The organism is Phyllobacterium sp. RCAM01083 (genome assembly GCF_055685835.1).
On record NZ_JBVFZN010000005.1, the window covers coordinates 3,220,634 to 3,331,069 of the forward strand.

General features: G+C 60.6%; 117 protein-coding genes, 1 tRNA gene, 1 other RNA gene and 1 riboswitch. Of the genes, 76 read left to right on the forward strand and 43 right to left on the reverse strand.

The window, feature by feature from the left end:
* Positions 1-124 precede the first annotated feature (124 nt).
* Positions 125-379 carry a helix-turn-helix domain-containing protein gene (locus ACZ25R_RS22640; protein ID WP_472462296.1) on the forward strand — a complete coding sequence of 85 codons (255 nt, stop codon included), beginning with the start codon at positions 125-127 and terminating at the stop codon, positions 377-379.
* A gap of 28 nt (positions 380-407) precedes the next feature.
* On the opposite strand, the gene ACZ25R_RS22645 is transcribed toward ACZ25R_RS22640, so the two are convergent.
* Positions 408-497: transfer RNA gene (locus ACZ25R_RS22645), tRNA-Ser, on the reverse strand.
* 352 nt (positions 498-849) lie between these two features.
* Between ACZ25R_RS22645 and rplU the strand changes: the two genes are divergently transcribed.
* The 9 genes from rplU (at position 850) to rlmH (ending at position 7,797) form a co-directional block, all read left to right on the forward strand.
* Positions 850-1,329: a 50S ribosomal protein L21 gene (gene rplU / locus ACZ25R_RS22650; protein ID WP_223613754.1), complete on the forward strand. Its 480-nt coding sequence runs from the start codon at positions 850-852 to the stop codon at positions 1,327-1,329.
* A gap of 24 nt (positions 1,330-1,353) precedes the next feature.
* A complete protein-coding gene (rpmA, locus tag ACZ25R_RS22655; RefSeq protein WP_223613753.1) occupies positions 1,354-1,626 on the forward strand; it encodes a 50S ribosomal protein L27 in 273 nt (90 codons plus the stop codon).
* 119 nt (positions 1,627-1,745) lie between these two features.
* Positions 1,746-2,369 carry a GNAT family N-acetyltransferase gene (locus ACZ25R_RS22660; RefSeq protein WP_223613752.1) on the forward strand — a complete coding sequence of 208 codons (624 nt, stop codon included), beginning with the start codon at positions 1,746-1,748 and terminating at the stop codon, positions 2,367-2,369.
* Between the two features lie 95 nt (positions 2,370-2,464).
* Positions 2,465-3,499: a GTPase ObgE gene (gene obgE / locus ACZ25R_RS22665; protein WP_472462297.1), complete on the forward strand. Its 1,035-nt coding sequence runs from the start codon at positions 2,465-2,467 to the stop codon at positions 3,497-3,499.
* A gap of 7 nt (positions 3,500-3,506) precedes the next feature.
* Complete coding sequence (proB, locus tag ACZ25R_RS22670) at positions 3,507-4,673, forward strand: glutamate 5-kinase (RefSeq protein ID WP_472462298.1); 1,167 nt, start codon at positions 3,507-3,509, stop codon at positions 4,671-4,673.
* A 3-nt stretch (positions 4,674-4,676) separates the two neighbouring features.
* Positions 4,677-5,960: a glutamate-5-semialdehyde dehydrogenase gene (locus ACZ25R_RS22675; RefSeq protein ID WP_472462299.1), complete on the forward strand. Its 1,284-nt coding sequence runs from the start codon at positions 4,677-4,679 to the stop codon at positions 5,958-5,960.
* 56 nt (positions 5,961-6,016) lie between these two features.
* On the forward strand, positions 6,017-6,613 hold the full coding sequence (locus ACZ25R_RS22680) for a nicotinate-nucleotide adenylyltransferase (RefSeq protein ID WP_223614128.1): 597 nt from the start codon (positions 6,017-6,019) through the stop codon (positions 6,611-6,613).
* Between the two features lie 149 nt (positions 6,614-6,762).
* Positions 6,763-7,146: a ribosome silencing factor gene (gene rsfS, locus ACZ25R_RS22685; protein WP_223613748.1), complete on the forward strand. Its 384-nt coding sequence runs from the start codon at positions 6,763-6,765 to the stop codon at positions 7,144-7,146.
* A 168-nt stretch (positions 7,147-7,314) separates the two neighbouring features.
* The gene (gene rlmH, locus ACZ25R_RS22690) at positions 7,315-7,797 is read left to right on the forward strand and encodes a 23S rRNA (pseudouridine(1915)-N(3))-methyltransferase RlmH (RefSeq protein ID WP_223613747.1); all 483 of its coding nucleotides are present in this window, start codon (positions 7,315-7,317) and stop codon (positions 7,795-7,797) included.
* A gap of 55 nt (positions 7,798-7,852) precedes the next feature.
* Here the strand turns inward: rlmH and ACZ25R_RS22695 are convergent, their stop codons facing one another.
* Together ACZ25R_RS22695 and ACZ25R_RS22700 are read right to left on the reverse strand one after the other, a co-directional pair.
* Positions 7,853-8,275: a DUF3011 domain-containing protein gene (locus ACZ25R_RS22695; RefSeq protein ID WP_472462542.1), complete on the reverse strand. Its 423-nt coding sequence runs from the start codon at positions 8,273-8,275 to the stop codon at positions 7,853-7,855.
* Between the two features lie 73 nt (positions 8,276-8,348).
* On the reverse strand, positions 8,349-9,230 hold the full coding sequence (locus ACZ25R_RS22700; RefSeq protein WP_288192953.1) for a LysR family transcriptional regulator: 882 nt from the start codon (positions 9,228-9,230) through the stop codon (positions 8,349-8,351).
* Positions 9,231-9,362: 132 nt separating this feature from the next.
* Between ACZ25R_RS22700 and ACZ25R_RS22705 the strand changes: the two genes are divergently transcribed.
* A complete protein-coding gene (locus tag ACZ25R_RS22705; RefSeq protein WP_472462300.1) occupies positions 9,363-10,859 on the forward strand; it encodes a CoA-acylating methylmalonate-semialdehyde dehydrogenase in 1,497 nt (498 codons plus the stop codon).
* A gap of 70 nt (positions 10,860-10,929) precedes the next feature.
* Here ACZ25R_RS22705 and ACZ25R_RS22710 read toward each other — a convergent pair whose 3' ends face one another.
* The gene (locus tag ACZ25R_RS22710; RefSeq protein WP_346307700.1) at positions 10,930-11,583 is read right to left on the reverse strand and encodes a GntR family transcriptional regulator; all 654 of its coding nucleotides are present in this window, start codon (positions 11,581-11,583) and stop codon (positions 10,930-10,932) included.
* Positions 11,584-11,664: 81 nt separating this feature from the next.
* Here ACZ25R_RS22710 and ACZ25R_RS22715 point away from each other — a divergent pair, with 81 nt between their 5' ends.
* The 12 genes from ACZ25R_RS22715 to ACZ25R_RS22770 all read left to right on the forward strand — a co-directional run bounded on the left by ACZ25R_RS22715 (position 11,665) and on the right by ACZ25R_RS22770 (position 27,124).
* Positions 11,665-12,558 (forward strand): dihydrodipicolinate synthase family protein, encoded by an 894-nt coding sequence (locus ACZ25R_RS22715; protein ID WP_464661674.1) that lies wholly within the window; start codon positions 11,665-11,667, stop codon positions 12,556-12,558.
* Positions 12,559-12,567: 9 nt separating this feature from the next.
* Positions 12,568-13,821: an NAD(P)/FAD-dependent oxidoreductase gene (locus tag ACZ25R_RS22720; RefSeq protein ID WP_472462301.1), complete on the forward strand. Its 1,254-nt coding sequence runs from the start codon at positions 12,568-12,570 to the stop codon at positions 13,819-13,821.
* 14 nt (positions 13,822-13,835) lie between these two features.
* Positions 13,836-14,837, forward strand: coding sequence for a 4-hydroxyproline epimerase (locus ACZ25R_RS22725; protein WP_223613740.1), 1,002 nt, complete (start codon positions 13,836-13,838; stop codon positions 14,835-14,837).
* Positions 14,838-15,106: 269 nt separating this feature from the next.
* The gene (locus ACZ25R_RS22730; RefSeq protein WP_105734358.1) at positions 15,107-16,015 is read left to right on the forward strand and encodes a branched-chain amino acid ABC transporter permease; all 909 of its coding nucleotides are present in this window, start codon (positions 15,107-15,109) and stop codon (positions 16,013-16,015) included.
* 4 nt (positions 16,016-16,019) lie between these two features.
* Complete coding sequence (gene livM, locus ACZ25R_RS22735; RefSeq protein WP_464661672.1) at positions 16,020-17,444, forward strand: high-affinity branched-chain amino acid ABC transporter permease LivM; 1,425 nt, start codon at positions 16,020-16,022, stop codon at positions 17,442-17,444.
* Positions 17,444-18,718 carry an ATP-binding cassette domain-containing protein gene (locus ACZ25R_RS22740; protein ID WP_472462302.1) on the forward strand — a complete coding sequence of 425 codons (1,275 nt, stop codon included), beginning with the start codon at positions 17,444-17,446 and terminating at the stop codon, positions 18,716-18,718. Before livM ends, ACZ25R_RS22740 begins: the two co-directional genes overlap by 1 nt.
* Positions 18,718-19,467, forward strand: a complete 750-nt coding sequence (locus ACZ25R_RS22745; RefSeq protein ID WP_223613737.1) for an ABC transporter ATP-binding protein — start codon at positions 18,718-18,720, stop codon at positions 19,465-19,467. The genes ACZ25R_RS22740 and ACZ25R_RS22745 overlap by 1 nt, the downstream gene beginning before the upstream one ends.
* 62 nt (positions 19,468-19,529) lie before the next feature.
* The gene (locus tag ACZ25R_RS22750; protein WP_472462303.1) at positions 19,530-19,883 is read left to right on the forward strand and encodes a DUF6867 family protein; all 354 of its coding nucleotides are present in this window, start codon (positions 19,530-19,532) and stop codon (positions 19,881-19,883) included.
* 127 nt (positions 19,884-20,010) lie between these two features.
* On the forward strand, positions 20,011-21,126 hold the full coding sequence (locus ACZ25R_RS22755) for a branched-chain amino acid ABC transporter substrate-binding protein (protein WP_223613735.1): 1,116 nt from the start codon (positions 20,011-20,013) through the stop codon (positions 21,124-21,126).
* A 170-nt stretch (positions 21,127-21,296) separates the two neighbouring features.
* Positions 21,297-24,752, forward strand: a complete 3,456-nt coding sequence (gene pyc, locus ACZ25R_RS22760; RefSeq protein WP_464661667.1) for a pyruvate carboxylase — start codon at positions 21,297-21,299, stop codon at positions 24,750-24,752.
* 372 nt (positions 24,753-25,124) lie between these two features.
* On the forward strand, positions 25,125-25,907 hold the full coding sequence (locus ACZ25R_RS22765; protein ID WP_472462304.1) for a DeoR/GlpR family DNA-binding transcription regulator: 783 nt from the start codon (positions 25,125-25,127) through the stop codon (positions 25,905-25,907).
* Between the two features lie 38 nt (positions 25,908-25,945).
* Entirely contained in the window at positions 25,946-27,124 is a 1,179-nt protein-coding gene (locus ACZ25R_RS22770) for an MFS transporter (RefSeq protein WP_472462305.1), read from the forward strand.
* Between the two features lies 1 nt (position 27,125).
* Here the strand turns inward: ACZ25R_RS22770 and ACZ25R_RS22775 are convergent, their stop codons facing one another.
* Positions 27,126-28,247: a patatin-like phospholipase family protein gene (locus ACZ25R_RS22775; RefSeq protein WP_223613731.1), complete on the reverse strand. Its 1,122-nt coding sequence runs from the start codon at positions 28,245-28,247 to the stop codon at positions 27,126-27,128.
* Positions 28,247-29,026 carry a 3-hydroxybutyrate dehydrogenase gene (locus tag ACZ25R_RS22780; RefSeq protein ID WP_223613730.1) on the reverse strand — a complete coding sequence of 260 codons (780 nt, stop codon included), beginning with the start codon at positions 29,024-29,026 and terminating at the stop codon, positions 28,247-28,249. Before ACZ25R_RS22780 ends, ACZ25R_RS22775 begins: the two co-directional genes overlap by 1 nt.
* 216 nt (positions 29,027-29,242) lie before the next feature.
* On the opposite strand from ACZ25R_RS22780, the gene ispG reads away from it, so the two are divergent.
* On the forward strand, positions 29,243-30,499 hold the full coding sequence (ispG, locus tag ACZ25R_RS22785; RefSeq protein ID WP_464661661.1) for a flavodoxin-dependent (E)-4-hydroxy-3-methylbut-2-enyl-diphosphate synthase: 1,257 nt from the start codon (positions 29,243-29,245) through the stop codon (positions 30,497-30,499).
* Positions 30,500-30,502: 3 nt separating this feature from the next.
* On the opposite strand, the gene ACZ25R_RS22790 is transcribed toward ispG, so the two are convergent.
* Positions 30,503-31,420 (reverse strand): polyprenyl synthetase family protein, encoded by a 918-nt coding sequence (locus tag ACZ25R_RS22790; protein ID WP_472462306.1) that lies wholly within the window; start codon positions 31,418-31,420, stop codon positions 30,503-30,505.
* A gap of 170 nt (positions 31,421-31,590) precedes the next feature.
* Here ACZ25R_RS22790 and mtgA point away from each other — a divergent pair, with 170 nt between their 5' ends.
* From mtgA to ACZ25R_RS22805, 3 genes are all read left to right on the forward strand, one after another.
* A complete protein-coding gene (mtgA, locus tag ACZ25R_RS22795) occupies positions 31,591-32,328 on the forward strand; it encodes a monofunctional biosynthetic peptidoglycan transglycosylase (RefSeq protein WP_288193000.1) in 738 nt (245 codons plus the stop codon).
* Positions 32,329-32,506: 178 nt separating this feature from the next.
* Positions 32,507-32,689: a 50S ribosomal protein L32 gene (gene rpmF, locus ACZ25R_RS22800; RefSeq protein ID WP_008121851.1), complete on the forward strand. Its 183-nt coding sequence runs from the start codon at positions 32,507-32,509 to the stop codon at positions 32,687-32,689.
* Between the two features lie 84 nt (positions 32,690-32,773).
* On the forward strand, positions 32,774-33,178 hold the full coding sequence (locus ACZ25R_RS22805; RefSeq protein WP_105734368.1) for a hypothetical protein: 405 nt from the start codon (positions 32,774-32,776) through the stop codon (positions 33,176-33,178).
* Between the two features lie 64 nt (positions 33,179-33,242).
* Here the strand turns inward: ACZ25R_RS22805 and ACZ25R_RS22810 are convergent, their stop codons facing one another.
* Both ACZ25R_RS22810 and phaR read right to left on the reverse strand, forming a co-directional pair.
* Complete coding sequence (locus tag ACZ25R_RS22810) at positions 33,243-33,680, reverse strand: GlcG/HbpS family heme-binding protein (RefSeq protein WP_223613726.1); 438 nt, start codon at positions 33,678-33,680, stop codon at positions 33,243-33,245.
* 92 nt (positions 33,681-33,772) lie between these two features.
* Positions 33,773-34,384 (reverse strand): polyhydroxyalkanoate synthesis repressor PhaR, encoded by a 612-nt coding sequence (gene phaR, locus ACZ25R_RS22815; protein WP_105734372.1) that lies wholly within the window; start codon positions 34,382-34,384, stop codon positions 33,773-33,775.
* Between the two features lie 273 nt (positions 34,385-34,657).
* On the opposite strand from phaR, the gene ACZ25R_RS22820 reads away from it, so the two are divergent.
* The 6 genes from ACZ25R_RS22820 to ACZ25R_RS22845 all read left to right on the forward strand — a co-directional run bounded on the left by ACZ25R_RS22820 (position 34,658) and on the right by ACZ25R_RS22845 (position 42,484).
* Complete coding sequence (locus tag ACZ25R_RS22820) at positions 34,658-35,842, forward strand: acetyl-CoA C-acetyltransferase (RefSeq protein WP_464661656.1); 1,185 nt, start codon at positions 34,658-34,660, stop codon at positions 35,840-35,842.
* A gap of 130 nt (positions 35,843-35,972) precedes the next feature.
* Positions 35,973-36,698: an acetoacetyl-CoA reductase gene (phbB, locus tag ACZ25R_RS22825; RefSeq protein WP_105734374.1), complete on the forward strand. Its 726-nt coding sequence runs from the start codon at positions 35,973-35,975 to the stop codon at positions 36,696-36,698.
* Positions 36,699-37,381: 683 nt separating this feature from the next.
* Positions 37,382-40,438 carry a helicase-related protein gene (locus ACZ25R_RS22830; RefSeq protein WP_472462307.1) on the forward strand — a complete coding sequence of 1,019 codons (3,057 nt, stop codon included), beginning with the start codon at positions 37,382-37,384 and terminating at the stop codon, positions 40,436-40,438.
* A gap of 14 nt (positions 40,439-40,452) precedes the next feature.
* Entirely contained in the window at positions 40,453-40,857 is a 405-nt protein-coding gene (locus ACZ25R_RS22835) for an RNA-binding S4 domain-containing protein (RefSeq protein ID WP_472462308.1), read from the forward strand.
* Between the two features lie 327 nt (positions 40,858-41,184).
* Complete coding sequence (fdxA, locus tag ACZ25R_RS22840) at positions 41,185-41,523, forward strand: ferredoxin FdxA (RefSeq protein WP_105734377.1); 339 nt, start codon at positions 41,185-41,187, stop codon at positions 41,521-41,523.
* A 352-nt stretch (positions 41,524-41,875) separates the two neighbouring features.
* Positions 41,876-42,484, forward strand: coding sequence for a CarD family transcriptional regulator (locus tag ACZ25R_RS22845; protein ID WP_223613722.1), 609 nt, complete (start codon positions 41,876-41,878; stop codon positions 42,482-42,484).
* 50 nt (positions 42,485-42,534) lie between these two features.
* Here the strand turns inward: ACZ25R_RS22845 and ACZ25R_RS22850 are convergent, their stop codons facing one another.
* The 4 genes from ACZ25R_RS22850 to thiB all read right to left on the reverse strand — a co-directional run bounded on the left by ACZ25R_RS22850 (position 42,535) and on the right by thiB (position 47,572).
* Positions 42,535-43,962 (reverse strand): M48 family metalloprotease, encoded by a 1,428-nt coding sequence (locus ACZ25R_RS22850; RefSeq protein ID WP_464663130.1) that lies wholly within the window; start codon positions 43,960-43,962, stop codon positions 42,535-42,537.
* Between the two features lie 242 nt (positions 43,963-44,204).
* Entirely contained in the window at positions 44,205-44,957 is a 753-nt protein-coding gene (thiQ, locus tag ACZ25R_RS22855; RefSeq protein ID WP_472462309.1) for a thiamine ABC transporter ATP-binding protein, read from the reverse strand.
* The gene (gene thiP / locus ACZ25R_RS22860; RefSeq protein ID WP_472462310.1) at positions 44,950-46,584 is read right to left on the reverse strand and encodes a thiamine/thiamine pyrophosphate ABC transporter permease; all 1,635 of its coding nucleotides are present in this window, start codon (positions 46,582-46,584) and stop codon (positions 44,950-44,952) included. The genes thiQ and thiP overlap by 8 nt, the downstream gene beginning before the upstream one ends.
* A 4-nt stretch (positions 46,585-46,588) precedes the next feature.
* Positions 46,589-47,572, reverse strand: coding sequence for a thiamine ABC transporter substrate binding subunit (thiB, locus tag ACZ25R_RS22865; protein WP_472462543.1), 984 nt, complete (start codon positions 47,570-47,572; stop codon positions 46,589-46,591).
* Between the two features lie 80 nt (positions 47,573-47,652).
* A riboswitch (TPP riboswitch) is annotated at positions 47,653-47,769 on the reverse strand.
* A gap of 157 nt (positions 47,770-47,926) precedes the next feature.
* Between thiB and ACZ25R_RS22870 the strand changes: the two genes are divergently transcribed.
* From ACZ25R_RS22870 to ACZ25R_RS22890, 5 genes are all read left to right on the forward strand, one after another.
* Complete coding sequence (locus ACZ25R_RS22870; RefSeq protein WP_223613719.1) at positions 47,927-48,124, forward strand: hypothetical protein; 198 nt, start codon at positions 47,927-47,929, stop codon at positions 48,122-48,124.
* A gap of 54 nt (positions 48,125-48,178) precedes the next feature.
* Positions 48,179-48,805 (forward strand): thiamine diphosphokinase, encoded by a 627-nt coding sequence (locus ACZ25R_RS22875; protein WP_403180457.1) that lies wholly within the window; start codon positions 48,179-48,181, stop codon positions 48,803-48,805.
* 103 nt (positions 48,806-48,908) lie between these two features.
* Positions 48,909-49,199, forward strand: coding sequence for a hypothetical protein (locus ACZ25R_RS22880; protein ID WP_223613717.1), 291 nt, complete (start codon positions 48,909-48,911; stop codon positions 49,197-49,199).
* Positions 49,200-49,343: 144 nt separating this feature from the next.
* The gene (locus tag ACZ25R_RS22885) at positions 49,344-49,718 is read left to right on the forward strand and encodes a YMGG-like glycine zipper-containing protein (protein WP_472462311.1); all 375 of its coding nucleotides are present in this window, start codon (positions 49,344-49,346) and stop codon (positions 49,716-49,718) included.
* A 155-nt stretch (positions 49,719-49,873) separates the two neighbouring features.
* Positions 49,874-51,691: an ABC-F family ATP-binding cassette domain-containing protein gene (locus ACZ25R_RS22890; protein WP_472462312.1), complete on the forward strand. Its 1,818-nt coding sequence runs from the start codon at positions 49,874-49,876 to the stop codon at positions 51,689-51,691.
* A 30-nt stretch (positions 51,692-51,721) separates the two neighbouring features.
* Here ACZ25R_RS22890 and ACZ25R_RS22895 read toward each other — a convergent pair whose 3' ends face one another.
* Both ACZ25R_RS22895 and ACZ25R_RS22900 read right to left on the reverse strand, forming a co-directional pair.
* Positions 51,722-52,087: a cell division protein ZapA gene (locus ACZ25R_RS22895; protein WP_223613714.1), complete on the reverse strand. Its 366-nt coding sequence runs from the start codon at positions 52,085-52,087 to the stop codon at positions 51,722-51,724.
* 27 nt (positions 52,088-52,114) lie between these two features.
* Positions 52,115-52,387: a DUF4164 domain-containing protein gene (locus ACZ25R_RS22900; protein ID WP_223613713.1), complete on the reverse strand. Its 273-nt coding sequence runs from the start codon at positions 52,385-52,387 to the stop codon at positions 52,115-52,117.
* A 296-nt stretch (positions 52,388-52,683) separates the two neighbouring features.
* Here ACZ25R_RS22900 and tkt point away from each other — a divergent pair, with 296 nt between their 5' ends.
* From tkt to ACZ25R_RS22925, 5 genes are all read left to right on the forward strand, one after another.
* Positions 52,684-54,669, forward strand: a complete 1,986-nt coding sequence (tkt, locus tag ACZ25R_RS22905; protein ID WP_472462313.1) for a transketolase — start codon at positions 52,684-52,686, stop codon at positions 54,667-54,669.
* A 67-nt stretch (positions 54,670-54,736) separates the two neighbouring features.
* On the forward strand, positions 54,737-55,744 hold the full coding sequence (gene gap / locus ACZ25R_RS22910; protein ID WP_105734389.1) for a type I glyceraldehyde-3-phosphate dehydrogenase: 1,008 nt from the start codon (positions 54,737-54,739) through the stop codon (positions 55,742-55,744).
* Positions 55,745-55,970: 226 nt separating this feature from the next.
* Positions 55,971-57,164, forward strand: a complete 1,194-nt coding sequence (locus tag ACZ25R_RS22915; protein WP_472462314.1) for a phosphoglycerate kinase — start codon at positions 55,971-55,973, stop codon at positions 57,162-57,164.
* A 179-nt stretch (positions 57,165-57,343) separates the two neighbouring features.
* On the forward strand, positions 57,344-58,369 hold the full coding sequence (locus ACZ25R_RS22920) for a class I fructose-bisphosphate aldolase (protein WP_223613710.1): 1,026 nt from the start codon (positions 57,344-57,346) through the stop codon (positions 58,367-58,369).
* Between the two features lie 79 nt (positions 58,370-58,448).
* Positions 58,449-59,195, forward strand: coding sequence for an SGNH/GDSL hydrolase family protein (locus ACZ25R_RS22925; RefSeq protein ID WP_472462315.1), 747 nt, complete (start codon positions 58,449-58,451; stop codon positions 59,193-59,195).
* On the opposite strand, the gene ACZ25R_RS22930 is transcribed toward ACZ25R_RS22925, so the two are convergent.
* A complete protein-coding gene (locus ACZ25R_RS22930; protein WP_472462316.1) occupies positions 59,161-59,481 on the reverse strand; it encodes a hypothetical protein in 321 nt (106 codons plus the stop codon). The two genes, ACZ25R_RS22925 and ACZ25R_RS22930, sit on opposite strands and share 35 nt — an antisense overlap.
* Positions 59,482-59,569: 88 nt before the next feature.
* Here ACZ25R_RS22930 and ACZ25R_RS22935 point away from each other — a divergent pair, with 88 nt between their 5' ends.
* Positions 59,570-59,788, forward strand: a complete 219-nt coding sequence (locus ACZ25R_RS22935) for a helix-turn-helix domain-containing protein (protein WP_403180480.1) — start codon at positions 59,570-59,572, stop codon at positions 59,786-59,788.
* Between the two features lie 254 nt (positions 59,789-60,042).
* Here ACZ25R_RS22935 and ACZ25R_RS22940 read toward each other — a convergent pair whose 3' ends face one another.
* On the reverse strand, positions 60,043-60,207 hold the full coding sequence (locus ACZ25R_RS22940) for a hypothetical protein (RefSeq protein WP_223613708.1): 165 nt from the start codon (positions 60,205-60,207) through the stop codon (positions 60,043-60,045).
* A gap of 137 nt (positions 60,208-60,344) precedes the next feature.
* Here ACZ25R_RS22940 and ACZ25R_RS22945 point away from each other — a divergent pair, with 137 nt between their 5' ends.
* The 4 genes from ACZ25R_RS22945 to ACZ25R_RS22960 all read left to right on the forward strand — a co-directional run bounded on the left by ACZ25R_RS22945 (position 60,345) and on the right by ACZ25R_RS22960 (position 64,025).
* Positions 60,345-62,261 (forward strand): propionyl-CoA synthetase, encoded by a 1,917-nt coding sequence (locus ACZ25R_RS22945; protein ID WP_472462317.1) that lies wholly within the window; start codon positions 60,345-60,347, stop codon positions 62,259-62,261.
* Between the two features lie 130 nt (positions 62,262-62,391).
* A complete protein-coding gene (locus ACZ25R_RS22950) occupies positions 62,392-62,688 on the forward strand; it encodes a DUF1127 domain-containing protein (RefSeq protein ID WP_472462318.1) in 297 nt (98 codons plus the stop codon).
* A gap of 27 nt (positions 62,689-62,715) precedes the next feature.
* Positions 62,716-63,312 carry a DJ-1/PfpI family protein gene (locus ACZ25R_RS22955; RefSeq protein WP_472462319.1) on the forward strand — a complete coding sequence of 199 codons (597 nt, stop codon included), beginning with the start codon at positions 62,716-62,718 and terminating at the stop codon, positions 63,310-63,312.
* Between the two features lie 5 nt (positions 63,313-63,317).
* On the forward strand, positions 63,318-64,025 hold the full coding sequence (locus tag ACZ25R_RS22960) for a helix-turn-helix transcriptional regulator (RefSeq protein ID WP_223613704.1): 708 nt from the start codon (positions 63,318-63,320) through the stop codon (positions 64,023-64,025).
* Here ACZ25R_RS22960 and ACZ25R_RS22965 read toward each other — a convergent pair.
* The gene (locus tag ACZ25R_RS22965; RefSeq protein ID WP_472462320.1) at positions 64,022-64,558 is read right to left on the reverse strand and encodes a GNAT family N-acetyltransferase; all 537 of its coding nucleotides are present in this window, start codon (positions 64,556-64,558) and stop codon (positions 64,022-64,024) included. The two genes, ACZ25R_RS22960 and ACZ25R_RS22965, sit on opposite strands and share 4 nt — an antisense overlap.
* A gap of 86 nt (positions 64,559-64,644) precedes the next feature.
* Positions 64,645-65,340: a DUF1013 domain-containing protein gene (locus tag ACZ25R_RS22970; RefSeq protein ID WP_223613702.1), complete on the reverse strand. Its 696-nt coding sequence runs from the start codon at positions 65,338-65,340 to the stop codon at positions 64,645-64,647.
* A 226-nt stretch (positions 65,341-65,566) separates the two neighbouring features.
* Between ACZ25R_RS22970 and ACZ25R_RS22975 the strand changes: the two genes are divergently transcribed.
* Positions 65,567-67,768, forward strand: a complete 2,202-nt coding sequence (locus ACZ25R_RS22975) for an esterase-like activity of phytase family protein (RefSeq protein ID WP_472462321.1) — start codon at positions 65,567-65,569, stop codon at positions 67,766-67,768.
* Between the two features lie 59 nt (positions 67,769-67,827).
* Here ACZ25R_RS22975 and ACZ25R_RS22980 read toward each other — a convergent pair whose 3' ends face one another.
* Positions 67,828-68,832, reverse strand: a complete 1,005-nt coding sequence (locus ACZ25R_RS22980) for an NAD(P)H-quinone oxidoreductase (RefSeq protein WP_472462322.1) — start codon at positions 68,830-68,832, stop codon at positions 67,828-67,830.
* A gap of 93 nt (positions 68,833-68,925) precedes the next feature.
* Here ACZ25R_RS22980 and ACZ25R_RS22985 point away from each other — a divergent pair, with 93 nt between their 5' ends.
* From ACZ25R_RS22985 to ACZ25R_RS22995, 3 genes are all read left to right on the forward strand, one after another.
* Complete coding sequence (locus ACZ25R_RS22985; RefSeq protein WP_105734400.1) at positions 68,926-69,111, forward strand: DUF1192 domain-containing protein; 186 nt, start codon at positions 68,926-68,928, stop codon at positions 69,109-69,111.
* 105 nt (positions 69,112-69,216) lie between these two features.
* On the forward strand, positions 69,217-70,458 hold the full coding sequence (locus tag ACZ25R_RS22990) for an MFS transporter (RefSeq protein WP_223613698.1): 1,242 nt from the start codon (positions 69,217-69,219) through the stop codon (positions 70,456-70,458).
* 64 nt (positions 70,459-70,522) lie between these two features.
* Positions 70,523-70,786 carry an ArsR/SmtB family transcription factor gene (locus ACZ25R_RS22995; protein ID WP_223613697.1) on the forward strand — a complete coding sequence of 88 codons (264 nt, stop codon included), beginning with the start codon at positions 70,523-70,525 and terminating at the stop codon, positions 70,784-70,786.
* 119 nt (positions 70,787-70,905) lie between these two features.
* Here the strand turns inward: ACZ25R_RS22995 and ACZ25R_RS23000 are convergent, their stop codons facing one another.
* Positions 70,906-71,085 carry a YdcH family protein gene (locus ACZ25R_RS23000; RefSeq protein ID WP_105734402.1) on the reverse strand — a complete coding sequence of 60 codons (180 nt, stop codon included), beginning with the start codon at positions 71,083-71,085 and terminating at the stop codon, positions 70,906-70,908.
* 226 nt (positions 71,086-71,311) lie between these two features.
* On the opposite strand from ACZ25R_RS23000, the gene ACZ25R_RS23005 reads away from it, so the two are divergent.
* The 5 genes from ACZ25R_RS23005 (at position 71,312) to ACZ25R_RS23025 (ending at position 74,158) form a co-directional block, all read left to right on the forward strand.
* Entirely contained in the window at positions 71,312-71,515 is a 204-nt protein-coding gene (locus ACZ25R_RS23005) for a YdcH family protein (RefSeq protein WP_008128260.1), read from the forward strand.
* Between the two features lie 95 nt (positions 71,516-71,610).
* Positions 71,611-72,108, forward strand: a complete 498-nt coding sequence (purE, locus tag ACZ25R_RS23010; RefSeq protein ID WP_223613696.1) for a 5-(carboxyamino)imidazole ribonucleotide mutase — start codon at positions 71,611-71,613, stop codon at positions 72,106-72,108.
* 1 nt (position 72,109) lies between these two features.
* The gene (locus ACZ25R_RS23015) at positions 72,110-73,183 is read left to right on the forward strand and encodes a 5-(carboxyamino)imidazole ribonucleotide synthase (protein WP_288194954.1); all 1,074 of its coding nucleotides are present in this window, start codon (positions 72,110-72,112) and stop codon (positions 73,181-73,183) included.
* Positions 73,184-73,351: 168 nt separating this feature from the next.
* Entirely contained in the window at positions 73,352-73,477 is a 126-nt protein-coding gene (gene ykgO / locus ACZ25R_RS23020; protein WP_091880250.1) for a type B 50S ribosomal protein L36, read from the forward strand.
* Positions 73,478-73,576: 99 nt separating this feature from the next.
* The gene (locus ACZ25R_RS23025) at positions 73,577-74,158 is read left to right on the forward strand and encodes a hypothetical protein (protein ID WP_472462323.1); all 582 of its coding nucleotides are present in this window, start codon (positions 73,577-73,579) and stop codon (positions 74,156-74,158) included.
* A 55-nt stretch (positions 74,159-74,213) separates the two neighbouring features.
* Here the strand turns inward: ACZ25R_RS23025 and pyk are convergent, their stop codons facing one another.
* Complete coding sequence (pyk, locus tag ACZ25R_RS23030; protein ID WP_223613694.1) at positions 74,214-75,650, reverse strand: pyruvate kinase; 1,437 nt, start codon at positions 75,648-75,650, stop codon at positions 74,214-74,216.
* Positions 75,647-76,150 (reverse strand): DUF1036 domain-containing protein, encoded by a 504-nt coding sequence (locus tag ACZ25R_RS23035; RefSeq protein WP_226904671.1) that lies wholly within the window; start codon positions 76,148-76,150, stop codon positions 75,647-75,649. The genes pyk and ACZ25R_RS23035 overlap by 4 nt, the downstream gene beginning before the upstream one ends.
* Before the next feature lie 176 nt (positions 76,151-76,326).
* Between ACZ25R_RS23035 and ACZ25R_RS23040 the strand changes: the two genes are divergently transcribed.
* The 3 genes from ACZ25R_RS23040 (at position 76,327) to ACZ25R_RS23050 (ending at position 77,834) form a co-directional block, all read left to right on the forward strand.
* A complete protein-coding gene (locus tag ACZ25R_RS23040; RefSeq protein WP_472462324.1) occupies positions 76,327-77,121 on the forward strand; it encodes an N-formylglutamate amidohydrolase in 795 nt (264 codons plus the stop codon).
* A 2-nt stretch (positions 77,122-77,123) separates the two neighbouring features.
* Positions 77,124-77,429 (forward strand): DUF1244 domain-containing protein, encoded by a 306-nt coding sequence (locus tag ACZ25R_RS23045; protein WP_288194956.1) that lies wholly within the window; start codon positions 77,124-77,126, stop codon positions 77,427-77,429.
* Positions 77,430-77,564: 135 nt separating this feature from the next.
* Positions 77,565-77,834 (forward strand): DUF2312 domain-containing protein, encoded by a 270-nt coding sequence (locus ACZ25R_RS23050; protein ID WP_175540565.1) that lies wholly within the window; start codon positions 77,565-77,567, stop codon positions 77,832-77,834.
* A gap of 92 nt (positions 77,835-77,926) precedes the next feature.
* Here the strand turns inward: ACZ25R_RS23050 and ACZ25R_RS23055 are convergent, their stop codons facing one another.
* Positions 77,927-78,517, reverse strand: coding sequence for a TetR/AcrR family transcriptional regulator (locus ACZ25R_RS23055; protein WP_472462325.1), 591 nt, complete (start codon positions 78,515-78,517; stop codon positions 77,927-77,929).
* Positions 78,518-78,673: 156 nt separating this feature from the next.
* Between ACZ25R_RS23055 and ACZ25R_RS23060 the strand changes: the two genes are divergently transcribed.
* Both ACZ25R_RS23060 and ACZ25R_RS23065 read left to right on the forward strand, forming a co-directional pair.
* Positions 78,674-79,105 carry a DUF3995 domain-containing protein gene (locus tag ACZ25R_RS23060; protein WP_472462326.1) on the forward strand — a complete coding sequence of 144 codons (432 nt, stop codon included), beginning with the start codon at positions 78,674-78,676 and terminating at the stop codon, positions 79,103-79,105.
* Between the two features lie 223 nt (positions 79,106-79,328).
* Positions 79,329-80,678: an MFS transporter gene (locus ACZ25R_RS23065; protein WP_472462327.1), complete on the forward strand. Its 1,350-nt coding sequence runs from the start codon at positions 79,329-79,331 to the stop codon at positions 80,676-80,678.
* 74 nt (positions 80,679-80,752) lie between these two features.
* Here the strand turns inward: ACZ25R_RS23065 and ACZ25R_RS23070 are convergent, their stop codons facing one another.
* From ACZ25R_RS23070 to ACZ25R_RS23115, 10 genes are all read right to left on the reverse strand, one after another.
* Positions 80,753-81,136, reverse strand: coding sequence for a hypothetical protein (locus ACZ25R_RS23070; protein ID WP_403180534.1), 384 nt, complete (start codon positions 81,134-81,136; stop codon positions 80,753-80,755).
* An 85-nt stretch (positions 81,137-81,221) separates the two neighbouring features.
* Positions 81,222-82,523, reverse strand: a complete 1,302-nt coding sequence (locus tag ACZ25R_RS23075) for a CynX/NimT family MFS transporter (protein ID WP_472462328.1) — start codon at positions 82,521-82,523, stop codon at positions 81,222-81,224.
* Positions 82,520-83,197 carry a FadR/GntR family transcriptional regulator gene (locus ACZ25R_RS23080; RefSeq protein WP_472462329.1) on the reverse strand — a complete coding sequence of 226 codons (678 nt, stop codon included), beginning with the start codon at positions 83,195-83,197 and terminating at the stop codon, positions 82,520-82,522. The genes ACZ25R_RS23075 and ACZ25R_RS23080 overlap by 4 nt, the downstream gene beginning before the upstream one ends.
* 102 nt (positions 83,198-83,299) lie before the next feature.
* Positions 83,300-83,629: a hypothetical protein gene (locus ACZ25R_RS23085; RefSeq protein WP_472462330.1), complete on the reverse strand. Its 330-nt coding sequence runs from the start codon at positions 83,627-83,629 to the stop codon at positions 83,300-83,302.
* A 30-nt stretch (positions 83,630-83,659) separates the two neighbouring features.
* Entirely contained in the window at positions 83,660-84,808 is a 1,149-nt protein-coding gene (locus ACZ25R_RS23090) for a DUF1501 domain-containing protein (RefSeq protein ID WP_472462331.1), read from the reverse strand.
* Positions 84,809-84,810: 2 nt separating this feature from the next.
* Positions 84,811-86,202, reverse strand: coding sequence for a DUF1800 domain-containing protein (locus ACZ25R_RS23095; protein ID WP_472462332.1), 1,392 nt, complete (start codon positions 86,200-86,202; stop codon positions 84,811-84,813).
* 75 nt (positions 86,203-86,277) lie between these two features.
* Entirely contained in the window at positions 86,278-86,748 is a 471-nt protein-coding gene (locus ACZ25R_RS23100; RefSeq protein ID WP_472462333.1) for a periplasmic heavy metal sensor, read from the reverse strand.
* Positions 86,749-87,159: a hypothetical protein gene (locus ACZ25R_RS23105; RefSeq protein ID WP_472462334.1), complete on the reverse strand. Its 411-nt coding sequence runs from the start codon at positions 87,157-87,159 to the stop codon at positions 86,749-86,751.
* A complete protein-coding gene (locus ACZ25R_RS23110) occupies positions 87,156-87,716 on the reverse strand; it encodes an RNA polymerase sigma factor (protein WP_464661601.1) in 561 nt (186 codons plus the stop codon). The genes ACZ25R_RS23105 and ACZ25R_RS23110 overlap by 4 nt, the downstream gene beginning before the upstream one ends.
* Positions 87,717-87,734: 18 nt before the next feature.
* Entirely contained in the window at positions 87,735-88,142 is a 408-nt protein-coding gene (locus ACZ25R_RS23115) for an EF-hand domain-containing protein (protein ID WP_472462335.1), read from the reverse strand.
* A gap of 395 nt (positions 88,143-88,537) precedes the next feature.
* On the opposite strand from ACZ25R_RS23115, the gene ACZ25R_RS23120 reads away from it, so the two are divergent.
* The 6 genes from ACZ25R_RS23120 (at position 88,538) to phoB (ending at position 94,741) form a co-directional block, all read left to right on the forward strand.
* Positions 88,538-89,584, forward strand: coding sequence for a substrate-binding domain-containing protein (locus ACZ25R_RS23120; RefSeq protein WP_223613681.1), 1,047 nt, complete (start codon positions 88,538-88,540; stop codon positions 89,582-89,584).
* Positions 89,585-89,673: 89 nt separating this feature from the next.
* Positions 89,674-91,140: a phosphate ABC transporter permease subunit PstC gene (gene pstC / locus ACZ25R_RS23125; protein ID WP_464661599.1), complete on the forward strand. Its 1,467-nt coding sequence runs from the start codon at positions 89,674-89,676 to the stop codon at positions 91,138-91,140.
* Positions 91,137-92,456 carry a phosphate ABC transporter permease PstA gene (gene pstA / locus ACZ25R_RS23130; RefSeq protein ID WP_223613679.1) on the forward strand — a complete coding sequence of 440 codons (1,320 nt, stop codon included), beginning with the start codon at positions 91,137-91,139 and terminating at the stop codon, positions 92,454-92,456. The genes pstC and pstA overlap by 4 nt, the downstream gene beginning before the upstream one ends.
* Before the next feature lie 61 nt (positions 92,457-92,517).
* On the forward strand, positions 92,518-93,291 hold the full coding sequence (pstB, locus tag ACZ25R_RS23135; RefSeq protein WP_223614121.1) for a phosphate ABC transporter ATP-binding protein PstB: 774 nt from the start codon (positions 92,518-92,520) through the stop codon (positions 93,289-93,291).
* Positions 93,292-93,314: 23 nt separating this feature from the next.
* Entirely contained in the window at positions 93,315-94,040 is a 726-nt protein-coding gene (gene phoU / locus ACZ25R_RS23140) for a phosphate signaling complex protein PhoU (RefSeq protein ID WP_105734424.1), read from the forward strand.
* A gap of 14 nt (positions 94,041-94,054) precedes the next feature.
* Positions 94,055-94,741, forward strand: coding sequence for a phosphate regulon transcriptional regulator PhoB (phoB, locus tag ACZ25R_RS23145; RefSeq protein WP_162700294.1), 687 nt, complete (start codon positions 94,055-94,057; stop codon positions 94,739-94,741).
* Here phoB and ACZ25R_RS23150 read toward each other — a convergent pair whose 3' ends face one another.
* Together ACZ25R_RS23150 and ACZ25R_RS23155 are read right to left on the reverse strand one after the other, a co-directional pair.
* Positions 94,742-95,932, reverse strand: a complete 1,191-nt coding sequence (locus tag ACZ25R_RS23150; protein WP_472462336.1) for a vWA domain-containing protein — start codon at positions 95,930-95,932, stop codon at positions 94,742-94,744.
* A gap of 65 nt (positions 95,933-95,997) precedes the next feature.
* Complete coding sequence (locus ACZ25R_RS23155) at positions 95,998-96,837, reverse strand: AAA family ATPase (protein WP_464661597.1); 840 nt, start codon at positions 96,835-96,837, stop codon at positions 95,998-96,000.
* A gap of 546 nt (positions 96,838-97,383) precedes the next feature.
* Between ACZ25R_RS23155 and ssrS the strand changes: the two genes are divergently transcribed.
* From ssrS to ACZ25R_RS23180, 5 genes are all read left to right on the forward strand, one after another.
* Positions 97,384-97,540: non-coding RNA, 6S RNA (gene ssrS / locus ACZ25R_RS23160), on the forward strand.
* A 27-nt stretch (positions 97,541-97,567) separates the two neighbouring features.
* Positions 97,568-98,182 (forward strand): 5-formyltetrahydrofolate cyclo-ligase, encoded by a 615-nt coding sequence (locus ACZ25R_RS23165; RefSeq protein WP_346305060.1) that lies wholly within the window; start codon positions 97,568-97,570, stop codon positions 98,180-98,182.
* A 60-nt stretch (positions 98,183-98,242) separates the two neighbouring features.
* Positions 98,243-99,067 carry a TIGR00282 family metallophosphoesterase gene (locus tag ACZ25R_RS23170; protein WP_223613676.1) on the forward strand — a complete coding sequence of 275 codons (825 nt, stop codon included), beginning with the start codon at positions 98,243-98,245 and terminating at the stop codon, positions 99,065-99,067.
* A 66-nt stretch (positions 99,068-99,133) separates the two neighbouring features.
* The gene (locus tag ACZ25R_RS23175; protein WP_288194853.1) at positions 99,134-99,715 is read left to right on the forward strand and encodes a biotin transporter BioY; all 582 of its coding nucleotides are present in this window, start codon (positions 99,134-99,136) and stop codon (positions 99,713-99,715) included.
* Positions 99,716-100,012: 297 nt separating this feature from the next.
* A complete protein-coding gene (locus tag ACZ25R_RS23180; protein ID WP_223613674.1) occupies positions 100,013-100,762 on the forward strand; it encodes a YebC/PmpR family DNA-binding transcriptional regulator in 750 nt (249 codons plus the stop codon).
* 89 nt (positions 100,763-100,851) lie between these two features.
* Here ACZ25R_RS23180 and ACZ25R_RS23185 read toward each other — a convergent pair whose 3' ends face one another.
* Positions 100,852-101,322, reverse strand: a complete 471-nt coding sequence (locus ACZ25R_RS23185; RefSeq protein WP_472462337.1) for a GNAT family N-acetyltransferase — start codon at positions 101,320-101,322, stop codon at positions 100,852-100,854.
* Positions 101,323-101,396: 74 nt separating this feature from the next.
* On the opposite strand from ACZ25R_RS23185, the gene ACZ25R_RS23190 reads away from it, so the two are divergent.
* On the forward strand, positions 101,397-102,164 hold the full coding sequence (locus ACZ25R_RS23190) for a class I SAM-dependent methyltransferase (RefSeq protein ID WP_472462338.1): 768 nt from the start codon (positions 101,397-101,399) through the stop codon (positions 102,162-102,164).
* Between the two features lie 65 nt (positions 102,165-102,229).
* On the opposite strand, the gene rpmE is transcribed toward ACZ25R_RS23190, so the two are convergent.
* Positions 102,230-102,451 carry a 50S ribosomal protein L31 gene (gene rpmE / locus ACZ25R_RS23195; RefSeq protein WP_130271002.1) on the reverse strand — a complete coding sequence of 74 codons (222 nt, stop codon included), beginning with the start codon at positions 102,449-102,451 and terminating at the stop codon, positions 102,230-102,232.
* Positions 102,452-102,657: 206 nt separating this feature from the next.
* Between rpmE and ACZ25R_RS23200 the strand changes: the two genes are divergently transcribed.
* Positions 102,658-104,463, forward strand: a complete 1,806-nt coding sequence (locus tag ACZ25R_RS23200) for an ABC transporter transmembrane domain-containing protein (RefSeq protein WP_472462339.1) — start codon at positions 102,658-102,660, stop codon at positions 104,461-104,463.
* 3 nt (positions 104,464-104,466) lie between these two features.
* On the opposite strand, the gene ACZ25R_RS23205 is transcribed toward ACZ25R_RS23200, so the two are convergent.
* On the reverse strand, positions 104,467-106,119 hold the full coding sequence (locus ACZ25R_RS23205) for an FAD-binding dehydrogenase (RefSeq protein ID WP_472462544.1): 1,653 nt from the start codon (positions 106,117-106,119) through the stop codon (positions 104,467-104,469).
* Positions 106,120-106,387: 268 nt separating this feature from the next.
* Here ACZ25R_RS23205 and ACZ25R_RS23210 point away from each other — a divergent pair, with 268 nt between their 5' ends.
* Positions 106,388-106,738 (forward strand): DUF1304 domain-containing protein, encoded by a 351-nt coding sequence (locus ACZ25R_RS23210; protein WP_464661593.1) that lies wholly within the window; start codon positions 106,388-106,390, stop codon positions 106,736-106,738.
* A 3-nt stretch (positions 106,739-106,741) separates the two neighbouring features.
* On the opposite strand, the gene ACZ25R_RS23215 is transcribed toward ACZ25R_RS23210, so the two are convergent.
* From ACZ25R_RS23215 to efp, 4 genes are all read right to left on the reverse strand, one after another.
* Positions 106,742-107,773 carry a peptidoglycan -binding protein gene (locus ACZ25R_RS23215; RefSeq protein ID WP_464661592.1) on the reverse strand — a complete coding sequence of 344 codons (1,032 nt, stop codon included), beginning with the start codon at positions 107,771-107,773 and terminating at the stop codon, positions 106,742-106,744.
* 2 nt (positions 107,774-107,775) lie between these two features.
* On the reverse strand, positions 107,776-108,798 hold the full coding sequence (locus ACZ25R_RS23220; protein ID WP_346305051.1) for a MotA/TolQ/ExbB proton channel family protein: 1,023 nt from the start codon (positions 108,796-108,798) through the stop codon (positions 107,776-107,778).
* Between the two features lie 151 nt (positions 108,799-108,949).
* Positions 108,950-109,741: an inositol monophosphatase family protein gene (locus ACZ25R_RS23225; protein WP_223613665.1), complete on the reverse strand. Its 792-nt coding sequence runs from the start codon at positions 109,739-109,741 to the stop codon at positions 108,950-108,952.
* A 69-nt stretch (positions 109,742-109,810) separates the two neighbouring features.
* Positions 109,811-110,374, reverse strand: a complete 564-nt coding sequence (gene efp, locus ACZ25R_RS23230; RefSeq protein WP_223613664.1) for an elongation factor P — start codon at positions 110,372-110,374, stop codon at positions 109,811-109,813.
* Positions 110,375-110,436 lie beyond the last annotated feature (62 nt).

Consider the following 110,436-nt stretch of genomic DNA (forward strand, 5'->3'; position numbering starts at 1 on the left):
ATATGGCTAGCCATTTGAGTGAAAATACAAAAAACAAAGCTGCCCCCAGATGAGACGAATTATCTGAATTTAAGATAACTGATTTTCAGATTTACTGGAAGTCCCGTTAAAGACGGGAACACTGATGGGAAAAACGCTTGGAACAGAAAAACACAAGGCGCTGATCGCTTTGCTGATCGCCAAGCGGGAAGCGGCTGGCTTCACGCAGACGCAGCTTGCCGATGCGCTGGGCGAATATCAGTCCTTTGTCGCCCGGCTCGAAAGCGGTCAGCGCCGCGTGGATGTGGTCGAACTGATCGAGCTTGCGGGCATTCTCGGATTTGATGCGGCGCAGATGGTGAAGGCGGTTGAACTGTCCGGCGAAGCGGACCGGGCTTAAGTCTGGAGACGCATCTTCAGGAAAGTAATGGCGGAGAGGGAGGGATTTGAACCCCCGATGGAGTTGCCCCCATGCCGCATTTCGAGTGCGGTGCTTTCAACCACTCAGCCACCTCTCCGCGTAAAAGCGCCTGTCGTGGACAGACGCCTGATAAAGCCGGGATGTTCTCCCTGCCGGTGCCGCGATGTCCCGAAGGACTTGGCTTGAGCGTGCGACGCGCTAGATAGCGGGCAAAGCGCAAGGATACAAGAGCAATTTTGCGTTAAATTTCTTGACTCTCGCATAATCCTCACCTTATAAGCGCCCGACGACTGGCGTGGGGGATTCTCCGCGCCGTTTGTTTTTGAGTCCGGATGCCCGGATCCCTAGGGATTGCAGGCATCTTTCGATTAATATGTCACGACTGACAAAAAGACGGTTAGCGCCCTTCAAATGGCAAAAAACCGAACCGAACGCCGAAAGGGCATAAAATGTTCGCAGTCATCAAGACCGGTGGTAAGCAGTATCGCGTTGCCGCCAATGACCTTCTGAAGGTCGAGAAAGTTGCCGGCAATGCCGGTGATATCGTTGAATTTGCCGAAGTTCTGATGGTTGGCGTCGGTGCAGACGCTACGATCGGTGCTCCGACCGTTGGCGGCGCGCTGGTCACAGCCGAAGTCGTCGAGCAGGGCCGGGCACGCAAGGTCATCGCTTTCAAGAAGCGTCGCCGCCAGAACTCCAAGCGTACACGCGGTCATCGTCAGGAACTGACGACGATCCGGATCGCCGAGATCCTGACGGGTGGTGCCAAGCCTTCGAAGACTGCCGCTGACAAGCCGGTCAACAAGAAGCCTGCTCCGAAGGTGGAAGCTGCCGCTGCGGAAGCAACCGAGACGAAAGCCGCCCCGAAAGCCAAAGCTGCGCCGAAGAAGGCTGCTGCCAAGGCCGAAAAGCCCGCTTCGGGCGAGTAAGAACAGGTTTAAAGGAGCAATCCCATGGCACACAAAAAAGCTGGTGGTTCGTCGCGCAACGGTCGTGATTCCGAATCAAAGCGTCTTGGCGTGAAGAAGTTTGGCGGCGAGCGCGTGCTTGCCGGCAACATCCTCGTTCGTCAACGCGGCACCAAATGGCATGCGGGCGTCAATGTTGGCATTGGCAAGGATCATACACTCTTCGCACTTGAAGCCGGTGTTGTATCTTTCCGTACCAAAGCCAACGGCCGTAGTTTCGTGTCGATCGTGAACCCGATCGCCGAAGCAGCAGAATAGCTGGTCCTGCTTGAAGCACCGGCGTCCCCATCGGACCCGGTGACTGGCATCCAAGCCAAGAGATCAAAGGGGAGATGGGGTTTCACCCATCTCCCTTTTCGCATCTGGAGGATAGCAAAATGGTTGCCGAATTACTGGAAGACGATGAAGACAGGCTGGATCTGATAGATTGTCCGGTCCTCGTGACCGAACGCCTGGTCCTGCGCGCGCCGCACACCGAGGACGTTGACGCAATTGCCCGTCTCGCCGACAATCCCCGTGTGGCGGAAATGCTTTCCCGCATGCCCCATCCCTACACGCAGGATCATGCGGTGGACTTCGTGCGCCGCGCCAATGCGGGCGAGATCGGCAAATGCGTCTACGCGATTACCCTTGCGCAATCCGGCACCTTCATCGGCTGCTGCGGCATCAATTACCGCCGCAGCAAGGACTTGCGGATGAGCGAGCCTCGCCGGGATGAGCTGGAGATCGGCTATTGGCTGGGCGAACCCTACTGGGGCAAAGGCTATGCCACGGAAACCGCGCATGCGCTGGTGGATCTCGTGTTCCGCGCCACGCAGGTGGAAAAGCTGCATGCGTCGTGCCGGGTCTCCAACATCGGTTCGCGCCGCGTGCTCTACAAGAGCGGGTTCCAGTATGCCAATACCGGCATGATGGACTCACTCGCTGCAGGCAATGTGCCCGTCGAACGCTATATGCTGGATCGCCGGACATGGATCGGGCTTCGCAGCTGGAACGCATAAATTACAATTGGCCGCCGCGATCTCTTGCGACGGCCAGTTTTCTTCCCGCGCATTTTCCTGTAATGGCTCGGGACATCAAAAAGGACTGAACTTCCATGAAATTTCTCGATCAGGCGAAAGTCTATATCCGCTCCGGCGATGGTGGTGCCGGCTCGGTATCGTTCCGCCGTGAAAAATTTCTGGAATTCGGCGGTCCCGATGGCGGCGACGGCGGGCGCGGCGGTGACGTCTGGGCCGAGGCCGTGGACGGTCTCAACACGCTGATCGACTATCGCTACCAGCAGCATTTCAAGGCCAAGACCGGCATGCACGGCATGGGCCGCAACATGACGGGCGGCAAGGGTGCCGATGTGGTGCTCAAGGTTCCCGTGGGAACGCAGATCTTTGAAGACGACAATGAAACCCTGATCTACGATTTTACCGCCGTGGGCCAGCGCTACCGTCTTGCCAAGGGCGGCAATGGCGGCTTCGGCAATCTGCACTTCAAGACATCGACCAACCAGGCGCCGCGCCGCGCGAATCCCGGACTCGAAGGCGAAGAGCGCAATCTGTGGCTGCGGCTGAAACTGATCGCCGATGCCGGTCTTCTCGGCAAGCCGAATGCCGGCAAGTCGACATTTCTCGCCAGCGTGACGGCGGCCAAGCCGAAAATCGCCGACTATCCCTTCACTACCCTGCATCCGAATCTGGGCGTTGCCCGCGTCGATGCGCGCGAATTCGTCATTGCCGATATTCCGGGATTGATCGAAGGCGCGCATGAGGGCGTCGGTATCGGCGACCGGTTCCTTGGCCATGTCGAGCGCACACGGGTTCTCCTGCATCTGGTTTCAGCACAGGAAGAGAATGTGGCCGAGGCCTACAAGACCGTGCGCACCGAGCTTGAAGCCTATGGTCATGGGCTCGCCGACAAGCTGGAGATCGTGGCGCTGAGCCAGATCGACACGCTGGATGCCGCGGCGCGCAAGAAGAAAGTGACTGCGCTGAAAAAGGCTGCGGGCCGCGAGCCGATGCTGCTGTCTTCGGTCAGCCGCGAGGGTGTCGAGCAGGTGCTGCGGGCCCTGTCTGCGATCATTCTCGAATCGCGCCAGTCAGAGGCCCCGGCACAGGTCGATACCCGCTTCAAATATTGAGTGCATCATGTCCGTGCAGAACGAGCTCGCTTCTCCCGCCACCCTCAAGCTTTCCGCCTATCGGCGGATCGTGGTCAAGATCGGTTCGGCATTGCTGGTGGACCGCTCCAAAGGACTGAAGCGCGACTGGCTGGAAAGCCTCGGTGCCGATGTGGCAAAGCTGGTGCAGGCAGGCGTCGAGGTGATGATCGTCTCCTCGGGTGCCATCGCCCTCGGCCGGACGGTGCTTGGACTGCCGAAGGGCGCGCTGCGGCTGGAGGAAAGCCAGGCTGCGGCTGCGGCGGGTCAGATCGAACTTGCCAAAGCCTATTCCGAGGTGCTGGGCGGGCATCAGCTGCGCGCCGGCCAGATCCTGCTTACCCTTTCCGACACGGAAGAGCGCCGCCGTTATCTCAATGCCCGCGCCACGGTCGGCACCCTGCTGCGGCTCAAGGCCGTACCCGTCATCAATGAGAATGACACCGTGGCGACCACGGAAATCCGTTATGGCGACAATGACCGCCTTGCCGCGCGTGTGGCGACGATGATGGGGGCAGACCTTCTGATTCTCCTTTCCGACATTGACGGGCTCTATACCGCGCCGCCGCATCAGAATCCCGATGCGCAGTTCCTGCCGGTTGTCGACGCCATCACCCCTGACATCGAGGCCATGGCTGGCGCGGCCGCGTCGGAATATTCGCGCGGCGGCATGAAGACCAAGCTCGATGCTGGCAAGATTGCCAATGCGGCGGGCACGGCGATGATCATTGCCTCCGGCACGCGCATGCATCCGCTGGGTGCCATCGATGCGGGCGAGCGGTCGACGCTGTTCAAGCCGAGCCTCAATCCGGTGAATGCATGGAAGACGTGGATATCGGGCAATCTCGAGCCGGCCGGGCGGCTGGTGATCGACGAGGGTGCGCTTACGGCGCTTAAATCCGGCAAATCGCTTCTGGCTGCCGGTGTCCGTGACGTTGCCGGTCAGTTCACCCGCGGCGATACGGTTGCGGTTGTTGGTCCGGACGGACGCGAAGCCGCGCGCGGCCTTATTGCCTATGATGCCGCAGATGCCGTAAGGATTGCAGGGCGCAAGACCAATGAGATTGCCGCGATCCTCGGTTACGATGCCCGGTCGGCGATGATTCACCGGGATGATCTGGTTGTACGCGCAGCAAAACGTGCTGCGAAGGAGTGAGAAATGCTGGGACGGGTCGAACCGATTGACGACGTTGCTGAATTGATGGCCGGAATCGGCCGCAAGGCCCGTGCCGCTGCCCAGCCGCTGTCCATCGCTTCGCCGGAACAGAAGATGATTGCCCTGATCGCCATGGCGGATGCGGTGGATCGCCGTGCCCCGGAGATTCTGGACGCCAACCGGCAGGATATGGCCGATGGCGAAAAGACAGGAATGGCCGCCTCGCTGCTCGACCGGCTGAAACTGGATGCCGGCCGTATCGCCGCGATCTCGGAAAGCATCCGCACCATTGCCGCCCTCAAGGATCCGGTTGGGGACATCATTGCCGAATGGGACCGTCCCAACGGCCTGCATATCGAGCGCGTGCGCACGCCGCTCGGTGTCATTGGTGTGATTTACGAAAGCCGCCCGAATGTAACAGCCGATGCGGGTGCCCTTTGCCTGAAGTCGGGCAATGCCGTCATCCTGCGCGGTGGATCGGATTCCGCCCATTCCTCCCGCGCCATCCATGCGGCGCTGGTCGAAGGGCTCGAAGCGGCGGGTTTGCCCAGGGATGCCATCCAGCTCATCCCGGTGACGGACCGCGCCGCGGTCGGCGAAATGCTGAAGGGGCTGGACGGCAATCTCGACGTCATTATTCCGCGTGGCGGCAAGAGTCTCGTGGCCCGGGTGCAGGCGGAAGCGCGCGTACCGGTCTTTGCCCATCTCGAAGGCCTCTGCCACGTCTATGTCGACGCCTCTGCCGATCTCGACATGGCGCGCCGGATTATCGTCAATGCCAAGATGCGCCGGACCGGCGTCTGCGGTTCGGCCGAGACGCTGCTGCTCGACCGGCTGATCGCCCCCGTCCGTCTTTTGCCGCTGCTTGAGGATCTGCAGGCAGCAGGGTGCGAAATTCGCGGTGATGCCGCAGTGGTCCAGCTGTTTGCCGCGGCAAAACCGGCGACGGAGGAAGACTGGTCGACGGAATATCTCGATGCCATCATATCCGTGAAGCTGGTTGACGGTATTGGCGACGCGATCGCGCATATCAATCACTATTCGTCCCACCATACGGAAGCGGTGATTGCCGAGGACATGCATGTGGTCGAGCGGTTCTTCAACGAAATCGACTCTGCCATCCTGCTGCACAACGCCTCGACACAGTTCGCCGACGGTGGTGAATTCGGCATGGGCGCGGAAATCGGCATCGCGACGGGCAAGATGCACGCGCGGGGCCCCGTGGGCGTGGAGCAATTGACATCCTTCAAATACCGCGTGCGCGGCAATGGCCAGACCCGCCCGTGACATCCATCGATGCGTTACGTCACGATTTTCCCGGCGTGAGCGATGCGCATCTGCGCATGCCTTTCGTTGAAAAGGGCATGACCGTCGGGCTGTTTGGCGGATCGTTCAATCCGCCCCATGCGGGCCATGCGCTGGTGGCGGAAATCTCGCTGCGCCGGCTGCAGCTCGACCAGCTCTGGTGGATTGTCACGCCGGGCAATCCGCTGAAGGACACGCGCCATCTGGCCCCTCTGGCGGAACGGCTGAAATTGTGCGAGCAGCAGGTGCATGATCCGCGCATCAAGGTGACGGCGTTCGAAGCAGCCTATAATGTGCGCTACACGGCCGACACGCTGGCTTTGATCAAGGCGCGCAATCCGGGCGTGAATTTTGTCTGGATCATGGGTGCGGACAATCTTGCCGATTTTCACCGCTGGCAGCGCTGGCAGAAGATTGCCATGACGTTTCCCATCGCCGTGATCGACCGTCCGGGTTCGACCTTGGCATTTCTCTCGTCGCGCATGGCCAAGACGTTTGACTATGCCCGTTTCGATGAGGATGACGCCCCGCTGCTGGCACGGGCACCCGCGCCGGCATGGACTTTCATCCACGGGCCGCGTTCATCGCTGTCGTCGACGGCGATACGCAACGGAGCCGTAAAACGGCAGGAATGAAAACGTGAACAAAGGCCGTGTCGCGACGTCTTGAAAGTGTCATGCGACTCTGCCTATCTTAATAACGTGCAGCAAGATTAAAGGCTGCGGCGCGTTGTTCTTATTGGAAAGGAAATACACTGAGAACAGCAATTCAGAAGAAGGATGCCTTGGCACCTTCAACGGCGGAGATGAACGGTGCAACTTCCGTTTCTCTTGCCCTCCAGACGGTCCTTGCCAGTCTCGATGACTCCAAGGCTGAAAAAATTGTCCCCATCGATCTTCGCGGAAAATCTGTCATCGGCGACCATATGGTCATCGCATCGGGCCGTTCGCATCGTCACGTAACGGCGGTGGCTGATCAGCTCCTGCGTGCGCTGAAGGAAAGCGGTCACGGAAACAATGCGAAGGTTGAAGGTCTTTCCAGCGGTGACTGGGTGCTGATCGACACGGGCGATATCATCATCCATATTTTCCGGCCTGAAGTGCGCGAGTTCTACAACATCGAAAAGATGTGGCAGGCTCCCGAACTTGACGGGGAAACCGTACATTAGAGCAAGGTGTGCCGTTACGGCACACGGAGCCTTGTGTGAGAAAGTTCTGACGGATCGGGGCATCCCGGCATAACGCCAGCGGGATGCTTCGGGCGGCTTACTGGATATGGACCGGTCATGCGCCGGAGAGTTATTCTTCGCGCCAAGTGACAAAGGACTGGACGTGCCATGCGTATCACCGTTTTTGCCGTGGGCCGGATGAAATCTGGCCCCGAACGGGAACTGGCAGACCGCTATTTCGACCGGTTGAAGAAAACCGGTTCGCCGCTTGGCCTCGAATTCAACTCCGTCACCGAAATCACCGAAAGCCGCGCCCAGCAGCCGGACCTGCGCAAACAGGAAGAGTCCGCCAAGGTGCTGGAAGCGCTGGATCAGGGTGGCGTGCTCGTTCTTCTCGACGAGCGCGGCAAGACCATGCCATCGGAAGACTTCGCCAATGCAATCGCCCGGTTTCGCGATGACGGTAAACGCCAGCTGCTCCTGGCGATAGGCGGGCCCGACGGCCACGATGCGGATTTAAGGAAGCGTGCCGATCTTGTTCTGGCGCTCGGTGCCATGACCTGGCCGCATCAGATTGTCCGGATTCTCGTAGCGGAACAGCTCTACCGCGCGACCACGATCCTTTCCGGGCACCCGTATCACCGGGTGTAAGGTGTTTTCGCCACCTCCGGCCGGAGATGGCGAAAAACGAGGCCCGTAATGCCGATCAATAATCGTCCGGCTGGTAGTAACGGTCATCGCGGTATTCGCGCCGGTAGTCGCGGCGGGGATAGCGATCATCCCGCCAACGCGGACGATCATTCTGATCCCGCCAGCGCGGACGCTCGGCACTGTCGGCAAAGACCGCCGAGCAGCCCTTGTCCACCCAGATGGTGCCGCGGCTGAAGCCCCAGCTCTGGCCGGGAATGCAGGCCGAACCCGAAAGCTGCCGGATGATCCGCGGCCGACGCATGTCGGTCTCGCACTCATTGTAGCGGAAGCTGCGTGATTCGCATCTGATGGGCCGTTCCTGCGCCTGTGCGGCTGGAACCGTTACGAACTGCATACCCCCCAGGGTTACAGCCAAAGCTAGTATATATCGGTACATTTTCCCTCTCCGATATGATGTCAACACACGCTGAAAGCGCATGTGTTCAAGGCGCAATTGTGGTGTTTGTTCCGTGCTCGTCAATCACATTTCCACCGCTGCCTGTTATGCTTTGTCAGGTGAATCGTCCAGTCTCGCTGTTCACGAGATCGGAGATGAAGCTGGAGACCGCCGTGATGCGGCGCAGGGTGCGTACGGATTCGTGGTAGGCAAGCCAATAGGACCGGTGAATCGTCCGTTCCGGCAGGACCGGCACAAGGTCGGGATATTCCCGTGCGATGAATGTATGCAGAATGCCGATGCCCGCCCCGGCCTTGACCGCTTCCACTTGCCCGATGGCACTGGAAATCTCGAAAGCGGGGCGCCATTCGCGGGTGATTTCAGGCGCATAGTTCAGCGAAGGGCTGATGACCAGATCATCGACATAACCGACCAGCCGGTGCGCCGCGAGATCTTCGATGCTGCGGGGTGCCGGGTGCGCAGCCAGATAGGACCGGCTGGCATAGAGGCAGAGCGTGTAGTCGACGAGCTTTTTCGCCACGAGGCGGCCCTGATCGGGCCGGTCGACCGTGATGGCTATGTCAGCCTCGCGCCGCGACAGCGAGAAGGAACGGGGAACCGGAACAAGCTGGATCTTGAGATCGGGATAGCGGGCGGTGAGGGTGGCAAGGCGCGGCGCGAGGAAGGAGACACCGAAGCCATCCGGCGCGCCAATGCGCACCGACCCGGAAATGGACACATCGGCGTCGCCAAGCGAGGAGCGGATCGATAGCATTTCCGCTTCCATGCGCTCAGCTGACAGGAGGAATTCTTCGCCGGCATGGGTCAGCTCGCAGCCATTGGTGCGGCGGGTCAGCAGCTTGGTGTTGATGTCATTCTCCAGCGCGGTGAGACGGCGCGCCACCGTCGCATGGTTGACGCCAAGCCGTTTGGCCGCGCCGAGTATTTGACCCGAACGCGCGACAGCCAGAAAAATCCGCACATCGTCCCAGCTCATCGTTTGACCTCCTGCCCTATTCGTACTTTAATTTTTGCACAACGGATACGCTTTCGCTCGGCTTGCAATAAAAAATTTGAAGCGCGATGATAGGGCAACGAAGTTCAGTCAATCCCAGGGAGGTTGCTCGCAATGCGTGAAGTCGGACATTTTATCGGTGGCAAGCATGTCGCCGGAACAAGCGGTCGTACGACCGAAATTTTCCAGCCCATGGACGGCACCGTTCAGGGCCGCGTGGCACTGGCAACCCCCAATGAAGTGCGCGCTGCCATTGCCAATGCCAAGGCGGCTCAGCCGGCATGGGCCGCAACCAACCCGCAGCGCCGTGCGCGCGTGTTGCGCAGGTTCCTTGATCTCGTCGAAGCCGAATACGACTCGCTTGCCGAACTTCTGGCGCGCGAGCATGGCAAGACCATTCCCGATGCCAAGGGCGATATCCAGCGCGGTCTGGAAGTGGTCGAGGTTTGCCTCGGCTCAGCCCACATGCTCAAGGGTGAGTTCACCGACAATGCCGGCACGGGCATCGATGTTTATTCCATGCGCCAGCCGCTCGGCGTCGTTGCCGGTATCACCCCATTCAATTTCCCGGCAATGATCCCGCTGTGGAAGGCCGGTCCGGCGATTGCATCGGGCAATGCCTTCATTCTGAAGCCTTCCGAACGTGATCCGGGCGTGCCGATGCGTCTGGCCGAACTCTTCATCGAGGCCGGTTTGCCGGCGGGTATCTTCAACGTCGTCAATGGCGACAAGGAAGCTGTCGACACCATTCTGGATGATCCCGATATCAAGGCTGTCGGCTTCGTCGGCTCGACGCCGATTGCCCAGTACATCTATTCGCGCGCCACGGCCAACGGCAAGCGTGCCCAGTGCTTCGGCGGTGCCAAGAACCACATGATCATCATGCCCGATGCAGACATGGACCAGACGGTTGATGCCCTCATCGGTGCCGGTTACGGTTCAGCGGGCGAGCGCTGCATGGCGATCTCCGTTGCCGTTCCCGTCGGCAAGGATACCGCAGATCGTCTCGTCGAGCGCCTGATCCCCCGGGTTGAAAGCCTGAAGGTCGGACCCTCCACCGATGCGTCGGCGGATTACGGCCCGGTTGTGACCCGGCAGGCGCTGGATCGCATCAAAGGCTATGTCGATCTGGGCATCCAGGAAGGTGCGAAGCTCGTCGTCGATGGCCGCGGCTTCAAGATGCAGGGCTATGAGAACGGCTTCTACATAGGTGGTTGCCTGTTCGATCATGTCACACCTGACATGCGCATCTACAAGGAAGAAATTTTTGGTCCGGTTCTGGGCATTGTCCGCGCCGATACCTATGAGGATGCGATCCGTCTGCCGAATGAACACGAATACGGCAATGGCGTTGCGATCTTCACCCGTGACGGCGATGCTGCCCGGGATTTTGCCTCGCGCGTTCAGGTCGGCATGGTCGGTATCAATGTGCCAATTCCGGTTCCGATCGCCTATTACACCTTCGGCGGCTGGAAGGGTTCCGGTTTCGGCGATCTGAACCAGCATGGCCCGGATGCATTCCGCTTCTACACCAAGACCAAGACCGTCACGTCGCGCTGGCCGTCGGGCGTCAAGGACGGGGCTGAGTTCGTCATTCCGACGATGAAGTAAATCGCTTTGAACTTTGAAATCGCCGTCCGGTTCCGCACCGGGCGGCGATTTTCTTTTGGGCCGAACGGGTTTACGGGGCCATTGTCCGGAGATAGCCGATCAGCCGGGTCGCCTCGTCGGCGGCCTTGTCCGGTTCGCGGGCGATGATCGCCTTGATCAGCGCCGTGTGCGCCCCGGCGGATTGTTCGAGGCTGCCGGGCCGCTGCAGGCGGAACCAGAACCGGCGGCTATGGGTTTGCAGCGGGGACGCCAGACGGGCCGCATAGGGGTTTTCCGCCGCCTGTCCGAGCACCGTATCGAAAATCTTGTCGGCGTTGAGAAAGCTGATCACATCGTTGCCGGAGCGTGCAGCCATCATTGCATCGGATGCCGCCTTCAGCCTTTCGTGATGCAGCGATGCGCCATAGAGCGCCGCATCGCGTGCAAGAACCCGCTCGACACCCTCGCGCGCATCGAGAACCTTGGTAAAGTCCTGCGGATTGAGCGCGGCAATGGCAATGCCCGAGCGCGGGCGAATTTCCATCAAGCCTTCCCAGGCCAGCTTCTGCACCGCTTCGCGCACCGGCGTGCGGCCCATATTGGTAACGTCCGTGAGGGTGCGCTCGTTGACGACCGCGCCAGGCTCAAGCTTCAGCGTGACGATCATCTCTTCGATCTGGCGATAGGCCAGTTCAGCAAGACTTTCGCCCGTCTGGGCCATGGTGTGGACTGCGGTTTGATCCATCAGATAAACTTTCTGTTCAAGGCAATTGACAGCCACAGGTCCTATAGATATATTTCTGATATATCAAGAAGGAGAAGAGACATGTGGTCAGGCGTTTTCCCTGCGGTTACAACCAAATTCACTGAAGATGATAAACTCGATCACAAGGAAATGGAACGTTGCTTCTCGCTCCTGATGGATGCGGGTTGCGATGGTTTGATTGTTGCAGGTTCGCTCGGCGAAGGCCCGATGCTCAGCCACGAGGAAAAACTCGCAGTGCTGAAAACGGCGCAGGGCGTTGCGAAGGGCAAGCCGGTGCTTCTCACCATCAATGAAGCGGCAACCCGCGATGGCGCGGCGCTTGCCAAGCAGGCAGCCAAGGCCGGTGCCGACGGCCTCATGCTGGTTCCAAGCCCGATCTATCATACGGACCCGGAAGAAACGGTCACCACCCTGAAAGCCGTTGCAGCTGCCGGCGATCTGCCCGTGATGATCTATTCGAACCGCATTGCCTATCGCGTCGATGTGACCAGCGAAATCCTGGCGGAACTTGCGTCCGATAAGCACTTCGTGGCGATCAAGGAATCCTCCGACGACGTGCGCCGTACCACCGATATCATCAATACGTTCGGCAAGCGTTACGACCTCTTCACCGGTGTCGACAACCTCGCTTTCGAGGCGCTGACTGCAGGCGCTATCGGCTGGGTCGCCGGGCTGGTCACGGCCTTCCCGAAAGAGACCGTTGCGATCTACAAGCTCATCGGTGCCGGCCGCTATGCCGAGGCGCTGGATATCTATCGCTGGTTCCGCCCCTTGCTTGACCTCGATGTCTCCACCTATCTTGTGCAGAACATCAAACTGGCGGAAGTCCATGAAATCGGAACCAATGATCGCGTTCGTCTGCCGCGCCAGCCTTTGCGCGGTGCGCGCCGGGCGGCTGTCGACAAGATCGTCAGGGATGCCATGGCATCGCGGCCGAAGCTGCCTGTTCTCTGAGGCTGCGCGATGAGCGCCGCTCCGGAAAAGCATGATGTTGTCATTGTCGGCGCCGGTATCATCGGCGTCGCCATCGCGGCTTTTCTGGGCGAAGCCGGGCGCAGGGTTCTGGTGATCGATCATCAGGGCATCTGCGAAGGGACGAGCTCCGGCAATGCCGGGGCCCTGGCTTTTTCCGACATACTGCCGATGGCCTCGAAAGGGGTCATGGCCAAGGTTCCGGGCTGGCTGATGGACCCGCTCGGGCCGTTCACCATCCGGCCGTCCTACCTTCCCAGGCTGGCGCCATGGCTCTACCGGTTCTGGCGCGCCAGTCGGCCGGACGTGCTGGAACACACCACGGTGGCGCAGGGCGCGATGATGCGCCTCGCCGAGCCGGAAATGCTGGATCTGATGCAGCGCGCCGGTATCCGCCATATGGTGCGCGAGGATGGTTCGCTTGAGCTCTACGAGAGCGAGCACGAGCTCAATCTCTGTCTGCCCGGCTGGGCGGCACGGGAGAGGGCGGGCATCGCCTTCGAACATTTGCGCGGCGAAGCACTGGCCGCATGTCAGCCGGGTCTGGCACGGCGCTTTGTCGCCGGAACGTTCGTTCCGGGATGGAAGACAGTCAGTGATCCCAAACATGTCGGCAAAGGGCTGTGGGCCCATGCGGAAAAACTGGGCGCCCGCTTCGAGCGTGCAGACGTCGTTTCCGTCAGCGCGAACGATGCGGGTGGTACAGTCACGCTTGCCGATGGGCGGACGGTCGAAACAGGCAAGCTCATCATTGCGGCCGGAGCCTGGTCACACCGGCTGGCGCGGCATCTTGGTGACCATATTCCGCTGGATACGGAGCGCGGCTACAACACCACATTGCCTGTCGGGGCCTTTGATCTGAAACGCCAGTTGATTTTCTCCGGTCACGGATTCGTCGTAACACCGCTCGAAACCGGCGTGCGCGTCGGCGGAGCCGTCGAACTGGGCGGTCTCGATTTGCCCCCCAATTACAAGCGCTCGGACGTCATGCTGCAGAAGGCCAAGGCTTTCCTGCCGGATCTCGATGTATCCGGCGGCCGGCAATGGATGGGATATCGTCCGTCGATGCCCGATTCCCTGCCGGTTATCGGCTATTCCAGGCAAAGCAAAAATGTTCTCTATGCCTTTGGTCACGGACACCTGGGATTGACCCAGTCCGCCGCCACGGGACGACTGATCTGCGATCTCATCGAGGGCCGGCGGCCGTCGATCCCGATCGATCCCTTTAATCCGCAACGCTTTTAGGACCCTATAACATCATGGCGCGTCATTCCTTCTTCTGTGTCGACGGTCACACCTGTGGTAACCCGGTACGTCTCGTGGCAGGGGGAGGGCCAAACCTCACCGGCTCGACCATGATGGAAAAACGCGCGCATTTCCTACGCGAATTCGACTGGATCCGCACCGGTCTGATGTTCGAACCGCGCGGCCACGACATGATGTCCGGTTCCATTCTCTATCCGCCGACCCGCGAGGATTGCGACGTGGCGGTGCTGTTCATCGAGACGTCGGGCTGTCTGCCCATGTGCGGTCACGGCACCATCGGCACGGTGACGATGGCGATCGAACACGGCCTGATTACTCCGAAGACTCCGGGCATATTGAGGCTGGATACCCCGGCCGGTCTGGTGGTTGCCGAATACACGCAGGAAGGCCAGTATGTCACCAGCGTGCGCATCACCAACGTTCCGGCCTTTCTCTATGCGGAAGGGCTGGAAGTGGAATGTCCGGATCTCGGGACACTGCATGTGGATGTTGCCTATGGCGGCAATTTCTATGCAATCGTCGATCCGCAGAAAAACTTCCGGGACATGGCGGATTACCGGGCGCTCGATCTTATCGGCTGGAGCCCGGTTTTGCGCGAGCGTCTGAACGAGCGATATACGTTCCAGCACCCGGAAAAGCCCGATATCAACACACTCAGCCATATTCTGTGGACCGGGGCGCCGACCAAGCCGGAAGCGCATGCGCGCAATGCCGTATTCTACGGTGACAAGGCGATTGACCGCTCCCCCTGCGGCACGGGTACATCGGCTCGCATGGCGCAACTGACGGCGAAGGGAAAATTGAAGCCTGGAGACGACTTCGTGCATGAATCGATCATCGGCTCGCTGTTTCATGGCCGGGTGGAATCGGCCACCCATGTTGGCGATCGCGATGCAATCATACCCTCGGTCGCGGGGTGGGCGCGGATGACCGGTTACAGCACGATCTTTATCGATGACCGCGATCCCTTCGCTCACGGCTTTGTGGTCAAGTGAGCCTCACCAGGCTCGTTCCGACAATAAGGCGGGGATAGGTAATTCAGTTAAATCAGAGGCATTTGCTGTAAATTTCGTCAACAAATGACGAAAATTTGGTGAAAAATTTCGCACGGAGTATGCAAGCAAATGTGATGCCGCTGTTTGTGCTAAAAAAGCTGTTGCTTTCTTTAACGCAGACGTTACGTGTAAAGAGGTTGGGGTAAACGGGAACCGGATAAAAAAACCGGATAAGAAACTTCCCAATGAAAATGAGGGGTATCGTTGCGATGGAGTACTTCATCCAGCAATCGATCAACGGTCTGACACTCGGTTCAATCTACGGACTGATCGCAATCGGCTATACGATGGTCTACGGGATCATCGGCATGATCAACTTCGCCCATGGCGACGTTTTCATGCTTGGCGCGTTCATGGCGATGATCGTTTTTCTTGCTTTAACCACGTTTATCGGCGGCGTCCCTGTTGTGCTGGCGCTGCTCCTTATGATGCTTGTCGCCATGCTGCTGACAGGGTTGTGGAGCTGGACAATCGAGCGTCTTGCCTACCGGCCGCTACGCGGATCGTTCCGTCTCGCGCCGTTGATCACGGCGATCGGCATGTCGATCGCGCTGTCCAATTTCGTGCAGGTCACACAGGGCCCGCGCAACAAGCCGATCCCGCCGCTCGTCAATGGCGGTGTGACAATCTACGGCACGGGCATCACCATCGCCTACAAGCAGATGGTGATCGTTATCGTCACCGCGATCCTGCTTGCCGCATTCTGGTATCTGGTCAACCGGACCACGCTCGGGCGGGCCCAGCGTTCCTGCGAGCAGGACCGCAAGATGGCCGCACTCCTCGGTATCGACGTGGACAAGACGATTTCCATGACCTTTGTCATGGGCGCCATGCTCGCTGCAGTCGCCGGAACGCTTTACCTCATGTTCTACGGTGTCATCTCCTTCACCGATGGTTTCACACCCGGCGTCAAGGCGTTTACGGCCGCGGTGCTCGGCGGTATCGGCTCATTGCCCGGTGCGGTGGTCGGCGGCCTGCTGATCGGGCTGATCGAAGCGTTGTGGTCTGCCTATTTCTCCATCGATTACAAGGATGTGGCTGCATTTTCGATCCTTGCAATCGTCCTGATCTTCCTGCCCTCCGGCATTCTTGGTCGGCCCGAAGTCGAAAAGGTCTGAGCTTATGGCTGATATCCAATCTTCAGGACAGGATTCCGTCTACGTGAAAGCCGTCAGGGAAGCGGTGATTGCCGGAATCATCGCGTTCGGCCTGTTCTTCCTTGTCATTGGTTTCCGCACCGACCAGAACATCAACAATGAACTGGTTCTCGCCCAGCGCTGGGGCCTGCTGGCGATCTTCGTGGCCGTGGCTGCCATCGGGCGCTTCATCTTCGCAGCGTTCATTACGCCGTCGCGGGAACAGGCGAAGCTGGCCAAAAGCAAGGTGCCAGCCGCTGCCAAGATCGACCGCCGCTCGCTCAAGGCGACGGTGTCACGATTTGGCCTTGCCCTGCTTTTCACCTACCCTTTCGTCGTCATCCTGATCCTGGCGCTGATTCAGTTCGCGGTGACCGGACAATGGTCGTTCCAGAGCGGTGTGCAGGGCTCGCTCAAATATGTCGACAATTTCGGTATCCAGATCCTGATCTACGTCATGCTGGCATGGGGTCTGAACATCGTCGTGGGTCTCGCTGGCCTGCTCGATCTTGGGTATGTCGCTTTCTACGCGGTCGGCGCCTATTCCTACGCCCTGCTCTCCGCGCATTTCGGCCTGTCCTTCTGGCTGCTCCTGCCGATGGCCGGTATCTTTGCCGCCACGTGGGGCATTGTGCTCGGCTTTCCGGTGCTGCGGCTGCGGGGTGACTATCTTGCCATTGTCACGCTGGCCTTTGGTGAGATCATCCGTCTTGTGCTGATCAACTGGACCGTTGTGACCAAGGGTACATTCGGTATCTCCGGTATTGCCAAGGCCACTATGTTCGGCATTCCCTTCACGCCGGGCCCCACCGGTTTTGCCGCCATGTTCGGCCTGCCGAACTCCGGCGTCTACTACAAGATTTTCCTCTATTATCTCATTCTGTTCCTTGCTCTCCTGACCGCCTGGGTGACGATCCGCCTGCGCCGCATGCCGATCGGCCGCGCCTGGGAAGCGTTGCGCGAGGACGAGATCGCCTGCCGGTCCCTCGGCATCAACACGACGACCACCAAGCTGACGGCTTTTGCGACCGGCGCAATGTTCGGCGGGTTTGCCGGATCGTTCTTCGCTGCCCGCCAGGGTTTCGTCAGTCCCGAGTCCTTCGTGTTCCTCGAATCGGCGATCATTCTTGCCATCGTCGTGCTCGGCGGCATGGGGTCGCTCATCGGTATCGCCATCGCCGCGGCGGTGATGATCGGCGGCACGGAACTCCTGCGCGAACTGGAATTCCTCAAGCTGATCTTCGGCAACGATTTTACGCCGGAACTCTATCGTATGCTGCTGTTCGGTCTCGCCATGATTGTCGTCATGGTGTGGAAGCCGCGCGGATTTGTCGGTAACCGGGAACCGAGTGCCTTCCTGCACGAGCGCAAGATGATCTCCAGCGAGTTTACGAAAGAAGGGCACGGCTGATGGTTTCGGAAGTGCGTAACAATCCCAGCGCCGTGCTGCGCGTTGAACATCTCTCGATGAAGTTTGGCGGGCTTATCGCCATCAACGACCTGAACTTCGAAGCCAAGCGCGGGGATATCACCGCCCTGATCGGCCCGAACGGTGCAGGCAAGACCACGGTGTTCAATTGCATCACCGGATTCTACAAGCCGACCGAAGGCATGCTGACCATGACCCGCCAGAATGGCGAGGAATATCTTCTGGAGCGCATGGCCGACTTCGTCATCACCAAGAAGGCGAAAGTGGCACGCACGTTCCAGAACATCCGGCTGTTCTCGGGGCTGACCGTTCTGGAGAATCTGCTGGTCGCCCAGCACAATCCCCTGATGCTGTCGTCGGGTTATACGATCCTCGGTCTTCTCGGCTTTCCCACCTACAAGAAGGCCGCCGCCGATGCGGTCGAGAAAGCCCGTTTCTGGCTGCAGAAGATCAACCTCATCGACCGTGCCGACGACCCGGCGGGCGATCTGCCCTATGGCGCCCAGCGGCGTCTCGAGATCGCCCGTGCCATGTGCACCGATCCGGAGCTTCTCTGCCTGGACGAACCCGCCGCTGGTCTCAACGCGCGTGAATCGGCGGAGCTGAACCAGCTGCTGCTCAGCATCCGCGATGAAACAGGAACGTCGATCATCCTGATCGAGCATGACATGTCCGTGGTAATGGAAATCTCCGATCACGTTGTTGTACTGGAATACGGCACCAAGATTTCCGACGGAACGCCGGAGAGCGTGAAGAATGACCCGAAGGTCATTGCCGCCTATCTCGGTGTCGAGGATGAAGAGGTGGTCGAACTGATCGAGCACGTCGTGGCGACCGGCAATGATGATATCACGGCGGCCGTTGATCTTTTATCCACGGAGGCCATCCAGGAAATCACCGAGACGCACCCGGAAGCGCCGGCTGCTGCAATGGCCGAAGCCGCGGCAAAGCCCGCCGGTCCGGCAATCAAGGCGGGAGCAACCGCCAATGCGCTCGCCGCACCGCGCGGCGGCACACCCGACAACCTGACCCTGATCAAGGGGATTGGCCCGGTCAACGAGCGCCGGCTCAACGAACATGGCATTTTCCATTTCGACCAGATCGCGGCCTGGAAGAAGGCCGATGTGATCGCCGCCGAAGCCTATCTGGCGTTTGACGGGCGCATCGCGCGCGAAGACTGGATCGGCCAGGCCAAAAAGCTGGCGAAAGAGAGCCAGGGCAAACCGGCTGCGAAGAAGACCGGAGGGGCGAAGTAATGTCGGAAACACAAACTCTTCCGAGGACCGGGGCCCTTCTCAGTGTCGAGAACGTTGAAACCTATTACGGCAATATCCGCGCGCTCAGCGGTGTCAGCGTCCATGCGGATGCCGGTGAAATCGTCACGCTGATCGGCGCCAACGGCGCCGGCAAGTCGACGCTGATGATGACCATTTTCGGCATGCCCCGGGCCCGCAAGGGCCGGGTTATGTTTGCCGGCCAGGACATCACGCAATTGCCGACCCATGAGATCGCGCGCCTGCGCATCGCCCAGTCGCCGGAAGGCCGCCGGATATTCCCGCGCATGACGGTGCAGGAAAACCTGCAGATGGGCGCCAGCCTCGACAATCTGGAATTTTATGACGAGGACGTGCGCAAGGTTTTCGACCTGTTTCCGCGCCTGAAGGAACGCATCAACCAGCGCGGCGGTACCCTATCGGGCGGTGAGCAGCAAATGCTGGCCATCGGCCGCGCATTGATGGCGCGTCCGCGCCTGCTGCTTCTGGACGAGCCGTCGCTGGGTCTTGCTCCGTTGATCATCAAGCACATTTTCGAGGCGATCAAGGAACTGAACAAGTCCACGGGCCTGACGGTGTTTCTGGTTGAACAGAATGCCTTCGGCGCGCTGAAACTGGCGGATCGCGGCTATGTGATGGTCAATGGTATCGTGACGATGAGCGGATCGAGCAAGGATCTTCTCGCCAATCCGGAAGTGCGCGCGGCCTATCTCGAGGGCGGGCGTCACTGACAAAAATAGGACCGGCTTTCCAGCGGGTCTGGAAAATCCGGTGCTGCAAGGGGAATACTGCCATGCAAGGCATTCTGTACGAAGAACCCTCATTCTGGCTGTTTGTGCTGGTAACCTGCGTCATGGGTGGCTGGGCCGCATGGATGGCGGGCCGCGCCTGCGCCAAGACATGGCGTTCCCATGCAATCCTGATCTTCTATATGCTGCTTCTCGGCATCGGCGTCCGCTTCATCCACTTCGCCCTGTTTGAGGGCACGATGGTGACGCTGCACTACTACGTCGTCGACACGATCGTGCTGATCATCATCGGCACATTGGGCTATCGCTACACCCGGACAAACCAGATGGTTCAGCAATATCACTGGCTCTATGAAAAAGTTTCCCCCTTCTCATTCAAGGAAAGAAAAGGGGCCTAAGCAATCTCGCTGACGCGAAATGAATCAGCGTGACAACCGCCGGAAAATCGGCAAATGTGGTCTTCAAGCGATGGGAAGATTTCATCGTTAGGGGTTTCGTAAGTACCTAGAAAATGGGAGTTTTCAAATGAAGAAGTCACTGTTCTCGGGTGTTGCTGTTGCAGCAATGCTCGCTTTGGGCGGTCACGCCTATGCTGATCTTCTGGTCGGTATTGGTGCTCCGTTGACCGGCCCCAATGCCGCTTACGGCGCGCAGATCCAGAAGGGTGCCGAAGCGGCCGCAGAGGTGGTCAATGCGGCTGGCGGCGTGAATGGCGAAAAGATCAAATTCGTTCTGGGTGATGACGTTTCCGACGCCAAGCAGGGCGTTTCGGTTGCCAACAAGTTCGTTGCCGATGGCGTGAAGTTCGTTGTCGGTCACTTCAATTCCGGCGTATCCATTCCGGCATCCGAAGTTTATGCGGAAAACGGCATTGTTGAAGTAACACCAGCCGCGACAAACCCTGTGTTCACCGAACGCGGCCTGTGGAACACATTCCGCACATGCGGTCGCGATGACCAGCAGGGTGCCATTGCCGGTGCCTATATCGCCGAGCATTACAAGGATGCAAAGATCGCGGTCATCCATGACAAGACGCCTTATGGTCAGGGTCTTGCCGATGAAACCAAGAAGACGATCGAAGCAAAGGGCTTGAAGCCTGTTCTTTATGAAGGCGTCAACGTTGGCGACAAGGACTTCTCCGCACTCATCGCCAAGGCAAAGCAGGCCGGCGTTACCGTCCTTTATTGGGGTGGTCTGCATACCGAAGCCGGTCTGATCATCCGCCAGCTGGCGGATCAGGGCCTGAAGGTCAAGTTCATCTCCGGCGACGGCATCGTCACCAACGAGCTCGCAGCGATTGCCGGCGACGCCGTGGTCGGTACGCTCAACACATTCGGTCCCGATCCGCGCAACAACCCGGCCAACAAGGAACTGGTTGAGAAGTTCCGCAAGGCCGGTTTTGAGCCGGAAGCCTACACCCTCTACGCCTATGCAGCCGTGCAGGCCATCGTCGAAGCAGCAACCGCTGCTAAGTCGAATGATCCTGAAACCGTTGCCAAGGCTCTGAAGGGAAAGGGCCCGTTCAAGTCGGTTCTCGGCGATATCTCCTTTGACGAAAAGGGCGATCCGAAGCTTCCAGGCTACGTCATGTACGAATGGAAGAAGGACAAGGACGGCAAGTACACCTACATCCAGCAGTAAGCCTTTCCGCTTGCTATCTCATGCGAAATGCCCGGCTCTCATGCCGGGCATTTTGCCGTTGGACATTTCACCGTCTTGTGATCAATATGCATTGTTTGCAGTGCAGCAATCACCGCGCCAATAGGGTTTTACCACTCATATTGCCTCTATGAGATTTCGGAGTTTTCGCCTTGCCTATCAAGAAGATCCTCGTCGCCAATCGATCAGAAATCGCCATCCGTGTTTTCCGCGCCGCCAACGAGCTTGGCATGAAAACCGTGGCGATATGGGCGGAGGAAGACAAGCTGGCGCTGCACCGTTTCAAGGCGGATGAGTCCTATCAGGTTGGGCGCGGGCCGCATCTGGCCAAAGACATGGGGCCGATCGAAAGCTATCTGTCGATCGAGGAAATCATCCGGGTGGCAAAGCTGTCGGGCGCTGACGCCATCCATCCGGGCTATGGCCTCTTGTCCGAAAGCCCGGAATTTGCCGAGGCCTGCGGTGAAGCCGGAATTATCTTCATCGGACCGAAGCCGGAAACCATGCGCCGCCTCGGCAACAAGGTTGCTGCCCGCAATCTCGCCATCGAGATCGGCGTTCCGGTCGTGCCGGCAACCGACCCGCTGCCCGACGACATGGACGAGGTGAAGAAGCTCGCCGAGACGATCGGCTACCCCGTCATGCTGAAGGCATCCTGGGGCGGCGGCGGGCGCGGCATGCGCGCCATCTTCTCGCCGGATGATATTGCCCGCGAGGTCACCGAAGGCAAGCGCGAAGCCAAGGCCGCCTTCGGCAAGGATGAAGTCTACCTTGAAAAGCTGGTGCAGCGCGCGCGCCACGTCGAGGTGCAGATTCTTGGCGATACGCACGGCAATGCGGTGCATCTGTTCGAGCGCGATTGTTCGATCCAGCGCCGCAACCAGAAGGTTGTCGAGCGCGCGCCGGCGCCTTACCTCAACGAGGCGCAGCGCAAGGAAATTGCCGATTACGGCCTGAAGATTGCCGCGAAGACCGCTTATATCGGTGCGGGCACCATCGAATTCCTGATGGATGCCGACACAAACCAGTTCTATTTCATCGAGGTCAATCCACGTATTCAGGTGGAACACACGGTGACCGAGGAAGTCACCGGCATCGATATCGTCAAGGCGCAGATCCGCATTCTGGAAGGCGCGACGATCGGAACGCCGGAATCCGGCGTTCCCGCGCAAAAGGATATCAAGCTGAACGGCCACGCGTTGCAGTGCCGCATCACCACGGAAGATCCCGAACAGAACTTCATTCCGGATTACGGCCGTATCACCGCCTATCGCGGTGCAACCGGTTTCGGCATCCGGCTGGACGGCGGCACCGCCTATTCGGGTGCGGTTATCACCCGCTACTACGATCCGCTTCTGGAAAAGATCACGGCGTGGTCGCCGACGGCCGACGAGACGATCCAGCGTATGCACCGCGCCTTGCGCGAGTTCCGCATCCGCGGTGTTGCCACCAACCTGACCTTCCTTGAAGCCATCATCACCCATCCGAAGTTTGCCGATAACAGCTACACGACGAAGTTCATCGATACGACGCCGGAGCTGTTCGCGCAGGTGAAGCGCCAGGATCGCGCCACCAAGCTTCTGACCTATCTGGCCGATGTCACCGTCAATGGCCATCCGGAAACCAAGGGCCGTGCCACGCCGCCGGCCGAAGCGGCGCTGCCGCGGGTGCCGTTCATTGAGACACCGATCCCGGATGGCACCAAGCAGCTGCTGGATCAGTTGGGGCCGAAGAAGTTCGCCGAATGGATGCGCAATGAAAAGCGCGCCCTGTTCACCGATACGACCATGCGCGACGGCCATCAGTCCCTGCTCGCAACGCGGATGCGCACCTTCGATATCGCCCGGGTCGCCGGTACCTATGCGCGCGCCTTGCCGCAGCTGTTCTCGCTGGAGTGCTGGGGCGGCGCGACGTTCGATGTCGCCATGCGCTTCCTGACGGAAGATCCATGGGAGCGGCTTGCAGACGTGCGCGAAGCGGCACCGAACATCCTGTTGCAGATGCTTCTGCGCGGCGCCAATGGCGTTGGTTACAAGAGCTATCCCGACAATGTGGTCAAGTATTTCGTGCAGCAGGCCGCCCGCAACGGCGTCGATGTGTTCCGCGTGTTCGACAGCCTCAACTGGGTCGAGAACATGCGCGTCACCATGGATGCGGTGCTGGAGGAGGACAAGCTGTGTGAAGCGGCCATTTGCTACACCGGCGATATCCTGAATTCCGCCCGGCCGAAATACGACCTGAAATATTATGTTGATCTGGCGCAGGAAGTGGAAAAGGCCGGCGCGCATATCATCGCAGTCAAGGACATGGCCGGGCTGCTCAAGCCGGGCGCTGCCAAGGTGCTGTTCAAGGCATTGCGCGAGGCGACCGACCTGCCGCTGCATTTCCACACGCATGACACGTCGGGCATCTCAGCGGCAACCGTGCTTGCCGCTGTGGATGCGGGCGTCGACGTGGTCGATGCTGCCATGGATGCGCTGTCCGGCAATACTTCGCAGCCTTGTCTCGGTTCGATCGTCGAAGCCCTCAAGGGCACGGAACGCGATCCAGGGCTTGATCCGGAATGGATCCGCCGCATCTCGTTCTACTGGGAGGCGGTCCGCACCCAATATGCGGCATTCGAAAGCGATCTGAAGGGACCGGCATCGGAAGTCTATCTGCACGAGATGCCAGGCGGCCAGTTCACCAACCTGAAGGAACAGGCGCGCTCGCTCGGCCTTGAAACGCGCTGGCACGAAGTGGCGCAGGCCTATGCCGACGTCAACCAGATGTTCGGCGATATCGTCAAGGTCACGCCGTCATCCAAGGTCGTGGGCGATATGGCGCTGATGATGGTCAGCCAGGATTTGTCCGTCGCCGACGTGAAGAACCCGGACAAGGATATTTCCTTCCCGGATTCGGTGGTTTCGATGATGCGCGGCGATCTCGGCCAACCCCCGAAGGGCTGGCCCAAAGATATCCAGAAGAAGATCCTGAAAGCAGAAAAGCCATTCACCGATCGGCCCGGCTCACTGCTGGCACCGGCCGATCTCGTGGCCGAGCGCAAGGACATCGAGGAAAAACTGGAGCGCAAGGTCAGCGATCAGGAATTTGCCTCCTATCTGATGTATCCAAAAGTGTTCACCGATTTTGCCGTGACGCATGGCACTTACGGTCCGACCAGTGTGCTGCCGACACATGTCTATTTCTACGGGCTGGCGCAGGAAGAGGAAGTCTTCCTCGATATCGAGCGTGGCAAAACCCTGGTTGTACGCAATCAGGCGGTGGGAGAACCGGATGAGAAGGGCATGGTTACCGTGTTCTTCGAAATGAATGGCCAGCCGCGCCGTGTGAAGGTGCCTGACCGCACCCGTGCGGGCAGCGTCGGTGTCCGCCGCAAGGCAGAGCTTGGCAATGACAAGCATGTCGGTGCGCCGATGCCGGGTATTGTGTCCACGGTTGGCGTCTCGGTTGGCCAGAAGGTCAATGCGGGTGACGTGCTCCTCTCCATCGAGGCGATGAAGATGGAAACGGCCCTGCGCGCCGAACGGGATGGAACGCTGGCTGAAATTCTGGTCCGCGCCGGTGACCAGATCGATGCCAAGGATCTGCTCGCCGTCTACGAGTAAGGGCTATCCGGTTCGCATAGCCGGCCGCGTCGTGCCCCTGAGCTCAATCTTGGGGCACGGCGGGATGGATGTGTGCTGATGGCAGTTTTGTGCGTGGTTCGACAAGCTCACCATGAGGGAGGTGGTGCATTGCAGGGCGCTTGTTCTGCAACGCTCCCAATTGGCTTTGCAGCCCTCTACTTCCCTCATGGTGAGCTTGTCGAACCACGCACAAAACTGCTGCCCATCACCCAGTGTGACACAGCCGTGCCTGTTTGTGCGCATATCGGCATAAACAGGCATTGAATAATGCGCATATGCGAAGTATGGTCGGGTCGTTGAGTTCCGCAGCCGATGCGGGATATGAGCGCGCATGTGCAGGGTATTCCCACAATGACCAAAGACCTGTCGCCGGAAGAGCGGAAGAGCATGATCCTCAAGCGGGTCAATGAATCCGGCCGCGTCCTGGCGAATGCCGTTGCGACGGAATTCGGTGTTTCGGAAGATTCCATACGCCGGGATTTGCGCGAATTATCCGAAGCAGGGCTTGTCCAGCGCTTCCATGGCGGTGCAGCGCGCAGCAGTTCGAGCTTTCGCAGCTTTCAGCAGCGCGCCAAGGATGAAACGGCCGGGAAAAAGGCGGTTGCCGCCGTTGCCGCTGAACGAATTGCCGCGAATTCCACGATGCTTCTCGATTCGAGCACGACCGTGCTTGAGTTTGTGCGCGCCCTGCCGGTCAACCTGCAGATGCGCATCATCACCAGTTCGCCGGATATTGCCTCGGCCGCTCTCGACCATCCCCTGTGCGAGGTTATTCTCCTCGGCGGCACGCTGAATCGTTTCACCCGCAGCGTCATCGGGCAGTCGCCGCTTGCCGAAGTGCAGCTCATGCATGTCGATTACTGTGTGCTCGGCGCCTGCGCCATCGACGAGAGCCTGACACTGCGCGCCGAGAACTACGAGGACGCGCATCTGAAACTGGCCATGAGCAGGGCGAGCAATGAAGTGATGCTGCTAGCCACGGCTGAAAAGCTGCTGAAGCAGGCGCCCTTTGCCATTGCGCCCATCTCGGCCATATCGACGCTGATTACCGACAGAACCGCCGACCCGTCGATTGTTGAGCGGATTCGCGGCGTGGGTGTCGAAGTCGTCATCGCCGACAGACGCGGTGCGTGATGTCCATCCTGTCCGAAATTCAAGCTGGTGATAAAACTATGGATGCCTCCGTCTACAGGAAGAAAGCCGTCTATGGCCGCTGGGCAGTTGCCAGCGCTTTCTTTTTCAATGGATTTCTGATCGGCAGCTGGGCGCCGCAGATCCCCGTCTTCATGACCCGCCTGCACATCAGCGAGTTCACGCTCGGCCTGATGATCTTGGTGTTTGGCCTTGGCGCCCTGGCGGCCATGCCCTGGTGCGGCTACCTCATCGGCCGGTACGGCTCGCGCGCGGTGGTCAAGGGCTTTGCCGTCTTCTGCAGCTTTTCCCTGCTCTTGGTGGCGCTGGCTCCGAATGTTTATATCGCGGCCCCCGCGCTTTTCCTCTTCGGTGCCGTCATCGGCGGCATGGATGTGGCCATGAACGCCAATGCCGTCGAGGTGGAGAAAAAACTGTCGCGCGCCGTCATGTCATCCTCACACGGGTTCTGGAGCCTTGGCGGCTTCGCCGGCGGCGCCCTTGGCGGCTTGCTGATCGAAGCACAGGGCCATCTGGTTCACGCGGCGGTGGTCACAGCCATTGCGGTTGTTCTGGGGCTTGCCGCGTTCCGCTACATGATCACTGAAGATGCGCCGGTGGTGCACGAGAAAAAGGGCAAGCTGGCTTTCCCGACCAACCCGCTGATTTACCTCATCGGCATCATGGCGCTTTTCTCCATGGTTCCGGAAGGGTCAGTTCTCGACTGGGCGGCGCTTTACCTCAAGCAGGAGCGCGGTGCCGATATTGCCACAGCCGGATTTGCCTTCGCCGCATTTTCGGGAACTATGTCCGTCATGCGCTTTCTCGGCGACGGCGTGCGCAACCGCTTCGGTGCGGTGAAGACATTGCGCATTTCCGCGCTCATTGGTGCATCGGGCATGCTGGTTGCAAGCCTTGCGCCAAGCCCCTGGATCGCCATTCTGGCCTTTGCGTTCGCGGGCCTCGGCATTGCCAATATGGTGCCCATCGCCTTCTCGGCTGCCGGCAACCAGAAGGGAACGTCTTCGGGCGTCGCCCTCAGCCTCGTTACGCTGATGGGCTATTCCGGCATTCTGGTCGCGCCCTCGGCCATCGGCTTTGTTGGCGGGCGCACGGGGTTCGGTCCGGTCTATATGGTGCTGGCCTGCCTGCTCGTCGTGGTCTTCCTGATGGCCAATCTTGCCGCCAGTGCCGACCGCAACGAAAACCCGGGCACCTGATCTATGCCCGGCGGCTTGCCGCGACCGCCGGTTTCTTGCGCTGCAGCAGAAAGTCGGTCACCCGCCGTCCGGCCTTGTGGGCTTTCAATCCGACATTCATTTCGGGAGAAAGCTCACCGGAGAGATCGAGTGTCGCGTGTTCGCCCACCGCATCGAAATGCTCTTCCAGCCAGTCGTCGGCTGCGGCCTGGCCGAGGTCGCGCAGATATTCGAGAAAGGCCCATTCCGCGTTGATTTTCGATGAGGCCGCCAGGCCGGCCAGCGCCACATCGGCATCGATACGGTGCATGCGGATATGCTTGTATTCGCCGTGTTCGATCCGACCCGCATCAATCAGCGAATTGACGAAGGCAATCGAACGGAACTCACGCAGCAGCGCTGCATTGAAGGTGATCTCGTCGATACGGTCGGTGATTTCGCGGGCGGTCTTCGGCGCGCCGCGCCGTTCGATCGGGTTGATCTGGATAAGCAGCAGGTCTTCGCTCTTGGTCGAATAGAAGAAGGGATAGAGCGCCGGGTTGCCGCCATAGCCGCCATCCCAGTAGGGTTCACCTTCAATCTCCACCGCCTGGAAAATATAGGGCAGGCACGCGGAGGCCATCACCACATCGGCATTGAGCTCCGACTGGGAAAAGACCCGCAGGCGGCCGCTTTCCACATTGGTCGCCGAGATGAACAGCTTGAGCGCCGAACAGGCCTTCACCCGGTCGAAATCAATCTCACGCTCGACCACATCCCGCAGCGGGTTGAGGTTGAACGGGTTGAACTCATAGGGCGAAAACATGCGCGAGAACTGCTCGAACAGATTGTACCCGACGCCGTTCTCGACGGACCAGTTGCCGAAAAAGCGGTCCCAGGGCGTGCGCTGAACCGGGCTGAACTGCCCGGTGCGGCCCACCGCCCGCCAGAATTCATAGAGCTTCTCTCGGGCGCCATCGGGACCGTTGCGGCTCCAGCCATCAGCCAGCGCGACAGCATTCATGGCGCCGGCGCTGGTGCCGGATATGCCCTCGATGGTCAGCCGGCCATCTTCCAGAATGCGGTCGAGAACACCCCAGGTGAAGGCGCCGTGCGAGCCGCCGCCCTGCAGTGCGATGTTGATGACCTTGGGTTTGTGGTTCATCACTGCGCCGTCCAGCCGCCATCGACGGAGATGGATGTACCGGTGATCTGCGCCGCCGCATCGCTGGCGAGAAACACCACCGTTGCGCCGATCTGGTCGACCGTGGCGAATTCCTTGGTCGCCTGCCTGTCGAGCATGACTTCGCGGATGACGGTTTCGCGGTCCATGTTGTGCGCTTTCATCTGGTCGGGGATCTGAGCCTCGACGAGCGGTGTCAGGACATAACCGGGGCAGATGGCGTTGCTGGTGATATGCTTTTCGGCCACTTCCAGCGCGACGGTTTTGGTCAGTCCGAGAATGCCGTGCTTGGCCGCCACATAGGCCGACTTGAACGGTGATGCGCGCAGGCCATGCGCCGAGGCGATATTGATGATGCGGCCCCATCCGGCTTTCTTCATATAGGGAAGCGCGGCAGCGGTGGTGTGGAACGCCGAGGTCAGGTTGATGGCGATGATCGCATCCCATTTTTCCGTCGGGAATTCATCGACCGGCGCGACAAACTGGATGCCGGCATTGTTGACCAGCACATCGACGCTGCCGAATGCGGCAGCAGCCTGGTCGATCAGGGCACGGCATTCGTCACCCTTGGACATATCGGCCTTGATATAGGCGACGCCGGTGGAATGCTGTGCGGCGATCTCCTTGGCAAGATCGTGGTCTTCCGGGCGGTCCGTGAAGGAATTGATCACCACATTGTAACCCGCCGCTGCGAGGGCGTGGGCGGAACCCAGTCCGATGCCGGAGTTGGAACCTGTGACGACTGCGGTCTTCTTGGCCATGAGAAACTTCCTTTGGTTTAACAACCGTGTTGAAGGCGTCTGGAATATATTGCATTGCAGCAAAAATACCAGCTTTGGAACGTGAACACTTTGTCATACGGTTCACTGTGGCGTGATCGGGAAGCGCATTTGCTTTGAATTTGCCGCGTTCATGTCACATGGTGTTGACACAAGGCGTTCCCTGCGCCACGTGAAGGGAATATCTGGAGTTTGACAATGTCTGACTATTATTCGCAGCCCTTTGCCCGCCGCGCCTCCGTTGGCGTCGATGTGGGCGGGGTCATGGTTGGCGGAGGCGCACCCGTCGTCGTGCAGTCGATGACCAATACGGATACAGCCGATGTGGACGGCACCGTTGCACAGGTGGCAGCCCTTTCCCGCGCGGGATCGCAGATTGTCCGCATCACCGTTGACCGGGATGAATCCGCTGCCGCTGTGCCGAAAATCCGCGAAAGGCTGGACCGGCTTGGCCTGAATGTGCCGCTGGTTGGCGATTTCCATTATATCGGCCACAAACTGCTGGCGGACCATCCGGCCTGCGCCGAAGCGCTGGCGAAATACCGCATCAATCCGGGCAATGTCGGCTTCAAGGACAAGAAGGATGCGCAGTTCGGCGCCATCATCGAAATGGCGATCCGCTATGACAAGCCGGTGCGCATCGGTGTCAACTGGGGCTCGCTCGATCAGGAACTGCTGACGGCACTGATGGATCAGAACCATGCGGCCGGTGCGCCCTTGACGGCGGAACAGGTCATGCGCGAGGCCATTGTCCAGTCGGCGCTGATTTCCGCGCAGCTGGCTGAAGAAATCGGCCTGCCGCGCTCCAGGATCATTCTTTCCGCCAAGGTCAGCCAGGTGCAGGACCTGATCGCGGTTTATGCGGAGCTGGCGCGGCGCTGCGATCATGCGCTGCATCTCGGCCTTACCGAAGCCGGCATGGGCTCCAAGGGCATTGTCGCTTCCTCGGCGGCGCTGGGCATCCTCCTGCAGCAGGGTATCGGGGATACGATCCGCATATCGCTGACACCGGAACCGAACGGTGACCGGACACGCGAAGTGCAGGTGGCGCAGGAATTGCTGCAGACCATGGGCTTTCGCCAGTTCATCCCGATTGTCGCGGCCTGTCCCGGTTGCGGGCGCACCACATCCACCGTGTTTCAGGAACTGGCGCAGTCGATCCAGAGCGATATTCGCGACAACATGCCGGTCTGGCGCGAGAAATATCCCGGTGTCGAAGCGCTCAATGTCGCGGTGATGGGCTGCATCGTCAACGGGCCGGGCGAATCCAAGATGGCGGATATCGGCATTTCATTGCCGGGAACCGGCGAAACGCCGACGGCGCCGGTCTTTGTCGACGGCAAGAAAGTGGCGACCCTGCGCGGTGCGGGCATCGCCAAGGAATTCCAGAAGATGGTTGCCGACTATATCGAAAACCGCTTCGGCCAGGGCGCAGGCTCGCACGCGGCCGAATAGCTTCTAGCTCTGCCGCTCGGCGATGAACCGTGCGGCCTGCTTGAGCAAGGCAGCCTTTTCGCCGAAGGGCGCAAGCAATTCCTCGGCCTGTGCCACCAGCCCGCTCAACTGGCGCTTGGTCCAGTCGATCCCGTGCAGTGAAACCAGCGTGGCCTTGCCCGCTGCCGCATCCTTGCCGGTGGCTTTGCCCATATGGGCAGCATCGGCGGTGACGTCGAGCAGGTCGTCGGCCAGCTGAAAGGCAAGGCCAATGGCCGAACCGTATTCCGCCAGCCGTTCGCGATCCCGGGAATTGGCATTGCCGATCATGGCACCGGCCTCGCAGGCGAAACGGATCAGCGCGCCGGTCTTCATGGCCTGCAGGCGGATGATGCCTGCCTCGTCGGGCTTGACCTTTTCCGCTTCCAGATCGAGCGCCTGGCCGCCGGTCATGCCGCCGACGCCGGCCGCGCGTGCCAGAGCCGTCACCAGTGCAACCTTGGCGCCGGCATCAAGTTCCGTCGCCTCGGCGGCGATCAGCTCGAAGGCATAGGTCAGGAGGCTGTCCCCTGCGAGGATTGCCGCTGCCTCGTCGAATTTGCGATGCACCGTCGGCTGGCCACGGCGCATATCGTCATTGTCCATGGCCGGTAGATCGTCATGCACGAGCGAATAGCTGTGTATGCATTCCAGCGCCGCCGCTACCCGCAAAGCTGCGGGGGTGTCGGCACCGAAGAGTGCGGCGCTTTCCAGGACGAGGAAGGGGCGCAGGCGCTTGCCGCCATTGAGAACGCCGTGCCGCATCGCTGCCATGAGGCGGGGCGGACGGCTGATCTCGCCGTCTTGCGGCTGATCCGAGAGCAGGCCCGTCAGCAGCGTTTCCACCGAGGCGGCGCGATGCAGCAATGTCATCTGAAACAGGGAAGTGTCTTGATCTGTCATCATGATCTGGCAATGAGCGAAAAATCGGCGCCCGGTCAATGATTAGATGCGCTGCTTTTGCATTTTTGCCTTGTTGTCATTGTGAACATGGCCGGAATGGCATGGAAATGGTTCCCTTTGGCGGATGGTTGCTCTATGTCCATGATGGGCTTTCAACGCAGGCGGCGGGTGTGACACGGGTTCTGGTCAGAAACAAAAGAGGCGGAGGCTATCTGGTCAGTCCGGGCGGCTCGCCTTTGGGGCGCATCGTGCGCTACCTGATTCTGGCGGGCATCCTTCTGATGATGATCCCCATCATCCTGCTCAGCCTGTACCGGCTGCCGTTCGTGCATCCGGTTTCCACCTTGATGGTGAAGGACCTCGTGACTTTTTCCGGTTATGACCGGCGCTGGGTGTCGCTGGACGAGATTTCCCCGGTGCTGGTGCATTCCGTCATGATGTCGGAGGATGCGCGGTTCTGCTTTCATTCCGGCGTCGACTGGGATGCGATGAATCTGGTTGTGTCCGATGCCATGGATGGTGAGCAGACGCGCGGTGCGTCGACGATCACGATGCAGACCGCCAAGAACCTGTTCCTGTGGAACAGCCGGTCTTTCATCCGCAAGGGCCTGGAAATGCCGCTGGCAATGATGACCGATCTGATCCTGACCAAACGGCGGGTGATGGAAATCTATCTGAATATTGCCGAGTGGGGCCCGGGCATCTATGGCATCGAGGCGGCGGCGCAGCATCATTTCAAGGTGAGTGCGGCAAGGCTGACACCGCGGCAGGCGGCCTTTCTCGCGGTGACCCTGCCCAACCCGATCGCGCGCAATCCGGCGCGGCCGGGGCAGGGGTTGCAAACGCTGGCAAGGCTCAATGAACGGCGTGCGCGGGGCGCCGGTGCGTATATTGGTTGTGTCAAATAGACACTAAGTCGGCGCAAATCCCGGCATATCGGCATTTGCGACAAAAAATATGCGACTCATGCTGGTCAAAAGCTCTCAAGCCGTGTATAGCCCCAGCCGAACTTTCCGGAATTTTGTCCATTGTGACAGGCTCGATCGGGCCAGCGCCGGATTTTGACTGATTACTGGAGCAGGAACAATGGCTGTACCTAAAAGAAAAACTTCTCCGTCGAAGCGCGGCATGCGCCGTTCCGCCGACGCGTTGAAGGCCCCGACTTACGTCGAAGACAAGAATTCAGGCGAACTGCGCCGTCCGCACCATGTCGATCTGAAGACCGGCATGTATCGCGGCCGTCAGGTTCTGACGCCGAAAGAAGGCTGATTCCTTCCTGGATTTCGTGATAAAGAGGACCGGCCTTGTGCCGGTCTTTTTTTGTTTATGACATGCTGATGGGAGACAGATGCCGTGATTTCCAATATTCCATTGATGATCGTGCCGCTTGTTGTGTTCAATCTGGTGGTCGCCGGATTGACGGGTATTGGCGGCGCCGATCCGTGGGCCACGCAGCTCTATTCCATGCAGATGCTGTCGGGCGGCGTATGGCGGATGACACTGGGCGACCTGATGATCGTGCTGTCGCTGGCGCTGCTGTTCTTCGAGATCATGAAGTCAACGCGCACGAGCAATGCCTCGGTGGTTGACCATCTCCTGTCGACCTTCGTGTTCGTGGCGTTTCTGGTGGAATTCCTGCTGGTTCCCAGCGCCTCGCATTCGCTGTTCTTCATTCTGATGGCAATGGCGTTTTTCGATATTCTGGCGGGATTCACCGTTTCGCTCCGGTCTGCCGGGCGCGACGTCAACTTCCGCTGACATTATGTAAAAACCCCGGCAGAGAAGGCCATCTGCCGGGGCTTGATTTCGCCGGGGCCGGTGATCAGCTCTGGCCGCCGTCGGCGATGAAACCGGCCGCCTGAATACCGGCGATGGCAGCAATCTCGTCATTGTCGGAAGTGTCGCCGGTGATGCCGACCGCGCCGAGAAGCTCCCCCTTGGCATTCTTGATGAGAACGCCGCCTGCTACCGGGATGACGCGCCCGCCGGACGCTGCCACCAGCCCCTCGACGAAATGCGGGCGTTCCTTGGCGAATTTTTCAACGGTGCGCGAGCCCGTGCCGATGGTCAGGCCGCCGAACGCCTTGCCGAAGGCGATCTCGAAGCGCAGCAGGGAAGCGCCGTCCTGTTTCTGGAAGGCCTTGAGGTGGCCGCCGGCATCGAGCACGGCGACGGAGAGCGGACGCATGCCGGCCTCGGTGCCCTTGGCAAGCGCTGCCTTGATGATGGTGTTGGCTTTGGAAAGTGAGAGTTGGGCCATGGTATCCTCTTGGGTTCGTAATGGTCATGGAATGGAAAAGCCGATCCGCCGCGCGAGCCGGATATTCAGTCAAAAACGGATGTGACCTGGATTTATTTGTCGAGGGAGTCCAGCTTGCGCTGCATGGCGGCGATCTGTTCTTTCAGTTCGTCCAGCCCGGTATCCTTCTTGGCGGTTTCGGCGGCGGGCGTTTCGTCGGCCTCGGCTGCTCCGGCCGTCTTGTTGAGCGGGAATGGCGTGAACATGCGCATGGCGTGCTGCAGCATTTCCGTGTTGCGGCGAACCTGCTCCTCGACGAGCTTGACCGGCGCACTGATGTTCATCATGTCGATTGGCGATTTGCCGAAGGCGGCGGAAAGCTGCTCGCGCATGCGCTCCTGTTCCTTGGCAAAGGCACTCATGGACTGTTCGAGGAATGTTGGCAGCACCACCTGCATCTGGTCGCCGTAATAGGCGATGAGCTGGCGCAGGAACGGGATCGGCAGCATGTTCTGCCCATCCTTGTTTTCCAGTTCGAAGATGATCTGGGTCAGGACGGAATGGGTGATGTCTTCGCCGGTCTTGGCGTCCTGAACGGTGAAATCCTCATTGCGCTTCACCATCTCGGCGAGATCTTCCAGCGTCACATAGGTGCTTGTGCCGGTATTGTAGAGGCGCCGGTTGGCATATTTTTTAATGACGACGTCGCCGGTTTTTGCTGCCATCAGAGAACTCCCCAACTCATGTCATCAGACTCAAATGGTCTGAATTTGCGTGCCCGCTTACTGATATATCCGCGAGGATAGGGGGAAAGCAGCACAAATCAAAGTGATTTGTGCGCCGCATCCATCGCGCAGAGCATTCCAGCCTTTCTCTGCCTTGCAGGCGATAAATTTGGCTTCGCGGCGAATGCCCCTTGTCAAACTGCCGCAGGGAGGGAATTCTGTCCGGGAAGCCAAGCTGAATGAATTCAGCATCTCAATGATAAGGAGACGTCTATGACCCAATCCATCGTTATCGCCAGTGCAGCGCGAACCCCCGTGGGGTCGTTCAACGGTGCTTTTGCCAACGTCCCGGCCCATGAACTCGGCGCTGCGGTGATCAAGGAAGTGCTGAGCCGCGCCGGTGTCGATGGTGCCGATGTCGATGAAGTGATCATGGGCCAGGTGCTCAGTGCCGGCGAAGGGCAGAACCCGGCCCGCCAGGCCGCCATGGAGGCAGGCATTCCGCAGGAGGCGACAGCCTGGGGGCTCAACCAGCTCTGCGGCTCCGGCCTGCGCGCCGTGGCCCTCGGCATGCAGCAGATCGCAACCGGCGATGCCGATATCATCGTGGCGGGCGGACAGGAATCCATGTCGATGGCGCCGCATTGCGCGCATCTGCGCAGCGGCGTGAAGATGGGCGATTTCAAGATGATCGATACGATGATCAAGGATGGCCTGACCGACGCTTTCCATGGCTACCACATGGGCAATACCGCCGAGAACATCGCCCGCAAGTGGCAGTTCACCCGCGAAGATCAGGACAAGTTCGCCCTTGGCTCCCAGAACAAGGCGGAAGCCGCGCAGAAGGCGGGCAAGTTCAAGGATGAAATCGTGCCGTTCACGGTCAAGACCCGCAAGGGCGACGTGATCGTTGCGGATGACGAGTATATCCGTCACGGCGCGACACTCGACTCCCTTGCCAAGCTGAAGCCCGCTTTCGACAAGGAAGGCACCGTTACCGCAGGCAATGCCTCCGGCCTCAATGATGGCGCGGCTGCCGTGGTGCTCATGAGCGAGGACGAGGCCAAGCGCCGCAACGTCAAGCCGCTGGCCCGTATCGTTTCCTGGGCAACGGCCGGTGTCGACCCCGCCATCATGGGCACAGGTCCAATCCCCGCGTCACGCAAGGCCCTGGAGCGGGCCGGATGGAAGGTGGAGGACCTCGATCTGGTCGAAGCCAACGAAGCCTTCGCGGCGCAGGCGCTTTCCGTCAACAAGGATCTCGGGCTCAATCCCGACATCGTCAATGTCAATGGCGGTGCCATTGCCATCGGTCATCCCATCGGCGCTTCCGGTGCCCGGGTGCTCAACACGCTGCTTTATGAATTGAAGCGCCGCAACGGCACAAAGGGCCTTGCCACGCTGTGCATTGGCGGCGGCATGGGCATTGCCCTGTGCGTTGAGCGCGTCAAGGACTGATCTGCAAGAATGAACACGGGTTCGGCCTTTGCCGAACCCGTGTTCCGGCAGCACTAAATTTCCAGGCTGCTGCCACGTCTCTTTTTCAACAACACTAACTTTGATCCAACATGAATTAGGGAGGGGAAATATGACCAAAACGGCAATCGTTACGGGCGGAACACGTGGTATCGGCGCAGCCATATCCGTGGCCCTGAAAGCGGCAGGGTACAAGGTCGCGGCAAATTACGCCGGCAATGACGACGCGGCGAAGAAATTCACGGAAAAGACCGGTATTGCCACCTACAAGTGGGATGTTTCCAACTATGAAGAGTGCGCTGCCGGTATTGCCAGGATCGAGGCCGATCACGGCCCCGTCGCCGTGCTGGTCAACAATGCGGGCATCACCCGTGATGCCATGTTCCACAAGATGACCCCAGGCCAATGGGGCGAAGTGATCAACACCAATCTGACCGGCCTGTTCAACATGACCCATCCGGTATGGACCGGCATGCGTGACCGCAAATTCGGCCGCGTGATTAATATTTCCTCGATCAACGGACAAAAGGGCCAGGCCGGGCAAGCCAATTATTCCGCGGCCAAGGCCGGGGATATCGGCTTTACCAAGGCGCTGGCGCAGGAGGGCGCGCGCGCCGGCATTACGGTCAATGCCATCTGTCCCGGTTATATCGGCACGGAAATGGTGCGGGCCATCGACGAGAAGGTGCTCAACGAGCGCATCATTCCGCAAATCCCGGTCGGACGTCTGGGCGAACCGGAAGAAATCGCGCGGTGCGTGGTGTTCCTCGCCTCTGATGATGCCGGCTTCATCACCGGCTCGACGCTGACAGCCAATGGCGGGCAGTATTTCAGCTGATCGGAAGCAAATCAAAAGACGCCGCGGGCTGGAAACGGTCGGCGGCGTTTTCGTTTTGTGCGGCGGCGATTGCCGATATTCGCGGCCAAAGGTTAACGGCGTTTCCTGAATCTTGTCCTATTTCCTTCCCGTGCGTTTGGGGATTGGTGCGACTCCCGCGCTTTCAGCACAAGATGTAGCCGTGAACAAAACGGGAAAAGAGACAAAGCGCTGATTCGTCGCTGATTCGTTCTTCCTTTGATCGGAGTGTTAATGAAACGGGGCGCCCGGGCCTTGGAATCCTTAACTAACTATAAGGAAATATTGCGATTTTCTTAACAGGACAAAAAATCGGTTGACGGCGGACTGCCCGCTTTTGCGCGGAAAAGCCAAAGGTTAACGGTGCTGAGCCGATTCGTTGAAATCCTGTTCCCACTGATTCAGCATCTTGTGCGACTCGCACCCGGGAAAGCTAGATGTTGCCGTGAACAAAGCAGGAATCTGATCCTATAGCTGATTCGTCGCTGATTCGTTCTGCTCGCGTTCTGTTTCTTAATGGAACACTCCGTGAATCGGTTCGCAATTGTTTATCTTGAGGTCGCCGCATACTTTCTGTCTGATGCCGATAATGCTATCGGATAGTGCATGCCCGGCATGCCTTGCTGGTTCTGGTAAGGCCGTCGTGCCGGTGTTGGATATTTTTGATGAACCTTATGCCTACTCCCGAACTTCCCTTGATCCTGAGCGGTCGTGACGTCACCGCCGTTCTGGGGCCGACGAACACGGGGAAGACTCACCTCGCCATTGAGCGGATGCTGGCGCACCAGACGGGCATGATCGGCCTGCCGCTGCGCTTGCTGGCGCGCGAAGTCTACAACCGTGTTGCCGAACGGGTGGGGCTTGCCAATGTCGCGCTGATCACCGGTGAGGAAAAGATCATGCCGCCCGGCGCGCGCTATGCGGTGTGCACCGTCGAAGCGATGCCGCGCCAGACGGATATGGATTTCGTTGCCATCGACGAGGTCCAGCTTGCCAACGATCTGGAGCGCGGCCACATCTTTACCGACCGCATCCTGCATCTGCGGGGCCGTCAGGAAACCTTGCTGCTTGGTGCGGCCACCATGCGCGGCATACTGGAAAAGCTGCTGCGCGGCATCTCCGTCGTCACGCGTCCGCGCCTGTCGAATCTGACCTATGCCGGCTCGAAGAAGATCACGCGCCTGCCGCCGCGCACCGCCATCGTGGCCTTTGCCGCGGACGAGGTCTATTCCATCGCCGAACTGATCCGCCGCCAGAATGGCGGCGCCGCCGTGGTCATGGGGGCCTTGAGCCCGCGCACCCGCAATGCACAGGTGGATCTCTATCAGTCGGGCGATGTGGATTATCTGGTCGCCACCGATGCCATCGGCATGGGGCTCAACCTCGATGTCGATCACGTGGCTTTTGCGCAGGACCGCAAGTTTGACGGCTATCAGTTCCGCGATCTGTCGCCGGGCGAAATCGGCCAGATCGCCGGGCGCGCCGGGCGGCACCTGCGCGATGGCACGTTTGGCGTTACAGGGCAGGTTTCCGGTTTTTCAGAAGAACTGGTGCAGCGCGTGGAATCGCATGCCTTCGATTCCGTCAAGATTTTGCAATGGCGCACCGCCCGGTTTGATTTCTCAAGCCTCGAGGCACTGAGACGGTCGATCGACACGCCCGCACCGGTGGAAGGATTGACCCGGGCACTGCCTGCGGTGGATCAGCAGGCGCTTGAATATCTGTCGAAAGACCCGGATATCGCGCCGCTGGCCAACACGCCGGAACGGGTGGCCCTCCTGTGGGATGCCTGTGCGTTGCCGGACTACCGCAAAATTGCGCCGGCGCAGCATGCGGATATTATTGCATCGATCTATACAGATCTCGTCGAACATGGTCATGTTAACGAAACATACATGGGCGAACAGGTGCACCGGGCTGATACGACCGACGGCGATATCGATGCTTTGTCGCGGCGGATTGCCCAGATCAGAACTTGGACTTTTGTGTCGCATCGGCCGGGATGGCTGGCAGATCAGGCACATTGGCAAGAAAAGACGCGTGAAATTGAGGACAGATTATCAGATGCACTGCATGAACGGTTGACGAAACGCTTCGTAGACCGCAGGACAAGCGTGCTTATGAGGCGCCTGAGAGAGAATACAATGCTAGAAGCCGAAATTAGCCCTGCCGGGGACGTTGTTGTCGAAGGGCACCATGTTGGACGTTTGGATGGATTCCGTTTCACCACGGACAGCCAGATCGATGGAACCGATGCAAAAGCCGTGAAGGCCGCTGCACAAAAAGCCTTGGCGACAGAGTTCGACAATCGCGCCGAGCGCTTTGCCGCTTCCGCGAACGGCGACTTTGCCCTGGGATCGGACGGGACGCTGCGCTGGATTGGCGCTCCGGTCGCCTCGGTCGTCTCGGGCGAGCAGCCATTGAAGCCCCGCGCGGTGTTGCTGGCCGACGAGCAACTGACGGGACCGGCACGCGACAAGGTCGCTGCGCGGGTTGACCGTTTCCTCGCCCATCATGTGGATACGGTGCTCAAGCCGCTGGTTGATCTTGCCAACGCGGATGCGCTGGTTGGGATCACGCGGGGACTGGCGTTCCAGCTCGTCGAAAATTTTGGCGTGCTGCAGCGCCGCGACGTGGCTGAAGATGTCCGCGGCCTCGATCAGGATTCGCGCGCGGCCCTGCGCCGTCTGGGCGTGCGCTTCGGCGCCTACCACGTCTTCCTGCCTGCATTGCTGAAACCAGCGCCTGCAGGTCTGCTGACGCTGCTGTGGGCACTCAAGGAAGATGCCAAGGATCGTCCCGGCTATGGCGATGTGGTGCAGGTGCTGTCCGCAGGCCGCACGTCGGTTGTCACCGATCCCGCCTTCGATCCGGCCTTCTATCGCCTTGCTGGCTACCGGCTGCTCGGACGCCGCGCTGTGCGCATCGATATTCTCGAGCGTCTGGCTGATCTTATCCGTCCGGCACTGGCATGGAAGCCGGGAAGCGGAACACGGCCCGACGGTGCTTATGACGGCACGCGTTTCGTCGTCACCCCGGCCATGATGTCCATTCTCGGCGCAACAGCCGACGATATGGAAGAAATCCTGAAAAATCTCGGCTACCGCTCGGAAGCAACCGATGCAGCCGTTGTGTCGGCCAAGGTTGCCGAACTCGATGCGGTTGCCCAGGCGCCTGCCCCGCAGGAAACGGCTGTCGTTGCGCCGGAAGGCACCAAATCCGTGCCGGCGGCCGAACCGGTTGGTGATCCCATCGTCAAACCGGTTGTCGAGGCTGTGGCAGCCGTTGCGGCTGCTGAAGAAGCGCCTGCGGCTGTTGCTGAAACCGCAACTGCTCCAGCGGCGGAAGAAGCACCCAAGCCGGTGCTGCTCTGGCGCCAGGCTCCCCGCTTCGAAGGCCGCAACAACAACCGCCGTCCACAGGGCGGGCGCGAGAATCAGCGTGAACCGCAGGCCCGCAATGGCAACAGCCAGGGCGAGGAGCGTCAAAGCCGTCCGAACCGCAATGCCGGTCCGCAGGGCGAGCGCGGTGAGCGCAAGGATTTCCGCGGCAAGGGCGGCAAGCCCGGCGGCGGCGACCGCACCCGGCAGGAAGGCGGCAAGCCCTCCGGCAAGCCGCAGAACCACGGCAAGCGTCCGGAGCGGGAAGAACGCCCGGTCAAGATCGACATGGACTCCCCCTTCGCCAAGTTGCTGGCGTTGAAGGAGCAGATGAAGAAGTGAGGGTTTGACCCTAAATGACGGGAACCGACAGGCAGCGCATCGACAAGTGGCTGTTTTTCGCGCGGGTGGTAAAATCCCGTTCCCTCGCTGCAAAGCTGGCATCGGGCGGCAACGTCCGGGTCAACAAGGACAAGATCGACCAGCCATCACACGGGGTCAAACCCGGTGATGTGCTGACGATCACGCTGGACCGGCGCATTCTCATTTACAAAGTCCTGTCCGCCGGTACCCGGCGCGGACCCGCCGAGGAGGCGCGGACGCTGTACGAGGACATTTCTCCGCCGCCACCGCCGAAGGATGCCATGAGCCGCTTCGACATGCTGCCCAGGCGCGACGCGGGTAGCGGCCGTCCCACCAAGCGCGAACGGCGGGACGTCGACCGGCTGATGAAGGGCCGGGACAACGGCTCCGATGATTGACACATCCGCGTTGTGGTTTGCGGGGCAAAACGCGGAAACATCGAAATTATCTCCAAATTCGTCGGCGGGACTAAAATATTATTTCCGCAACACCTATATTAGAGGACAATGGTTGCTTGTCGGCAGGTCATCGCGATGCGATGAATGGCACGCTGCGGACTTGGACAATGGCTCGGTCCTGATGTGATGAAGACAATCCTTTTGCACGTCGAGATTTTTCGGGCCGCGTTCTGGTGCCGCAGTCCGTTTTCCCCTCTTGTCAGGCCGGTGCCAAATCGTTACCTCAACCGCTGACACGCTGACTATGGTGTCTTCAGGAGCCAGTAAATGACATATGTTGTGACCGACAATTGCATCCGCTGCAAATATATGGATTGCGTTGAGGTCTGTCCGGTCGATTGTTTTTACGAAGGTGAGAACATGCTCGTCATCCACCCGGATGAGTGCATCGATTGCGGCGTGTGTGAACCGGAATGCCCTGCGGAGGCCATCAAGCCGGACACCGAGCCGGGCCTCGACAGCTGGCTGCAGCTGAATTCGGAATATGCGGAAAAATGGCCGAATATTTCGGCGAAGAAAGATGCGCCCAGCGATGCCAAGGAAATGGACGGCGTCACCGGTAAACTCGAGAAATACTTCTCCCCGGAACCGGGCGAAGGCGACTAAACTTATTCGGGGTACCGCAGTTGCCCGCAAGACTGATTTGCCCTGAAAATCAAGTCTTGCAATGCGTTTAGTTTGCGCTTGTGCAGCAAAAAGTTGATTCTGATCACTTTTCATGTTATGGTGCTGCGATATGTTGATCATTGGACGTCAATTTCGTGGCGCTAAAGCATAAATCACCAATCGGCTAGATTTTTTCCGGACTTAACAGTTCAGGTTGAGGTTCTTTGATTGTGACCCGTCCTGCTGTTTGGTCCGGATTGCTTTGCGTGAAAATATTGGCGGCCGACAAACCGGGTTCCGGTTTCCAGTGATTGGTTTAACCGGTGCGTTTTGCCGGGCGCAGCAGGGAGTAATGAAGCGCATGACAGCAGTTCCGCAGAAAAAGACCGCCCAGCGTATCGGATTCAAGACGGGTGAGTTTATTGTATATCCGGCTCACGGCGTAGGCCAGATCGTCAATATCGAAGAACAGGAAGTTGCGGGCCACAAGCTCGAACTTTTCGTGATTGACTTTCAGAAGGACAAGATGCGCCTGAAGGTACCGGTTGCAAAGGCAACCGCCATTGGTATGCGCAAACTCTCAGAAACAGATTATGTCGACCGTGCGCTGAAGGTAGTTCAGGGACGGGCCCGTATCAAGCGCACCATGTGGTCCCGCCGCGCGCAGGAATATGATGCGAAGATCAACTCGGGCGATCTGATTTCCATTTCGGAAGTTGTCCGCGATCTTTTCCGTGCCGACAATCAGCCGGAACAGTCCTATTCCGAACGCCAGCTCTATGAAGCAGCGCTCGACCGCATGGCCCGTGAAATTTCCGCCGTCAACAAGATGTCGGAAACCGAAGCCGTCCGTCTGATTGAAGTCAATCTCGCCAAAGGTCCCAAGCGCGGCGCGAAGACTGAAGAAACCGAAGCTGATGCGGACATTTCCGTTGAAGACGAACAGGAAGAAGCCGCGTAACAGCGGGTTCATCCCTTTCAACAAACAGCCCGGTTTTACCGGGCTTTTTGTTATTCGCTGATGATCTTCATCTTGTCGCCGACGGAAACCGTGCCGCCGGGCGGCAGGGCGTTGATCAGCCGGAAGAGATCCAGCTTGCGGTCCGTGCCCATGATCTGGCTGGAGAGGCTGGCGAGCGTATCGCCCGCCTTGACCGTGACAACGCGGATCCGCAGCGGCTTGATGTTGGCCTTTTCCTGTGCCGTCAGCAAATGGAAGCTCTGCGTCACCGTTTGCGCCGCCGGCATCAGTGCCGTGCTGCCCGTGGGCGCTGCCGTCAGGAAGCGGTAGATGCGGTCGCCGGAATTCACGACGAAAATATCGAATTCCCAGCGGTCCGCCTTGGCTTTTGCCGTGGCGGCGGGCATGCCGTTGAATGTCGTCGCCTTGACGCTGGCATTGTCCAGGCCGGTTACCCAGCCGCTGCGCATGTAGTCGACCATCGATGTCTTGCCGGAAACCTGGGTTCCGTCAAAGCGGATCGCGACTTCGCCGGGTCCGGTTGCCATGACCGCGGCTGCGGAATTGTCGATAACAAAGCCGTCCGGCACGGTGAAGCTGACGCCGAGCAGCGGGTGCACGAAGGTGCGGCCGCGGACATAGCCTTCTTCCGGCGTGTCGCCATAGAGCAGCCCGTCGATCCCTTGCAGGAAGGAATCGCGGTCCGTCGTGCCGACACCGGGCGCACCGATCTTGCGGGCATGGCCGCGCGCCAGCTCGATGCGCTGCGGCGCGGAGGGGTGGCTGGCAAGGAAGTCGAGGCTGGCATCGGTGGCGCCGGAGACGTTGCGGAAGTCCGCATAGGAGGCCATCGACTGCAGGAAGCGCGCAGCTGCAAACGGATCATACCCGGCTTCGCCGATCATCTTGATGCCGATGGCATCCGCCTGCAATTCCTGGTTGCGCGAGAACTGCGCCATGCGCAGCTTGCCGCGAATGAGCGCCTCGCGGCCCGCCTGGTCGTCCTGCAGCACTTCCGACACAACGCGGCCGGCGATGACGGCTTCCGCTTCGCGCTGCTGGCGTTCGATGCCGTGATTGGCGATCACATGGCCCATTTCATGGGCAATGACAGCGGCAAGTTCCGCGCTGTCATTGGCCAGCGCAAGCAGGCCGCGGGTGACATAGAGATAGCCGCCCGGCAGTGCGAAGGCATTGATGTTGGGCGAATTGAGGATGGTGATGCGATAGGTATGGGTCGGATTGTCCGATACGGTGGTCAGATTGCCGACGACCTTGGCAACCATGCGTTCGAGCTTCGCGTCCTTGTACTCGCCGCCATAGGTGGCCAGGATGCGGGGATGCTGTTCGGCGCTCAGTTTGGCCAGCCGGTCATTCTTCGAGACATTGTCGACGATGACAGGGCTTGAGGACGGGCCGAGCGCATCTTCCTTGGTGACGTTGAGCACCTGGCAGCCCGACAGAAAGGCGAGCAGCAGCGTCGTCGAAACCACGGTCGTGCTTCGTACTGCCGGATGGAACCGTCGATTGCCGATGGGGAGAATGTGCGAGCCCAGAATCATGTCCTCATGTCGTGCGGCGCCAGTGCAAACGCTAAAGCCAAGTTCTCACTCGTCTTTTGCCTGCGGAATCGGTGTGCTTACTTTCTAGCTAGCCCGTTGAGCAGGCTGGGGCAAGAATTACATTGATTTCTTATGAGACCCATTGAGTACAAAATATGTCAAAGTGATAACTCTTGCGAGCCGAGATATTTTCGCAACAGGGAGGGGCCTTTGGCTGAGAGCAATTCGCCCGCGGGTCCCGATGCTGCCACATGGCCATTTTCGAGAAAGAACAGCGTTGATGGTAAACGCAAAGCATCGTCCGGATGATGGGTGACCATCACAACAGTCATTCCAGTATCTTTTTGCAGTTGTCCGACCAGATCAAGCATTTCATGGCGCAATGCTGGACCAAGTGAAGCAAAGGCTTCATCAAGCAACAGTACAGGCCGGTTGCGCACCAGCGCCCGGGCGATGGCAACGCGCTGGCGTTCCCCGCCCGACAGTGCCGCCGGTTTGCGCGTCTCCTTGCCCGCAAGCCCGACCTTGGCGATGGCGTCGTGGACCGCCTGCTGATCCGCCGCGTCGAGGCGCAGGCCCGGCCTGCGGCCAAGACCGATATTGGCGGCAACGTCGAGATGGGCAAAAAGATTGTTGTCCTGAAACACCATGGAAACCGGGCGCCGGGATGGTTCGGCATGCGTGACATCGGCATCGCCGATCAGCACACGGCCGGAGAGCGGTGCCTCGAAACCGGCAATGAGATTGAGAACCGTGGATTTGCCCGCGCCGCTCGGCCCGATGATGGCGGCAATGGACGACGGTGCGATGGCAAGGTCGAAACGCATGGCCATGTCGCCATAATCGAAGCGAACGGCATCAAGCCGGATCGCGGCGCCGCCGGTTGTGATCTTTTCCGTTTGTTCAGCCATCTCTTGCATTGTCCTGTCGGGCGAGGCTGGCCGCACCGCGGTCGGCTGCGAACATCAAGAGCAGGCACAGGACCCCAAGGATCAGCGCCAGTCCCGCTGCATCCTGTGTGCGATAACTTCCCATGCGCTGCAAGAGCAGGAAAGGCAGGGTCTGGATGGAATCATTGCCGAACAGCGCGATGGTTCCAAGATCGCCCAGCGACAGGGCCATGGCAAAGGCGAAGGCAACACCCATGGGCAGGCGCAAAGCCGGCCAGTCGATCAGGCGCAGCCGGTCCCAGCCGGTGATGCCGAGCTGGAGGCAAAGCCGGTTGTGGCGGCTTGCGGCCGTATCCCAGGCCGGGCGCAGGATGCGGAAGGCGAAGGGCACGGCCATGGCGGCATTGACGCCGATGACCATGACGGGCGCAAGGCTGAACGGGTTGATGGCATGGCGCGAGAGGATGAACCAGCCGGCGCCGATGACAATGGGCGGCACCACCATGATCAGGCTCGCCCCCAGATCCAGTGACCGTTCGAACAGACCCGGCGAAACCGTTCGCCGCCGGCTCTGCTGATACTCCCGGGCGATGACAAGCGACAGTGACAGCGCGAGGGAGAGCAGGGCCGCGGCCGCGCCAAGCACGATGCTTGTGGCAATGGCGCGCCAGACGATGGATTCGCTCATCAGGCGCGCCAGGTCGGCGCCAAGCCCGGAGACAACGGTTCCGCCCATGGGCAGGCCGACAAAGAGCAGTCCGAGGAGAATGATCGCCGTATTGACACATTGCGCTGCACGGCCCGGCCGCTCGAAGCGCCGTGTGGTCGTCTGGAGACTGAAGCCTTCGTCTGCCGGTTTGCCCGTCAGGCCGAGCAGCAGCAGCACGGCAATGGTCAGGCCCAGTTGCAGCAGTGTGAGCGAGACGGCGCGGGCAATATCGAAATCGAAATGCAGGGACTGGTAGATCGCCACTTCCAGCGTGGTGGCACGCGGTCCGCCGCCCAGGGTCAGCACGATCGTGAACGAGGTGATGCAGAGCATGAAGATCAGCCCGGCAATACCGGACAGATTGCGGCGGATGACCGGCCATTCGATCAGGCTGAAGCGTGCCCAGCCGCCCATGCCGAGCTGCGCGGCGAGTTTCCAGTAATCCGAAGGAATGGAATCAAGGCTTGCAAGCACGAGCCGGGTCGCCAGCGGCAGGTTGAAAAAGACGTGGGCGAGAAGGATGCCGGGAAGCCCGTAAATATTGGGTATGGTGTCCATGCCGAGGCTGCTGAAAGCAAAGGCCAGCAGGCCGTTGCGGCCATAGATGCTGGTGATGCCCAGCACCGCAACAAGCGCGGGTAAGGCCAAGGGCAGGGCAAACAGCCGCAGAATCAGCGCGCGGCCGGGAAAGGCGGGATGTTCATGCAAGGCGCGCGCGAGTGGAATGGCAAAGGCAACCGCAAGCAGCATGGACAGGAGCGCCTGCACCAGCGTGAACCGCGCCACCCGCCACAGATAGCTGTCGAATGCGGCAAAACCTTCCGTGCTGCCGCGCAGCGCTTCGGATGCGAGACTAAGCAGTGCGCCACCCGCAAGTGCCGCCAGAAAGGCGAGGGCGCATGCCCCCGCCCATGGTCTGAAACTGCGGATGGCAATCACAATGCTACAGGCTCATGGCCGCGAGCCACTCATCGATCCAGGCTTTACGGTTCTTGGCGACCTCCTCGGAGGGGAAGGCCAGGGTCTTGACGGGTTGAACAAGGGTTTCGAAGGCCGGGTTCAGCGCGTCGGTGGTTTTCGCAGCGGGATACATCCAGTTGTTTTCAGGGATCGCATCCTGAAACGCCGGGCTGGTCATGAAGGCAAGAAACTGCGCCGAGAGCGGGTTTTTCGCCCCGTTGACGGTCTGGGCAGCGACTTCGACCTGCAGGTAATGGCCTTCGCTGAACGAAATGGCCTTGTAGCGGTCCACGCGCTCGGCGATCAGGTGATAGGCCGGCGACGTCGTGTAGGACAGCACCAGCGGCGCTTCGCCCTTGGTGAAGAGACCATAGGCCTCCGACCAGCCGGGCGTGACGGTCAGCACCCGGTCTTTCAGCTTTGCCCAGGCTTCCCCGGCCTTGTCGCCATAGACCGACTTGACCCAGAGCAGCAGGCCGAGACCGGGCGTCGAGGTGCGGGGGTCTTCGATGACGATCTTCTGCTTCGGGTCGCCTTCGACCAGTTCCTTCAGGCTTTCCGGCGGGGTCTTCAGCTTCTCGGAATCGTAGATGACGGCGAAATAGCCGTAGTCATAGGGAACGAAGGTATCATCGGTGTAGCCGCCGGGGATGCTCACGGCGGAGGTGTCGATGCCATGGGGGGCAAACAGGCCGGTTTGCCTGGCCTCATAGGTCAGGTTGGTGTCGAGGCCGAGCACCACATCCGCCTTGGTTGACCCGCCTTCCAGCTTGACCCGGTTGAGCAGGGCAACACCATCGGCAACCGCCACGAATTCGACCGTGCAGGCACATTGCTTTTCGAAGGCTTGTTTGACCTTCGGGCCGGGGCCCCATTCGGCGGTGAAGCTTTCATAGGTGTAGACGGTGAGTTTGCCTTCGGCATGCGCGGTGCCAAGGGGAATGACGGCGAACAGAGCGGTCACCATGGCCGCTGTTTTTACAATAGTCTCGAATGGCCGCATCGGCGCCTCCTATCAGCAGTGTTCAAAAGGATTGGTGCGCCGGCAAATCTGCCGCGTCTAATCCCTCCGCCGGTACAAACCGGATCAGGTTCCGCGGGTTGGCAGGGTTTCCCCGTGCGCCTCTCAGCCGGTCCATGCGACCGGCACCCCGTTAGAGCGTGACAAGGATAGAGGTTCGGCCGGAACCGTGCAAGCGGTCGATGCTTATGAAATCTTTATGTTTTGCCGGTTCTGCCAAATCGAAAGCTGATACTGGCGCGCCTATTGTCCCCAGCGAAAACATCCCGTGCGGCTGTTTTCCGATGGAAAGGGTCAATCATGTTTCGTGGTCACGGTTTTTATCATTCCCATGTCAGGGTGCAGCAGAACCCGGCTTCCCAAAACGCCCGCCGCAAGGCGATCCTCCTGCGTCCGCGCCGGCAGAAATTCATCCCGGAGCTTTATCCGAGCCTGTTTCTGGCCATCGGCGTGGCGATTGCCGGCATGGCCGCGATTGCACTCGGGCGCTTCGTTTAACCTCGAATCACGGATGCCCTGTGCGACCGGCTTGTGCCATGCTATGGCCGGTGCATGAGCAAATTCGTCCTTCTTCTTGGTGGAACCGTTCACGTCACCGACCGTCTCCGGCATCTCATTGCCGGGGCGCGCGTTCTTGCGGCCGATGGCGGCATTGCCCATGCGCAGGCGCTGGGCGTTGAACCCGAGTTGTGGCTGGGCGATTTCGATTCGACATCGCCTGAACTTGCCGAACGCTATGCGCATGTGCCGCGTTCGGTTTTTCCGGCCGCCAAGGACATGACCGACGGCGAACTGGCACTCAACGAGGCCTACCGGCTGGGCGCCACCGAAGTGATCCTGTGCGGCGCCTTTGGCGGTGAACGCACCGACCACACCCTGCTGCACCTGACCATGGCCACCCGCCATGCGGCGGAAGGCCGGAAGATCATTCTCTCCAGCGGAAGCGAGGAAGCGCATCCCCTGGTTGCAGGAGAATATGCGTTCGATTTTGCCGATGGAACGGTATTCAGCATTGTGGCCTTTACGTCCCTGCGCGGATTATTTATCCATGGTGCGCGATGGCCGCTGGAAAATATGGAACTTTCTTTCGGTTCATCGCTTACAGTGTCGAATGCCGTGTGTGGAAATCTCCACGTATCGCTTCGTTCAGGCAATGCAGTCCTGATTGCTGCGCCGTAAAATTGCGAACCGCTTGTAAAACAACGCGGAAAGTGCAATTCTTGCGGCACAGCATTGGGGACGCAAGCTGGTTAGTTTAGTTTTGAAACGGGAGAGGTCTTCCATGTTGAAAAGTTTGTCGACAGTAGCAGTTGCCGCACTTCTGGCATTTTCGGTAGCCGGTTGCACAACAAGTGAGCAGCGTACGGCGGGTTATGGCGTTGGCGGTGCAGCACTTGGTGCTTTGGCTGGTGGTGCAATCGGTGGTGGCCGTGGCGCACTGGCTGGTGCTGCCATCGGTGGTGTTGGTGGTGTTGCTGTTGGTGCCGCAACGGCCAACAATGATGGCCGCCGTTACTGCACATATGAAAACCGTTACGGCGAGCGTTATCGCGCGCCTTGCCGCGGTTACTAATCCTTCCCCATTAGGGAAAGCGGAACAGGCCGGGAAACCGGCCTGTTTTTGTTTGAGGCTGCCGGGGTGCACGGGCTGATCTTTGTTCTGCCGCATTAAGCCCGCACGATATGGCCGCTATATTCATGTTGAGAGGATTGACTAATGAGTTTTCGTTTGACCGCCATTGCGGTTTCCGCGCTTCTGGCCATGTCATTGGCCGGTTGTGAAACGAGCGAACAGAACCAGCGGGCCGGGACGGGCGCGTTGATCGGCGGCGGTGTCGGCGCACTCGCCGGACAGGCACTCGGACACAATACCAAGAGCACCGTGATCGGTGCGGCCGGCGGCGCGCTTCTCGGTGCGGCTGTCGGTACGGCAACGACGCCAAGCGGTAGCGGCAACGGCAATCAGAATCTTTGCCGTTATCAGCGGCCCGATGGCAGCATCTACAACGCCCCCTGCGAAGGCAATGGCGGCCGCGGCGCTGCCTATGGCGGATACAACAACAACAACGGTTACAACAACGGCGGCTACTGAGCGGCGCGTTGCTGAACGGATCCAGACAGGCCGGTTTTCCGGCCTGTTCTGTTTTATGCCATAAAGATATTTGACAGCGGCGCCAATCTCGCCGACAAGCGCCCGTCGGCACAGATGTCCGGCAATTGCGCTCCTTTTCCAGAACTGAAAAACCCATGGCTCCACCCCTTCTTCGTCTTGACCGGATTGCATTGACGTTTGGCGGCACGCCGCTCCTCAGCGATGCGGCGATTTCCGTCAGCGAGGGCGATCGCATCGCCCTTGTCGGCCGCAACGGGTCCGGCAAGTCGACGCTGCTCAAGATCGCGGCGGGCTTCATCACGCCGACCGACGGCGAAGTGTTCCGCCATCCCGGCGTCACCGTCCGCTATCTCGCCCAGGCGCCCGACATGGAAGGTTTTGCCAATGTCCGCGACTATGTCGAGGCAGGTCTGGGACCGGCGGACGATCTCTACCGCGTCAGCTACATTCTTGAACATCTCGGCCTGACCGGCGAGGAAAAGCCGGACAATCTGTCGGGCGGCGAGGCGCGGCGTGCGGCGCTGGCCAAGGTTCTCGCCCCCCAGCCCGATATCCTGCTTCTCGACGAGCCGACCAACCATCTCGATCTGACAACCATTGAATGGCTGGAAGGCGAATTGCGTCAGATCCGCTCCAGCATCGTGGTCATCTCCCATGACCGGCGGTTTCTGGAAAACATCAGCCGCTCGACGGTCTGGCTTGACCGCGGCGTTACGAAACGGCTCGACCAGGGTTTTGGCGCCTTCGAGGAATGGCGTGACAAGGTGCTGGAGGAGGAAGAGCGCGATCTGCACAAGCTCGGCCGCCAGATCGTGCGCGAGGAGCACTGGTTACGTTACGGCGTTACGGCACGGCGCAAGCGCAACATGCGGCGTCTCGGCGAACTCCAGTCCATGCGCGGGGAATTCCGCAATCATCGCCGTGCGCAGGGAACCGCCGTCCTGAAGGCCAGCGATGCCAGGGAATCCGGCAAGCTGGTGATCGAGGCCGAGCATCTGGTCAAGGCCTATGGCGAGCGCGTGCTGGTCAAGGATTTCTCCACGCGCATCCAGCGCGGCAACTGCGTCGGCTTTGTCGGTCCGAACGGTGTCGGCAAGACCACGCTTCTCTCCATGCTGACGGGCCTGCTTGCCCCGGACAGCGGTTTTGTGCGCCTTGGCACCAATCTCGAAATCGCCGTTCTGGACCAGAAGCGCGACAGTCTCAACCTTGACCAGACCCTGTCCGATTACCTGACCGACGGGCGCGGCGAGAATGTCATCGTCAACGGCGAACAGCGCCATGTGGCGTCCTACATGAAGGACTTCCTGTTCCAGCCGGAGCAGTTGCGCACGCCGATCCGCGAACTGTCGGGCGGCGAGCGGGCGCGGCTCATGCTGGCGCGCGTCCTGGCCCGTCCGGCCAATCTGCTGGTGCTCGACGAGCCGACCAACGATCTCGACATGGAAACGCTCGACCTCCTGCAGGAGCTGGTGTCCGGTTTTGCCGGAACCGTGCTCCTGGTCAGCCATGACCGCGATTTCCTCGACCGTACCGTAACATCGGTGATTGCGCCGGAAGGCGACGGGCGCTGGCTCGAATATGCCGGCGGCTATACGGACATGCTGGCGCAGCGCAAGGAAGCGCTGGCGACGCGCAAGGAGCTGAAGACGGCCAGGTCACAGGCCGCAACCGAAGCCGCCGGAGAGAAAACCGCAGTGCAGCGCGAGGAAAAGCGCAAACTGTCGTACAAGCAGAAATTCGCGCTGGAAAACCTGCCGGGCAAGATGGAGGCGCTGCACGCCGACATCCACAAGCTCGAGGCAAAGCTTGCCGATCCGAACCTTTTTGCCAAAAACCCGCAGGTCTTCAACAAGACCGTCGAGGAAATAGGCAAGAAGCGGCATGATCTCGAGCGCTTTGAGGAAGAATGGCTCGAGCTGGAAATGCTGCGCGAGGAAATCGAGGGCTAGAGCCTCACCTGTTCAGCCAACGCGGCAGGATCAGGTCGCCTTGGGCGCAATCTTGGCAGCGAGGTTTTCGATCCGCGTGGTGACTTCGGAAAGAACGCCGGTAATGGCCGTGTCGTTCTTGTCCGCCCTCTGCAAGGCTTCATCGCGGCTCTTGCGCAGGGCGTCCGCCTCGTTTTCAAGCCCTTTCACCCGCATCTGCAATTCATGCAGCTCGTCCGTGATCATGATGCCGGCCATCACGGTCAGGCGCAGGTCGCCGATCTCACCGAACGACGATTTGAGGTGCGTCACGTAACGGTCGAACCGCTCGGCCAGACCGGTCAGATGCTGTTCCTGGCCTTCGTCACAGGCCATCCGGTAGGCTTTGCCGTCAATCGTAACTGTTACAGTGGCCATGGGCGTCTCTTTCAGCTGATAGCGGTATTACCGGTCCAGTACGGTGCGAATGGATTCCATCGCCGTTACGAGACGGCGGGAGACTTCCTTGTTGGCGGCTTCCAGACGTTCCGCACGTCCTTCCGATGCGTCCAGCTCCTGGGCCAGCCTGCGCCGGTCCATGTTCATGCGCTGGACTTCTTCCTCGGCTTCGGCAAAGTCACCCTCCTGCTCAAGGCGCATGTCAACCGCGTCCTCGAGATGAGCCAAGGCTTTTGCCAATCGTTCCAGAACCTGCTTGAGGGTGGCTTCCGGTGCCATTTTCGCGTTTCCCCTGTGTGTCGCTCTTTTACGCGAATCGCAAAAAGAAGAACAGCTTATGCGCCGAAGTCTAGAGGGCACATCAACGTCGCGTCAATCAATCCGCGTTGTCACAGTCCAGTCATGCACCGATAATAAGCGTCTGCGACGAAAGAGCCTGCTTTTCGAACGCCTCAATTTGACTTAGGTTTTATTGACTCCCTGATGACACCTGCTATGTGTCGCGTGCCTTTTGGATCTTGTCTGAACCGGCGTCCAGAAACGGCATTTCCTATCCTCTTCGAAAGACGGTACACATGACCAATTCTGATAAATCCAACCAAATGGCCAATGCAATCCGCTTTCTGTCGGCCGATGCAGTGGAGAAGGCCAATTCCGGCCATCCCGGTCTTCCCATGGGCGCAGCTGATATTGCGACCGTTCTTTACACCCGTTTTCTCAAGCACGATCCGAAGGCGCCGCATTGGCCCGACCGCGATCGCTTTGTCCTTTCCGCCGGACATGGCTCGATGCTGCTCTATTCAGTGCTTTACCTCTCGGGTTACCAAGACATCACCATCGACCAGATCAAGAATTTCCGCCAGCTCGGCTCGCGCACGGCCGGTCATCCCGAATATGGCCACGCCGCCGGCATCGAAACCACCACGGGCCCGCTCGGCCAGGGCCTGGCCAATGCCGTGGGCATGGCACTGTCCGAACGCATCATGAATGCCCATTACGGCGACAAGCTCGTCGATCACCATACCTATGTGATCGCCGGTGACGGCTGCCTCATGGAAGGCATCAGCCAGGAAGCCCTCGCGCTTGCCGGTCATCTCAAGCTGAACAAGCTCATCGTTTTCTGGGACCACAACAATATTTCCATCGACGGCCCGGTGTCGCTGGCCGACAATACGGATCAGTGCGCCCGTTTCGAGGCTTCCGGCTGGAACTCGATCAATGTCGACGGTCATGACCAGGATGCGATTGCTGCGGCGATCGAAAAGGCCCACAAGTCCGACAAGCCGACCCTGATCGCCTGCAAGACGACCATTGGTTTCGGTGCGCCGACCAAGGCCGGCACCAACAAGGTGCATGGTTCGCCGCTCGGTGCGGAAGAACTCGCCGGTGCACGCAAGGCACTCGGCTGGACATCCGAGCCATTTGTCGTTCCTGCCGACATTCTCGATACCTGGCGCGCCTCCGGTCAGCGCTCCGCCAAGGAGCGTGCGGCATGGGAACAGCGCCTTGCGGCGACCGATGCGGAAACCCGCTCGGAGTTCGAGCGCCGTATCCGCGGCGATCTGCCCGGCAATTTCGAAGCCACGATCACGGCCTACAAGAAGAAGCTTTCGGAAGACAAGCCGAAGGTCGCGACCCGCAAGTCATCGGAAATGGCGCTTGAGGTCATCAACGGTGTCGTTCCCGAAACCATCGGCGGTTCCGCCGATCTGACCGGTTCCAACAACACCAAGACCAGCCAGACCCAGAACATCAGCCCCGATGATTACGGCCAGCGTTATGTGCATTACGGCATCCGCGAGCATGGCATGGCCGCTGCGATGAACGGCATGGCGCTGCATGGCGGCCTCATTCCCTATTCCGGCACATTCCTGACCTTCTCGGACTATGCTCGCGGCGCCATGCGCCTTTCCAGCCTCATGGGCATCCGCGTCATCTATGTGATGACGCACGATTCCATCGGTCTTGGTGAAGATGGCCCGACGCACCAGCCGGTCGAACATCTGGCAGCCCTGCGCGCCATTCCGAACAATTACGTGTTCCGTCCGGCGGATGCCGTGGAGACGGTGGAATGCTGGGAACTGGCGCTGAAATCCCGCAAGACGCCGTCGACATTGGCGCTGACACGCCAGAACCTGCCGACGGTCCGTACCGACCACGTCGACGAAAACAAGTGCGCCTACGGTGCCTATGAACTGGCTCCGGCCAGCGGCAAGGCTGCGGTGACGATTTTCGCGACCGGTTCGGAAGTCGAAATTGCTCTGGCGGCCCGTGCGCAGCTGGAAAAGGATGGTCATCCGGCCCGCGTCGTTTCCGTGCCCTGCTTTGAACTCTTCGAACAGCAGAGCGAAGACTACAAGCGCGCGCTGATCGGCGATGCTCCGGTCAAGGTTGCGGTGGAAGCTGCGATCCGCCTCGGCTGGGACCGTTTCATCGGCCTCGATGGTATCTTTGTCGGCATGACCGGTTTTGGTGCCAGCGGCCCGATCGAAGAGCTTTACAAGCATTTCGGCATCACCGCGGAAGCCATCGTCGCGGCGGCGGAAGGCAAGTTGAAATAATCGGCGGATCTACCGCTTCACACCATTCATCAAGGGCTCCTCACTACCCCCAAGGAGAAACTAAAAAATGACAGTTCGCGTTGCAATCAACGGGTTTGGCCGCATTGGCCGCAATGTTCTTCGCGCCATTATCGAATCCGGCCGCACCGACATCAAGGTTGTCGGCATCAACGATCTGGGTCCGGTCGAGACCAATGCCCACCTGATGCGTTACGACTCCGTGCACGGCCGTTTCCCCGGCACTGTAACGGTTTCCGGCGATACCATCGACGTCGGCCAGGGCCCGATCAAGGTCACTGCCGTGCGCAACCCGGCAGAATTGCCGTGGAAAGAGCTCAACGTTGATATTGCGCTGGAATGCACCGGCATTTTCACGGCGCGTGATAAGGCGGCAGCCCATCTTGAAGCCGGCGCCAAGCGCGTCATCGTGTCGGCGCCTGCTGACGGTGCCGACCTGACGGTTGTGTTCGGTGTGAACCATCACAAGCTGACCAAGGAACACCTGGTCATTTCGAATGCATCCTGCACCACCAACTGCCTTGCCCCGGTTGCATTTGTGCTCAACGAAGCTGTCGGCATCGATCATGGTTTCATGACCACGATCCACAGCTATACCGGCGACCAGCCGACGCTCGACACCATGCACAAGGATCTCTATCGCGGCCGTGCGGCTGCGCTGTCGATGATCCCGACATCGACCGGTGCCGCCAAGGCTGTCGGTCTCGTCCTGCCGGAACTCAACGGCAAGCTCGACGGCAGCTCGATCCGCGTCCCGACGCCCAATGTCTCGGTTGTGGACTTCAAGTTCGTTGCCAAGCGCGCGACGACGGTCGCCGAAATCAACGATGCCATCAAGTCTGCCGCCAACGGCAAGCTGAAGGGTATCCTTGGCTATACCGACGCTCCGAATGTCTCGATCGACTTCAACCACGACCCGCATTCATCCGTGTTCCATCTCGACCAGACCAAGGTCATGGAAGGAACATTCGTGCGCGTCCTGTCGTGGTACGACAATGAGTGGGGCTTCTCGAACCGCATGGCCGACACGGCCGTCGCGTTCAGCAAGGTCATCTGAGACGCTTGCTCCGATGTGAGTTGAACGGCAGGCGTTTACACCCCCCTCTGTCCTGCCGGACATCTCCCCCACAAGGGGGGAGATCAGCTTTCAGATTTGTTGATGCACATCATCGAATGTGACGATGAGCGATAACACCAATGCCAATGTGATCTCCCCCCTCGTGGGGGAGATGGGCGGTAGCCCAGAGGGGGGTGCTGGCAAATTCAGATGAGGGGTAATCACCATGCCAGCTTTCAAGACACTCGATGATGCCGATGTTGCGGGAAAACGCGTTCTTCTGCGCGTCGACCTCAACGTACCGGTTGCCAATGGCCACGTGACCGATGCCACCCGGATCGAGCGTGTCGCTCCCACCATCCTTGAATTGTCGAAAAAGGGCGCCAAGGTCATCCTGCTCGCGCATTTCGGCCGTCCGAAGGATGGGCCCACGCCGGAATTCAGCCTGAAGCCCATCGCGCATGCGGTTGCCAAGGTGATCGGCCAGAACGTGCATTTCGCCGAGGACAGCATCGGCGGTAAGGCGGCCGAAGCCGTCGCCAAGCTCGGGAACGGCGATATCCTGCTTCTGGAAAACACCCGTTTCCACAAGGGCGAGGAAAAGAACGATCCGGCCTATGTCAAGGCACTGGCCGCCAATGGCGATATCTACGTCAATGACGCGTTTTCTGCCGCGCACCGCGCCCACGCCTCGACAGAGGGTCTGGCGCATGTGCTGCCGGCCTATGCGGGCCGTACCATGCAGGCGGAGCTCGAAGCGCTGGAAAGCGGCCTCGGCAATCCGAAGCGTCCGGTGGTTGCGGTTGTCGGCGGTGCCAAGGTGTCGTCCAAGCTCGATCTCCTCGGCAATCTCGTCGAGAAGGTCGATGCGCTGGTGATCGGCGGCGGCATGGCCAATACATTCCTGGCGGCGCAGGGCGTCAAGGTCGGCAAATCGCTGTGCGAGCATGACCTCGCCGACACGGCCCGCGAGATCATGGCCAAGGCGCAGGCGGCCAACTGCACCATCATCCTGCCGGTCGACGCCATCGTTGCCTGGCATTTCGAAGCCAATGCACCGTTCCATGCCTATGGTCTGGATGCCATTCCCGAGGATGGCATGATCCTCGATGTCGGGCCGCAGTCGATCGAGCGCATCAAGGGTGCCATCGACGATGCGGCAACGCTGGTGTGGAACGGTCCGCTGGGCGCGTTCGAGCTGACACCGTTCGACAAGGCAACCGTTGCAGCGGCGCGGCATGTGGCCGAGCGCACCAGGTCGGGCCATCTGGTTTCGGTTGCCGGCGGCGGCGACACGGTCGCGGCGCTCAACCATGCGGGCATTGCCGATGATCTGACCTATGTGTCGACCGCAGGCGGCGCCTTCCTCGAATGGATGGAAGGCAAGCCGCTTCCGGGCGTCGATGTCCTCAAGCGCTGATGGCCTGTTCAAGGCGTGATCCGGGGTCCTTGCGGGGCCCCGGATTAACGAAGAACAGAAAATGTTATCCTGTTAAATCGGTTGAAAAAATTTCAATCGTTTCAAAGGCTTGAACTGCCATTCCGTTTGATATGAGCTTCTGGTATGGGCCAGACCACTAGAAACGGAGTGCATGATCTATGAGCGAACGCCTGGAAGATATCGCGATTGCAATGGTTGCCAGCGGCAAGGGCCTGCTTGCTGCGGATGAAAGTACCGCAACGATCAAGAAGCGGTTCGATACGATTGGGCTGGAATCGACAGCCGATAGCCGCCGCGACTATCGCGAAATGCTGTTCCGCTCGGACGATGCCATGAAGAACTACATCTCCGGCGTCATTCTTTACGATGAAACCCTGCGTCAGAACGCCAAGGACGGCACGCCTTTCGTGCAGATCCTGAAAGCCGCCGGCAGCATTCCGGGCATCAAGGTCGATGCCGGTGCCAAGAACCTCGCTGGTTTTGCCGACGAGACCATCACGGAAGGCCTTGATGGGCTGCGTGAGCGGCTGGCTGAATATTACAAGCTGGGTGCGCGCTTTGCCAAATGGCGCGGCGTCATCAATATTTCCGATGCCCTGCCAAGCTGGGGTGCGGTCAAGCAGAATGCACAGGCTCTGGCCCGTTATGCCGCCCTTTGCCAGGAAGCCGGCATCGTGCCGATCGTCGAACCGGAAGTGCTGATGGACGGCAAGCCGGGCACCCACACGATCGAGCGCTGCTACGATGTGACCGAATGGGTGTTGAAGACCGTTTTCACCGAACTCTACGATGCCCGCGTCGTGCTGGAAGGCATGATCCTCAAGCCGAACATGGTCATCGACGGCAAGAATGCCCGCAAGGCGTCGGTTGAACAGGTTGCCGAGCAGACCCTGCGTGTCTTGAAGTCGACGGTTCCATCCGCCGTGCCCGGCATTGCCTTCCTCTCCGGCGGCCAGTCGGACGAAGAAGCAACGGCGCATCTCTCGGCGATGAATGCCGCCCATGGCCTGCCGTGGAAGCTGACATTCTCCTATGGCCGCGCCCTGCAGGCTGCTGCGTTGAGCGCCTGGAACGGCAAGTCGGAAAATGTTGCAGCCGGTCAGCGTGCCTTCACGCACCGTGCCAAAATGAACAGCCTTGCCGCAACCGGCGGCTGGAAAAAGGACCTGGAAAAGGCCGCTTAAGCGTTTTTTATACAAAAACAGCTCTCATAGAGCCCGGGCCGGAATCAGGTCCGGGTTTTTTGTGTGCTGTGAGGACCGTTTGACCAAACCATCGGCTTTCCATCCGCTTGTCAGCTGGCTGCTGTTTCCGGTCTATGCGTGGCAGGGCATTGCCGTGCGGCTGAAGACCGAACGCATGCTGCCGCCGCCAGCCTTTCCCGTGGGCGAGATCGCAGGCAAGGAGCCGGCCATCCGCCTGCTGGTGCTGGGCGATTCCTCCGCGGCCGGTGTCGGGGTGAGCGATGTCTGGCAAAGTCTCTGTGTGCGGCTTGCCGTGCACCTGCAGGGACGGACGGGACGCAAGATCATCTGGCGCGCCGCCGGGTTCAATTCCGCCACGTCAGGCCAGCTGCGCGATCATGTGGTGCCCAATATCGAGCGGGGCATGTGGACCCATATCGTTCTGACGACCGGCACCAACGACACCAAGAATTTCCACTCTGTCGCCCGTTTCAAAAGGGAATTCGGCGGGCTGCTCTATGCACTGAAGGCAAAGTGGCCGGAGACCTCGGTCGTCTGGTCGCCGGTCATCGATTTCCGCGACGTGCCGGCGATGCCGCCGCTGCTCGGGCGCATTCTGGAGGGGCGGGCCAGTGCCATCAACGCCATGGGCGAGCGGCTCTGCCGCGAACGTTCGGCAATAGCGGCGCCGCGCCTACCGGTGGAAGGGCCGGAAGGCTTTTCCAGCGACGGTTTCCATGCCTCCGCCCACGGCTACGACGCCTGGGCGAAACATCTCGTGCCCTATGTGCTTAATCTTCCGAATGGCGAGAAGGCGGCGGGCTAATTTCATCCGCAGCGGCAGAATCGAGCAGGAGCAGCGGCGCGATCCGGCCGGTCTGCGGCATGTGGCTGACGATATGAACGCGATTGTCGGTATCGCGATGGATCGAATAGACCAGCTCGCCTTCTCGGCTGTGGTCCGACGGGCTGCGTTCGATACGAAACCACAGTGTCAGCGCCACCAGCCCTAATACGAAAGCAGGCGGAACGACGAGCCACAGCACTTTCAACCAATCGGACAGCGATTGGTACGTGTCAAAAAAATCTTGCCAGAAGTTGTAATCTTGCATTGCGCACTCCTGCGCTTCAAATAATTCGGGCTAAAAACTTTACTCATAGTCTATGGTATTCTCATATCGTTCATTGCCCGTTGATGCAATGAATCTTGAGAAGAAATTTGGCCAAAACGTACGATACTGGCGTAAAAAACGCGGACTCTCACAAGAAGAGTTTGCTGATCGGGCACATCTGCATCCCACCTATGTGAGCGGGATCGAGTCCGGACACAGGAATCCGACCATAAAGGTTATTGAACGCATTGCCGATGCGCTTGACGTCGAGCCCGCAGCGTTGCTGTCTCTTCTCTTGGATGAGTGACCTGACGGACTCGAGGCTTGCCATTGGCAAACATACTGGAAGCTGGCATTCCCATCGTGCGTGGTTCGACAGGCTCACCATGAGGGAGTGCGAGGATTGCAGGGAGTTCCATCCTGCAACGTTTCCGATTGGCCTTGCAGCCCATACAACCTCCCTCATGGTGAGCCTGTCGAACCACGGCATGACAGTTTTGCAGAGTGAAGAGGCAAACCCAGTTTGAATGGGCGTGGTGTTGTCATGCAAGGGAACAAAACTCATAACCCGCTGTGGCTCAGCACCACGACCACCAGCATCGCAAATATCGCTCCGGCGGCGATTTTCCAGAAATCCCCGCGCTTCTTCATGCCGGGCCAGCCCAATGGCTTGATCAGGTGCAGCGCCATCAGGAGGATCAGCAGCAGCGGCAGAATCTTGAGCATCGTCGTTACAAAGCCTGCCGCTTGAGGGGAACGGGTGAGTGGGGATTCGACAAGTGTGTGATCCCGCGCCAATTGTCAAATCGGCCTTTGACTCCGGGGCGCACATTGGGGAAGGTACGCCATCTGGGAGGATATTCATGACATCACGCTATGCACAGGTCTACCGGGATTGGCAGTCCGATCCGGAGGGATTTTGGGCCAAGGCCGCCGAGGCCATCGACTGGTCGCGGCCGTGGGAACAGGTCTTCGATGCCACGCATCAACCCTATGGCCGCTGGTATCCGGGAGCGGAGTGCAACACCTGCTATAACGCCGTCGACCGTCACGTGGAGCGCGGCCGGGGTGATCAGGTCGCCCTGATCTATGACAGCGCGGTGACCGGCACGGGACGCAAGATCACCTATGCCGCCTTGCTCGACGAGGTGAACGCGCTGGCGGCGGTGCTGACCGACAGGGGCGTCGCCAGGGGCGACCGCGTCATCATCTACATGGCGATGGTGCCGGAAGCCGTGGTGGCGATGCTGGCCTGCGCGCGCATCGGCGCGGTGCATTCCGTTGTTTTCGGCGGGTTTGCCGCCCACGAGCTGGCCACCCGCATCGACGATGCCAAGCCGGTGATGATCATTGCCACCTCCTGCGGCCTCGAACCGGGCCGGGTGGTGGCCTACAAGCCGATGCTGGACAAGGCCATCGAGCAGGCGGCGCACAAGGTTGCCTCCTGCCTCATTCTCGTGCGTCCGCAACAGCCGCACGAACTGGTGGCCGGGCGCGATATCGACTACGCCGCAGCTGTCGCTGCCGCTGCCGCCAGCGGGCGGAAAGTCCCCTGCGCGCGCGTCAAGGCAACGGACCCGCTTTACATCCTCTATACCTCGGGCACCACGGGCCAGCCCAAGGGCGTGGTGCGCGACAATGGCGGCCATCTCGTTGCGCTGGCATGGTCGATGGGCGCGGTCTACGACACGGCTGCGGGCGAGGTGTTCTGGGCTGCCTCCGATATCGGCTGGGCGGTCGGCCACTCCTATATCGCCTATGCGCCGCTGTTCATCGGCGCGACAAGCGTCCTGTTCGAAGGCAAGCCGGTGGGAACACCCGATGCCGGCACATTCTGGCGGGTGATTGCCGACCACAAGGTCAAGGTGCTGTTCACCGCGCCGACAGCGTTCCGCGCCATCAAGAAGGAAGATCCGAAGGGCGAGTTCATCGGCAAATATGATCTGTCCTCGCTGCGATATCTGTTTCTGGCGGGTGAGCGCGCGGATACGGATACGATCAAATGGGCTGAGGAAAAGCTTGGCGTCCCCGTCATCGATCATTGGTGGCAGACGGAGAGCGGCTGGCCCATGGCCGCCAATCCGGCAGGCCTCGGCATGCTGCCGGTCAAATACGGGTCGCCGACCGTGCCCATGCCCGGCTATGACGTGCAGGTGCTGGATGACGCCGGGCACCCGGTCAAGCGCGGCGAGCTGGGCAATATCGTGGTCAAGCTGCCCCTGCCGCCTGCCTGCCTGCCGACGCTGTGGAACGCCGACCAGCGGTTCCGCGAGGCCTATATGGCGGAATTCCCCGGCTATTACAAAACCGCCGATGCGGGGATCATCGATGAAGACGGCTATATCTACATCATGAGCCGGACCGACGACATCATCAATGTCGCTGGACACCGCCTGTCGACGGGGTCGATGGAGGAGGTGCTGTCAAGCCATCCGGATGTGGCGGAATGCGCCGTCATCGGCATTGCCGATCATCTGAAGGGTCAGGTTCCTTGCGGGTTCATCGTGCTCAAATCGGGCGTCACCCGGGCGGCGGCGGATATCGAGCAGGAATGCGTCGCCCTGATCCGCGAGCGGATCGGCCCGGTTGCCGCCTTCAAGATCGCGGTGACGGCCAAGCGGCTGCCGAAAACCCGCTCCGGTAAGATCCTGCGCGGGACGATGCAGAAGATTGCCGATCAGGAGCCGTGGAACATGCCGGCCACCATCGACGACCCCGCCATCCTCGACGAGATCAAGGCCGTGCTCAACGCCAGGGGTATCGGCATTCCCGCCGGTTGAACGTCCCCAAACGATCCTGTCCCGGTCAAATCCACGCCCGCATCTTTCTCGCCCCTGCTGACAGGCTCCTGACAGAAGGTTGTCAGGAGGGGTGTGCGATAGTGTCTTCGTAAGCAAAGGAGACAGGGTCATGAATATGGTTGATTTTGGAATCGTCGGAACAGTCAGCCGCCTGTGGTCGCGGTATGCACATCTGCGTGACGAAATGCGGACTGAACGCTCCGTCAGCGCACTCCCGGACTATCTGTTGAAGGACATCGGCTGGCCCGATGCCTATGCGGAGCGTCTGGCACGGCGCAATTCAATGAAGGACGCCGCCGGCAATGACAATGCCGGCGCCGTTCGCCAATCCGGCCGTTCGCGGCGTCCGGCCCATGCGGCAACCGGAAAAACGAGCCAAAACGGACATTTCAAGCTAGAATACTGATCAGTGACGCCGAAAAGGAGCATCGTGATGGACCAGAAAAAGACGATCGGCCTCGTATTCATCGATGAGTTTGCCGATTGGGAGTTCGGTCTGCTTTCCGGATCAGCCGTCGAATGGTTTGGTGTGCGGGCGGTTGCTCTGGCCCCGACGGCGGGTCCCCTCAGGTCCATTGGCGGATTGCATCTCGTGCCGGACCGCGGACTTGATCCGCAGGAGAACGCGGATCTGGATGCGGTTGCGGTGATCGGCGCCAACACCTGGCCGTCGGAAGATGCTCCTGACATTGCACCCCTGCTGCATTCGGTTTTGTCACGCGGCGGCATTGTCGGCGGCATCTGCGGCGGGACGCTGGCTCTTGCCCGCGCGGGTGTCTTTGAAGGGCGCAGACACACCAGCAACGGTGCAGGCTGGATACAGTCTCAGATCGGCGACTATGCCGGTTCCTCGCTGTATCAGGACGTGCCCCATGCGGTGCGCGACGTGCAGATTGTCAGCGCGGCCGGATCGGCGCCGGGGACTTTTGCCACGGAATTTCTCGAAGCGTTCCTGCCGGAGCAGGCGGAACAGATTGCCGGGATGCGCAGCTTTATTGCGCGCGAGTACCAGGCAGGCTTGAAGGATTAAGCAGCATGCGGCGTGCAGATCGTCTCTTTCAGATCGTACAGAAACTCCGGGGCGGGCGGCTGGTTACCGCGCGCCAGCTGGCGGAAAAGCTCGAAGTGTCCGAGCGCACCATCTATCGCGATATTGCCGACCTCCAGTCGACCGGCGTGCCGATCGACGGCGAGGCGGGGGTGGGCTATATCCTGCGGGAAGGCTTTGACCTGCCGCCGCTGATGTTCACGCGCGACGAGGTGGTCGCGCTGGTTGCCGGCGCCCGGCTGATAACGGCCTGGGGCGGTGCCTCCATGGCGCGTGCAGCGGAAGAAGCCATCATCAAGATCGGGGCTGTTCTGCCCAAGGATGATCGCCCGCGCATTGCCAACACGCATATTCATTCGTCCGGAACCAATATCAGCAGCCATGACCGGGCGATGATCGATCTTGCCGAGAATGCGGCGGACCAGTGCCAGGTGCTGTCGGTGGCCTACAAGGACATGGACGGCAAGGAAAGCATGCGGGACATCAGGCCGCTCGGACTGTGGTTCTGGGGCAAGGTCTGGACCGTCATCAGCTGGTGCGAATTGCGCAATGATTTCCGCACGTTCCGCATCGACCGGATCACCAGGGCCGAGAAGGCCCAGCGCATCTTCCGGCAGGAGCGCGGCAAGACGCTGGCCGATTTCTATCGGCGGATGGAACTCAGCGAAGCACCCGATGCCAAGAAGGCGTCTTAACGAGCTGCCTGGCCCGTCATGAGCGGGGCGGCAAAATCCTCCCGGTTCAAGGCAAAGTATCTGTATGGGGCGCCGTCGTGCGTGGCTGTGAGGCCGATCTTTTGCGCCACACGAATGGACGCCGCATTGTCCGGATGGATTGCGGCAACGATGCGCTTGATGCCAGCCTGCCCGAAGGCGTGCACGACGAGCGGCCGGGCAGCCTCCGTCGCATAGCCCTTGCCCCAGGCGTGGCGATTGAGCCGCCAGCCGATTTCAATGTCCGGCCCCACCGCATCGTCCGGGATCAATAGGACCCAGCCAAGAAACCGTTGCGGCTGGTCGCGCGCAAAGATCGACCAATAACCGAGATCCGGGCCGAAATCCGCCTCCATGCGCGCGGTGATGAAACGGCGATGCGCATCGGGATTCGTCCAGGGCCCCGGTATGAACCGGGTCACCTCCGGATCGCGATCCATGGCCATGCAGTCTTCCAGATCAGCCATGGTGCGCGGGCGCAGGAAAAGCCGTTCCGTCTCGAATGTCGGCAGCAAGGCTGTATCTCCCGTAAAAGAAAAAAGCTCCACCGGAGGAGGAGCTTTCTCGATTCAGGGACTACCCGTCAAGGCAATCAAATGGCTTATTCTTCCTCGTCTTCGTCCGTGTTGCGGCCCTTGAGCGAGGAAAGTTTGGCGAAAACCTTGTCCGCATCGAGCTCTTCGTCCTCTTCGCGGACAGCTGGCTGGATATCCAGGTTTTCCGTGGCCGACGCCGGCAGCAATGTATCGCCGCCTTCGCCGGGCTGGACCGGGCGGTTGCGGGAAGAACGCTCGACCTCGAGGTCAAGGTCGATCTGCGAGCACAGGCCGAGGGTGACCGGGTCCATCGGCTGGAGATTGTTGGAATTCCAGTGGGTGCGGTTGCGGATCTGCTCGATGGTCGACTTTGTCGTGCCGATGAGGCGCGAAACCTGCGCATCCTTCAGTTCCGGATGGTTGCGCACCAGCCACAGGATGGCGTTGGGGCGATCCTGGCGCTTGGACAGCGGCGTGTAGCGCGGTCCCTTGCGCTTGGCTTCCGGCACGCGCACCTTCGGCTCGAGAATCTTCAACTTGTGATTGATGTCGGCTTCGCCCCTGGCGATTTCCTCACGCGACAGCTGGCCGGTCATCAGCGGATCCAGTCCCTTGATGCCCTGGGCCGATTCACCGTCGGCAATCGCTTTCACCTCAAGCGGGTGCAGTTTGCAGAAGGCGGCAATCTGGTCAAAAGACAGAGCGGTGTTGTCGACAAGCCAGACGGCCGTTGCCTTTGGCATGAGAAGCTGGGTGGCCATTGAATATAGTCCTCTCGTTCGTCCGCTCCGGTGAGGCGGGACGTGGGTTCAACCACAATTTCCGGGAATTCGAGGCGTTATATAGCGGTAAATTCTCGATTGGGCAAGAATCGGTTTTCGTCGCAACCGAATGCAATTACCGGTTTCACCAAACTGTCATGAAATTGTCATGCCGCTGCAACGCCCGCGGGCAACTGATCCCTTGTAAACAAGAGGAGATTCAACAATGCCGCGCAAAACCCTTTGCATCGGACTGTGGACCGCCCTGGTCGCTTCCGTCGCCCTGCCAGCCGCCGCCGAACCGGTTTTCAATCGGATCGCCAGCTTCCCGGTTGCTGACAATCTGCCCAAGGATGCAGACAAGTCAAAGCCGACATCGTCGGAAATCATCACGGCCTCGGAAGACGGCAAGACGCTGGTCTATTCCGACAGCCCCTACGGCGCCATCGGCTTCATCGATATCAGCGATGCCGCCAGGCCCAAGGCCGCCGGCCTGCTGAAGGTCGAAGGTGAGCCGACCTCCGTTGCGGTTGCCGGCGCCATGGTGCTGGCTGCGGTCAATACCTCCAAGGATCACAAGAATCCCTCCGGCCGGCTTGACGTGATCGACCTTGCATCGCGCACGGTGCTGACGAGCTGCGATCTCGGCGGTCAGCCGGACTCGGTCGCCGTCTCCCCCGACAGGACCATTGCCGCCGTTGCCATCGAAAACGAGCGCGACGAAAAGCTCAATGATGGCGAGCTGCCGCAGCTTCCCTCCGGCGATCTCAAGATTTTCTCGCTGAAGAACGGCGCGCCCGATTGCACAAGCATGAGGACCGTCGTTCTGACCGGCCTCGCCGACATCGCCCCGGAGGATGCCGAGCCGGAATTCGTGTCGATCAACGCCAACAACCAGATCGCCGTTACCCTGCAGGAAAACAACCATATCGCGATCATCGATGCGGCCAGCGGCAAGATCACCTCGCATTTCTCCGCCGGCACGGTCGATCTCGACAAGATCGACGTCAAGAACGACGGCGCGCTGAAGTTTGATGGCAGCATGAAGGGTGTCCTGCGCGAGCCGGATACCGTGAAATGGCTGGGTAATGACCGCATTCTCACAGCCAATGAAGGCGACTACAAGGGCGGTTCGCGCAGCTTCACGATCTTCTCCACGGATGGCAAGGTTCTCTATGAATCCGGCCCCTCGCTGGAACACAGGATTGCGGCAGCCGGTCACTATCCCGACAAGCGCAACAAGAAGGGCGTGGAACTCGAAGGCGCCGAAGTCGCGCAATACGGCGATACGAACTACATCTTCGTTGCCAGCGAGCGCGCTTCCGTCGTCGGCGTCTACAAGGATACCGGCAAGGACCCGGAATTCGTGCAGCTCCTGCCATCGGGCATCGCCCCGGAAGGCATTCTTGCCATTCCCTCGCGCAATCTGTTTGTCACCGCCAATGAATCCGATCTGGTTGCGGATGGCGGCGCGCGCTCCCATGTCATGATCTATGAGCTGAAGGACCAGGAACCGGCCTATCCGAAGATCGTGTCGGCGTCGAAGGATGATGGCACGCCGCTGGGCTGGGGTGCCCTGTCGGGCCTGGTCGCAGACCTGAAGGAACCGGGCAAGCTCTATGCGGTCTCGGACTCGTTCTATTCGGCCGCGCCCACCATCTTCACCATTGATGCCAGGCAGACGCCGGCAAAGATCACCCGGGCACTGGTGGTCACACGCGGCGGCCAGCCGGCCCAGAAGCTCGATCTCGAGGGCATCACCACCGATGGCGCGGGCGGCTTCTGGCTTGCCAATGAGGGCGATCAGTCCAAGCTGGTGCCGCATGCGATCTTCAACGTCAACGAGAAGGGCGAGATCAAGAAGGAAATCGCGCTTCCCGAAGAGCTGCTGCCGCATCAGACCCGTTTCGGGCTGGAAGGGATCACCCGCGTCGGCGAAGGCGATGCCACCGTTCTGTGGATGGCCGTGCAGCGGGAATGGAAGGATGACGAAAAAGGCTTCGTCAAGCTCCTGAGCTACAACGTCAAGGACAAGAGCTGGGGTGCCGTCTCCTATCCGCTGGACAAGAAGAGCGGCGACGGCTGGGTCGGTCTTTCCGAAATCACCGCCCATGACGGCCAGCTCTACATCGTCGAACGCGACAATCTGATCGGCGACAAGGCGGTCAACAAGAAGCTCTATCGCGTGGCGCTGGACGGCCTGAAACCGGCAAAGCTCGGCGAAAAGCTGCCGGTTGTCGAGAAGACGCTGGCACGCGACTTCATCGCCGACTTGAAGAGCACGAATGGTTATGTCGTCGACAAGCTGGAAGGCTTTACCGTCGATGTCGCCGGCAATGGCTTTGCGGTCACCGACAATGACGGCGTCGACGGCTCGTCCGGCGAAACGCTGTTCTTCGGCATCGGCAAGGTCAGCGCGGCAAACTGAGCCGTCCGCAACGTTTGCAGGAGGCCGCGCTTGCTGCGCGGCCTTTTGCTTGACGCTTGTCAGCTGACGTCGAGGACGATCTTGCCGACATGCTTGCCTTCCTCCATGCGCTCATGCGCCCGCCACGCCTCGTGGAACGGATAGACCATGTCGATAACCGGGGCGACGCGGCGCTGCACCAGGAGAGGCCAGACTTTCAGCTCCAGTTCCCGGGCAATACCAGCCTTGAACTCGACCGGCCGTGCCCGCAGGGTCGATCCCGTATGGGTCAGCCGCTTGATCATGATTTTGGATATGTCGACCGTGACCTTTGCGCCATTGAGATGGGCAATCTGCACGATCCGCCCGTCGATGGCGGCAGCGTCGTAATTGCGCCCGGTGTAATCGCCGCCGACCATATCGAGCGTCAGGTTGACGCCCTTGCCGCCGGTGGCCTCCTTCACCGCCTCGACAAAATCGTGCGTGCGGTAGTTGATCGCCCGGTCGGCGCCAAGTTTCAGGCAGGCTTCGCATTTGTCGTCGGAACCGGCCGTGGTGATGACATAGGCGCCGAACGCGCTGGCAAGCTGGATCGCCGTGGTGCCGATGCCGGATGTGCCGCCATGCACGAGGAATGTCTCGCCGCTCGTCAGGCCGCCCCGTTCGAACACATTGTGCCAGACGGTGAAAAAGGTCTCGGGCAGGGCGGCGGCTTCGATGAACCCGTATCCCGCCGGGATCGGCAGGGCCGTGGTCTCGTGCACGGTGCAATACTGGGCATAGCCGCCGCCTGCCACCAGTGCCGTCACCCGGTCGCCCACGCGGAAGCGCGTAACGCCGCTGCCCACGGCAACGACGTCGCCGGCAATTTCAAGGCCGGGAATGTCCGATGCGCCGGGTGGCGGCGGATAATAACCCTGGCGCTGCAGCACGTCAGGCCGGTTGACGCCGGCCGCATGCACCTGAACCAGAAGTTCATTCGGCCCTGCTTCCGGAACGCCGCGCTTTCCCGGCTTGAGGACCAGCGGACCGCCCGGCTGGGTGATCTCGACCGCGGTCATCGTCGTCGGAATTTTACTGGCCATGGGTAGCTCCTTCAGTTGATTCGCTTGAATGATTTGCAATTCGAAGCGGGTGGACTGTATCCTTTCAGCACAAAGCGGCAAGTGGAGGACATGATGTCACTTTTCGACGAGGAACCGAAACGCAGGGTTGCCCACGAGATCGGGCAGGAACTTTCTCTGCTTTCCGTCGCCGAGCTGGACGAGCGCATCGGCATCCTGCGGGCGGAAATCACCCGGCTTGAGGAAGAACGCACGCGCAAGGGCAGCAGCAAGCTGGCGGCGGAAGCACTTTTTCGCTGAAACGGAACGTAAATGATGCGGATGTCATGATGTCTCCGCATTGCTGATCGAGACGGGCCTGTACCGGCTTGTTGCCGGCATCCGTCCAAGCATTGGGGTACCGCTGTGTTCCGTTCGTTCGTACAGGTCTTTGCCCTCTTGTGTGGCACGTCATTCCTGGTCATGGCCTCGGGCCTGCACGGGCTCCTGCTGCCGCTGCGCGGCGGGGCGGAGGGTTTTTCCACCACGTCCCTCGGTCTTCTCGGTACCGCCTGGGCCGGCGGGTTCATAACCGCCTGCCTGCTGGCGCCGCGCCTGGTGCGCCGCGTCGGCCACGTCCGGGCATTCAGCGCCTTTGCCGCCATTGCCGCCATTGTCGCGCTGATGACCGGTATTCTGGTGCATGCCACCGCCTGGATTGCGCTGCGGGCGCTGACCGGCTTTGCCATGGCCGGCGCCTACATGGTGATCGAAAGCTGGCTGAACGAGCGGGCGACCAATGCCAATCGCGGTCAGATCTTCGGCCTTTACATGGTGGTGAACTTTGCCTCCATCACGGCGGGCCAGATGATGATCGGCTTCGGCGACGTGCACAACGGCACCTTTTTCATGCTGACCGGCATCCTGTTCTGCCTGGCGCTGATTCCGACGGCCATTTCCACCGCCAGCAGCCCGAAACCGCTGACGGAAGTGCAGCTCGACCTCAAGGCGCTCTACCGCAATTCGCCGGTTGCCTTTGTCGGCTGCATGCTGATCGGTGTTGCCAATGGCGCGTTCGGCACGCTGGGCGCCGTCTACGGCGCGGCAACGGGCATCACCACCACGGAAATCGCCCTGATGATGAGTGCCTCCGTCATGGGCGGCGCCCTGATGCAGATTCCGGTGGGGCGCATGTCCGACCGTACCGACCGACGCTATGTCCTGGCGTTCGTCGCCGGTGCTGCGGCGATCATCGGCATCCTGATTTTCCTGATCGGCTCGCGTCAGGCAACGGTCATCCTGTTCATGACGGCGATCTATGGCGGACTGGCCTATACGCTCTATCCGGTGGCGGTGGCCCATGCCAACGACTATTCGGACTCGCAGAATTTCGTCAAGGTAACCGGCGGCCTGCTGCTGCTCTATGGCTTCGGCACCATGGTCGGGCCGATCCTCGGCGCCTGGGCCATGGAATATGTTGCGCCCGAAGGCCTGTTTGCGATCACGGCGCTGGCACATGTCTCGATCATGACCCACGCCATCATCCGCTCGCGCATGCGGGCAGCCATGCCGATTGCAATGCGGGACAATTTCCAGACCGTTCCCTCGGAGCGGGCAACGCCCGAGGGCATCAAGCTCGATCCCCGGGCGGAAGCCCAGCCGGACTGAGGTTCGCAAGGTTTTTCGTACAAAATGCGTTGACATTGACGGCAGTTTAAAACGACTATTCGGCATGGCCGAAACCGATGCATTTGCCGCCATTTCCGATCCGAACCGCCGCTATCTGCTGGAAGAGTTGCGGCGCGGTCCCAAGACCGTGAATGAACTGGCGCTTGGCCTGCCCATTTCGCGCCCGGCGGTGTCCCAGCACCTGAAGGCGCTGCTGGATGCGCAACTGGTCAAGGTCAAGTCCGAGGGGACACGCCGGATTTATGCCGTCGACGACAGCGGCTTCTTTCACCTGAATTTATGGCTGGATCAGTTCTGGAGCGAATGATGGCGGCACGGCGTCCGGCCAATAAAAAAACCCGGTCGCAGACCGGGTTTTTGTTTTAGTGCCAGCCCAGCGGCCTCTCCGGCAACCGGCTGAAATTCTTCTTCTGTAGGCCAAAGGCTCTAATGGCGCGTGGCGGTCGATCTCAGTTTTTCGATTTGCTCTTTCAGCATGAGCTTGCGACGTTTCATATCGGTAATCTTCAGGTCGTCGGTGGCAGGACTTGCCAGCGCTTCGGAGATTTCCTTCTCGAGTGCACCATGCTTACGTTCAAGCGTTTCAAGATGAGACTCAATGGCCATCCGGCTTCTCCCTTGGTTGGTTTCCTACTCGTTCATGCTCTGCCGGCCAAAGGGCGAGATTATGACAGAGCCGTGACACTCTGCCACCACTTGAAGCAATTGTCGAATTTGTTTCGTAGGATTTTCTTGTCATGTAAAATATGGTATTGCCACGTGCTGATCCGGTATTCTCGAACGCCGGACCAGACATTGGATTCTTCTAAAGCAAAATACCGGGAATCACTGCATGTCCGACCAGGATCAGGCTGACATTCGATTGGCAGTCGCACGATTGAAACAGGAGCATCTGGATTTTGATGCCGCCATACAAGCGATGATCCAGGTTGGTTGTGACCAGCTTCGAATCCAGCGGATGAAAAAGAAGAAGCTCATCATCAAAGACAAGCTCATCGAGCTTGAAGACAAGATCATCCCGGACATTATTGCCTGATTTTCAACAGCTTGTGACCGGCGGGCTGCCGATAACTTGCAGCGTCCCCACTTTTCCGTTAATCCCTGCACGCTCCGCTGATCAGAGGATGTTCAATGGCCGATAAACGCGCTGACGTCGCAATCATCATGGGTAGCCAGTCCGATTGGGCAACCATGCGCCACGCCGCCGAGACGCTCGATGCGCTCGGCATTTCCCACGATGACCGCATCGTTTCCGCCCACCGCACGCCGGACCGTCTGGTTGCTTTTGCCAAGGGCGCGCGCGATGCCGGTCTCAAGGTTGTGATCGCCGGTGCCGGCGGTGCCGCCCATCTTCCCGGGATGGCCGCTTCCATGACGCCGCTGCCGGTGTTCGGTGTGCCGGTGGAATCGAAAGCTCTCTCCGGACAGGATTCCCTCCTGTCCATTGTCCAGATGCCGGCCGGCATTCCCGTCGGCACCCTGGCGATCGGCCGTGCCGGTGCGGTCAATGCCGCCCTTTTGGCTGCGGCAGTTCTGGCACTGAACGATGCCGCACTGGCAAAACGGCTTGACGACTGGCGCACGGCGCAGAGCGAAAAGGTCGCCGAACGGCCATCTGACGAGGCATGAGATGATTGCAGCAGGATCGACTATCGGCATTATCGGCGGGGGACAGCTCGGCCGCATGCTTGCCATGGCAGCGGCGCGTCTCGGCTATCGCACCGTCATTCTCGAACCGCAGGCGGACTGTCCGGCCGCGCAGGTTGCCAATGAGCAGATCGTTGCGGCCTATGACGATCCCGATGCGCTGGAGCGCCTGGCTGAGCTGAGCGACGTCATCACCTACGAATTCGAAAATGTGCCGGTCGATGCGGCCGAGACATTGAATGAAAGCACGCCGGTCTTTCCGCCGCCCGAGGCGCTGAAAGTGTCGCAGGACCGGGTGACCGAAAAGCGCTTCCTCAACAAGGCCGGCATCCCGACAGCGCAATGGCGCATTGTCGAGAATGAGGGCGATCTGGAAGCGGCGCTTCTCGCCTTCGAGGGCAAGGGCATCCTCAAGACCCGCCGCTTCGGCTATGACGGCAAGGGCCAGGTGAAGTTTTCCGGCGCCAAGGGCGAAGACGCCAAGGCGGGCTTTGCCGCCATCGGCAGTGTCCCGGCTATTCTGGAAGGTCTGGTCGATTTCACCCGCGAAATTTCGGTGATCGCGGCGCGCGACGAGGCAGGCAATATCCGCATCTACGACATTGCAGAGAATGTGCACAGGGACGGTATCCTGGCGACCTCGACCGTGCCGGTGTCCGTATCGTCGACGATTGCAGGCCTTGCGGCCGATTCGGCGCGCAAGCTGCTCGAGGCTCTCAATTATGTCGGTGTTCTCGGCATGGAGTTCTTCGTGCTGGCCAATGGGACACTTTTGGCCAATGAGTTTGCCCCGCGCGTGCACAATTCGGGCCACTGGACGGAAGCCGCCTGCGCGGTCTCGCAGTTCGAACAGCATATCCGTGCGGTTGCCGGGCTGCCGCTGGGCGATACGCGGCGCCATTCCGATTGCGTGATGGAAAATCTCATCGGCGACGACGTGGCCAAACTGCCGGCGATTCTGGCGGAAAGCGGGGCCGTCGTGCATCTCTACGGCAAGGCCGATGCACGTCCCGGCCGCAAGATGGGCCACGTCACGCGCATTACAAAGCGGCTGTAGGGGCAAATAAATTCACTCCCGATGCATGAATCGCCATATGAATCATGAGTCGGGAGTTGACAATCGGGGCAATCCTTGGCTATTTCCCCGCAACGTGTTTCCGGCGCGCTCCAGAGGCGCGCTTTATTATTGGTGCCCGGTTTCGGGCGTAAAGATACCGGTGCTGAAATGAAGATCAAGAATTCGCTCAAGGCTCTCAAAGGCCGTCATCGTGACAATCAGCTGGTGCGCCGCAAGGGCCGCATCTACATCATCAACAAGACTGCGCCGCGTTTCAAAGCGCGCCAGGGCTGATTTACCGTTTCACGGTTATTTGCATTTGACGTTTCGCTGATACGGACTACGATCCGTATCATGCGGAGCGTTTTTGCGTTTTTTATCGGATCTGTCCTGATGATGTCGCCGGCGCTGGCGCAGGAGACGTCCGGGACTGACGTCCCTGCGGCTGCACCGCAGGCAACCGCGCTGCCGGGCAAGACCCTGGCCGAAAAGCGTGCCGCCCGCCTCGATGAGCTGTTCTTTGCCCTGAAGCGCGAGCGCAATGAAGCCAAAGCCACCCGCATCGCCGAACAGATCCAGGCGCAGTGGCAGAATTCCGGCAGTGCGACCGTCGATCTGATGATGCAGTGGGCAGCCCTTGCCATGACGGAAAAGAAATATGCCGTCGCGCTGGATTTTCTCGATCAGGTCACCGTGATGAAACCGGATTTTGCCGAGGGCTGGAACCGGCGTGCCACGGTCAATTTCCTGATGAATGATTACGGGCGGTCGATGGCCGACATCCAGAAGACGCTGTCGCTGGAGCCGCGTCATTTCGGTGCGCTGGCGGGGCTGGCGGCCATCCTGAAGGATACCGGCAACAAGGAAGGCGCCCTGCATGCCTTCGAGCAGGTTCTTGCGGTCTATCCGATGATGCGGGAGGCGCAGAAGCAGGCGGGCCAATTGGCCGAGGACCTGACGGGTCAGCGTACCTGATTTTTTCGGTGTTTCCGGGTCGGCGGCTGATCACCGCCAACCCGAATGATCTTTTTCAGATTCCTGTCAGCCCGTCCGAGCCGATATAGGCAATGCGCAGCATGTTGGTCGAGCCGGGCGTGCGCAGCGGCACACCGGCCGAGATGATGATGCGGTCACCCGGATTGCCGAATTCTTCCTGATAGGCGATGTGGCAGGCGCGGTCGACCATGTCGTCAAGGTCGGTTGCGTCTTCCGTGACAACGCAGTGCAGGCCCCAGACGAGCGAGAGCTTGCGCGCCGTCTCGACAACCGGCGACAGGGCGATGATCGGCAGCAATGGCCGTTCACGCGCCGCGCGCAGGCCCGTGGTGCCCGATGCCGTATAGGTGACGATGGCGGACAGGTTGAGCGTTTCGGCGATCTGCCGGGCGGCAAGCGAAATGGCGTCCGCGCCGGTGGCATTCGGCTCGGGGCGCTGCGCATGGATGATGCCGGGATAGTTCGGGTCGCGCTCGACCTCTTCGGCGATGCGGGCCATGGTGGAAACCGCTTCGACCGGGTAGTCACCGGCGGCCGATTCGGCTGATAGCATCACGGCATCGGCGCCTTCGAACACGGCCGTTGCCACGTCGGACACTTCGGCGCGGGTCGGGACCGGCGCGGTGATCATCGATTCCAGCATCTGCGTGGCGACGACGACCGGCTTGCCGGCGCGGCGGCAGGCGCGGATGATCTGTTTCTGGATGCCGGGAACGGATTCCAGCGGCATTTCAACGCCAAGATCGCCACGGGCAACCATCAGCGCATCGGAGAGCTCGATGATCTCAGCAAGGCGGGTGACGGCCTGCGGCTTCTCGATCTTCGAGAGCAGGGCAACGCGGCCGCGCGAGATCTTGCGCACTTCGGCAAGATCCTCCGGCCGCTGGATAAACGACAGGGCCACCCAGTCGACCTCTTCCTGCAGCACGGCATCGAGATCGCGGCGGTCCTTTTCCGTCAGGGCGCCGACGCCCAGCGTGGTATCGGGCAGGCTGACGCCCTTCTTGTCGGAAATCTTGGTGCCGGACACGACGCGGCAGGTGATCGACTTGCCATCGGACGATTCGGCGACCAGCGCCAGCTTGCCGTCATCGATCAGCAGGCGGTGGCCCGCTTCGACCGCTTCGAGAATTTCCGGATGCGGCAGGAACACGCGGGTGTTGTCGCCCAGCGCTTCATTGTTGTCGAGGGTGAAGATCTGGCCGGGAACGAGGTCGACCTTGCCCTCGGCGAACTTGCCGACGCGCAGCTTTGGTCCCTGCAGATCGGCGAGAATGCCGATCGGGCGGCCCACTTCCTTTTCGACATTGCGCAGGCGGCGCACGAGTTCGCGCATGAGATCATGGCTGGCATGGCTCATGTTGATGCGGAACACGTCGGCACCGGCTTCGAACAATTTGCGAATCATCGCTTCGTCGGATGAAGCGGGACCCAGTGTGGCGAGGATTTTGACCTTACGGCGGCGTCTCATCGAGGAGGGGTATCCGTTACAATTGGAGCTGAGGGAGGATTTTCTTCCGTAAGCTGGACCATCCAGCTTGATTGTTCGCCGGTATCATACTCCTGAAATCCCGCCCGCTGAAACCCGCGTGCAAAACAATCATTGATACCGGTAATCTTGAATTGGTTTTCCGCCACGCACATGTTGACCTTGCCATCCCAGCGGCCGCCGCTCTGGGCGTCCTCGGCATAGAGGTAGTAATAGCGCGACGTCAGCGGACCGACGACCAGCGTGGTGCAGGAGGATGCGTTGACATGCCACCAGCCCTCGGTGATCCAGCCGGTCTTCGCCCGGTAGCCAAGCGCGACGCCCACCAGATTTTGCGTGGTGTTGCACACGCGGAAATCCGCATGGGCCTCATCCGGCGCAAAGACACTGCCTGCTGCAAAAATGAATAAAAAAGCCGCTAGAAAGCTGCTCCATCGCGTCCGCTGATGCTGGTCAGCGCGGAAAATGATGCCCCTGCGCAATATTGCCTCCGTCCGTCTTAGACTCCTTTTCCGCAGTTTCACATGCATTGTCAACGCGCTAATGGGCGGAACATGCCGTTCCTGCTGACCTGTGACAAAAGATTGATGGTTGCATTCCCGATCAGGGCATGAAACACAAAAAATTCTCCCGAATAATCGCGCAAGAGAACGTTCCAATGCCGTTTTCCCCCTTTCATCTCGTCCATGGCAGCAATGACAGAGGACTGGTGCTTCTGGCCGATCATGCCCACCGGGATCTGCCGGAGGAATACGGCTCCCTCGGGCTGCCGCCGCAGCAGTTCGAACGGCATATCGCCTATGACATCGGCGTCGAGCCGTTGACGCGCAAACTGGCGGCAATGCTCGGTGTTCCGGCCGTGCTGGGCGGGTTTTCCCGCCTGCTGATCGATCCGAACCGCGGCGAAGACGATCCCACCCTGATTATGCGCCTCTCCGACGGGGCGATCATTCCGGGAAACAACCCGATGCCGGACGCCGAGCATCAAAGACGCGTGAATGATTTCTATCGCCCCTATCACACGGCTGTTTCGGACATGATCCAGGCGGTTGCCGGGGCGAGCGGCAAGGCGCCGTTGGTCATTTCCATCCATTCCTTCACCGCCTTCTGGAAAACGACGCCGCGGCCGTGGCATGCGGGCATTCTCTGGGATAGCGATCCGCGCGCGGTCGTGCCGCTCATAAAAGCCCTGGAAGCCGATCCGCAGTTGGTGGTCGGCGACAACGAACCCTATGACGGCGCGCTGCGCAACGATACGATGTTCAAGCATTGCATCGTGCCGGGGCTTGCCCATGCGCTGATCGAGGTGCGGCAGGATCTGATCGCCGACGAGAAGGGTGTCGATGAATGGGCAGACCGGCTTGCCCCGATCCTTGACGCGATCAACGCCGATCCCGATATACATGTTGCCCGTAAATACGGCTCGCGCACCGGCCCACTGGAAGAGGTTTGACCATGAGCAATGTCAGCGAAGAACAGCGTATCGCCCTTGAAGCCGCCGCGTTCCGGCGGCTGCTGGAGCATCTGCGCGCGCGCAGCGACGTGCAGAACATCGACCTGATGAATCTGGCCGGTTTCTGCCGCAACTGCCTGTCCAACTGGTATCGGGAAGCGGCGGATGCGGCGGGCGTGCCCCTGTCAAAGGATGAATCGCGTGAGATCATCTATGGCGAACCCTACGCGGAATGGCAGGCCAAGCACCAGCGCGAGGCCAGCGATGCGCAGAAGGCCGCCTTTGAGGTCAATAAGCCTTCGCATTGACGAACCACGCCGCAGCGGCGGCCGAAACCGCCGTGATCCCGACTCTATTGTCTTGACTCATTGCGCTGTGGTCGGGCATCGGAACCGCAGAGGCGGCGTTCGCGAGTCGCACAATCAATTTTTACGGAGCAAGATATGAGCATGGATGATGTAGCGCCACAGGGCGGTGTCGAAGGTGTTGCGGCTGCGGAATTGCGGCAGTTCATCGAGCGCATCGAGCGCCTTGAGGAAGAAAAGACCACGCTTCAGGACGACATCAAGGAAGTGATGGCGGAAGCCAAGGGCCGCGGCTACGACACCAAGATCATCCGCACGATCGTCCGCCTGCGCAAGAAGGATGCGAACGAGCGCAAGGAAGAGGAAGCGATCCTCGAGCTGTACATGAACGCCCTCGGCATGGTCTGAGCCTTCACGACAAACGACAGCTGAAACGGGATTGGATGTGCAGACAGCGCTGCACCCTATCCGATCCCGTTTGGTCGGCTGCTCGCTCGAGACTACCCCCGCGAAGTCCTGCCCGCGGGATTTTCCCCCAGAAGATATCCAAGCAGTTCAAGCATGTTCGCCCGGACATCGGCGAGGCCCTGCGATGCCAGAATTTCCAGGCCGATCAGCGCGCCGTAGAGAATCCGGGCATTTGTTCCGCTCCGGTCTGCGGACTGGCCGCACGTCCGGAAAAGCTGCACAAGATAGGCCAGGCGCCGTTCATCCACCGATTTGAGGATTGCCGCGGTCGTGGCATCATGGCGGGCCCATTCACGGATGGCGCTTTCCGTCCGGTCGCCGCCATAGGCCGAACTTGGCACGCCGGTTGCCTCGATCACCAGTGCCTGCAGCTGCTCCCGGGGCGTTGTCCGGATGGCTTCGACATCGCTGATGATGGCATCGGTCGCCAGATGCTGCCAGTGCGCCAGCATCTGCGCCTTCAGCGCCGGCACATCCCTGAAATGCCAGTAGAACGAGCCCTTGCTGACCTTGAGATCGCGGGCAATCGCCTCGGCCCGGATCGCCTGCGCGCCGCCCTGGCTCAGGGCGCGGAAGGCGGCGCTGATCCAGTCTTCGGCTGAGAGGGTCTTTCGGGTCGGCATTGCCATTCCATACGCTGCCGTATTGACCAGGGCAAGCGGCAATGTTTATATACGCCACCGTATGGTCGACTGGATTGAAGGACGTATCATGAGCAAATGCACTGCCGCCGCTGCAATCGTGTCCCCGGTCACGCTCCACGTCCGGGCGGGCAGGCCATGATGCACACTCTGGCATGGCTCGTGTTCATCGTGCTGACCATCGTCGCGGCGCTGCATCTCTACTGGGGGTTCGGCGGTTTGTGGCCGGCGCGCGATCAACTGTCCCTGGCTCGGACCGTGGTCGGGTCGAAGGGGATTTCCGCAATGCCGTCACGCGGCGTGACCGTTGTCGTTGCCGCCCTGATCTTCACCGCCGGTGTTCTCGCCCCGATGCAGTTGTCCATCATTCCGGCGCTGTTGCCGGCCGGGCTGCTTCGTCTCGGCATGCTGGTGCTGACGATCATATTCCTTGCGCGCGGCAGCCTCAGCTTCACGGCGTTTTTCCGCAACCGGCAGGCCGAGGAGCCCTTCCTGACACTGGACCGCCGCTATTACGGTCCGCTGTGCCTCGTCATCGGGGCGGCTTTCGGTGTGTTGTTGTTCGCCTGAATGCACCCCGCTTTTTTGGTTTTGAACGTTTGACGGGCGTTGCGCGATATTAAACTTCACATGAAGCATCGCGAACGGCTTTAAATTTCTTGAACTGACCCGGCGACGGGTATAATCGTCTCGCTGCCCACCTATCTTTTCATGATCCATTTCTCTTCCGACTGATGTGATCTGCCGGCATTCGCGTTGGGGCAGCCGCCTCAGCCGTCAGGGAGTAAAATCAATGTCTGTATCCACAGCGCAGCTGTCCATCAAGGCGCCCGCCAATTCGCGGTCCCGCGTCATCCTGGCCAGCCTGATTGGCACCACCATCGAATTCTACGATTTCTACGTCTATGCGACCGCCGCCGTGCTGGTTTTCCCGCATCTGTTCTTTCCGCCCGGCAACGAAACGACGGCCCTTCTGTCGTCCTTCGCCATTTTCGGCGCGGCCATGGTGGCGCGCCCACTCGGCGCGATCTTCTTCGGCCATCTCGGCGACAAGCGCGGCCGCAAGATCACGCTGGTCGGCGCGCTTCTGACCATGGGTATCGCTACCTTCCTCATCGGCGTCCTGCCGACCTTCGCAACCGTGGGCTGGTTTGCCCCGGCCATGCTGGTCGTGCTGCGGCTGGCGCAGGGGTTCGCGCTCGGCGGTGAATGGAGCGGTGCGGCGCTGGTCGCCACCGAGAACGCACCAGAGGGAAAGCGCGCGATCTTTGGCACGTTTCCGCAACTGGGTGCGCCCATCGGCTTCATCATCGCCAATGGACTGTTCCTGATCATCGCGGCCATCCTGCCGTCGGACGATCCGTCGCGGCCCTCCCTCGCATTCCTCGACTGGGGCTGGCGCATTCCGTTCCTGTTTTCCACCGTCATGGTGATCGTCGGCCTGTGGGTCCGGCTCAACCTGGTTGAAAGCACCGCCTTCGAGAAAACCGTCAGCAAAGGCGAGATCAAGAAGGTGCCGCTGGTGTCCGTGTTCCAGTCGCATTGGAAGCAGCTCGTGCTCGGCACGTTCTACATGCTTGCCACCTATGTGCTGTTCTACCTGATGACCACGTTCTCGCTCAGCTATGGCCGCGCCGCCGCGGCCGGACCGATTGCGGGTCTCGGCTATGACTACACGACCTTCGTCCTGATGATGATTGTCGGCGTGGTGTTCTTCGGCATCTTCACCCTGGTGTCCGGACCATGGGCGGACCGCTGGGGCCGCCGCAAGACACTGATTGGGGTGACACTCGCCATTATCGTGTTCGGCCTCCTGTGGGTGCCGATGCTGTCTCTGGGCAATGTTGGCGTCATGGCCTGGCTGATCCTCGGCTTCACCCTGATGGGAATGACGTTCGGTCCGATGGGCGCCCTGCTGCCGGAACTGTTCCCGGTGAGCATGCGCTATACCGGATCGGGCATTTCCTACAATGTCTCGTCGATCCTCGGCGCCGCGGTTGCCCCCTTCATAGCGATTGCCTTGTGGAAGCTCGGCGGCGGCAGCCCGTTCTGGGTTGGCGTCTACCTCTCGGCCATGGCCGTGCTGACATTGATAGCGCTGATCATCGGCAAGGAAACCAAGGACATCGATATCGAGGCCTAGATTTCCGGTCGCTGAATACAAAAGGCGCGGCCCGCTGAAAAAGCGGGCCGCGCCTTGTTTTTATGATGATTTATTTAGTAGTTCGGATCGTAGACCAGGCGGTCGCGGCTTGCCGGGCGGTCATAGACCGGCGCGCGGTTCTGATTCTGCTTGGCAAGTGATCCGATGATCACGGCACCGAGCGCCAGTCCGGCAACACCGGCAATGATGGCCGTGTCGCGGTTCTTGTGACGGTCGGAACGCTCGGACCGGTAGTCCCGGTTGCGGTAATAATCCCGTTCGCGATAGTAGTCATCGCCGCGGTCGCGGTAGTAACTGTCGCGATAGGAGCGCTCGCCGGACCAGCCGCCATCATCGTAGGAAGAATAGTAGTCGCCAGCCTGCGCCGGAGCCGATTGGAGGCTGATTGCGCTGATCGAAACGGCAGCAACCAGAAGAGCAGCGAGTATCTTTTTCATCATGCGGTCCTCAACGTTAATTCGTTGAGCACAGATATAGAGCCCGCCGGCTGAACCGGCGATGAATGCTGCCGTTAGCTGTCGTTCACAGGGTGATGGTCCGGGCCCGCACCTGCAGGGCGCGGCCGGCACCCCAGCCGAAAATGGCAACGCCAATGCCGAGCAGCACAAACAGGATGGCAGTTGCCGCATAGCTTTCCGTGACGCTGTGGATCAGGCCGACAAGCAGCGGACCGATGGCGGCGAGCATGTAGCCGACGCATTGGGCCATGCCGGAGAGATGCGAGGCGACATGCGAGTCGGGCGAGCGCAGCACGATCATGGTCATGGCGATGGCAATGAGCCCGCCCTGGCCGATGCCCTGGACGACCGCCCACAGCCAGACCGTGGAGAGCGGCGCAAACAGCAGGCCGAGCAGGCCGGCAACGGCAATCGTGACCAGCGCCACATTGATCAGGCTCTGATTGCGGCAACGCACGGCAATCGACGGCACGAGCAGGCAGGTGAAGACCTGCGCCATGACCGACACGGAAACCACGACACCGGCGGTCGTCCCGTCAAGGCCGCGATCGCGCAGGATGGGCGCCAGCCAGCCGAAGACGCAGTAGGCGAGTGCCGACTGCAGGCCCATGAACAGGGTGACCTGCCATGCCAGAGGGTCGTTCCAGAGGCCGATCACCTTGAAGCCTGCATGTTTGGTGCGGACCTTGCGGGCGAGGGCCTGCGGCAGCCAGATCGCGGTGACAACCAGCGCCGGCAAGGCCCAGGCGCTGAGCGCCAGCGACCATGATCCGCCCAGCATCTTCTGCACCGGCAGGGTCAGGCCGGCGGCACTGGCCGCACCCGCGCACAGCGCCATAGTGTAGAGGCCGGTCATCATGCCGGTGCGGCTGGCGAAATCGCGCTTCACCAGACCGGGCAGCAGGACATTGCCGATGGCGATGCAGCCGCCCGCCAGCGCCGTGCCGATGAACAGCAGCGGCAGGGATTGAAGCCCGCGCAGGGCAGTGCCGAGCGCCAGCAAAAGGAGAACGCCGAGGAGCGTGCGCTCCGCGCCGATGCGCTGGGCGAGACGCGGCGCCAGCGGGGCAAACAGGCCAAGGCAGAGCACCGGCAGCGTGGTGAGCACGCCCGCGCCGAAGGATGACAGTCCGGTCTGGGCGATGATTTCCGGCAAAAGCACCGACGCACTGGAGAAGACCGGGCGCAGATTGTAGGCGATGAGAACGAGGCTGAGGCCGAACAGAATCTGCGCGCCAGGGGTTTTGAAATCCGGCACGCGCGGCTGGGGAACGCTGTCCACCTCGGCATCGACAAGCTGTTCGGCGGCAATGTTCAGATCCGCTGCCAGGCGGCTGGGGTGTTCAGGCGGAAGATGCTGGTTCATGATGCGAGCAACCGATCGAGTTCGATGAGAAGGGGGGCCATGAAGGCGCGGGCGGTGGATGCCGCCTTGTCCGGATCGCCGGATTCAATCGCGTCGATGATGGCCGCATGGGCTGCCATGTCCGGTTCGGGCAGTTCGCCCGTGACCGTGGCCCGGATGACTTCCTGGGTGGAAACCGAGAAGAATTCGTAGACTTCGATGAGTGCCAGATTGTTTGACGCGGCCACCACCGCCTTGTGGAAGGCGAGGTCGTGCTCGACATAGTAATCGTGCCGGGCCGTAGCGTATTCGCCGCGATCGGCCAGCAGCTGGCGCAGGTCGGCGACGACCTCCGGAGTGTGGCGCAGGGCAGCCAGGCGTGCCGCTTCGACTTCCAAGGCGCAGCGCGCCTCGACCTGGTCGCGCAGGCCGGTACGCCTGATCCGCAACAGGCTTTCGTCCGGGTTGATGATCGAGCGGACATAGGTGCCGGAGCCCTGCTTGGTCTCCAGAAATCCCTGCGCGACGAGAACCCGCACCGCTTCGCGCACGGTCCCGCGGCTGACGCCGAGCATGTCGGCGAGGGCAGCCTCGTTGGGGATGCGGTCGCCGACCGGCCAGCGATTGCTGACGATTTCGGCGCGTATATTGTCAATCGCCGTATCGGCAAGATTGGTGCGGGCGGCAGGCTGCATCGTGTGGAAGTCCCAAAGTCATCTGATGACTTGATAACTAAGGGACTGCAGGGCGCCTGTCAAGGCGCCCCGGATGGACAGAGACTGGCGACGTCTGGCGTCTCAGCGGTAGATCACGATCGGCCGGCGATGAACAATGATGGGTGCCGGGCGCTCGATGATCACGGTTCTTGGCCCGAATGCTTCGAGCGGGAACCAGTAGCCGCGATAGAAGCGGTAGCCCGGCCGGTAATAGCCGTAGCCGCGGTGGCCATTGTAGTAATAGCCGTCGCGCCAGCCGTAATAGCCGTGCCGCCAGTAGACGGGCTCGGCCTGGGATTGCAGGTGCTCGCCCTGTACCGGCAGGAGCGGCAGGGCGCTGGCGCTTTGTGCTCCGGCAAACGTGGCAATGGCGACAAGACCGCCGGTAATCATGCTCAGGATGGTTCTCATGATAGCCTCTTCAAAGGGTTGGTTGGTGGTTCACGTTCTGATCAGCCCTTGCAGGGACCGGTCAAAGGGGCGGTTCGGAAAGAGCGTCTGCATGGTGCGCTCGGGTTCGAGACCAAAGGTTTCCGCGGCAAGTGCCGCGATCAGCGCGTCGAGATCCATGGTGGGTTTCAGGTCGCGGTTTTCATAAAGTGCGTTTGGGGCGAGGCCCGGCCAGTCGGCCAGGATGCGTCCGCCGTTGACCGCGCCGCCGAGGATGAGCGCGGTTGTCGCCGTGCCATGGTCGGTCCCGCCGGTGCCGTTGGCGGCGGCGGTGCGGCCGAACTCGGTTGCCACCAGCACGGTCGTCTGCTGCCAGACGTCGCCAAGCCCGTCGCGCATCGCGTCGATCATGGCATCGAGCGCCTTGAGCTGGTTGGCAAGCCGGTTCTCCTGGCCGCTATGGGTATCCCAGCCGCTGGTTTCGATCATGGCGATGCGCGGGCCGTCAGGCCTCACAAGCGCCTCGGCGGCGGTTCTGCCGGCGGCGGCGGGATTCTGGCGGGTTTCCATGTCGTGGAACAAGCCGCGCGCCTCCATCGCCGCGCTCCAGACCGGATGAAACTGCTGGTCCCGGTCGTAGAGCTGCGCCACCCGCAGCAGGAGATCGTCGGATGCTTCCGGCAGGGTCGAGGGCGCGTAGGAGGTAACATCCGCCGGGCCGCGCAGGGCAGCCGGTATGGTCGGGGCGAAGGCAATGGCCTTGTCGGCCGATTTCGGCAGCAGCGTCACCAGCCGGTTCAGCCAGCCATCCCGGATCTGGTAGGGGCTGGTGCCGCCGGTCTCCAGGACATTCTGGCCGTCGAAGTGCGAGCGCTCGCGGTAGGGTGAGGCGACGGCGTGCACGAACAGTGCCTGCCGGTTGCCGTAGAGCGTGCCCATGCCGGCGAGCGCGGGATGCAGCGCGAACATGCCGTCGAGCTTGATGGCGTCTGAAGTCTGGATTGCAAGGCCGCCGCGCAGCTGCGCATAGGCCGGGTCGGCATAGGGCACGACGATGTTGAGGCCATCGGCGGCGCCGCGCTGAATGATGAAGACGAAACGGCGGTCGCTCGCCACATTGGCAAAGACGATACGCGGCGCCACGAGCATCGATCCCGCCCCGATGGCGGCCAGACGCAGAAAATCCCGGCGGTTGGTCATGCTCATCTCCGTTGAAAATCAGGTGAAACAAGCAGAAGGGCGATGCCCGTCTGGACGGATTCGGCGCGGTTGATTTCCGTTGCCGTGCTGTCGGTCAGCGCGTTTCCGAGCAGGTTGTTCGCCAGCTCTTCCGGTTTCAGCGACCGGTCCGCCCTTGCCGCCAGCCTTTGCGAAACCTCCACCCGCCGCACCAGCGCATCGGGAGCCAGCCAGCTCGCCGCGATATCGTCGTAACCCGCGGGTGAACGCGGCAGCCAGACCGGTTGGCCCAGCTGGTTCAACAGGTTGGCGGCGTTGGCTTTGCCAAAGTCGGGATAATCCAGCCCGCGCATGGCTGAAACCAGCCATTCCCAGGGAGTCTTGATCTTGGCAGACGGCACAGCCCATGCCTCCGGTGCTTCGACGAGCGCTCGATACACCGCTGGCAAATCACCGCCGGAGGCAAGAAACGCCTTGCTGACCCGGTCAATGGCTGCCTGCGGGGGTGTGTCGGCGATGAAATGGCGGCAGAGCTTTGTGGCGATGTGGTTTGCCGTTGCCGGATCGCTGGCCAGATCTTTCAGGACTGTGCCTGCCTGATCCTCACCGGTTGCGCCGTAGACGCGATGGCGGATCAGCCGCTTGCCCGGCTGATGCAGGCCGGGGCGATACTGAAATACACCGGCCTGACTGGCATCGGCCTTGCCGCCCATGCGTCCGGCGGACCAGCCGGTGAGGGCAAGGGCAAACTCCGTGACATCCTTCTGCGTATAGCCGGACCCGACGCCGACCGTGTGCAGTTCCATGATCTCCCGGGCCAGATTCTCGTTGATTCCCGGCAGTTTGTCGGCATTGCGCCGCTTGGCGCGCGTGGCGAGGGGGCTGTCGGGACCCGCCGAACGGATCTGGTCGAGATAGATCAGCATGGCCGGATGCCGCTCGGCGGCAAACAGCAGGTCGGTGAAGCGCCCGGTGACGTGGGGGCGGATCGCGTCCCGCTCGAAGGCGCCGGCAAGGCTCAGCATCGCGGGATTGTCGGCCGACACGGCAAAATGGTTCGACCAGAAATGCACGAGCGCTTCCAGGAAGGGCGTGGGCGTTGCAAGGGCATTGCGGCTGCGCGCGTCGATCTCGCCGCGGTAAAGCAGGCGGGCCGCCTTGTTCAGCTCCTTGCGCAGGGCGATTTTCTCGTCGCCGTCGAGCGCCTGCAGTTTTTGCCGGTCCCTGGCATACTGCGTCGCGATTTCGGGTGTGGTCTGGAGCTGGGCAAAGGCTGCCGGGCGCGGTTCGTAGCGGCCGATCTGATCGAGCAGCCAGTGCCTGGGGTCGGCTGGAAGCGGCTCGCTAGCCCGCTTTCCCAAACCGAAGCGATTGACCGCAATGGCCGCCGTCGCATCTGTTGCCGTTGTAACCATGATCTTCTCCGTTCGCAGCCTGTCTGGCATTGACAGTCATTGAACGGGGGCACCGGAAAATTCCGTCGCGGGCATTCATTGTTTTTTTGCCGGCGTCTGCCGCAAAATGACATTGCGCTTTTTCAAACCCTCGACAAGCGTCTTGCGGTCCTCCGGCGACAGGCTTTCGGCAAAGGCGACGATGGTCTGCTCGATGCGCGTCCGCAGGGCGAAATCGGCTTCGCGGGCTTTGGTCAGTTCCGCGTTGACCGCAGCGGGATCAATAGCGTCCTGTGCCAGCAGCCGGGCAATCTCGGCACGGCTTGCCCGCCCGGCATCGGCCAGCGGTCCATTGTCCTTGCGGGCCGTTGCCAGATTTTGCCGCAGGGTCTTCTGTTGCTCCGGCGTCAGAAATTCGGCGGCAAAGCGAACGCCGCGCCGGTTCTCCGTCGTCCAGGAATGACCGAATGTGTGCCAGATGTAGCCGCCGCCGATCACGCCGCCGGCAATGAAGACATTGAGGGCAAGCGAAGCGACGAGAAGGATATTGCGTGACCGTTCACTCATTTACTCGTCCAGTTCATCAGAGATGTTGAAGGCGGTGACCGCATAGGCCTGGTCCTCATATCCGCGCGATTCGGCGGAATGGATGACGCCGATGAGAAGGGCGCCGGTGATCGCGCCCGCCAATCCGATGCCGGCGAGCCCGGTGCCCTGCCACCAGAGACGGGCGCGTTTCCAGCCGGACCAGGACCTGCCGGAGGAGGCGATGATGCGTTCGCGCAGCGCGGCCTCCGCCGGGGCGGTCCGGTACTGCGCCAGCATCCTGTCGAGTTCCGCCGCCAGCCTGAGGGCCGGCTGGGCGATATCGGGATGCTCCCGGATGAAGGCGACGGCACCGGCCTGTTCGGGCGGCGGCCAGCGCCGCACCTCGGCACCATAGATCTCGGTCAGTTCCTGAAAGCGTTGCGGGGTCATTTTGCCTTCTCCTGTTGGGCAGTCTCTTCCAGGGCTGTCCGCAAATTGCGCCGGGCACGGGCCAGAAGGCTCTCCAGGGCTTCAATGCTGATATCCATGATCTGCGCTGCCTCGATATTGCTGAACTCCTGATAATATTGAAGCACGATGGCCTCCCTCTGCCGGTCGGGCAGGGAGGCGAGGGCCCGTTTGATCCGGTCGCTTTCGTCCCGGGTTGAAAGCGACTGTTCCGGGTCGGGGGCTGGATCTGCCCTTTCGGGTGTCTCGGCCACCGGCTGTTCCCGGTGCCGGCGCAGGCGGTCGTAGCAGAGATTGAGCGTGACCCGGTGCAGCCATGTATCGAAGGTCGCCCGGCCGCCCTGCCAGCTGCCCGCCTGCCGCCACAGCCGGATAAAGGCTTCCTGGGCGACATCCTCGGCTTCATTCCGGTCGCCAAGCATCCGCGCCGCCAGGGCGAGCAGGCGCGGCAGCTTGCGTGTCACCATGGTTCGGACGGCCGCATCGTCATGCTGGCCGATCTTCACCAGCAGTTCTTCATCCGTGTTGCGATTGTCCAAGGTTTTGCACGCTTGCCGTTACTCCTGTGAACTGTCGGTGGCGCCCTTCCTGTGTCCGCGGCGTTCCTCTTTGGTCAATTGGCCATCGGAATTCGTGTCGAGGCGCTCAAACCGCTTCTTCGCTACAATATCCATTTCCGCCGTATCGATGAAGCCGTCATGATTTGTATCGATCCGGTTGAACACCGTGGTGGGATCGCGCTTGGCATTCTTTGCAGCGGGGCGTTTCAGCCACTCCTCGAGCGAGAGTTTGCCGTCGCCGTCGGTATCGAATTTGAGCAGCCGCGCCCGGGCGGCGGCCTGATATTCGGCCAGTGAAATTGTGCCGTCGCCATTGGTGTCGGCCTTGGGTGCCGCCATCGCCAGGGTTGCGGGCAGGGACAGGGGCACCATGGCAAGAAGAACCGCAGCTACTCTCGATTTCATCAAACTTTTCCTTTCAGCAGACTGTCATTTGTCGTGACTTAAACGGCGGGAGCGGGACAATCCGTCGCTTGCGCGGAATTTTTTTGAAACCGCGGTGGGGGGACGGTATTGTCCCCCTGCGGCCTATGGCAGGGATGCCTGCGTGAGTGTCGCAATTGAGCGTCATGAACCCACTGGAATCGTTGAGCTTATCTTCACTGTGCCAAGCTGTGCAAAATCCATAGACGGTTAACTTGATGGTTTTAGAAGGAATTTTGATTCCGCCGCGGGCGCGGCTCATGCACAGGCCGCGCTACAGAACTGTAACAATAGTGTCATATGACTGTTATATTGGTTCTATAGACGGCAGACGACGTCGGAGGCGTCACACAGTTAATCCAACAGGAGCTGCTCCTATGAACAAGCTTATTTCCACCACTGCTCTGATTGCGATCTCGGTGATTGCCACGACAGTTGGCGCATCCGCTCGCGACCAGATTCAGGTCAGCGGTTCATCCACAGTGCTGCCATATGCCAAGATCGTCGCCGAAGCTTTTGGCGAAACATTCCCCAAGTTCAAGACCCCGGTCGTTGAATCCGGCGGTTCGGGCGCCGGCATCAAGGAATTCTGCAAGGGCGTTGGTGAAAACACCATCGATATCGCCAATGCCTCGCGTCCGATCAAGGACACTGAGTTGAAGTCCTGCGTTGACGCTGGCGTCAAGGACGTTGAAGAAATCCGCATCGGTTATGACGGCATCGTGTTCGCGACCGACATCAAGGGCCCGGATTGGGCACTGGAGCCAAAGGACGTCTATACCGCTCTTGCTGCGCAGGTCGTTGTCGACGGCAAGCTGGTTGCCAATCCGAACACCAAGTGGAACCAGGTTAACCCGAAGCTGCCCGATTGGGACATCGCCGCTTACATTCCTGGCGAAAAGCACGGCACACGTGAAGTTTTCGAAGAGAAGCTGATGACTGGCGGTTGCAAGGCCACCGGTGCAGCCGATGCGATCAAGGCTGCCGGTCTTGACGAAAAGGCCGCTGCCGCCGCCTGTATCGCTGTCCGCAAGGATGGCAAGGCCATCGACATCGATGGCGACTATCCGGAAACACTGGCTCGCATCGATGCCAACAAGACCGGCGTTGGCGTCTTCGGTCTGGCCTTCTACGAAAACAATGCGGACAAGCTGAAGGTTGCAACCGTCAACGGCATCAAGCCAAGCACGGAAACCATTGCCACCGGCAAGTATCCGGTATCGCGCCCGCTGTTCTTCTACGTCAAGAAGGCGCATCTCGGCGTCATCCCCGGCCTGAAGGAATATGTGGACTTCTTCCTTGCTGACCAGATGGTCGGTCCGGATAGCCCGCTGGTAGAATACGGCCTGGTTGCTGCACCGGATGCAGAGCGTGAAGCTCAGCGTTCCGCATTCGCCGCCGGCAAGACCATGGCTGGCAAGTAAGCCAATAACCGGCGCGGACAGAACCCTGTCCGCGCCGGATATTTCTCGGGGCCTATGCTCTCGTTGCAGGACAGATCGGGGAAGCGTTGATGTCCACCTTGTTGGTTTTAGTGATTGTCGTTGCGATTGGTCTTGTCGGGTTCTTTCTTGGACGCCAGCGTGCCATCAGCAAAGATGACAGAAGTGTCAAAGCCCATTCCCTGCCGCATTATCACGGCTGGTGGGTTTTTCTGGTTTCCGTATTGCCAGCAATTATCTTCATCTTGGTCTGGGCCGTCGGCTCGAGCTTCTATATCGAGCGCCAGGCCATCAACAGCCTGCCGGTGCACAACAGCGAAAGCGTCATTGCCAGCCAGAGCCTCGAGCTTGGCATGGTCGGCGGCATCGCGCGGGGTCTCGACAAGCTGACGGATCAGGAACGGGCGAACCTTCCAACCACTTTCTCCGAATTGCGGCCGCTGCTGTCGAGCAAGGGCGTGGCCCTGGCGACGGAAGGCCAGGATTTCATGATCCCCGTTGCCGTGCAATGGAACAAAAGCACGGCGCGCGCGCATAATATCGGCGCGGTGGTCGCCATTGTCCTTGCCGTTGCCGGTGCGATCTTCGGTCTGTCCGGCGTCAACGTCCGCACGCGGGCCCGAAACAATGTCGAGCGGATCATCCTCTGGGGACTGCTCGCAGCCTCGACCATCGCCATCCTGACGACGGTCGGCATCGTTCTGTCGATGCTGTTCCAGACCATCACCTTCTTCCAGTCCGTAACCCCGTCGAGCTTCTTCTTCGGCACGGTGTGGGATCCGCGCTTCTCCGCAGCCGGCGGCAATGGGGCGCAGGGTCAGTTCGGTCTCATTCCGCTGCTTGCCGGTACGCTCTATATCGCGCTAGTGGCCATGCTGTTTGCCGTGCCGGTCGGCTTGTTCGCCGCCATCTACATGGCCGAATATGCCAGCCGGAACGTGCGCTCGGTGGTCAAGCCGCTGCTTGAAGTGCTGGCGGGCATCCCGACGATCGTCTACGGCTTCTTTGCCCTTGTCACCGTCGGACCGTTCCTGCGCGATATCAGTGCGGCCATATCGGGCGGCTATCCCTTCATCATGGCGCAGAGCGTGCTGACCGCCGGTATCGTGATGGGCGTGATGCTGATCCCTTTCGTTTCCTCCCTGTCGGACGACATCATTACCGCCGTTCCGGGGTCGCTGCGTGACGGCTCGCTCGGGCTTGGATCGACGCGTTCGGAGACGATCCGCCGCGTTGTGCTGCCTGCCGCGTTGCCCGGCATCGTCGGTGCGCTGCTGCTCACCGCATCGCGTGCCATCGGCGAAACCATGATCGTGGTTCTGGCGGCCGGTGTTGCGGCGAATCTGAACATCAATCCGTTCGACGCCATGACGACCATCACTGTCAAGATCGTCAACCAGCTGACAGGCGATCTCGAATTCAATTCACCGCAGACGCTGGTGGCATTCGCCCTTGGCCTCACCCTTTTCTTCATCACGCTGGCGATGAACATTTTCGCGCTTTACATCGTGCGTAAGTACCGGGAGCAGTACGAATGACCGACACAACACTCAATCCTGCTGCAGTTGCTCCGGCAAAGGTCGTCCGGCGCGACATCGGTCTGAAGCGCCGCTATGCCGCCGAGCGCCGGTTCAAGATTTACGGCATCACCGCGATTGCCATCGGCCTGTTCTTCCTCGTTGCGCTGCTCTATTCGGTGATTTCCAACGGCTACACGGCGTTCTGGCAGACGGAGGTCAGCCTCTCGGTCAAGCTCGACGAGAAGGTGATCGACCCCACGAACAAGCGTGCGACCGACCCGACCGTTCTACTGACCGCGAACTATCCGATCCTGGTGCGCAATGCCCTTGCCGAAAAGCTGGGCGTCAGCCTTGACGACAAGCCGGCGATCCGCGAACTGAGCAAGCTCGTCTCCGACGGCTCGCGCAGCCAGCTGCGGGAACTGGTTTCAGGAAATCCGGCACTGATCGGCACGACGCAGAACCTCTGGGTGCTGACCGGCGGCGACATCGACTCGGCCTTCAAGGGCCAGATCGACCTGAGTGTCGACCAGGCAAACCGCAAGGTATCGGACCGCCAGGTTGCCTGGATGAACACGCTGGCCAAGGAAGGCGCCATGGCGCAGCGCTTCAACAGCGGCCTGTTCACCTTCGGCGCATCGAGCCGTCCGGAAACGTCGGGTCTTGGTGTCGCGCTCATCGGCTCGCTCTACATGATGCTGATTGTCCTCTGCCTTTCCCTGCCCATCGGCGTGGCCGCATCGATTTATCTGGAAGAATATGCCAAGAAGAGCCGCCTGACCGATATCATCGAGGTCAACATCAACAATCTGGCCGCGGTGCCGTCCATCGTCTTCGGTCTGCTCGGACTGGCCGTGTTCATCAATTTCTTCGGCCTGCCGCGCTCCGCATCGCTGGTCGGCGGCCTGGTACTGACGCTGATGACGCTGCCGACGATCATCATCGCCACCCGCGCCGCCCTGCGCGCCGTACCGCCATCAATCCGGTCCGCAGCGCTGGGCATCGGCGCCTCGAAGACGCAGATGGTGTTTCACCACGTGCTGCCGCTGGCCGCCCCCGGCATCCTGACCGGCACGATCATCGGCCTTGCCCACGCGCTGGGAGAGACCGCACCGCTGCTGCTGATCGGCATGGTGGCCTTCGTCGCCAACTATCCGGTCACGCCGCTTGATCCGTCCACGGCTCTGCCGGTGCAGATCTACATGTGGGCGAATGAAGCGGAGCGGGCCTTTGTCGAGCGCACATCCGGCGCTATCATCGTGCTGCTTCTGTTTCTTGCAGTCATGAACATTGGAGCCATCATTCTGCGTCGCCGCTTCGAGCGGCGCTGGTAAACGGGAGCGAATTATGAATCTCATGACAGAACGATCTCTCGAAAAAGCGGTAAACGACAAAATGAGTGCACAGGTCAATACGATCAAAATGCAGGGCAAGGATGTCACCGTTCACTACGGTGAAAAGCAGGCCCTGTTCGGTGTCAGCCTCGATGTGCCTGAGAAGATGGTGACGGCGCTGATCGGCCCGTCCGGTTGCGGCAAGTCGACTTTCCTGCGCTCGCTCAACCGCATGAACGACACGATCGAAGGCTGCAAGATCGGCGGCAAGATCACGCTCGATGACGAGGATATCTACAATCCGAAGATCGACGTGGTCGAGCTGCGCGCCCGCGTCGGCATGGTTTTCCAGAAGCCCAATCCGTTCCCGAAGTCCATTTTTGAGAATGTGGCTTATGGCCCGCGCATTCATGGTCTTGCCAAGAACCGGCACGAGCTGGAGGAAATCGTCGAGAAGAGCCTGCGCCGCGCCAGCCTGTTCGACGAAGTGAAGGACCGCCTGCACGAAGCCGGTACCGGCCTTTCCGGTGGCCAGCAGCAGCGCCTGTGCATCGCCCGCGCCATTGCCGTCAGCCCGGAAGTCATCCTGATGGACGAACCCTGCTCGGCGCTCGATCCGATTGCCACGGCAAAGGTCGAGGAACTGATCGACGAACTGCGCCAGAACTACACCATCGTCATCGTCACCCATTCGATGCAGCAGGCGGCCCGCGTTTCGCAGCGCACCGCCATGTTCCATCTCGGAAACCTCGTCGAGGTGGGCGATACGGAAATGATGTTCACCAATCCGACGGAAAAGCGCACGCAGGACTACATCACCGGACGCTTCGGCTAATCACGGGAAACAGGGATAAGAATATGACCGAGTCGCAGCATACCGTCCGTTCCTATGACGACGAACTGAAGTTCCTGACGCACAAGATCGCCGAAATGGGCGGCCATGCCGAACGCATGGTCGAACAGGCCGTCACCGCCATGGTGAACTCCGACAACGCGCTGGCCCAGCGCGTCATTTCGGACGATCTCATCCTCGATGCCGGACAGCGCGAGATCGACGAAAAGGCCATCACCATCATCGGCAAGCGCCAGCCCATGGCGATCGATCTGCGTGAGATCATCGGCGCCATCCGCATTTCCTCCGACCTCGAACGGGTCGGCGACCTCGGCAAGAACATCGCCAAGCGCGTTGTCGCCGTCACCGATACGCGTCAGACGCTGTCGGTCTATCGCGGCCTGCAGACCATCGCGGAACTCGCCCTGACGCAGCTCAAGGACGTGCTCGACGCCTATGCGACACGCTCCGTGCAGCAGGTCAACATCGTGCGCGAGCGCGATGATGAAATCGATGCGCTGTACACATCGCTGTTCCGCGAACTCCTGACCTACATGATGGAAGACCCGCGCAACATCTCCGCCTGCACGCACCTTCTCTTCTGCGCCAAGAATATCGAGCGCATCGGAGACCATGCGACGAACATTGCTGAAACGGTCTACTACATCGTGACGGGTGCCCAGCTTCCGGCCGAACGGCCCAAGGAAGACCAGACCCACAGCATCATCGTCGATGAAGCCAGACAGCCTTAATTAGGATTCCAGCAATGGCGATCGCTCCCAAAATCACTGTTGTCGAAGACGAGGAAGCGCTCAGCGTCCTTCTCCGGTACAATCTTGAAGCCGAAGGCTATGTCGTCGAGACAATCGCACGCGGTGACGAGGCGGAAATTGCGCTGCGTGAAAAAGTGCCGGATCTGCTCATTCTCGACTGGATGCTGCCGGGCCTTTCCGGCATCGAACTCTGCCGCCGTCTGCGGGCGCGGCGCGAGACCGAAATCCTGCCGATCATCATGCTGACGGCGCGCGGCGAAGAGAGCGAGCGGGTGCGCGGCCTTGCCACCGGCGCCGATGACTACATGGTCAAGCCGTTCTCGACCCCGGAACTGCTTGCCCGCATCAAGGCCATGCTGCGCCGGGTCAATCCGAGCCTGCTGTCGCATGTGCTCAGCTTCGGCGATCTGAAGCTCGATCGCGAGCAGCACCGCGTGTTCCGCAAGGAACGCGAGTTGAAGCTCGGGCCGACCGAATTCCGCCTGCTGGAATTCCTGATGCAGTCCCCCGGCCGGGTGTTCTCGCGCGGCCAGCTCCTGGACAATGTCTGGGGCGCCGACATCTATGTGGACGACCGTACCGTCGACGTGCACGTCGGCCGGCTGCGCAAGGCCATCAATATCGGCCGCTCGATCGATCCTATCCGCACCGTGCGTGGTGCGGGGTACTCGTTCGGCTAATCAGTGCCGGCGCGAGAGTTCGCGCGTCGCCCCCTCGATGCCCGCCAGGGTCATGGGATACATGCGATGCGCGAAAATCTTGCGGATCATCGCCGTCGAGGTGGTGTAGTCCCAATATTGTTCCTTTGACGGATTGAGCCACGCGGCGTTCTTCCAGTGGTCGAGCACCCGGCCGAGCCAGACCGCGCCCGCCTCCTGGTTCCAGTGCTCGACCGATCCGCCCGCATGGGAAACCTCGTAGGGCGCCATGGCGGCATCCCCGACGAAGATGACCTTGTAGTCCGGTCCGTATTTATGGATGAGATCGAGCGTCGGTATGCGTTCCGCATGGCGGCGGCGGTTGTCCTTCCACACACCCTCGTAGAGGCAGTTGTGGAAGTAGAAATACTCCATGTGCTTGAACTCCGAGCGGACGGCGGAGAACAGTTCCTCGGCGATCCGGATATGCTCGTCCATGGAGCCGCCCACATCGAAGAACATCAGCAGCTTGACATGATTGCGCCGTTCGGGCCGCGTCTGCACGTCGAGATAGCCGTGTTCGGCGGTTGACCTGATGGTGCCCGACAGGTCGAGCTCGTCATCGGCGCCTTCGCGCACCCAGCGGCGCAGCCGTTTCAGAGCAACCTTGATGTTGCGGGTGCCCAGCTCGACGCTGTCGTCAAAATTCCTGAATTCACGCTTGTCCCACACCTTGACCGCGCGGCGATGGCGGCCCTCGTCCTGGCCGATGCGCACGCCTTCGGGATTGTAGCCATAGGCGCCGAAGGGCGAGGTTCCGGCCGTGCCGATCCACTTGGAGCCGCCCTGATGCCGGCCCTTCTGCTCCTCAAGCCGCTGGCGCAGGGTTTCCATCAGCTTGTCGAAACCGCCCAGCGCCTCGATCAGCTTTTTCTCTTCTTCCGTGAGGTGCTTTTCGGCGAGCCGGCGCAACCATTCCTCGGGCAGATTGGCAATGTCGACGCCGCTCTCGCCGCCGAGCAGTTCCAGCCCCTTGAACACGTGGCCGAAGACCTGATCGAAGCGGTCGAGATGGCGCTCGTCCTTCACCAGGGCGGAACGGGCGAGATAGTAGAACCCTTCGACATCATAGGTCACCAGCCCCGCATCCAGCCCCTCAAGCAGCGTCAGATATTCCCGCAGCGATACGGGAATCTTGGCGGCCTTGAGCTCGAGGAAGAAGGGGAGGAACATTGTGGGACCCTTTTACTGCATACGATGAACGATGCCGGTTCTCTCGATGGGGCGGATGGCGAGCGTCATCCCTGCCTCCTTGCCATGAAGGCCAGCCGCTCGAACAGGTGTACGTCCTGCTCGTTCTTCAGCAGGGCGCCGTGCAGTTTCGGCAAGGCGTTCTTCGGGTCGGCGCGCAAATCTTCCGGGGCGATGTCGTCGGCAACCAGCAGCCGGATCCAGTCCAGCGCTTCCGATGTGGACGGCTTCTTCTTCAGGCCGGGCACATCGCGGATCTCGTAGAACTGGGTGAGGGCGGCGCGCACGAGGTTCTGCTTGATGCCGGGATAGTGCACCTCGACGATCCGGGTCAGCGTATCGACATCCGGGAAGCGGATATAGTGGAAGAAGCAGCGGCGCAGAAAGGCGTCCGGCAGTTCCTTCTCGTTGTTGGAGGTGATGATGACGATCGGCCGGTGTACGGCGCGGATCGTTTCGCCGGTTTCGTAGACGTGAAACTCGTTGCGGTCGAGCTCCTGCAGGAGATCGTTCGGGAACTCGATATCCGCCTTGTCGATCTCGTCGATCAGCAGCACGACTTTCCTGTCGGTCGTGAAGGCATGCCACAGCTTGCCGGGTTTGATGTAATTGGCGATGTCGTTGAATTTCGCATCGCCGAGCTGCGAATCGCGCAGGCGGCTGACGGCATCATATTCGTAGAGGCCCTGCTGCGCCTTGGTGGTGGATTTGACGTTCCATTCGACCAGTTCCAGATCGAGCGCCGCCGCGATCTGCCGGGCAAGCTCGGTCTTGCCGGTGCCGGGTTCGCCCTTGACCAGCAGCGGCCGTTCAAGCGCAATCGCCGCATTGACCGCCACCATCAGATCCTTGTCGGCCACATAGGCCGCTGTTCCTTCAAACCGCATCGCATTCCCTTTCGTGATCGACAAAGATTAAGGGGCGTGCCGGAGGAGGGCAAGAGCCGTCCGGGAATGCGGCGATATGGTTTTCCCGTTGCCACGCCCGCAATTGCGTCTGGCTGTTGAAAGGTGGGAAAGACGGGCGGTCCCTGGAACGCGGGTCTTGGGGTATGTGGTATGCAATGCTTGCGATCCTGGGGACCACCCGCCCCGGCGTTTTCAGGTTTTTGCCCAATGCGCATCCATTGAGTGAAACCTCCCCGGCCGCACAGGTTCCTCCCTGTGAAGCCGAAGCGCCGATCCTTTCCCGACTTTCGAAGGTTTCCGGAAGCATTCCCGCCGGAAAGGACACGAGAAGGATAAGCGAGGTTGGGAGAACGTGGATAAGTTGATGTGGTTTTTTGTGATGGAGGTCTTTCACCCCCTCTGTCCGGCAGCCCAGAGGGGTGTGTCCCACACCTCCACAATGATTATGCGACAAAGATTGTGCGGGGAGGGAAAATCGTTTGCCGCGCACTGGTGCAATGCCTGCATCCGTCCTATATTCGGATCGGCGCTCTGCGCTTCTCGACAGGAGAGACATATTCCCCGGGGCCTTAATGATCCCTTAGGGAGCTGTCCCTGAGGAGGCCCGTGGGCTTCTTCACACGGCACCCACCTACTTTGTAGGTTCCCGGGATCGACTTCTCCATCGGTTGTGTGGACGCCACTTTTGTTTCATCCCGAGCCGGTTTGCGTGCCGGCGCCCCATGAAATCAAGCCCGTGCAGCACCACTCCCCCATCAAAGAGCTGAAGAAGAAACTGCGCCTGGAGGCCCTTGGCCGCCGCGATGCGCTGACGACGGAATTCCGCATCGAAGCCTCGATGCGCATTGCGGATTTCGGTCTGGCGGCGCTTGCCGTCGATGCGGGCACCATTGTTTCGGGCTTCTGGCCGATCCGCTCGGAGGTGGATCTGCGCCCGCTGCTGTTCGGCCTGCGCGAGCGCGGTGCACGGCTTTGCCTGCCTGCCATTATCGACAAGCAGACGATCCTTTTCCGCGAACTGGTGCGCGGCGCGCCGATGATCGATACGGGCTTCGGCACGGCGGGGCCGCCGCACGACGCTGCCGTGCTCGATCCATCCTTCATGCTGGTGCCGCTGGCGGCCTTCGATGTCAGGGGGCACCGCATCGGCTATGGGGCGGGCTACTATGACCGGGCCATCGCGCATCTGCAGATCAAGGGCGTGAACCCGCGCCTGATCGGCGTGGCGTTTGACTGCCAGCAGGTTGAAACCGTACCCGATGAGCCGCATGATGTGCCGCTGGAGGCGATCCTGACGGAAAGCGGGTTGCGCCGCTTCGGCTAGACGGATAAATCGATCATTTCAGGCCCCGGCAAGGACCGGGCTCTCTTTCAGGATGTGCGCGTGAGATTACTGTTTCTTGGGGATATGGTGGGGCGTTCGGGCCGGACGGCGGTCTATGAGCAATTGCCGGGACTGATATCCGACCTGAAGCTCGATTTCGTCATCGTCAACGGCGAGAACGCGGCGGGCGGCTTCGGCATCACCGAGGAAATCTTTCACGACACGATCAATGCCGGGGCCGATGTGGTCACGACAGGCAATCACGTCTGGGACCAGCGGGAAGCACTGGTGTTCGCCTCGCGCGAACAGCGGTTCCTGCGCCCGGCGAATTTCCCGCTTGGCACGGCCGGCAAGGGCTCTGGTGTGTTTCTCGCCAAGAACGGCGCGCGCGTGCTTGTGTCCAACATCATGGGCCGCGTGTTCATGCATCCGGATCTGCATGACCCGTTCACCATCGGCGAGGAGATTCTCGCCGCCTGTCCGCTCGGCGAACAGGCCGATGCCGTGGTGTTCGACTTCCATGCGGAAGCCACCAGCGAAAAGCAGTGTTTTGGCCATTTCGTCGACGGCCGCGCCAGCCTCGTCGTCGGCACGCACACCCATGTGCCGACCGCCGATGCGCAGATCCTCAATGGCGGAACGGCCTATATGTCCGATGCCGGCATGTGCGGCGATTACGATTCATCGCTCGGCATGGACAAGGAAGAACCGCTGAACCGCTTTCTGTCGAAGGTGCCGAAGGGCCGGTTTGAAGCCGCCAGCGGCAAGGCGACGATCTGCGGTGTCGGCGTCGATATTTCCGACCGCACCGGACTTGCCGAAAGGATTTCTCCCCTGCGCATTGGCCCGCGGCTGGAAGAAACCATTCCCGCCTTCTGGAAATAGCTCGATACAACCCGGCGCAACCAATCACGCCCGATTCTGCAACACCCGTTTGAGGATAGACCTTCCATGACCCAGACTGCATTTCCCACCGCTTTCGTCCCGCTGAGGCTGGCGGACCGCTCCATTGCCTTCAAGGCTCTGGCCGTTCTGATCGGCACGGCCTTCCTTGCCGTCAGCTCGTGGATCGAAGTGCCGATGTTTCCCGTGCCCGTCACCATGCAGACATTTGCCGTGACGATGGTCGGCGCGCTTTACGGCTGGCGTCTGGGCGGCCTGACCGTGCTTGCCTGGCTGGGTGAAGCAATGATCGGCATGCCGGTTCTGGCCGGCGGCGCCGGCGGGTTCCTCTATTTCGCCGGACCGACTGCCGGTTACCTCGCGGCTTTCCCGGTCGTTGCCGCCGCCGTCGGCTTCCTGGCGGAACGCGGCCTGACGCGCAACCCGTTCGTATCGGCTGCGGTTATGCTGTTCGGCAACCTGCTTTGCCTCGCCCTCGGCGCCTCCTGGCTGGCACATCTCTTCGGTTTCGAAGCGGCCTGGGCTTCCGGCGTTGCGCCGTTCCTGATCGGCGCCGTGCTGAAGTCGGCCCTGGCTGCGGCTGCGATCGAAATGCTCCGCCGTTCGGGCATCGCAGCGCGCCTGTTTTGACCATCCGCCAGCGTGCACATCACCTTCTGTGCACGCTGATCTCTATCGGCAAAGGCCATACACCGGCCTTTGCCGGCAATGACGATAAAATCGTCGCGCCGCTGTTTCCAAAGCCGGCTATGGCGATACACGGCTGCAACTTCCCCCATTGTGATCGCGCGGGTGCTGGACGAGACGCCGGTTTTTACCTATAAGGGCGCCATTCCAGACGCCTGTTTCCGCCTGAACAGCCTGCAGACTTGGTTCGCAGGCTTCCGAGGGAAACGGCAGAACCATATCTAAGCACGCAGGGGTGCCATGGCAGGCCATTCACAGTTTAAAAACATCATGCACCGCAAAGGGCGTCAGGACGCCGTTCGGTCGAAGATTTTCTCCAAGCTCGGACGCGAAATCACCGTGGCCGCCAAACAGGGTCTGCCGGACCCGGCGATGAACCCGCGTCTGCGTCTTGCGGTGCAGAACGCGCGCGCCCAGTCGATGCCGAAGGACAACATCGAACGCGCCATCAAGAAGGCCGCGGGCGGCGACGCCGACAATTACGAAGAAGTGCGCTATGAAGGCTACGGCCCGGGCGGCGTTGCCGTCATCGTCGAAGCGCTGACGGACAACCGCAACCGCACCGCATCGAATGTGCGGGCCGCATTCACCAAATCAGGCGGTGCGCTGGGCGAAACCGGTTCGGTCGGCTTCATGTTCAGCCGCGTCGGCGAAATCACCTACAAGCCGGAAGCCGGCAGTGCCGACAAGATCATGGATGCGGCGATCGAGGCCGGTGCGGATGACGCGCAGACCGATGAGGACGGCCACACCATTCTTTGCGCGTTCGAAGACATTGGCGATGTGTCCAAGGCGCTGGAAAGCGCTCTCGGCGAAGCCGAGTCCATCAAGGCCATCTGGAAGCCGCAGACCACGGCGCCGGTCGATGAGGAAAAGGCCCAGTCCGTGCTGCGCCTGATCGCAACACTCGACGACGACGATGACGTGCAGAACGTCTACGCCAATTTTGAAGTCAGCGACGAAGTTCTGGCCAAGCTCAGCGCCGCCTGATTGTCTGACGAGGTTCCCAGAGAAGCCCGCTGGTTGCAGACCGGCGGGCTTTTTATTTGCGCTCAAGGCGAGTGACGCGGAAGAAGAACTCAGGCGTAGCGGGGGATGGGCTTGCTCATATGCACGGCGATGCCGCCCAGAAAGGGTTCCTCACGGTCGATGGTGTAGCCAAGCTTCAGGTAGAGCGCGACGTTCTCGGCAAACATCTTGTTGGTGTAAAGCCGCAGTTTGCGCAAACCGAGCGAGCCGGCAAGCGCTTCCGCGTGGGTGAGGAGCAGTCCGCCATAGCCGCGGCCCTGAAAGGCCGGTGCGACGGCGACGTTCTCGATCAGGAGACAACCGGATTCCCGGATCATTTCGATGAGGCCCGCCAGTTCGCCGTCGGCGTAGAGAAGGTCGACAAGATGGTGCTGGACGGCATGTTCGTAGTTGGCACCCATCGGCTTGGGTTCACGGCCGATCACCGGTATCCACTTGGCATAGGACGCGCGAACGAGGTTGCGGACGGCGTCTGCATCGTCAATGGTTGCCCGTACGAGTTTTTCGTGTCCGTTCCGCATGATGTTCTCCGCGCCAGATGGTGGGGGCAGCAAACATGGTTTCCGGCGCGGGGACAAGGACATGGATGCACTCTTTGTGCAAAGACAGGACGGACCGCAACCGCATGCTGGATGATATCTATACCAATGGCGAACTTGCCGCGCTTTATGACGGCCTGAACCCGGCAGGGGAGGACAGCGCATTCTATCTGCGCAGCGCCGGAACGCCGAAGCGCGTGCTTGACCTCGGCTGCGGCACCGGCCTCCTCGCCTGCATGCTGGCGGCGCGCGGCCATGCGGTCACGGGCGTCGAACCGGCGCGGGCAATGCTGGATATCGCGCGGAGCAGGGAAGGCGGCGGAGCCGTCGCCTGGATCGAGGCGGATGCGCGGTCGCTTGATCTGGGCGAGCGTTTCGACCTGATCATCATGACCGGCCACGTTTTCCAGGTGTTCCTCAGCGACGACGACGTGCATGCCGTCCTCAGGGCTGCCCATGCGCATCTGGCAAAGGAGGGGCGGCTGATATTCGAAAGCCGCAATCCGGCGGTGAAGGCATGGGAAAGCTGGACGCCGGAGCAGACGGCCCGGACAGTGTCAATTGCTGGCGTGGGAGAGGTCGGTGTCCAACACCGGCTGATCGCGGTGAATGGCGATCGGGTTGCTTTCGAGACGGATCATGTTTTTCACGGAACGGGCAAAACGCTGGCCAATGCCAGCACCCTGCGCTTTCTGTCCCAGGCGGAAATCGGCACGCATCTGCGGGACGCGGGATTTACCCGAACCGCGTGGTATGGCGACTGGGTCGAAGGCCCGGTTCTGCCGGAAAGCCGCGAGCTCATCATTGTCGCGGAGCGGGACTGATCGCGCACAAAGCAAAACGGCCCCGCGTGAGCGGAGCCGTTTTGAAATCCGGTATGCCGAAGGGATTAAATACCCAGATTGGCGAAACGGCTCTTGAACTTGGAAACGCGGCCGCCACGGTCGGTGAGCTGCTGCGAACCGCCGGTCCATGCGGGATGCGTGGTCGGATCGATATCGAGGTTCATCGTATCGCCTTCCTTGCCCCATGTGGAGCGGGTCAAGTATTCGGTGCCGTCTGTCATCACAACCTTGATGGTGTGGTAGTCTGGATGAATATTGGCTCTCATCTGTCTTATCCTGAACTTAAGGGGCACAAAACCAGAGCCACACAGGGTGCGGAGGGCCGGTTCGGAGCCGATTGGTAGAGATGAAGCCAAACGTCACAGAAACGTGGGCTTCCAAAACTGTTGGCGAGCCTATACATCAGCCTTAAAACAATAACAAGGCCATCCGGCAGCAAAGTCACGATGCGATACAGGAAGACTTGAAAAATATGGCCGACACGGCTTACGCAGAAGCAGAAAAGAAACGGCGCTCGCTCAAGCCGCTGCAGCGCATCTTCCCCTATATGTCCCGTTACAGGGGTATGGTGATCGGCGCTCTCATCTCGCTCAGCATTGCAGCGGTGACGACGCTCATCCTTCCGCTGGCGGTGCGCCGGATGATCGATCACGGTTTTTCCGGTTCGAACGGTGCCTTTATCGACAATTATTTCGGCATGCTGATCGTTCTGGCGGCCGCACTCGCCGTTGCATCCGCCGGCCGCTATTATTTCGTCATCACGCTGGGCGAGCGCATTGTCTCGGATCTGCGCCGCGATGTTTTCGCGCACCTCACCAAATTGTCACCGGCCTTTTTCGACAGCACGCAGTCGGGTGAAATCGTCTCGCGGCTGACGGCCGACACCACGCAGATCAAATCGGCCGTGGGCGCCACCGCCTCCATTGCCCTGCGCAACCTCATTCTGGCTTTCGGCGCGATCGTCATGATGGTCATCACCAGTGCCAAACTGTCCGGGCTGGTGATTGCCGCCATTCCCGTGATCATCATCCCGCTGGTCGCCTTCGGCCGGTCGGTGCGCCGCCGTTCGCGCAATGCCCAGGACACGCTGGCCAACGCCACGGCCTATGCCAGCGAATCCATCATCTCCGTGCGCACCCTGCAGGCCTTCACCAACGAGGCGCTGGCGACGGGGCGGTTCGGTTCCGCCGTCGAGGATGCCTTTGCCGCGGCCCGTTCCTCGGTCAAGGCGCGCGCCGTGCTGACCGCCTTTGCGATCTTCATGATCTTTTCCAGTGTCGTGGCCGTGCTCTGGTTCGGCTCGCGCGACGTTTTGGCCGGAACCATCACGCCGGGCACGCTCGGTCAGTTCCTGCTCTATGCGGTGTTTGCCGCCGGGGCGCTCGGGGCGCTGTCCGAGGTATGGGGCGAGCTGTCGCAGGCATCCGGCGCGGCGGAACGGCTGATGGAGATCATGGCGGAAAAGCCCGCCATTGCGACGCCGCTCAACCCCGTGGCGCTGCCGGAACCGCCGGTCGGTTCCGTTGTTTTCCGGGATGTCCGCTTCAATTATCCGACGCGGCCCGATGCTCCGGCATTGCGCGGCCTCGATTTCGAGGTCAAGCCGGGCGAGACTGTCGCCATTGTCGGGCCCTCCGGCGCCGGCAAGAGCACGGTGTTTTCGCTGCTGCTGCGCTATTACGACCCGGTGTCGGGCAGCATCCGGGTGGATGGCGTCGACCTGCGCGAAGCCGATCCTGCGGTGGTGCGGTCGCGCATTGCCATCGTGCCGCAGGATACGACCATCTTTGCCGCGACGGCGCGGGAGAATATCGGCTTCGGCCGGCCCGGCGCCAGCACCGCCGATATCGAGGCGGCGGCCAGGGCGGCGCTCGCCCATGACTTCATCGAAGCGCTCGACCACGGCTATGCGACGCAGGTCGGCGAGCGCGGCGTGACGCTGTCCGGCGGTCAGCGCCAGCGGATCGCCATTGCGCGGGCGATCCTGCGCGATGCGCCGATCCTGCTGCTGGACGAAGCCACGTCGGCTCTCGATGCGGAAAGTGAAATTCTGGTGCAGAAGGGTCTCGAACACCTGATGCAGGGGCGCACGACGCTGGTCATCGCGCACCGGCTGGCAACGGTGCTCAAGGCGGACCGCATCCTTGTCATGGATGACGGCCGCATCGTCGAGGAAGGCACGCACCAGAGCCTCGTCAAGAAGAACGGGATCTACGCAAACCTTGCCAAGCTGCAGTTCGAAGCAGGTGCGGACGCATTCAAAGGCGCGGCAGAGTAAATTTCAGCCTCTGCCCGCCGCCGCCCGACCGGCGGACCGGCCGGAAAAGATGCAGCCGCCGAGAAACGTGCCTTCCAGCGCGTTGTAGCCCTGATAGCCGCCGCCGCCGAAACCGGCGGCTTCGCCTGCGGCATAGAGGCCGGGAACAGGCACACCAGCCGCATCCAGCACCTGTGACTTCAGATTGGTGTGCAGGCCGCCGAGTGTCTTGCGGGTCAGGATATTGAGCCGCACGGCAATCAGCGGACCGGCCTTCGGATCGAGTATCCGGTGCGGTTTGGCGATGCGGGTCAGCCGGTCGCCGATGTAGTTCTGCGCGCCGCGCATGGCGGTGACCTGCGCATCCTTGGAATATTTGTTGCCGATCTCGCGGTCGCGCGCCTCGATCTGGTATCGGAGATGGTCGTGGTCGATCAGGTTGTCGCCGGTCAGCGCGTTCATGCCCTTGACCAGTTCCTGCAGGTTGTCGCGCACGACAAAGTCCTCACCGTGCCGTTTGAAGGCCTCCACCGGTGGCGGCGCGCCCTTGCCGAGGCGGTTCTTCAGGAGCAGCTTCCAGTCCTTGCCCGTCATGTCAGGGTTCTGTTCGGAACCGGACAGGGCAAATTCCTTCTCGATGATTTTTTGTGTCAGCACGAACCAGGAATAGTCGTATCCGGTCGACAGGATGTGCTTGAGCGTTCCCAGCGTATCGAAACCCGGAAAGTAAGGCGCCGGGAAGCGATTGCCCCTGGCATCGAACCACAGCGACGAGGGGCCGGGCAGAATGCGGATGCCGTGGTTCGGCCAGATCGGGTTCCAGTTCCTGAGGCCCTCGGTGTAGTGCCACATGCGGTCCGCGTTGATGACGCTGCCGCCCGCCTTTACCGTGATGTCGATCATCCGGCCATCCACGTGGTGCGGCACGCCGACAACCATATTCTCGGGCGGATTGCCAAGCCGGTCGCGCGGCCAGTTGCGCTTGACCAGCTCGGGATTGCCGCCGATGCCCCCTGACGTGACGATCACGACCGGCGCGGACAGCACGAAACTGTCTGCCACCTCGCGTCCCGACTGCTGGCCGCGCTCCGCCGTCGACGGCTCCAGCACATCGCCGCTGACCCCCGTCACTGCACCGTTGGTCGTCACCAGTGCATTGACGCGGTGGCGGCATTTGAGCGTGATCAGGCCCTTGGCAATGGCCTCGCGCAGCAGGCGTTCGAACGGCGCGACGACGCCGGGGCCCGTGCCCCAGGTCAGGTGAAAGCGCGGGACGGAATTGCCGTGACCGTTCGCCAGCGCGCCGCCGCGCTCGGCCCAGCCGACAACCGGGAACCAGCGCATGCCGAGCGAATGCAGCCAGCTGCGCTTTTCACCGGCGGCGAATTGCAGATAGGCATCGGCCCATTGTTTCGGCCAATGATCTTCGGCGCGGTCGAACTGTGCCGAACCCAGCCAGTCCTGCCGCGCGAGTTCGAAGGAATCGCGGATGCCGAGCCTGCGCTGTTCCGGGCTGTCGATGAAGAACAGGCCACCGAGCGACCAGAAGGCCTGCCCGCCGACGGAGTTCTCGCCTTCCTGTTCGAGGAGGATGACTTTCTTGCCGGCCTGTACCAGCTCGTTTGCGGCCACAAGCCCCGACAATCCGGCCCCAACGATGATCGCATCGGCATCCATTGCCATTCGCCCCTCCCAGTGGTCCGATTCTGACATTTGCAGCCCTTTGATACAGCCATTCAGGCAAATGTCAGAATCAAAGGACCACTGATAAATACGAGATTCTAGTGGAACTTTGAATTTGACATTCGCATGTTGCGCGTGATGTCAAATGGGAGGCGAATGTCAAATTCGTTCCACTAGTGCTTTGCTCGTGGCATGATTGCGCGGCTCAGGTTGGCGCGCAAGGGTGGAAAGCGGGACACCCGAGCGTGAAAAGGGGACAGGGATGATTGCGAACATTCTCATCGGGCTGGTTGCCCTGCTGCACGTCTATTTCATGTATCTGGAAATGGTGGTGTGGGATAAGCCGCTGGGGCTGAAAACCTTCCGGCTGACGCCGGAATTCGCCGCCGCATCCAGGGCGCTGGCGCTCAATCAGGGCCTCTACAACGGGTTTCTCGTTGCCGGACTGATCTGGGGGCTTTGGCTGGGCCAGGCGGGCTTTGCCATCAAGGTCTTCTTCCTCGGCTGCGTTGTTGTCGCCGGGATCGTCGGTGCGCTCACCGTCAACCGCCGCATCTTCTTCGTGCAGGGCGTGCCGGCGATCGTCGCGCTGGCAGCTCTCATCCTTCTGTAGGGATCAGCGCTCTGTCAGCTTGAGCTCGATACGGCGGTTGCGCGAGCGCACTTCCGGCGTATCGCCCGGCTCCAGCGGTTGGAATTCGCCGAAACCCGCCGCCACAAGGCGGTTGGCGGAAACGCCGTTGGCGATGAGGAACTTCACTACGGAAATGGCGCGCGCGGCGGATAGGTCCCAATTGTCCTTGAACTGGCCGGTGCCCGAGAGCGCCACATTGTCCGTGTGGCCGTCGACGCGCAGAACCCAGTTGATATCATCGGGGATTTCCTTCTGCAGGTCGATCAAGGCCAATGCCAGCTTCTTCATTTCCTCGCTGCCAGCGTCGTTCAGCACCGCCTGACCCGAGGGGAACAACACTTCGGATTGGAAGACAAAACGGTCGCCGACGATGCGGATATTCTCACGGTCGGACAGGATTTCACGCAGGCGGCCGAAGAAATCGGAGCGGTAGCGGTTGAGTTCCTGCACGCGCTGGGCGAGCGCGACGTTCAGCCGTTTGCCGAGATCGGCAATCTTGGCATTGGATTCCTTGTCGCGCGATTCCGAGGCGTTGAGGGCTTCCTCCAGCGCGCCGATCTGCTTGCGCAGTGCCAGTATCTGCTGGTTGAGAATTTCCACCTGCGACAGGGCGCGCGCGCTCAGCTGCTTTTCGTTTTCAAGGCCGGCGGTGAGGTCGCTGATCTTGCCTTCTGCAGCCGCACCGGCACCCGCACCCTGCGACAGCATCGACTGCAGCCGCGACTGCTCGCTCTGCGCCTTGGTCAGCGATGCCTGCAGGTTGGCGATGGTGTCTTCCAGATCCTGCTTGTTGCCCTGTTCGAGCGACAGCATCTGGGTCAATTCATTGATCTGCGAATTCAGGCGGTTGAGCACGGCATCCTTGCCGGTGATTTCCTGGCTGAGCAGGAACTGCGCCAGCACGAAAACCGACAGCAGAAACATGATCGCCAGCAGCAATGTCGACAGGGCGTCGACGAAGCCGGGCCAATAATCCACATGACGGATAGCGCGGCGGGTGCGACCGAGCGCCATTCTCAGTTGTCCCTGCGGCGGGCGACGGAGTCGCTGAGCTTGGCGAGGGTTTCGCGCATGGATTTCTGTTCTTCAGCCTGTTTTTCCACCCAGTCGCGCATCATCTGCTGTTCGGAGCGCATGTTCTTGACCAGGCCCTGGATACCTTCGGCGAGGCTGGCCAGCGCGGCTGTCGTGCGCTGGCTGGAGCCGCCGGTCTCCTGGATGTTCTGCAGGCGCTCGGAGAGCGAGCGCAGTTCGTCCGACGTGCCGCTGTTGACGCCATCGAGCGCATGCAGGTCCGATCCGAGATCGGTGACGCTGGACAGCCAGTTTTCCAGTTCGGTGTAGAAGCGGTTCTGGGCGCGGCCCGCCTGCAGGTCGAGAAAGCCGAGGACAAGCGAGCCGGAAAGGCCGAACAGCGAGGACGAGAACGCGGTGCCCATGCCCTTGAGCGGCGATTGCAGGCCGGCCTTGAGCGCATCGAGGACGCCGTTCGCGTCGCCGGCGCGCGGATCGAGCGACTGGATGGTCTGGCCGATGGAGCCGATGGTTTCCAGAAGGCCCCAGAACGTGCCGAGCAGCCCGAGGAACACCAGGAGGCCGATGAGATAACGCGAGACATCGCGCGTTTCATCGAGGCGCGTGGCGATGGAATCGAGCATAGAGCGCATGGCATTGGTCGACAGCGCCATGGACTGGCGCCGTCCGATCAGCGCGCGCATGGGAGCCAGCATCACCGGCTTGGAATTGGGATCCGAATTGCCCTGCCGGAAGGAATTGACCCAGCGCACCTCGGGAAACAGCCGGATCACCTGACCGAACCCCAAGAGAATACCGACGATCAGCACGCCGATGATCAGGCCGTTGAGGCCGGGATTGGTGGTGAAGAACACGGAAATCTGGCGAAAGAGAATGGCGGCGAGAAAGGCGACAATGGCCAGGAAGATCGCCATCGATAGAAGTACAAGCCGCGGGCTGGACAGCCGGTACGGGTCATAATCGTCACCGTCCATGACCCGGCGGGTTGAACTGAAATCAGCCATTGCATCGTCTCCGCATTCGCCACGCACCAAGCAACCTCGTTCGTGTCACTGGACGAACGGAAATCGCACAAACCCAAATCGGTTTGTGCGACCCTAACCGAAATCAAGGTAAAAATGGAAGGTGCAATGCGGCCGGCGGGCCGGATATTGTTCAGATCGGCTTCTTGAGTGTCTTCAGCAGCGCCCGCTGGATGGCTTCATTGCCGGCGACGATCGATTTGCTTTCGACCACATCCTGGCTGCCGTTGAAATCGGTGACAAAGCCGCCGGCCTCGCGCACCATGATGATGCCTGCGCCCGTATCCCAGGGGGAGAGGCCATCTTCCCAGAAACCGTCGAAGCGGCCTGCTGCGACGGCGGCCAGATCGAGCGCTGCGGCGCCCATGCGGCGGATGCCGGAGACTTCGCCCATGACATTGCGCAACTGCACGAGATAATCGCCGTGATGACCGCGGCCGAGATGCGGCACGCCCGTGCCGATGACGGAATCGACCAGCTTGATGCGGCCGGAGACGCGCAGGCGGCGATCGTTGAGGAAGGCGCCGCCGCCGCGTTCGGCGGTGTAAAGCTCATCCATGGCAGGGTTGAAGATCACGCCGGCGACGATCTGGCCCTGACGTTCCAGGGCGATGGAAACCGCGAACAGCGGAATGCCGTGCAGGAAGTTTGTGGTGCCGTCGAGCGGATCGACCAGCCAGCGATGCTGACTGTCGGTGCCTTCGACCGTACCGGTTTCTTCCATCAGGAAACTGTAGTCGGGACGGGCCCGGCGCAGTTCGGCATAGATGATTTCTTCGGCCTTGCGGTCGGCCTGGCTGACATAATCGCCGGGACCTTTCAGCGAAACCTGCAGATTCTGCACTTCGCCGAAATCGCGCGCCAGGGAGCGGCCAGCCTTCATAGCTGCCTGCACCATTACATTGAGGATCGCTGAACGCGCCATTTCAGGTCATTCTCCGTCTGAATTCGTTGATGCGGGCGCCATTCTTAAGCGGCGCCCGATAATGCCTGCTTAGTCAGCGCGGCGGACGTAGGTCAGTTCGTTGGTGTCAACGATGATGCGCTCGCCCGACGAGATGAATGGCGGAACCAGAACGCGAATGCCGTTTTCAAGCACGGCCGGCTTGTAGGATGAAGCCGCCGTCTGGCCCTTGACGACCGGGTCTGCCTCGGTGATGGCGAGCGTGACGTAATCCGGCAGCGAAATGCCGATCGGACGTTCGTCGTAAAGTTCGACAGTGACCATCATGCCGTCCTGCAGGAACGCCGCGCGGTCGCCGACGAAATCCTTCTGCAGCTCGAGCTGCTCGTAGCTGGCGGTGTCCATGAATATAAGTGCGTCGCCCTGTTCGTAGAGGAAGGAGAAATCCTTCTGTTCGAGGCGGACCTTTTCGACGGTTTCAGCGGCGCGGAAGCGCTCGTTGAGCTTGGTGCCGTTGAGGAGGTTCTTCAGTTCGACCTGGTTGTAGGCACCGCCCTTGCCGGGCTTGACTGCGTTCGTCCTGACGGCGACCCAGAGGCTGCCATCATGCTCGATCACATTGCCAGGACGGATTTCATTGCCGTTGATTTTCATTTGTTTATCCGGATTGGTGTTGGAAACCGGGCGCCGACGTCTCGGCGGCAGCCGATATTGGC

Excerpts from the sequence above, each read along its gene's own strand:
- ACZ25R_RS22640 (WP_472462296.1), top strand. The coding sequence starts at position 125 with ATGGGAAAAACGCTTGGAACAGAAAAACACAAGGCGCTGATCGCTTTG.
- rplU (WP_223613754.1), top strand. The coding sequence starts at position 850 with ATGTTCGCAGTCATCAAGACCGGTGGTAAGCAGTATCGCGTTGCCGCC.
- rpmA (WP_223613753.1), top strand. The coding sequence starts at position 1,354 with ATGGCACACAAAAAAGCTGGTGGTTCGTCGCGCAACGGTCGTGATTCC.
- ACZ25R_RS22660 (WP_223613752.1), top strand. The coding sequence starts at position 1,746 with ATGGTTGCCGAATTACTGGAAGACGATGAAGACAGGCTGGATCTGATA.
- obgE (WP_472462297.1), top strand. The coding sequence starts at position 2,465 with ATGAAATTTCTCGATCAGGCGAAAGTCTATATCCGCTCCGGCGATGGT.
- proB (WP_472462298.1), top strand. The coding sequence starts at position 3,507 with ATGTCCGTGCAGAACGAGCTCGCTTCTCCCGCCACCCTCAAGCTTTCC.
- ACZ25R_RS22675 (WP_472462299.1), top strand. The coding sequence starts at position 4,677 with ATGCTGGGACGGGTCGAACCGATTGACGACGTTGCTGAATTGATGGCC.
- ACZ25R_RS22680 (WP_223614128.1), top strand. The coding sequence starts at position 6,017 with ATGCCTTTCGTTGAAAAGGGCATGACCGTCGGGCTGTTTGGCGGATCG.
- rlmH (WP_223613747.1), top strand. The coding sequence starts at position 7,315 with ATGCGTATCACCGTTTTTGCCGTGGGCCGGATGAAATCTGGCCCCGAA.
- ACZ25R_RS22695 (WP_472462542.1), bottom strand. The coding sequence starts at position 8,275 with ATGCGCTTTCAGCGTGTGTTGACATCATATCGGAGAGGGAAAATGTAC.
- ACZ25R_RS22700 (WP_288192953.1), bottom strand. The coding sequence starts at position 9,230 with ATGAGCTGGGACGATGTGCGGATTTTTCTGGCTGTCGCGCGTTCGGGT.
- ACZ25R_RS22705 (WP_472462300.1), top strand. The coding sequence starts at position 9,363 with ATGCGTGAAGTCGGACATTTTATCGGTGGCAAGCATGTCGCCGGAACA.
- ACZ25R_RS22710 (WP_346307700.1), bottom strand. The coding sequence starts at position 11,583 with ATGGATCAAACCGCAGTCCACACCATGGCCCAGACGGGCGAAAGTCTT.
- ACZ25R_RS22715 (WP_464661674.1), top strand. The coding sequence starts at position 11,665 with ATGTGGTCAGGCGTTTTCCCTGCGGTTACAACCAAATTCACTGAAGAT.
- ACZ25R_RS22720 (WP_472462301.1), top strand. The coding sequence starts at position 12,568 with ATGAGCGCCGCTCCGGAAAAGCATGATGTTGTCATTGTCGGCGCCGGT.
- ACZ25R_RS22725 (WP_223613740.1), top strand. The coding sequence starts at position 13,836 with ATGGCGCGTCATTCCTTCTTCTGTGTCGACGGTCACACCTGTGGTAAC.
- ACZ25R_RS22730 (WP_105734358.1), top strand. The coding sequence starts at position 15,107 with ATGGAGTACTTCATCCAGCAATCGATCAACGGTCTGACACTCGGTTCA.
- livM (WP_464661672.1), top strand. The coding sequence starts at position 16,020 with ATGGCTGATATCCAATCTTCAGGACAGGATTCCGTCTACGTGAAAGCC.
- ACZ25R_RS22740 (WP_472462302.1), top strand. The coding sequence starts at position 17,444 with ATGGTTTCGGAAGTGCGTAACAATCCCAGCGCCGTGCTGCGCGTTGAA.
- ACZ25R_RS22745 (WP_223613737.1), top strand. The coding sequence starts at position 18,718 with ATGTCGGAAACACAAACTCTTCCGAGGACCGGGGCCCTTCTCAGTGTC.
- ACZ25R_RS22750 (WP_472462303.1), top strand. The coding sequence starts at position 19,530 with ATGCAAGGCATTCTGTACGAAGAACCCTCATTCTGGCTGTTTGTGCTG.
- ACZ25R_RS22755 (WP_223613735.1), top strand. The coding sequence starts at position 20,011 with ATGAAGAAGTCACTGTTCTCGGGTGTTGCTGTTGCAGCAATGCTCGCT.
- ACZ25R_RS22765 (WP_472462304.1), top strand. The coding sequence starts at position 25,125 with ATGACCAAAGACCTGTCGCCGGAAGAGCGGAAGAGCATGATCCTCAAG.
- ACZ25R_RS22770 (WP_472462305.1), top strand. The coding sequence starts at position 25,946 with ATGGATGCCTCCGTCTACAGGAAGAAAGCCGTCTATGGCCGCTGGGCA.
- ACZ25R_RS22775 (WP_223613731.1), bottom strand. The coding sequence starts at position 28,247 with ATGAACCACAAACCCAAGGTCATCAACATCGCACTGCAGGGCGGCGGC.
- ACZ25R_RS22780 (WP_223613730.1), bottom strand. The coding sequence starts at position 29,026 with ATGGCCAAGAAGACCGCAGTCGTCACAGGTTCCAACTCCGGCATCGGA.
- ispG (WP_464661661.1), top strand. The coding sequence starts at position 29,243 with ATGTCTGACTATTATTCGCAGCCCTTTGCCCGCCGCGCCTCCGTTGGC.
- ACZ25R_RS22790 (WP_472462306.1), bottom strand. The coding sequence starts at position 31,420 with ATGACAGATCAAGACACTTCCCTGTTTCAGATGACATTGCTGCATCGC.
- rpmF (WP_008121851.1), top strand. The coding sequence starts at position 32,507 with ATGGCTGTACCTAAAAGAAAAACTTCTCCGTCGAAGCGCGGCATGCGC.
- ACZ25R_RS22810 (WP_223613726.1), bottom strand. The coding sequence starts at position 33,680 with ATGGCCCAACTCTCACTTTCCAAAGCCAACACCATCATCAAGGCAGCG.
- phaR (WP_105734372.1), bottom strand. The coding sequence starts at position 34,384 with ATGGCAGCAAAAACCGGCGACGTCGTCATTAAAAAATATGCCAACCGG.
- ACZ25R_RS22820 (WP_464661656.1), top strand. The coding sequence starts at position 34,658 with ATGACCCAATCCATCGTTATCGCCAGTGCAGCGCGAACCCCCGTGGGG.
- phbB (WP_105734374.1), top strand. The coding sequence starts at position 35,973 with ATGACCAAAACGGCAATCGTTACGGGCGGAACACGTGGTATCGGCGCA.
- ACZ25R_RS22830 (WP_472462307.1), top strand. The coding sequence starts at position 37,382 with ATGAACCTTATGCCTACTCCCGAACTTCCCTTGATCCTGAGCGGTCGT.
- ACZ25R_RS22835 (WP_472462308.1), top strand. The coding sequence starts at position 40,453 with ATGACGGGAACCGACAGGCAGCGCATCGACAAGTGGCTGTTTTTCGCG.
- fdxA (WP_105734377.1), top strand. The coding sequence starts at position 41,185 with ATGACATATGTTGTGACCGACAATTGCATCCGCTGCAAATATATGGAT.
- ACZ25R_RS22845 (WP_223613722.1), top strand. The coding sequence starts at position 41,876 with ATGAAGCGCATGACAGCAGTTCCGCAGAAAAAGACCGCCCAGCGTATC.
- thiQ (WP_472462309.1), bottom strand. The coding sequence starts at position 44,957 with ATGGCTGAACAAACGGAAAAGATCACAACCGGCGGCGCCGCGATCCGG.
- thiB (WP_472462543.1), bottom strand. The coding sequence starts at position 47,572 with ATGGTGACCGCTCTGTTCGCCGTCATTCCCCTTGGCACCGCGCATGCC.
- ACZ25R_RS22870 (WP_223613719.1), top strand. The coding sequence starts at position 47,927 with ATGTTTCGTGGTCACGGTTTTTATCATTCCCATGTCAGGGTGCAGCAG.
- ACZ25R_RS22875 (WP_403180457.1), top strand. The coding sequence starts at position 48,179 with ATGAGCAAATTCGTCCTTCTTCTTGGTGGAACCGTTCACGTCACCGAC.
- ACZ25R_RS22880 (WP_223613717.1), top strand. The coding sequence starts at position 48,909 with ATGTTGAAAAGTTTGTCGACAGTAGCAGTTGCCGCACTTCTGGCATTT.
- ACZ25R_RS22885 (WP_472462311.1), top strand. The coding sequence starts at position 49,344 with ATGAGTTTTCGTTTGACCGCCATTGCGGTTTCCGCGCTTCTGGCCATG.
- ACZ25R_RS22890 (WP_472462312.1), top strand. The coding sequence starts at position 49,874 with ATGGCTCCACCCCTTCTTCGTCTTGACCGGATTGCATTGACGTTTGGC.
- ACZ25R_RS22895 (WP_223613714.1), bottom strand. The coding sequence starts at position 52,087 with ATGGCCACTGTAACAGTTACGATTGACGGCAAAGCCTACCGGATGGCC.
- ACZ25R_RS22900 (WP_223613713.1), bottom strand. The coding sequence starts at position 52,387 with ATGGCACCGGAAGCCACCCTCAAGCAGGTTCTGGAACGATTGGCAAAA.
- tkt (WP_472462313.1), top strand. The coding sequence starts at position 52,684 with ATGACCAATTCTGATAAATCCAACCAAATGGCCAATGCAATCCGCTTT.
- gap (WP_105734389.1), top strand. The coding sequence starts at position 54,737 with ATGACAGTTCGCGTTGCAATCAACGGGTTTGGCCGCATTGGCCGCAAT.
- ACZ25R_RS22915 (WP_472462314.1), top strand. The coding sequence starts at position 55,971 with ATGCCAGCTTTCAAGACACTCGATGATGCCGATGTTGCGGGAAAACGC.
- ACZ25R_RS22920 (WP_223613710.1), top strand. The coding sequence starts at position 57,344 with ATGAGCGAACGCCTGGAAGATATCGCGATTGCAATGGTTGCCAGCGGC.
- ACZ25R_RS22930 (WP_472462316.1), bottom strand. The coding sequence starts at position 59,481 with ATGCAAGATTACAACTTCTGGCAAGATTTTTTTGACACGTACCAATCG.
- ACZ25R_RS22935 (WP_403180480.1), top strand. The coding sequence starts at position 59,570 with ATGAATCTTGAGAAGAAATTTGGCCAAAACGTACGATACTGGCGTAAA.
- ACZ25R_RS22940 (WP_223613708.1), bottom strand. The coding sequence starts at position 60,207 with ATGCTCAAGATTCTGCCGCTGCTGCTGATCCTCCTGATGGCGCTGCAC.
- ACZ25R_RS22945 (WP_472462317.1), top strand. The coding sequence starts at position 60,345 with ATGACATCACGCTATGCACAGGTCTACCGGGATTGGCAGTCCGATCCG.
- ACZ25R_RS22950 (WP_472462318.1), top strand. The coding sequence starts at position 62,392 with ATGAATATGGTTGATTTTGGAATCGTCGGAACAGTCAGCCGCCTGTGG.
- ACZ25R_RS22955 (WP_472462319.1), top strand. The coding sequence starts at position 62,716 with ATGGACCAGAAAAAGACGATCGGCCTCGTATTCATCGATGAGTTTGCC.
- ACZ25R_RS22960 (WP_223613704.1), top strand. The coding sequence starts at position 63,318 with ATGCGGCGTGCAGATCGTCTCTTTCAGATCGTACAGAAACTCCGGGGC.
- ACZ25R_RS22970 (WP_223613702.1), bottom strand. The coding sequence starts at position 65,340 with ATGGCCACCCAGCTTCTCATGCCAAAGGCAACGGCCGTCTGGCTTGTC.
- ACZ25R_RS22975 (WP_472462321.1), top strand. The coding sequence starts at position 65,567 with ATGCCGCGCAAAACCCTTTGCATCGGACTGTGGACCGCCCTGGTCGCT.
- ACZ25R_RS22980 (WP_472462322.1), bottom strand. The coding sequence starts at position 68,832 with ATGGCCAGTAAAATTCCGACGACGATGACCGCGGTCGAGATCACCCAG.
- ACZ25R_RS22985 (WP_105734400.1), top strand. The coding sequence starts at position 68,926 with ATGTCACTTTTCGACGAGGAACCGAAACGCAGGGTTGCCCACGAGATC.
- ACZ25R_RS22995 (WP_223613697.1), top strand. The coding sequence starts at position 70,523 with ATGGCCGAAACCGATGCATTTGCCGCCATTTCCGATCCGAACCGCCGC.
- ACZ25R_RS23000 (WP_105734402.1), bottom strand. The coding sequence starts at position 71,085 with ATGGCCATTGAGTCTCATCTTGAAACGCTTGAACGTAAGCATGGTGCA.
- ACZ25R_RS23005 (WP_008128260.1), top strand. The coding sequence starts at position 71,312 with ATGTCCGACCAGGATCAGGCTGACATTCGATTGGCAGTCGCACGATTG.
- purE (WP_223613696.1), top strand. The coding sequence starts at position 71,611 with ATGGCCGATAAACGCGCTGACGTCGCAATCATCATGGGTAGCCAGTCC.
- ACZ25R_RS23015 (WP_288194954.1), top strand. The coding sequence starts at position 72,110 with ATGATTGCAGCAGGATCGACTATCGGCATTATCGGCGGGGGACAGCTC.
- ykgO (WP_091880250.1), top strand. The coding sequence starts at position 73,352 with ATGAAGATCAAGAATTCGCTCAAGGCTCTCAAAGGCCGTCATCGTGAC.
- ACZ25R_RS23025 (WP_472462323.1), top strand. The coding sequence starts at position 73,577 with ATGATGTCGCCGGCGCTGGCGCAGGAGACGTCCGGGACTGACGTCCCT.
- pyk (WP_223613694.1), bottom strand. The coding sequence starts at position 75,650 with ATGAGACGCCGCCGTAAGGTCAAAATCCTCGCCACACTGGGTCCCGCT.
- ACZ25R_RS23040 (WP_472462324.1), top strand. The coding sequence starts at position 76,327 with ATGCCGTTTTCCCCCTTTCATCTCGTCCATGGCAGCAATGACAGAGGA.
- ACZ25R_RS23045 (WP_288194956.1), top strand. The coding sequence starts at position 77,124 with ATGAGCAATGTCAGCGAAGAACAGCGTATCGCCCTTGAAGCCGCCGCG.
- ACZ25R_RS23050 (WP_175540565.1), top strand. The coding sequence starts at position 77,565 with ATGAGCATGGATGATGTAGCGCCACAGGGCGGTGTCGAAGGTGTTGCG.
- ACZ25R_RS23055 (WP_472462325.1), bottom strand. The coding sequence starts at position 78,517 with ATGCCGACCCGAAAGACCCTCTCAGCCGAAGACTGGATCAGCGCCGCC.
- ACZ25R_RS23060 (WP_472462326.1), top strand. The coding sequence starts at position 78,674 with ATGATGCACACTCTGGCATGGCTCGTGTTCATCGTGCTGACCATCGTC.
- ACZ25R_RS23065 (WP_472462327.1), top strand. The coding sequence starts at position 79,329 with ATGTCTGTATCCACAGCGCAGCTGTCCATCAAGGCGCCCGCCAATTCG.
- ACZ25R_RS23070 (WP_403180534.1), bottom strand. The coding sequence starts at position 81,136 with ATGAAAAAGATACTCGCTGCTCTTCTGGTTGCTGCCGTTTCGATCAGC.
- ACZ25R_RS23075 (WP_472462328.1), bottom strand. The coding sequence starts at position 82,523 with ATGAACCAGCATCTTCCGCCTGAACACCCCAGCCGCCTGGCAGCGGAT.
- ACZ25R_RS23080 (WP_472462329.1), bottom strand. The coding sequence starts at position 83,197 with ATGCAGCCTGCCGCCCGCACCAATCTTGCCGATACGGCGATTGACAAT.
- ACZ25R_RS23085 (WP_472462330.1), bottom strand. The coding sequence starts at position 83,629 with ATGAGAACCATCCTGAGCATGATTACCGGCGGTCTTGTCGCCATTGCC.
- ACZ25R_RS23090 (WP_472462331.1), bottom strand. The coding sequence starts at position 84,808 with ATGACCAACCGCCGGGATTTTCTGCGTCTGGCCGCCATCGGGGCGGGA.
- ACZ25R_RS23095 (WP_472462332.1), bottom strand. The coding sequence starts at position 86,202 with ATGGTTACAACGGCAACAGATGCGACGGCGGCCATTGCGGTCAATCGC.
- ACZ25R_RS23100 (WP_472462333.1), bottom strand. The coding sequence starts at position 86,748 with ATGAGTGAACGGTCACGCAATATCCTTCTCGTCGCTTCGCTTGCCCTC.
- ACZ25R_RS23105 (WP_472462334.1), bottom strand. The coding sequence starts at position 87,159 with ATGACCCCGCAACGCTTTCAGGAACTGACCGAGATCTATGGTGCCGAG.
- ACZ25R_RS23115 (WP_472462335.1), bottom strand. The coding sequence starts at position 88,142 with ATGAAATCGAGAGTAGCTGCGGTTCTTCTTGCCATGGTGCCCCTGTCC.
- ACZ25R_RS23120 (WP_223613681.1), top strand. The coding sequence starts at position 88,538 with ATGAACAAGCTTATTTCCACCACTGCTCTGATTGCGATCTCGGTGATT.
- pstC (WP_464661599.1), top strand. The coding sequence starts at position 89,674 with ATGTCCACCTTGTTGGTTTTAGTGATTGTCGTTGCGATTGGTCTTGTC.
- pstA (WP_223613679.1), top strand. The coding sequence starts at position 91,137 with ATGACCGACACAACACTCAATCCTGCTGCAGTTGCTCCGGCAAAGGTC.
- pstB (WP_223614121.1), top strand. The coding sequence starts at position 92,518 with ATGAGTGCACAGGTCAATACGATCAAAATGCAGGGCAAGGATGTCACC.
- phoU (WP_105734424.1), top strand. The coding sequence starts at position 93,315 with ATGACCGAGTCGCAGCATACCGTCCGTTCCTATGACGACGAACTGAAG.
- phoB (WP_162700294.1), top strand. The coding sequence starts at position 94,055 with ATGGCGATCGCTCCCAAAATCACTGTTGTCGAAGACGAGGAAGCGCTC.
- ACZ25R_RS23150 (WP_472462336.1), bottom strand. The coding sequence starts at position 95,932 with ATGTTCCTCCCCTTCTTCCTCGAGCTCAAGGCCGCCAAGATTCCCGTA.
- ACZ25R_RS23155 (WP_464661597.1), bottom strand. The coding sequence starts at position 96,837 with ATGCGGTTTGAAGGAACAGCGGCCTATGTGGCCGACAAGGATCTGATG.
- ACZ25R_RS23175 (WP_288194853.1), top strand. The coding sequence starts at position 99,134 with ATGACCCAGACTGCATTTCCCACCGCTTTCGTCCCGCTGAGGCTGGCG.
- ACZ25R_RS23180 (WP_223613674.1), top strand. The coding sequence starts at position 100,013 with ATGGCAGGCCATTCACAGTTTAAAAACATCATGCACCGCAAAGGGCGT.
- ACZ25R_RS23185 (WP_472462337.1), bottom strand. The coding sequence starts at position 101,322 with ATGCGGAACGGACACGAAAAACTCGTACGGGCAACCATTGACGATGCA.
- rpmE (WP_130271002.1), bottom strand. The coding sequence starts at position 102,451 with ATGAGAGCCAATATTCATCCAGACTACCACACCATCAAGGTTGTGATG.
- ACZ25R_RS23200 (WP_472462339.1), top strand. The coding sequence starts at position 102,658 with ATGGCCGACACGGCTTACGCAGAAGCAGAAAAGAAACGGCGCTCGCTC.
- ACZ25R_RS23205 (WP_472462544.1), bottom strand. The coding sequence starts at position 106,119 with ATGGATGCCGATGCGATCATCGTTGGGGCCGGATTGTCGGGGCTTGTG.
- ACZ25R_RS23210 (WP_464661593.1), top strand. The coding sequence starts at position 106,388 with ATGATTGCGAACATTCTCATCGGGCTGGTTGCCCTGCTGCACGTCTAT.
- ACZ25R_RS23215 (WP_464661592.1), bottom strand. The coding sequence starts at position 107,773 with ATGGCGCTCGGTCGCACCCGCCGCGCTATCCGTCATGTGGATTATTGG.
- ACZ25R_RS23220 (WP_346305051.1), bottom strand. The coding sequence starts at position 108,798 with ATGGCTGATTTCAGTTCAACCCGCCGGGTCATGGACGGTGACGATTAT.
- ACZ25R_RS23225 (WP_223613665.1), bottom strand. The coding sequence starts at position 109,741 with ATGGCGCGTTCAGCGATCCTCAATGTAATGGTGCAGGCAGCTATGAAG.
- efp (WP_223613664.1), bottom strand. The coding sequence starts at position 110,374 with ATGAAAATCAACGGCAATGAAATCCGTCCTGGCAATGTGATCGAGCAT.